Consider the following 111853-nt stretch of genomic DNA (forward strand, 5'->3'; position numbering starts at 1 on the left):
GTTTATTCATATCCATTGTTCAGTTTTCAAGGATCAATCTGCTTTTTCAGCAGCGAAGATTATTTTATCAAATCTTCATTCTCTTGTCAAGCACTTTTTTATTTTTATTTTTGTGCTTTTTGCTGATATTTCGCATCAGCAGAAATTAGTATATCAGGTTCGCGTCCGCTTGTCAATGTTTTTATTTAAAAACTTTTCAATCTTCTGCGATTTCTGTGATTCGATTTTCTCAGTTTGCTCCGCCGTTTTCACGGGAACATTTATATATTATACACGCTTGCCGAAAAATGTCAACACCTTTTTTCACTTTTTCTCTTTTTCTTTTCAAACCTTTGATTTTTCCGCAATTTCACCGATTCGACCTCCTCATTTCCCTCTGTTTCTTCTATCATAATGCAGCAAAATCCCCAAAAGCAAAACCCCAATGGCATGCCATCAGGGTTCCTTTTCTGTCTATTCTGTTCTTACGCCTCAGTTTTCTCCTTCTGCGCCTGTCTTTTCTCCTCCATCTTAGAAACGCAAAGCGTACATGCCGCATCCCCTGTAATGTTTACCGTTGTTCGTCCCATGTCAAAAATACGGTCTATCCCTGCCACAAGCGCAATCCCCTCTACGGGCAGGCCAACGCTCTGCAGCACCATTGCCAGCATAATCATCCCTGCCCCAGGCACGCCTGCTGTCCCGATAGATGCCAGTGTTGCCGTCAGAATGATTGTCAGCTGCTGTCCAATCGTCAGATCAACCCCAAAACAGGTCGCAATAAAAATGACGCACACGCCCTGATAAATTGCCGTACCATCCATATTGATGGTCGCGCCCAAGGGCAGCACAAAGCTTGCAACATCCTTCTTCGCCCCCAGCTTCTGCACACATTCCAGATTCAGCGGCAGTGTCCCTACGGAAGATGCACTGGAAAATGCAAACAGGATTGCCGGCAGCATCCCCTTAAAGAACTGAATCGGACTCAGTCCGCCCATCGCCTTCACCGTCAGCGAATACACAACCACCATGTGCAGAATATACGCCGCATACGCCACCAGAAGCACCGTTGCCAAATCCCCCAATACAGAGGGGCCGTTTTCCGCTACCACAGGTGTAATCAAGCAAAAAACGCCAATCGGGCTCAGCTTGATGATTGTATCCATTACATACATGGAAATCGCACTTGCGCTCTCTACAAATTCCGTAAACGCCCTTCCTTTTTCGCCAACCGCAATCGCGCCAAACCCAAAGAACAGCGCAATCACGATAACCTGCAGCATATTTGCGTTTACCATAGGCTCCAATGCGTTATTCGGGAAAATATTCACGATGGTTTCGATAAAGCTCGGTGCCTCCGCCGCCTCATATTCCAGTCCCGATGTCGCAAGCTGATGGAAAAATCCCTTGCAAAGGTTCGCAATCACCAGACCAATCAGCACTGCCATCGCCGTTGTACACATATAATAGCAAACGGTTTTCACCCCGATACTGCCAACCTTCCGCATGTCCTGCATGGAAATCACACCGCTCATAATCGAGAACAGTACAATCGGCACTACAATGAATTTCACTAAGTTTAAAAATAACGTCCCGAACGGCTTAATGTATTCCACCGCAATCTCAGGCGTTTTCATCAATGCGGCCCCCGCCAGAATCCCCAGCACCAGGCCTGCAAAAATATATGCCGCCAAGGGCAGCTTTTTCTTTTCCTTTGCCATTTCTTCCTCTCCTTCTTCTGTAAAAAATCGCACTGTTGCCTATTGTACATCACCTTTCCCCATTTTTCAATGCTTTCCTGCCGTTTCCGCGAAAAATCGCAGGCACTCAAAAAGGGATAAACCCATTTTTTGGGGTTTATCCCTTTTTATTATGTCTTATTATACTGCTATGCTTCCCTGATTGCCTATGTAATCCTTAGCGAGGGAAGTTAATCTGTGCCTGTGCCGCAGCCAGTCTTGCGATAGGTACGCGGTAGGGAGAGCAGGATACATAGTCCAGACCAATCTGGTGGCAGAATTCAACAGAATAAGGATCGCCGCCGTGTTCGCCACAGATACCCAGATGGATGTCGGGACGAACGGGTTTTGCCTTTTCTACTGCCCACTGCATCAGCAGACCAACGCCTGCTCTGTCCAGTCTTGCAGTAGGGTCAACCTCGTAGATATTCTTGTCGATGTAGTCAGCCAAAATCTTACCTGCGTCATCACGGGACAGACCATAGGTCATCTGTGTCAGGTCGTTTGTACCGAAGGAGAAGAATTCAGCCTCTGTTGCAATCTGGTCAGCTGTCAGTGCAGCTCTGGGGATTTCAATCATGGTACCAACCAGATAATCCAGCTTCTTGCCCTTTGCTTCAAATACCTTTTCTACTGTTTCTACTACGATATTCTTTACATATTTCAGTTCCTTGATTTCGCCAACCAAAGGAATCATGATTTCAGGCTTAATGTTGATGCCATCCTCCTCGGAAACCTCGATAGCAGCTTCCATGATAGCCTTTGCCTGCATTCTTGCGATTTCGGGATAGCTTACAGCCAGACGGCAGCCTCTGTGACCCATCATGGGGTTCAGCTCATGCAGACTGCGTGCCTTGATTTTCAGTTCTTCCACTGTTTTGCCTGTCATTTCAGCCAGCTGTGCAAATTCTTCCTCTGTGTTAGGCATGAACTCATGCAGAGGGGGGTCCAGCAGACGAATGGTAACAGGTCTTTCCTGCATTGCCTTGTAGATGCCCTTGAAGTCATCCTTCTGGAAAGGCTCAATGCCTTCCAGTGCCGCTTCTCTTTCCTCTACGGTATCGGACATAATCATCTTTCTGAATTTCATGATTCTGTCAGCCGCAAAGAACATGTGCTCTGTTCTGGTCAGACCGATACCCTCTGCACCGAAGTCGATTGCTGTCTGTGCATCGTTGGGTGTGTCGGCATTTGTTCTAACCTTCAGCACTCTCTTCGCGTCAGCCCAAGCCATGAAGGTCTGGAAGTTGCCTGTAATTTCTGCCTTTACGGTATGAATATCTTCGCCGTAGATGTTGCCTGTGGAGCCATCCAGAGAGATATAGTCCCCTTCCTTGAAGGTTCTGCCGCCCAGTGTAAAGGTCTTTGCTTCTTCGTTCATCTTGATTTCTTCGCAGCCGGATACACAGCAGGTACCCATACCACGCGCAACAACCGCTGCGTGAGAGGTCATACCACCACGCACTGTCAGGATACCCTGAGATGCTGCCATACCTTCGATATCCTCAGGAGAGGTTTCCAGACGAACCAGAATAACTCTGTCGCCTGCTTCTGCAGCAGCCTTTGCTTCCTCTGCTGTGAAATAAATCTTACCTGCGGCAGCGCCGGGGGATGCGGGCAGCCCCTTGCCCAGAGCCTTTGCAGCCTTCAGTGCAGCCTGGTCGAATGCAGGGTGCAGCAGCTGGTCAAGCTGTTTGGGTTCTACTCTCAGCAGAGCCTCGTCTGTTGTAATCAGACCCTCGTCTACCATTTCAACCGCGATTCTCAGAGCCGCGTTTGCAGTTCTCTTACCGTTTCTTGTCTGCAGGAAGAACAGCTTGCCTTCTTCAATGGTGAATTCCATATCCTGCATATCTTTATAATGCTTTTCCAGTGTGTTTGCGATATCCATGAACTGATCGTAAACACCGGGCATATCTTCCTTCAGCTTTGCAATGGGGTTAGGTGTACGAACACCGGCAACTACGTCCTCGCCCTGTGCGTTTACCAGATATTCACCCAGCATAGCCTTTTCGCCTGTAGCAGCGTTTCTTGTGAAGGCAACACCTGTACCAGAGGTATTACCCATATTGCCGAATACCATCATCTGTACGTTTACGGCAGTACCCCAGCTGTAAGGGATATCGTTCATTCTTCTGTAAACGAAAGCACGGGGGTTATCCCAGCTGCGGAATACAGCCATTGCTGCTTCCAGAAGCTGTTCCTTGGGATTCTGAGGGAATTCCTTGCCCTGGTCATCCAGATAAATCTGCTTGAAGATAGCAGTTACCTTTTTCAAATCCTCTGCTGTCAGGTCTGTGTCGTATTTTGCGCCAACACTTTCCTTGTATTCATCCAGCTTTCTTTCAAATTTGGATTTGGAAACGCCGATAACAACGTCTGCAAACATCATGATAAATCTTCTGTAGGAGTCATAAGCAAATCTTGTATTTCCTGTCTTCTTTGCCAGACCTTCTACGGAAATATCATTCAGCCCAAGGTTCAGAACAGTATCCATCATACCGGGCATGGATGCTCTCGCACCGGAACGAACGGAAACCAGCAGGGGATTTTCGGGGTCGCCCAGCTTCTTGCCTGCGATTTCCTCCAGCTTTGCCAGAGCAACTTCAATCTGGTCGATCATTTCATCTGTCAGCTTCTTGCCGCCTTCGTTGTATTCCGTACAAGCCTCTGTGGAAATGGTGAAGCCATAAGGAACAGGCAGTCCCAGATTTGTCATTTCAGCAAGGTTAGCGCCTTTGCCGCCCAGCAGGTTTCTCATGCCCGCGTTGCCTTCGCTGAACATATAAACATATTTCTTGCTCATTACTCATTACCTCCTGTAATCAATTTTGGGTAAATTCTGATTCCTGCTCTTGCCGCAAAGCAAGGCAGAAACATTCTGTTAAAAACAATTACCACTTTTGCAACTCTTCTGTGCCGCGAGGAAAATTCTTCCCTATGCTAAGAATACCCCAAATTTCCCCGTTGCACAAGAGTGTATTTTGTATTTTTTGAAAAAATCGGGACATTTTTTGCCCCACTCTTTTTTGATACATCGCATACCGCAAAATAAAAGCTTTCATTTCCTTTTTTTCGACATAAAATACCGCTTTTGCGGCACGAAAAAAAGCAGCCCATAAAATGGGCTGCTTTCCCTTTATCTTGTTTTATCTCATTACAGCAGGCTGCCAACTGCCAGGAACAGAGGCGCGAATACCAGAGATACAACTGTCATCAGTTTGATGAGGATGTTGATGGAAGGACCGGAAGTATCCTTGAAGGGGTCACCAACGGTATCACCGATAACGGCTGCTGCATGTGCATCGGAGCCTTTACCGCCGTGGTTGCCTTCTTCAATGTACTTCTTCGCATTGTCCCATGCACCGCCGGCATTGGACATGAAGATAGCCATCATAACACCTGTTACCAGAGCACCTGCAAGCAGGCCGCCCAGTGCATCAACGCCCAGCAGCAGACCAACTACCAGAGGAGCTGCAACTGCCATGATACCGGGAACCAGCATTTCCTTCAGTGCTGCTGTTGTGGAAATTTCTACGCATTTCTTGTAGTCGGGCTTGCCTGTACCTTCCATGATGCCGGGGATGGTACGGAACTGTCTTCTTACTTCTTCAATCATTTCAAATGCAGCTTTCCCTACGGACTGCATTGTGAATGCGGAGAACAGGAAGGGCAGCATACCACCGATCAGCAGACCGATGATAACACGAGGATTCAGCATGTCGATTGTGGACAGGCCAACAGCCTCTGCATAGGATACGAACAGAGCCAGTGCTGTCAGTGCTGCGGAACCGATTGCGAAGCCTTTACCCATAGCTGCTGTTGTGTTACCAACTGCGTCCAGCTTATCTGTGATGTTTCTTACGGAATGATCCAGACCTGCCATTTCTGCGATACCACCTGCGTTATCGGCGATAGGGCCGTAAGCGTCAACCGCTACAGTGATACCTGTTGTTGCCAGCATACCTACTGCGGACAGAGCGATACCATACAGACCACATACGGTGTATGCAATGTAGATACCTACGCAGATCAGGATGATGGGAATAGCTGTGGATTCCATACCTACAGCCAGACCGGAAATGATTGTGGTTGCAGGGCCTGTTTCGGACTGGTCTGCAATCTTCTTAACGGATTTGTAGTCACCGGAGGTGTAGATTTCTGTGATGATACCGATAATCTGACCAACAATCAGACCTGCGATAACTGCGATGGCAGCCTTCATGTTGCCAAAGCAGGTTTTGGACAGAATCACAGATACAATCGCAACCAGAATTGCTGCTGTATAAGAGCCTGTCTTCAGAGCCTTGTGAGGGTTTGCGTTTTCGTCACCCTTAACAAAGAATGTACCGATGATGGAAGCCAGAATACCAACTGCTGCCAGTACCAGAGGATACAGAGCGCCTTCTGCGCTGTAGTATACCAGACCCAGTGTGATTGCAGAGATAACGGAACCAACATAGGATTCAAACAGGTCAGCACCCATACCTGCAACGTCACCAACGTTGTCGCCTACGTTATCGGCGATAACTGCGGGGTTACGAGGGTCATCCTCAGGGATACCTGCTTCAACCTTACCTACCAGGTCAGCACCAACGTCGGCAGCCTTTGTGTAGATACCGCCGCCAACACGGCCGAACAGAGCGATGGAGGAAGCACCCAGAGAGAAACCGAACAGGATGTCTGCATTGCCTGTCAATACATAGATTGCGCCTACGCCCAGAAGGCCCAGACCAACTACGCACATACCCATAACTGCGCCGCCGCTGAATGCGATAGACAGGGCTTTGTTCATACCGCCTGTTCTAGCTGCGTTTGCAGTTCTTACGTTTGCATTTGTTGCAACTGTCATACCGAAGAAGCCTGCCAGTGTGGAGAAGATTGCACCAACAACGAAGCAGATTGCTGTAGGCCAGCTTACGCCGAAGCCAATCAGAATAAACAGTACAGCTGCGAAGATAACCAGAATTTTGTATTCTGCGGACAGGAACGCTCTTGCACCCTCTCTGATGCTTGCAGCGATTTCCTGCATTCTGTCTGTACCCTCGTCCATTTTGTTAACCTTACCTGCCAGGACGAAAGCAAACAGCAGCGCCACGATACCAAGTACAGGCGCCAGATAGATTAAACTTGCCATAATAATCCCCCTGTTTCTTAAAAAATTTAGAATGTGGATAATAATAAAAATGCGGAATATAACTTCCTTCCCGCCGGGGCGGAAAATCAGTTCCCACGGGAGCGCCCTTCGCACCCCTCCGGTCGGTTCTGCCGGAAAAGCTCCGAAAAAAACAAATACACAGCCAAATCCTTCTGCACCAGAAAGCCCTGTTTTTGATGGCGCAGGGGGAATCGACGTGTATCATTTTTCATGCGTTCCCTGCGGGTCAAGTCATATTCTGTCCCACAACTAAGTATAAACGAAAGGGTTTCCAAAAATCAAGTCACATCCTCCACACAGTTGTACTAATTTTGTATACAATTTTTGTTATTTTTGAACAATCTGCACAAGCAGGCTGTTTTTCCGCCCGTACAATCCAAAAAACTCTCCCCAAATAACCGGAGAGAGTTCTTTTTTCCTATTGTTTATTTTCATATCCGTGCAAGCCGAAGTCCTGCTTTCGCCCCACTCCTTATTGACACAGGAACTGCGCCACCAGCGGCAGTGTGATAACAGAAAGAATTGTGGAAACAAAGGCATATTCCGATGCTCTCTTCTCATCATTGCCGTAAAGATCGGCAAAGGAGGGCAACGCCGCCGCCGCAGGTGTCCCCATCAGCACCACCAGTACGCTCAGTGCCATGCCGCTCATGAAGGTTCCGCAGATGAGCTTCGTAATGATGGGCATAATAATCAGCGTAAGGAAGCTGAAAATATAAACCTTTTTATCCTTGAAGATTTCGCGCACATTCGCCGCCGCCAGCAAAGACCCAATGTAAATCATGGAAAGGCAGACAGTTGTATTTGCGGAATACTGCAGCACATCAAAAATAGGCTGCGGCAGAGAAATCGAATTCACGAAGCAGAATACGCCGATAATCGCGGAAAGACAGATTAGGTTGATAAACGCATCCTTGAGCATCTGCAATGCGGATTTTTTCAAATCACTGCCCATTGCAAACAGCACAGAGCAGACGGTAAACAGGAATACATTGCAGGTAAACATGACAGCTACGCAGAAAATCAGTCCCTCTACGCCGTACATTGCCATAATCAACGGCTGCCCCATAAAAATAACGTTGCTGTAAACGCCGCCGCCGCTGAATAGCCCCAGCTCCTTCGGCTGCATTTTCATCGCCTTGCCGACAATAAAGAACAGCAGCGCACCAATGCAGCACATCAGATACGTCGCACCGCAGGTCACCAGAAAGCCCTTGAAAATCTCAGGAGAGTATTCCCTCTGCAGCAGAACTACCATGTTACAGGGAACCGCCACGCGCGTCAGCACGATAGAAAGCCCCTTCGCATTCGTCAGTGACAGAAAATTCTTCTTGTGCAGCACCACGCCGATAATCATCAAAATGACCATCGTAATGAGCTGATAAATTACAGGTATCGCCATTGCTCTAAACTTCCTTCCTCTTATCTTCTATCTCTCATATTTTTATAGCGACTTCCATTTTATCTTAAAATAAGCCGGTTTGCAATATTTTTTCCATTTTTCTGCAATATTTTCAATCTTTTATCAGAAAATAACCAGTTTGAATTTAATAAATAAGATATCTTATTTATTAAAATGCATTTTTTTCTCCAAAAGACACTGCGCCGCCTTTGCCGCCAGAATCCCGACAACCGCCCCTGCCAGAACGTCCGTCGGAAAGTGTACCCCCAAATACAGACGGGAAAATCCAATCAGTGCCGCCAGCACATACGCCGCCGCTCCCCATCTGCGGTCAATGGCATAAATCGCCGTTGCCGCCGCAAAGGATGCCGAGGTGTGTCCGGAAGGAAAGGAATAATCTCCCAGCCTGCGCACCAGAATCTCGTACCCCAGCAGGTCATACGGTCGCGTGCGCGCCACCAAGGGCTTCAGCAGAAGATTGCAGATAACCATATTGAATGCCAGAGAAAGCAGCACCAGCAGCCCGCGATTGCTCCATTTTCGTCCCTTTACGCCAAGCAGCAGAAGCACCACGCCAATCCCAATCCAGAGCATCCCCTTGTTCGCCAGAGAGGAAATAAAAATCATAATTTTATCCATAACAGGGCTTGCAAAAACCTCCCGTATCCAAAGCAAAAGCTGCCCGTCCATCTCAAAAAGCCGTTCCATCTCAAAACCTCCTTTTCCGTCATCGTATCACATCGTTGCTCTCTCGGTCAACGGGTGCAAAAGAAAAACCGAAGGAGGAGCTCCTTCGGTTTTTCTAAGTACGCATCAAATATTCATTTTATATTTTCCTTTATTGTTGTTCTGAAACTATCTTATAAATATTCGCCTTGTGGAACGCTGCGCCTACCACAAAGAAAATCACTGCACCTGCTACGCCCTGTACAATGTTTTCGGGAATAGAGGTTGCCGCTACCGCAAAGCTGCTCTTCAAAATACCGCCGCCGATAAAGTAGCCGAATACCATCCATGCAACGCCAACAAAAGCCGCCAGCAGGTTACGCCCTGTGTAGAATTTCGCTCTGCTGCCTGCGCCGGATGCAATCTTACCAATCAGCCAGCCCATCAGACCCTTGATAATCAGCGTAAAGGGTGCCCAATGGCTGTAGCCGCTCAGAACATCCGCCAGTGCGGAGCCAATGCCGCCGGCAACCATACCGTATCTTGCCCCGAAGAATACCCCAACCAGAAGAATCATGCTGTCCCCCAGGTGTACATAGCCCTGTGTTGCGGAAACAGGAATCTGGAATACCATCGTGCAGACTGCCACCAAAGCAATCAGCAAGCCGTGAATACAAAGCTCTTTCGTTTTCATTTTTGCATCTCCCACCTTACTTGTTTTTTCGTTATCGTAAGGATATCATATCCATCGTCTGTCCGCCAGTAGCAGCACAGTAAAACAAATAATTGTATCGGTGCAATTCATCATTTTGTACCCATACGCTTACTGCAACTCCTCTTTTAGCCGCTCCATCACTCGCTCCAGTGTAAACGAAGCCATCAGCCGCCGATTCTCTCTATCCAGTAAGCGAAAATGCCCCGAAACCACATTCTGCTGTATCCGATACCCCTTCTCCTTCCATATCTCTCTCCACCAGACCCTTCCGCCCATTGTTTTCGGGTACTGCGGCTCTGCCTCCGCAAAGGCAAGCGCCTCCACCAAATCATCCAAATCTCCGCCGAACTGCGCCTGCAAAATGCAGCTTTCGCGGAAAATTGCCGCAAATGCCGCCGCCCCCGTCCATCCCAGAGAGCTGCGCCCCTTCTCAATCTCCACAAGGGTCTTTTTGGAAACCCCAAGCACCGCCGCCATTTTTTCCTGCGTAAATCCATATTCCTTCCGCACCGCCTTCAATGCACTGTCCAGTGCCGCGGCAAATTCCTTCTTCGTCATGCTCCTTCTTCCCTTCTTATAGCGGTGACAGATACATCAGGTACGGTGCCGTCAGTATCGCCATCCCTAGTGCGATTTTCTTTTTCTTTCCTTCCTCTAATAGAATTCCCTTCCATACGAACCTTATATGGAAGAAGTAAATCAGTACCCCTGCCAGAACTACGCCAACCGTTGCAAATAAAAACGCTCCCACAGAGGAAAACGGCGCATATATATGAAATGGCAGCGAAACCGCACTGCTGATGATGACCAGAACCCCTGCCGCCAGAAAATCCGCCAGAAATCCAAAGCCCCATGCTTTCCAAATGCCCTTCCGGTAAAGCTCCTTTTTCTCCGGCACCTTGAACAGGAAAAACAGAAGCAGCAGCATTACCGTATCCACAATAAAATTCGCCGGCAGCAAAAGCACAAAAAAATACGGAAACAAAATGGCATAGAAATATATTCCCCACATCGGGAAAATCAGGTTGTACAGCTTGATGTCTCGTTTCATGAAAGACCTCCTTTTCGGCATAATTGGTGTAAATTTACACTTTTTGACTTAGTGTAATTTTACACTTTTATCCTCCCCCTGTCAATCCCCCACAGAAAAAGGAGAGCGGTAATTCGCTCTCCTTCTCTTTTTTAATTTTCTTGATTAGCTGTTTGCAATATTGCTTACTACGCCGTCTGTGCCAAATGTCAGCTTAACATGATAGCCTCTGTTGTCCGCATCGCCGTCTTTCAAGTTCTTCTGATTCAATCCCTTCACATTACAGCTTTTCAGCTTCGCAGGCAGTGCAAAGGAGAATTTATTGCCGCTTGCAGTTTTGATGCGCACATAGCTTTCATCACAGGAGGTCAGCTCACCTGCCGCCTCTCTCACATAAACCGTCAGCTTTTCCACTCTGTTATCATCATCCAGAGATGCTTCCACATAAACCTTTACCTTATCATCTTCAATCATCTTCTTCACTGTATCCAGAGATTCTGTGGGAGAACCGTAAACGCGCAGGTTTGTTTTCTTGTTGCTGAGCCATGTATAGGTTTTACTGCTGCCTTCCAGTTTCAAACCATCATCTGCCGCTGTCGCAATGCCTTTCACTCTGACAGAGCCGTTTGTACTGTTAGGGCCATTCTCCAGTGCAATCTCATTTACCACACCGCTGCTGTTAAAGCCAAGCTTAATTGGCTCGCCTGCATATTTTGCCGTTGCAACATCATCCAGTGTAAAGGTATCGTCATCCTCATCCTTCAGCTTCGGCTTGATGGTTGTTTTCAGCTTATATTCTCCGCCGTCGGGTGTTTCAATCTTGATAATTTTATCCTCTCTGTCGAGTTCCACAAGCTTACCTCTTGCCGCTGTCAGTCTTGCGTCAACCTCCAGAATCTTGTTGCTGCCGTCCGCAACGATTTCTGCATACAGTTCTATTGCAGGGTCATTTGCGAATCTTGTCAGCAGCTTTTTGGATGCGGTTTCCGTACTGCCAATCTTAATATCCCCGTCTGCATATCTGGTCTGTAATGTATATGTGTTGGAAGAAGTCTTAAATTTCAACACGTCATTCTGAATGGATGCAACCGTACCCTTGCGCTCTGTCTTTTCATCGCTGGCAACAGACCACGCTCTTGCATACCCGGAAAGATAAACACCTGTCAGCTTGCCACTACGGTTCAGCACAAACTTGCAGTATACAGTATCATCATCTGCATCCGCATTGTCCACAAAACTTTCCGCCGCAGTTACGTTTTTCAGTTCTTCCCAGTCGCCATCCTTCGGACTCTGATCAGAATCATACGCAAATTTGTAGAACTGGATATTTTCTACCGGATTTGCAGAGCCAAAATTATATGTAGTTTCCTCCCCGTTCAGTGTCAGAATCATCTTCTTTGTGGTAAAGCTTTTTACCGTATAAACCTTGCTTGTGTCCTTCTTGTTTTCCGCAAAGGTGTCCTCGGACATAATAATCTTGGATACCTTGCCATTTGCATTCTTTGTCAGCTTCACATAGGTTGTGCCCTCGTCTGCCATCTTTTTCAGCGCCGCTGCCGTGCTCTTTGTGTCGCCGATATAAAATACACAGTTATCTGCAAAATAATAATTTTCCTTGCCGCTGCCGTTCAGCTTTACAACCACGCTGTTTGTATTAAAGGTATCCACCTCGCCGGAGGTTGTGTATTCATCCATAAATGTGATATACATTTCCTGTACATGTGTCACATCCTGATAACTGCCGTTTACCTTTTCCCTCTCGATTGTTGTGTTAATGCCTGCAAAAGCATACTGATTAGGGTGATCCTCCAAGAGCTGTTTCATCTGTGTCCGAGAAACCTTTTCCCCGCCCACATAGATTTTTGCATCGCCTTCCAGCTTCAAACTCAGAGATTCTCCTGTATTTTCATTATCAAAGGAAATCTTTTCATCCTTATATGCCGTCACATAGCCTGTTAGGTCATATTTTTCCTGATTGGTTGTACCCTTTGTCTGTCTCAGCGCAGTAATCTTGCCGCCGCTGAGTACCATCGAAACCTTATCCCCTTCGCTCAGCTTGCTCAGAGAGATGGTTTCTGTCGTATTGCCTACATAAACGGGGAATTCGCCCAGAGTAGCCTGGATGCCTTCTGTGCCGCCCTTATCCAGGCTCACCTGAATGTAATAATATTTCCCTTCATTTACATTGATTTTCGTAATCGTGCCGCTTTCCTCAACGCCCTCTGTCAGGATGCCGTTTGTCTTGTTCAGCATAACAGCCATTTCCGCACGGTTGATGTTCTTCTTGGGGTTGAAGTTATTGTAGTTGTCCCCACTCACAACACCCAGTCTTTTCAGAAGGTCAATCTGCACCAGTCTCTCGCCGGAAATGCTCCAGTAGTCCGCAAACTTCTTTGCCTCTGCCGCATCCTTTTCCTTGTCATAATACATCCCAAGCGCATTGCCGAACAGCAGCGCAACATCCTCTCTTGTTGCCGCTGTGTTGCCGCCTGCAAATTTTGTTGCCACCAGCTGCATGTCAATGATGCCGTTCTTCAGCCCATAGGCAACTGCCATCTGCGCCCATTTCGGCACCTGATATGTATCCAGCGTACCCATGTAGGCATACGCCTCCACCGCATCCATGGATTTTGCAACCCCTGTTTTCACCAGCACATTGTAAACCATCTGCATTGCCTCGCAGTAGGTTACGTTGTTTTTCGCACGGAAGGTACCATCCTCATAGCCGCTTAAAAGGCCCTTGTCCGCCACACTGTTGATGACTGTTTCCGCCCCTGCCCAGGGCACATCGTTGATATCCTTGAAATTTGCCGCATAGGCTGTCAAGGGCAGGCTGGAAGCTGCCATCACCGCAGACAGGATTAACGCGAACTTGCGCTTCATAACTTTTACCCCCTTTGATTTTCGTTTTCTATTTATTGTTCTTATAAATTCCTCTTTCCACTGTTCCATCCGGCACATCTGCCGAAATGTCACTATAAATTATATCATAACTGCGCCCCTCTGCCTAGTCCCAAGGTCTTAAGGTTTCTTTAATCTCTCAGGCAAAACCGCCGTTGCCTCCCTCTTTTTTCTCCCTAACGCCTTCCTTCTCCCTTCGCCCCCATTTTATATTCTTTTTTTATCAAAACAGGATTTTTCATCCCATCTTTCCAAAAAAGGTGTATACTAAAGAAAAACAGAAAACTTTATTTTTTATAAAGGAGGTCTTTCTTATGCAGGAAAAAAGAACCCACACACGCGTTCCGGCAAAAGCAATCCATGAAACTCCGGCAAACGGTGTTTTCATCACAAAGAACGATCTGAGAAACTATGGTGCCTTTGCAGGTCTTTTCTTTCTCCTTCTGTCCGCCTTCGCCGTTCTGGGCAGAAAATGCAAAAAGGGCGGAAAAGACAAAAAAGAGAAAAAGGGGAGAAAAGACAAAAAAGACGGGAAATGCTGAGGTTTCGCCTTGCCAAGCCGTTTCCTTTTCGCTATACTATTAGGATAGTATAGGAGGGTTATCCTCCTTTTCAAATGCAGAAAAACCGAAAGGAAGAAAAAAACTATGAAATTAGGTATCGTAGGTCTGCCCAACGTGGGCAAAAGCACCTTATTTAATTCTATGACACTGGGCAAGGCAGAGGCAGCCAATTACCCCTTCTGCACCATCGACCCCAACGTGGGTGTAGTTCCCGTCCCCGATGAACGCCTGGCAAGGCTGACAGAAATGTATGATTCCGCAAAAACAACACCCGCGGTAATCGAATTTGTCGATATTGCAGGTCTGGTACGCGGTGCATCCAAGGGCGAGGGCCTTGGCAATAAATTCCTCAGCCATATCCGCGAGGTGGATGCCATCTGTCATGTTGTCCGCTGCTTTGAGGACACAAACGTTGTCCATGTGGACGGCTCCATCGACCCCATCCGTGATATTGAAACCATCAATCTGGAATTGATTTTCTCCGATATCGAAATTCTGGAACGCCGCATTTCCAAAACCGTAAAGCTCGCAAAGCAGGATAAATCCCTGCAAAGAGAACTGGATATTCTCTTGAAGCTGAAGGAAGCGCTGGAGGCAGGCAAGTCCGCAAGAAGCGTGGAATTTGATGCCCCCGAGGATTATGAATTCGTGCAGACCCTGACACTTCTGACTGCAAAGCCCGTGCTTTATGCCGCAAATGTCACAGAGGATGACTTGGCGGATGACGGTGCATCCAACGAATTTGTCGGCAGAGTCAGAGAATATGCCGCCGCAGAGCATAACGAGGTATTCGTGCTGTGCGCAAAAATCGAGGAGGAAATCTCCGATTTGGACGAAGCGGACAAAAAGGAATTCCTTGCCGAGCTGGGCGTGGAAACCAGTGGTCTGGATCGCCTGATTGCCGCAAGCTATAAGCTTCTGGGCTTAATCAGCTATCTGACCGCAGGGCCGCAGGAATCCCGCGCGTGGACCATCACCAAGGGCACAAAGGCACCGCAGGCGGCAGGCAAAATCCATTCCGATTTTGAACGTGGCTTCATCCGCGCAGAGGTTGTGCATTATGATGACCTCATGCGTCTGGGCTCCTATAATGCCGCAAAGGAGCAGGGCTTAGTCCGCTCCGAAGGCAAAGAATACGTCATGAAGGACGGCGATGTAGTGCTGTTCCGCTTCAATGTATAATCCTAAGTCGAAATCAGACATACAACAAAGCCCCCTATCCTAAGATAGGGGGCTTTTTGATTGCCTTTATTTATTCATCCAGTAAATTTTTAACCAGGAAGGAAACATCCGCCTTTTCCTTCAGAATCCCATTTTCATACATCCAATCCGCATTATTCTGCCATACGGAAACATCCTGAGACAGGAACTTCGCATCCTCTGTTTCCATTACGGGCAGTAGAATCTCCATGCTCTTTGTTTCCACTGTTTTGGAAAGCGGGAAGTTTTCCTCATTCTGGTGGTCAAGCAGAATCTGCAATGCTTCCTCAGGGTTTTCCTTCATGAAGTCAAAGCCCTTGCGGCAGGCACGCAGGAATTTCTCGATTTTTTCGGGGTTTTTATCCACTGCATCCTTCCCTGCCAAAAATACCAGCTCATAGCTCTGGGGAACGCCGTAATCGGTGGGGTAGAAATAGTTGATATCAAAGCCTTCCTCCTCCAGCTGCGGTACCTCGTGGTTTACCATGTTGCCTGTGGTTGCATCCACCTGTCCGGTTGTGGTTGCTGTCAAAAGGTCGAAGCCGACATCTACAAACTGGCAGTCATCCGCAGACAGCCCTACGTTTTTCAGCATAGATGCAATCTGTGCCTCGGAAAGAGCCGTACCGCTATAACCGATTTTCTTGCCTGCCAAATCCTCCGCACCCTTGATGCCGCTTTTTGCAAGGGAAATCACAACATTCAGAGAGCTTTGTGTCACTGCACCGACAGAAACAATGGGAACATTTTCCTCTACTGCCGTCTGGATTGCATCCTGCAAATAGTAAATCCCGATATCCGCCTTGCCTGCCGCCGGCATGGAAATGCCGTCATTTGTGTTGGCAGGAAAGTTGATAACCAGGTTCAGTCCCTCGTCCGCAAAATAGCCCTTCTCCTGCGCTACATACAGGAAGGAATGAATCGCATTGGGATACCAGTCCAGAACAATGTTAAAATCCTCCAGAGCCGTATCATCCGTTTTTGCATCGGTTCCGCCGCCGCAGCCTGCCGCACCGAATGCCAGCACCGCCGCCATGCCAAGTGCCATCAGTTTCTTTTTCATAGCTTACCTTCTCCCTTCGTTCCGCGAGCCGTTACAGCTCTTTTCTCCATGTGATGATTTTCTTTTCTATCAGGATAATGATGCCAACTGCCACCATTGCCACAACGGACAGCAATACCACAGGCGCAAAAACCCCTGCACCGTCCAGCTGTGTCATCATTCGTTTGCTGAAATAGCCAAGCCCCTTCTGCGCCCCAAGCCATTCCGCGATTGCCGCCCCGATTACGCTCATCGGCACAGACATCTTAATTGCGGAAAAGAAATGCGGCAGAGCCGTCGGCAGCTTCAGCTTTAAAAAAATATCCTTTTTTGTTGCACCGTAGGTAAAAAGCAACTCCTCCATTTCCCGCTTCGTCCCCTTCAGACCGTCAAAAACGGTAATCGCAATCGGGAAAAACGTCATCAGAATTGTCACAAGCACCTTACTCCAGATGCCGTAGCCAAACCAGAGGATAAACAGCGGCGCAAGGGCCGTTGTGGGAATCGTCTGGGATGCAATGATAACGGGGTAAAGCGTTTTTTCCAGTCTCGGATTCCAGTCCATCGAAATCGCAAGCAAAAGCCCCAGCACCACGGAAATGCAAAGCCCCAGTGCAGTAACGCCCATCGTTGCCGGCAGATGCACCAGAAGCAGCGGCTCTCTCAGCTCCCACAGCCGTACCAGAATCTGCGTGGGCGAGGGCAGGATATACGCCGCATTGATGCCCATTGCCGCCCCCTGCCAGAAAAGCAGGAGGATAAATACCAGTATCAAAGAAGAAATGTTTCGTTTCATAAGCGCACACTCCTTCTCAGCTTCCCAATCAGCCGTTCCTTCAAATCGACGATTTCGGGCTTTTTCAGATCATTTCTGTCCCGATGGGCAGGCAGAGGCACCTCTACCATCTCCATCGAAGAAAACGGTCTGTCCTGTATCACAAAAATCTTCTTCGACAGGAACACCGCCTCCTCTACGTCATGCGTGATAAAAAGAATCGTCTTATGGTAATGCTCCCATTGCTCCAGCAGCCATTCCTGCATTTCCACCCTCGTCAGGTAGTCCAGTGCGGAAAACGGCTCATCCAGCAGGAGCATATCCGCCCCCGAAAGCAGCGTGCGCGCAAAGGAAACCCTCTGCTTCATGCCGCCCGATAAATCCTTCGGGTATTTTTTCATATATTCCAGAAGCCCCACCTGCGTCAGCACATCCCTGCACCGCTTCGCCTGTTCCGCCGCAGGCACACCTGCCAGCTCCATCGGCAAACAGATATTTTTCTCAATCGTCCGCCATGGAAAAAGCAAATCCTTCTGCGGCATAAAGGCACTGTATTGCTTCTGCTCGCGGATGGGTCTCCCGTTCACCAGAATCTCGCCCTTCTGCAGCTGCTCCAATCCGTTGATTAAACGGAAAATCGTGCTTTTGCCACAGCCGCTCGCCCCGATGATCGAAACGAAATCCCCCTCCTCTACGGAAAAGGAAAGGTTCTCCATCATGGGGAACTCGTCCACCGCATAGCGGAAGGAAACATTTTTAAATTCCAACATCATCTGTACACCATTCCTTCTGTCTGCAAAGCTTCTCTTGCAGAGCCCTTTTTATTCAGGGATCTCCTCATAAGCCATATCCCAGAACATTGCCTCATAGCGGCTGCAGTTTTCAAAAATCTCCTTCAGATGCGCTTCTCTTTCCGCAGAAATATCCTTCCCCAGTTCGTTTACCAGATCAATGATTTCCTGTGTGGTTTCGCAGTATTCCTTGCTGCAATAGCCGCGCACCCATTCGCCGTACAAAGGATGCTCCAATGCCCCCGGTACATGCTGATGGTGCTCCCCAATCATCTGATAGCTCCATGCACAGGAAAGCACCGCCACCAGAATTTCCAGAGGGCCGCCCTTATATGCCTCATCCAGCATATAGGAGGTGTAGGACTGATTCGTCAGTGTGGATTTCGTGGTTGCTACCTCCTGCTCCGTAATCCCCAGACGGGACATATACGCCTTATGGATATTCATTTCGCCATCCAAGGTATCATGCACCATATAGGAAAAGCGTGTCATCAGTGCCTCGTCCTCTGTTTTCACCACGCCCATCGCAAATACCTTCGCATACTGCAAAAGATAACGATAATCCTGCACCATATAAAAACGGAATCTGTCCTCGCGCAGTGTCCCTTCGCCCAGTTCCTTTACAAAGGGCTGTTCCAGGTACCCGTCCCAGATAGGCTTTGCCACTGCATATAATCTGTCTGTCAAGCTCATGTTCTTCTTCCTTTCTTTTTCCTTTCCTCCGCAATAGAAAAGACCTTCTCCCATCGGGAAAAGGTCTGTTTGCTTTCCTTGTTTCGCTTCCCTCCGTTGGCATTAACCACATCAAGTTCAAAGGGTTGGCATTTCATCCTCTCAGCTGCATCAGCACCCCCAGCTTTTTGCTTTATTTCCTTGATTATAGCATATTTTTTTAAAATGGCAAATACTTCTTTTCTCAATTAGGGAAATTACGGGGAAAGCGCCTGTCGCTTTTCACAAAAATTTCAAAAAAACTTAAAATAATTTTACTTTACTTTTTCCGGAAAATGACTACACTAAAGAAGGTGCAACACGATAAGTTGCCGAACTACCGCGGAAGGGTTCGGGAAACCGTTTCGGTGTCCCGAATGGCATCCGCAGAGCGGGCTTTGCCCACTCGAGGAAAACTGCAAGTTTCTAAGCATTTATGCTGACGGAACTTGTCAGTTTATTCTTCTGTCCAACAAGTCAAAAACCTGTTTTTGACTTAATTTTTTAGAAAGGAACCCCGGCTATGGATTACGATACCCAACTGATTAACCTTGCCCTTGATGCAGGCGAAATCATGCTTGCCTCAGGCGCAGAAACCTTCCGTGTGCAGGATACCATGCAGCGGATTCTCTCCGTTTCCGGCAAGGAAAAAATAGAAGCCCTGGCAATGTGTACCCTTCTGATGGTCACCTTGCCACGAGAGGAAAAGGGCCCTCTCTCTATGGCGCGCGCCGTCAAAAACCGCGATTTGAATTTTGAAAAAATCTGCGCCGTCAATGATATGTCCCGCGCCTTCGTCTCCGGCAAAATCAGCGTCACCGAAGCCTTAGACCATTGCCGAAATATTTATCATGCCCCGAATTTCAAGTTCCGCACGCGCGTCTTCGGCTATGCTCTCAGCGGTGCCTGCTTTGCGTTTATGGTCGGCGGCTCTGTGCAGGATTTTCTGGTATCCTTCGTCATTGCCCTTCTCATGGGCTGTACGCTGGTCTATCTGGAACGCAAGAAGATTCCCTTCTTTGTCGCCCCTCTGATGGGCGGTCTGGTTACGGGTCTTGCCGCCTGCACGGCGCATGTGTTCCTTCCTGCCACCCAGCTGGATAAGCTGATTATCGGTACCATGAAGGTGCTTCTGCCGGGGCTTGCGCTTTCCAAGGCAATGCGAGATTTGCTTGAGGGCAACCTCATCAGCGGCAATTCCAAGGTGGTTGAGGTTCTGCTCATTGCCTGCTCCATCGCCGCAGGGGTTGCTGTTGCGCTGACGCTGTTTCAAATGACTGAATGAACGGAGGAAATCCTATGAATACAACCTTGTTTTTCTATCTTGTGCATCCCTTGGTTGCGCTCTTTGCAAGCGTAGGCTATGCCATCGTCTGCAATGCCCCCCGGAAGGAAATCCCCTATTGCGGGCTGACCGCCTTCCTCTGCTGGCTGGTTTATCAGCTTGTCCTTCGGCATGATGGCTCGTCCTTTCTGGCAACGCTTCTGGCAACCTTTGCCGCAACAGGCTTTGCGCGCTTTCTTTCCTACCACCGCATGCTCCCGACGATTGTCTATCATATCCCCGGCATCCTGCCTTTGGTACCCGGTGCGGCGGTCTATCGCTGCATCACCTCTGCCATGGAAAGCCGCGTGCTGGAAACAACCGCAAATATTCTGACTGCGCTAAAGCTGGCAGGTGCCATCGGCATCGGCTCTGTTATCATTCTGGTTCTGCCGCAGGCATGGTTCTCTTTCTTCCCCAGATTAAAGAGAAAAAACAGCTGAGCCGAATTTTATCAAACGAAAGGAGAAACGCCTTATGGATAACGATACGAAGCTTATCAATCTCGCTCTGGATGCAGGCGAAATCATGCTGAAAAACGGCGCAGAAACCTTCCGTGTGCAGGATACCATGAAACGGATTCTCTCCACCACAGGCAGAGAAAAAATCGAAGCAACCGCCATCTCCACCGCCCTCATCGTCACCCTCCCGCGTGAGGAAAAGGGTCCCCTTTCCATGATGCGCGGTGTCCGCACCCGTACCATCAATTTTGAAAAGGTCTGCGAGGTCAATGATATGTCCCGCGCCTTTGTTTCGGGCAAAATCTCTCTGGATGAGGCCATTGAGCGTCTGAAGGAAATCCATCAGTTTTCCTTCTATCCCCTCCCGATTCGCGTTTTCGGCTACGGTCTGATTTCGGGCTGCTGCTCCTTTCTGGATACGCCCTTCTTTCTGGATGGCTGCATTGCCTTTGTCATCGGGCTGTTTTTAGGCTGTCTGGATATCTGGCTTGGCAAAAAGAAAATCCCCTATTTCTTCGGGCCGTTTCTGGGTGGTGTTGCGGCAGCATGTCTTGCCTGCCTCATTCAGCCGCGCTTCCCCTCGGCGCATATCGGCACCATCATCATCGGCAGCATCATGCCGCTTCTGCCGGGTATGACCTTCGCAAAGTCCATGCGTGACCTGCTGGAAGGCAACCTCATCAGCGGCTACACCAAGGCGGTCGAAGCCCTTGTCATTGCCTGCTCTCTGGCAGGCGGTGTCGGTCTGACCCTGTCCTATTTCATGTAATGCGCATAAAAAAGCGAAGGCTATCAGCTTCTGATTTCCTTCGCTTCTTTTTTTATGCTTCTTTATAGTTCTCTCCTGCCCTCCAAGGCTCTGGAAAGCGTAATCTCATCCACATATTCCAAATCGCCGCCAACCGGAACACCGTTTGCGATTCTTGTCACCTTCACATCCAAGGGCTTCAGCAGCTTTGCAAGATACATCGCCGTTGCCTCCCCCTCCACATTCGGGTTGGTCGCAAGAATGACCTCCTCCACCGTGCCGTCTATGCGGCTGAGCAGTTCCCGAATATGAATATCCTGCGGGCCAATGCCCGTCATGGGAGAAATTGCTCCATGCAGCACATGATACACGCCATGGAATTCCTTCGTCCGTTCATACGCCGCCATATCTCTGGGGTCCTCCACCACCATAATCACCGAATGGTCGCGCTTCGGGTTCGCGCAGACGGGGCAGATTTCCTCCTCTGTCAGGTTGCAGCAGACAGAACAGTATTTCACCTCGTCCTTCGCCGCAAGAATGGCTTCGGAAAGCGCCGCCACCTTCTCTCTTGGCAAATTGATGATGTGAAATGCCAGTCTCTGTGCGGATTTTCCGCCAATCCCCGGCAGTGCCGCCAGTTCCTCAATGAGCCTTGTCATCGGGTTGCCGTAATAATTCATGCTGTCCCTTCTTTATCAGAACATACCGCCTAAGCCGCCGGTCATTCTGCCCATTTCTGCGTTATACATTTCCTCTACCTGACGAATTGCCTCGTTCACAGCGGAAATGATTAAATCCTCCAGCATTTCCACATCATCGGGATCTACCACATCGGGGTTGATTTTCAGCTCCTGAATTTCCTTTTTCCCTGTGATGACAACCTTCACAGCGCCGCCGCCGCTGGTCATTTCCAATGTCTTTGCCTGCAGCTCCTCCTGCTTTTCCATCATTTGTTTCTGCATTTTCTGCGCCTGCTTCATGAGGTTATTCATATTCATACCACCCATGCCGCCGGGAAAACCGCCTTTTGCCATGTCTGATTCCTCCTTATATTTCATAAACCTAATCTTTCTTATTTTATCTGAAATTGCGCCGTCTGGCAAGTGTCATTCCACATCCGCCTCCGGAAAATACTGCCCCAGAAGGCTTGCAAATTCCGCATCCGCCTCCGCAGAGGGTGTCTCCTCCTCCTTGCCGTATGCCGCTTCTCTCCATTTTTCATATTCATCCTTCGTGGTGGTTCGCAGCTCGAAGCTTTTGCCCGTTTCCTTCTCCAGAACTGCCGCAATCTTGTCCATGCCGCGCTGAATCATATCCGTGAGCGCAGGATATGCGCAGATGAGATAGAGAAATTCATCCTCCTTGAAGCCGATTTCCACCTGTGCAAGCTTCGCCTTCAGCACCGCATCATTCACATCATTTCGCAGCAACGCCCATTTCTCCTGTACTTCCTTCCTGTCCTCTGGCAATGCAGGAGGTCTGCGCTTGGGCTTTGGCTTTTCCTTCGGCTTTTCTGTCGGTGCCGCCTGCGTGATGGCAGCCGGCACGCCTTCTTCCATCTTCCGCTCCAGCTCGCCCAGTCTTGCCGCCAGGGCAGTCAAATCCTTCTCCGTCCATGGCGCACAAAGCTTCATCAGCTCCACCTCCAGCAGAATCCGCTCATTCGTTGCCCATTTCATTTCGCTCTGCAAATCGGAAAATTTCCCGATGAAATAAATCAGCTCCTCCGGAGAAAGCACTCCTGCCGCCTTTTTCAGCCGTTCTCCGTCCTCCGCGGATAAATCCAGAATCCGCGTCACATCGGGCAGCGTTGCCGCCATCAGCAGGTTCCGCAAATGCTGCAAAAGCTCCGTCACAAATTGCTTCACGTCTCTCCCGTCCTGCATCATCTGCTCCACCAGAAGCATTGCCTCTTTCGCATCCCGTTTCGCAAGCGCGTCCGTCATTTCAAAGAAAATCGTCTGGTCAACCGCACCCATAATGTCCAGTACCTTTTCCAGCGTCACCTCCTCGCCGCTGAAAAACGCAAGGCACTGGTCTAAAATACTCAGCGAATCACGCATCGAGCCGTCCCCCAGATGTGCCACATAGCGCACCGCCTCAGGGGTCGCCTGCTGTCCCTCCTCCTTCAGATAGCCCATCAGCGTTTGGGCAATCGTCTCCGTGGTAATCCTGCGGAAATCAAACCGCTGTACGCGCGAAAGAATCGTTGCCGGCACCTTCTGTGGGTCTGTTGTCGCCAGAATGAAAATCACATGTGCAGGCGGCTCCTCCAGTGTTTTCAGAAGCGCATTGAACGCCGCCGCCGAAAGCATGTGTACCTCGTCAATGATATAGACCTTATATTTCCCCTGTGTCGGCGGATATTTCACTTCCTCGCGAATCTCGCGGATGTTGTCCACACCGTTGTTGGAGGCCGCGTCAATCTCAATCACGTTGACACTTCTCCCTGCCAGAATATCCTTACAAACGGCACACTCGTTGCAGGGCTCGCCGTCCGCCGTGGGGTTCGTGCAGTTGATGGCTCTGGCAAAAATCTTCGCCGTAGAGGTTTTCCCTGTGCCCCTTGTGCCGCAAAACAGATACGCATGGGACACACGCCCCGTTTTCATCTGATTTTTCAGCGTTCTGACGATATGCTCCTGCCCGATGACGCTCTCAAACGTCTGTGGGCGGAATTTTCGATATAAAGCCGTATAAGCCATAAGCACACTCCTCTTTTTTTCCGAATCAAATCGGACATTCTTTTGCTATGATACCACAGTTTTCGGAAAAATGATACTCTCCTTACGCCGCATGCACAGGCAGGGTGACAGCAAAGGTTGTCCCCTGTGCATCGCTTTTTGCAATGCGGATTGTGCCGCCGTGCAGCTCCACAATCTTCCGCACCAGCGTCAGTCCCAGCCCTACGCCGCCATACGCCCGACTACGCGATTTATCCACACGGAAGAACGGTTGAAAAACGGTTTCTCTGTCTGCTTCGGGAATCCCGCTTCCCGTATCCTGCACCAGAATCTCCACCGTATCCGCCCGTTCCTCTGCCGAAACGCGCACCGCTCCGCCCTCTTTGTTGTAGCGAATGGCATTTTCCACCAGATTAAACAGCAGACGATACAGCAGAATATCACTTCCCTGCAAAAGCACCTCTCCCGTCGCTTCCTGCAAAAGTGAAATCTGCCGCTTCTCTGCCATAGGGGAAAGGTCTGCCAGCACCTCCTCAATCAGTGCCGTCAGCTCTACCGCCTCCGCCCGTTCAATCGTGTTCATTTCGCTCATTTCCAGAAGCGTTTTCACCAATTTTGAAAGCCGCTCCGTCTGCTCCTTCAGCATGGCAAGCAGCTCCGCCGTTTCTGCGTCCATGTCGGGGTGCGGCATTTCCTCGTATAATTCCAGCTGCGCCTGCATCATTGCCAAGGGTGTGCGGAATTCATGCGCCGCATTGCCGTTAAACTCCTGCAAGGAAGAAAACGCATCCGAAAGCCGCCGCACCATGGCCTCAAAGGAATGGCTGAGTGCCTGAAATTCGGGAATCTGCTGCTCCTCCGATTGATATTGCGTTAAATTCTCCACTTGAATTTGCGCAATTCTGTCGGAAAAGCTTCTGAGCGGTCTAAGGGCATAGCCGCTCACAAAATAAGTAATACAGCCGCTCACCAGCGTAATCAGAAGGGTAATCAGCCAGCTGCTGAGCGTAAAAATTTTCTTGGTATCGTTGATTTGTATTTCAAAATCGGGAGGAAGCTGCTCCACATCCGCGTCAGGAATGGAAATCATAAAATCCGCCGTCGGTGTCTGATGGAAGATGGCCTGCCCCAGCTTATCCATATAAAACATGCCTGCTCTGGAAAGTGCCAGATTCAAAAAAATACAGGTAGCGGCAATCAGCACCGCCGTCATCAGCGTCAGTCTCCATTGTAAAGAAAGTCGCTTCATTTCCGCTCTCCCCCTATCCGATATCCTTCCCCGACCTTGTTTGTAATCGGGTCATAGTTCAGCTCTGCCTTCAGCTTCTTTCGCAGCGCAGAAATATGCACCCGAATGGAATTGCTGAAGGCATCCACACTGCCGTCCCAGACATGCTCCATCAGCTCCTCCTGGCTGATTGGTCTGCCCTGATGCAAAAGCAGATATTCCAGAATCCCCTTTTCCTTTCTGGTCAGACGAATCTGCTTCCCATTTACAAGGGTCTCTCTGGTGCGGGTATCAAAGGAAATGCCGCCGCAAACCAAGGCTGTGCTTTGCTGAATGAACTGCCTGCGTGTCAGGCTGCGCACCCTTGCCGCCAGCTCCTGCAAATGAAAGGGCTTTTCCAGATAATCGTTCGCCCCTGCATCCAGGCCCGCAACCTTATCCGCAACCTGACTGCGTGCGGATAAAATCAGCACCTTTGTTTCCGCATCCGTTTGGCGCAGCCGCTCCAAAACCTCCATGCCGTCCATCCCCGGCAAATGCAAATCCAGCACAATCAAGTCATACTGCTCTATCAAAAGCCGCTCCAACGCCTCTGCCCCGTCATAGCAGCAATCCACCTCATAGCCTGCATGGTGCAGGCTTTTGGCGATGGTATCGCAAAGCATCCGCTCATCCTCAACCACCAAAAGCTTCATGGCTCTGCCTCCTTTCCGATTTCCTTCACTTTTTTCCTTTTTTAGTATACCATAAAGAAATAAAATAAAAATTAAGATTTTTCTTAACAGAGATTTTATTTCGGATGTTGTATACTGGTTTCATCAAAAAAATAAAAACGAAACAGTCCCCCCTTGAACGAAAGGAAGAAATCCATGAAAAAAGAACTCGCAACGCCGGTTTTTCAGCTTGTCGCTCTTGCACTCGGCATCGGCATGATGGGCTACGGCGCATATCGCGGAGAGGCAGCTGTTGTGCTCTCTAAAGCAATCAAATTATGTCTGGAGTGTGTCGGCATTGGCTAAAAAACAAATAAAATCCTATCTTCTGGCAAGAATACGAGGAGGTATTCAGCTTTTGGCAACGCTTTTGAGCAACCTCCATCTGCCAAATTTCCTGAAAGGCACCATCTTTCAGGGCAGCACCAAGCAGGTCTGCGTACCCGGTCTGAATTGCTATTCCTGCCCGGGGGCAGCGGGTGCTTGTCCCATCGGGGCCATGCAGGCAGTGGTCGGCTCCTCAAAGTTCAAGTTTTCCTATTATATCACGGGAATGTTGATTTTCATCGGCGTTCTGCTGGGAAGATTTGTCTGCGGCTTTCTCTGCCCGTTCGGTTGGTTTCAGGACCTGCTGCATAAAATCCCGACAAAGAAATTTTCAACCAAAAAACTCAGTGGTCTTCGCTATCTGAAATATCTCATTTTGGTTGTTATGGTTTTTCTTCTGCCTGCGCTTGTGGTAAACGTAGTCGGCATGGGAAACCCCTTCTTCTGCAAATATCTTTGTCCGCAGGGGGTGTTGGAGGGTGCCATTCCGCTCTCCCTCGCCAGCACGAGCATCCGCTCCGCCCTCGGCTCGCTGTTTGCATGGAAAAGCTGTGTGCTTGCGGCTGTGATTATCCTAAGCATACTGTTCTATCGCCCCTTCTGCAAATGGATTTGCCCCTTGGGTGCGTTTTACGCATGGTTTAACCGCATTTCCCTTTTGCAACTTCAGGTGGATCAAAACAAATGTATCTCCTGCGGCAAATGCGGCAGGGTGTGCAAAATGGACGTTGCTGTTCCTCAGACACCGAATCATAACGAATGTATCCGCTGCGGTGCCTGCATCACAGCCTGTCCCACACAAGCAATTCACTATCAATACGGATGTAAAAAACAGAAAACGGAGGAAACAAAATGAAAAAAAGAATTTTACTTTTCGCAGTCTCTCTTATTTTCGTCCTCGGCTTCACTGCCTGCGGCAAGGCAAAGCAAAGCGCGGAGGAACTGATTCAGCAGGAAAATGAAATCATCGCAGAGCATCAGGATTTATGGGATCTCGCTTTTAATGCGGTAGATAAGGACACTGTCGGCTCTCAAACAGGCGATTATGCCGATTTTCTGAAAATGGCACTGGAAAATATAAAGGATCAGCTGAGCAGCGAGGATTTCAAGACCCTGAGTGAGGATGTCAAAAAAATCAAGGCTCTGGAAGAGCAGCTTGCCGCTTTGCCGCAGGAGGACAGCAACCCCACAGGCACCTCTCTGGACAGCGCAAAGAGCTTTCCCGCCTTTACCGGCAAGGACTTTGACGGCAATGCCGTAGATGAAAGCCTGTTTACCAACAATAGCGTAACTCTGGTAAATTTCTGGTTCAACGGCTGCAGTCCTTGCGTTGGGGAGCTGCCTGCCCTGCAAAAGCTGCATGATTCCCTACAGGAAAAGGGCGGTGCCGTTGTCGGCATCAACGTGGAAACTCTGGATGAAAACGAGGATACCATTGCTGCCGCAAAGGAAATTATGAAAAAGCAGGGTGCATCCTATCAGAACATCTATTTCGATTCCGATAGCGAGGCAGGTAAGCTGGCACTTTCTGTAATGACCTTCCCCACCTCTGTTCTCATTGACAGCGAAGGCAATATTGTAGGTGATGTCATCGTGGGCGGTCTGGATAACGAAAAGACCATGGCAAGTGTGCAGAAGCAAATTGATGAAATTTTAGCAAAATAAGAAAAAAGCATAAAAGAAAAAGCAGGTGTTGTCGGCGAAAGCCACAGCCCTGCTTTTTTTGCTGTTTTGATTGTTTCAAAAATAAATAAGGTCCGCACACCCGCTGTTGCCACAGCGCCCCACGCGTTACCTTCTTCCACGGCTCCATTCAGGCACCCTTACTACACACACAAGTAGACTGCTTAGTGCTGCTGCCTTCCGACCCTGACACGATTCACAGGCTCATGTTGCGTAAGACCCAAACTTCAACACCGCTTTCAAAGGGCAGACCATCAAGCCCTGCGTCGAAAGCGAGCATCACCCTCACTATAGCGGATTGTGAGTACAGGGCACCGCTACCACCCCGGCTAGTGCGGAAATATCATCACTCCCAAGCCGAAGCCACAGGAGAATTTCACTGATATAACTATGTTATTATACACGCTCATTGGTTTTCTGTCAATGGCGCTGCATTGGCATTTTTACGAAAACGCTTAAAAAATCGCTTCATAATCTCGCTGCATTGGGGCTGCAAAACGCCCTCCTCCACTGCCACCTGATGGTTGAGCCTTGGTTCATTCAGCACATCCAGCACAGAGCCGGCGCAGCCTGCCTTGCTGTTTCTTGTCCCGAAAACCACCCTTGGGATGCGTGCCTGCACGATTGCCCCCGCGCACATCGGGCAAGGCTCTACGGTAACATAAAGCACACAATCCTCCAGCCGCCAATCCCCCACGACTTTCGCCGCCGCATCAATCACGTCAATCTCCGCGTGGCGCAGAGGATTTTTGTCGGTATTGCGCAGGTTATGCCCTCTTGCGATAATCTCGCCGTTTCGCACCATCACCGCGCCAATCGGCACCTCGCCTGCCGCAAGCGCCTTCTCCGCCTCCGCCAGTGCTTCTGTCATATATTTCTCGGATTCCGTCATTTTTATTCCTCCGCAGCCAGATAGAGCTGTCCCCTTCTGTCCTCATTATCCGCAACGAACCAGTAGTCCTCCCTGCCGTTTCCGTCAAAATCGCAGGGATAGATGCACTGTCCGTACTGGATATCCTCATTCGCGGTTTTCAGTCCTTTTTCCGTCAGGATATATCGAATCGTGGTAGCCGTGGTATCGCAGGCATAAATTTCCTGCACGCCGTCCCCATTCAGGTCGCCGCTCATAAGCGGGCCATAGAAGTTTTCCACGCCCACATGCGTACTCCAAAGCTTACGGAAGCTGTCATTCACCGCATGGTAAACATACAAATCCATCCCGTCCGTCAGAATATATTCCTTTACACCGTCCCCATCCAAATCCGTGATGTGGCACTGCGTCACCTGATGGCGCAGCTTTCTTGTGCCGGTATTCTGCCAGCTGCCGTCCTTTTCCTCATAAATCTCCATATTTTTATCAATAAAAAGATACAGCCTGCCGTTCTCCGCGCCCAGTGCAGTGCAAAGCTCCCCCTCCAGAGGGATTTCCCCTGCCACGTTCAGTCTGGAATCGTAAAGCATCACCCGTTCCGCGCGCGTATAGGTCTTTTCGCTTTCGCCCTCGCCGCTTTCCTCAATACTGGAAACCAGAACCGCCAGTCTTGCGTCATCCTCCTTTAAAAACGCCGCCGAGGTCGCCTCTAAGCCGCGCCCATAGGAAAAGCTGCGGTAACGGCTCAGCCCGTTGGAATAGCGGTAGACCTCTGCCTTGCCGCCACGAATGGAAACCGCCAGCCGCCGTCCCTTCGCATCCTGCCCGACAGAGTAAATCCCCTCTGCGGAAAATTCCCCTCTGCCCATGCGGAAGGAGGTCGGCATCCCTGTCCAGCTTTCATACGCCCGAAAGCCGCCGTCCGCCAGAAACGGGTTGCGCTCCTTCAGGCTGTAATAGCCGTTATCATAGCCACCGCTGTAGGCCACCCCTGCCAGAGAGCCGCCTACAAACCAGCATTGCAGTGTCCCTGCCGCATCGCCGTTATAGTGCAGCAGCGCCGCCTGCGCCAGTACGGCATCCTGTCCTGCCTTTCCCTTCAGGTTATATTCGCAGGCGGAGGAGGCATCAAACAGCCGTTCATTTTCCTCCGTCGCCTCCGGCACAACTGCCGCCCCAAAACTCAGGCTGCTGTGGTCATATTCCCAATAAAAATCCTCTGTCACCTTGTCGATGGATTCCTCATACGCCTCCTGCTCGGCAGCACTGAGACTAAAGGTATCCTCCTTTGCGCCGCAGCCGCTGAGCAGAAGCAGACTTGCCAGAATCGTCATCCATTTCTTCATAGTATTCCCTCTCTCAAAAAAGAACCGTCCGAAACGCCGCTTTCAGCCGCTCTTTTCGGTTTCCTTCGTTTTCCAGAATGATAAAAACAAGTGCTTCCTTTGTAAGTATATGCTACGATTATACCCTATCCAACCTCAAAAAACAAGCCGCACCAGTGCCACGGCCGCAAAGATGCCGACAAGGTTTGCCAGAAGGGCGCAGGGCAGCGTATATCTCGTTTTCCGAATCCCGACAGAAAGAAAATACAGGCTCATCGTATAAAACACCGTTTCCGTGCAGCTCATCATGACAGAGGCCGTTCTGCCCAGAAAGGAATCCGGGCCATACTTCGCAAAAAGGTCGGTCAGAAGTCCGGTTGCCGCGGAGGAGGAAACCAGCCGCACCAGACTTAACGGTGCCAGCTCTGCCGGAAAGCCGACTGCCTCTGCCGCCGGACGAATCAGCCGCACCAGAATGTCCAAGAGCCCCCCTGCGCGCATCACCTCCACCGCCATCATCAGACCGATTAGGGTCGGCAAAATATCCAGAACCGTCTGCAGACCCTCCTTCGCCCCCTCCAGAAACACCTCATAAATATCCATTCGCTGCAAGCACCCGAATACCACAATGCACAGCACCGTAACAGGAATCAGCAGATCGGATATCATCAGCAGTATCCCCACGCTATCCCCTCCCCTCCAATGCCTTCGCCGCAAGCGTACCAACCAGTGTCGTAAGCATCGTTGCCGCAATCCCCACCCCGATAATCTCCGCCGGATTCTGCGAGCCGTATTCCATGCGGTACGCCAGAATATTCATCGTGACCAGCTGCAGGGAGGTCATGTTCACCGTCAGAAACATACACATTGCCGCCGATGCCCGTCCCTTTTCCTCTCGGTTCAGCCTTTGCAGCTCCTTCATCGCCATCAGTCCGGCAGGTGTTGCCGCCCATCCAAGCCCCAGAAAATTCGCCACAAAATTCGTTGCGATATATTTTCTTGCAGGATGCAGCCGCGGCACGGAGGGAAAGAGAAAATCCATCAGCGGTGTCAGCCTTGCGGCAAGCCGGTCAATCATGCCGCCCCGCTCCGCAATCTTCAGCACCCCCGACCAAACCGAAATTACCCCTGCCATGGCAAGCGCCAGCTCCACCGCAGAGCGTCCGCCGCTTAAAATAGCCCCCGTCACCATATCCATTCTGCCCAGAAACGCGCCCGTCAGAATTCCGCCAATCAAAAAAAAGCCCCAAATGCCGTTTAACATTTCCGCCTCCCCCCTCTCGTTAGTTTATGTTTGCTTCCTTTCTCTCATGAACCTTTTTTCCCCTCATAAAAATTGCAGTAAAAAACTCCGAATCTTCTTCAAAAAATGTGATTTTTGTTGAAAATTGTTCTTTTTTATGTTAAGATTTAATAAATATTCCGGCAAAAAACAAACAGTAATAAATTTTAGGGGGAAGCGAACAATATGAAATCAACAGGTATCGTAAGAAAAGTGGATGAATTGGGAAGAGTTGTTCTGCCCATCGAGCTTCGCCGCAACATGGGAATCGAAATCAAGGATTCTCTGGAAATCTTTGTTGATGAAAACACCATTATCCTGCAAAAATACGAACCTGCCGATATCTTCACAGGCAGTATGGATGATTTAATTGATTATAAGGGCAAAAAGGTTTCCAAGGCCTCTATTTTGGAAATGGCAAGAATTGCCGGTCTGGATGTGAAATAAGTCTCCGCTTTATATTCAGCTATTCCATCAAAATTTGACACCACAAAGGGCAGCATTGAAAGGTGAGCCCAGATAAGAAACCTTGCATTCTGAAATGCTGAAAGCTACGTCTACTGCGTCAGTTCCCCTTGACAGCCTAAGTCAAAGGATGCCTGCGGAAAACTTTCTTGTATCCGCAGTCTTTCAGCTATTTCATTTTCTTCATGTTTTCTTATTGGGACACACCTAAAAATGTTGTCCTTTTTTTATTGACAAGCCCCCCTCCACCCCCTACAATAGTCATATCTCAGATATTTCGTATGCAAACTAAATTGAAGAAAGGCGTGAACCAAAAATGAATCTCACATTTGAAGGAAGTAAAAATTATGTAGCCAGCGAAGAGCTGATGCGTTCTGTAAATATTGCCATCGCCCTGCAAAAGCCCCTGCTCATCAAGGGCGAGCCGGGTACCGGCAAAACCATGCTTGCCGAAGCAATTTCGCAGGCTCTTGGCAAAAAGCTCATCATCTGGAATATCAAATCCACCACAAAGGCGCAGGATGGTCTCTATGTGTATGACGTTGTGCAGCGTCTGTATGATTCCCAGTTCGGCAATGAGGGCGTGGATGATATCGGCAAATATGTCAAGCTGGGCAAGCTTGGCGAAGCGTTCCACAGCGACGAGCAGGTCATTTTGCTGATTGACGAAATCGATAAAGCCGATTTGGAATTCCCCAACGACCTGCTTTGGGAATTGGATAAAATGGAATTTTATATCCCCGAAACAAAGGAAACCGTTAAAGCAAAGCAGCGCCCCATCGTGATTATCACCTCCAATGCAGAAAAGGAGCTGCCCGATGCCTTCCTGCGCCGCTGCATCTTCCATTATATTGAATTTCCCGATGCAGAGCAGATGGAGGAAATCATCAAGGTGCATTTCGACCATGTGGAGGAAAACGTGCTGAAGCAGGTGCTTGCCACATTCTATTGGATTCGCGGCCTGTATAATATCCAGAAAAAGCCCAGTACCTCTGAGGTCATCGATTGGATTCGTGCCTTGGAGCTTGGCGGCGTGCCTGCATCCAAAATCAAGGAAGCCGTCCCCTTCGCAGGCGTTCTCTTGAAAAAGAACGAGGATATCGATACCATGCGTAAATTTTTGAAGTAAGTAGGTGAGTGACTGATGTTTACTTCATTTTTCTATCTCCTTCGTGCCAGAGGGCTGAAGGTTTCCCTCAACGAGTGGATGTCCCTCATTGAGGCACTCGATAAGGGTCTGCATCATTCCTCCTTTACGGGGTTTTATTATCTCTGCCGTGCCATTCTGGTCAAAAGTGAGGCAGATTTTGATAAATTCGACGGTGCCTTTCTGGAATATTTCAAGGATATGGAGCGTGCCACCGATGAACTGCCGAAGGAGCTTCTGGATTGGCTGAATAAGCCAAGAGAAGAGCTGGACGGCAGCTTCAGCGAGGAGGATCTCTTACGCAATCTCGGTCTTTCCGAGCAGCAGATTCAGCAGATGTTTCTGGAGCGTTTGCAGGAGCAGCACGAGCAGCATAACGGCGGCTCAAAATGGATTGGCACCAGGGGGGCTTCCCCCTTCGGCAATAACGGACAGATTGATAAGGGCATTCGTGTCGGCGGCAAAAGCCAGAAGCGCAGTGCCTTTCAGGTGGCAGGCGAGCGAAAATTCCGTGATTTCCGTGAGGATAATATCTTGGATACCCGTCAGTTCCAGATGGCCTTCCGCCGTCTGCGGCAATTTTCCGCCCGTGCGGATGAGGCAAGAACCGAATTTGATGTGGACGGCACCATTCGGGAAACCTGCGACAATGCCGGCAATTTGAAGGTAGTCTATGATAAGCCCAGAAGAAATACCGTCAAGGTGCTCCTTCTCATGGACAGCGGCGGCTCTATGGATTATTACAGCCGCATGTGCTCCGCGCTGTTTCAGGCAGTGCGTAATTCCAATCATTTCAAGGATTTGCAGGTGTTCTATTTCCATAACTGCATCTATTCCAAAATCTTCAAGGACCCTCGCATGCGCCCGAATTCTGCCATCCCGACCGAATGGATTCTGCAAAATATCAGCAGTGAATATAAGGTCATCATCGTTGGGGATGCCCAGATGGACCCCTATGAGCTGATGGAGGGCAGCTGGTATAGCTATGGCTCGCGCGACCGCACCCCCGGTATTGAGTGGCTCAAGCGCTTCAAGGAAAAATACCCCCATATCGTCTGGCTGAACCCCTCCGAGCGTCCCTATTGGGGCGGCTGGTGGGCAAAAACCTACGATATTTTGGCAAATGAATTTGATATGTATCGCCTGACCTTGGACGACCTAAACAACGCATTAAAGAAACTCATGGTGAACCGATAAACTGATTTTTACCCCTGTTTGATATCCAACAGGGGTTATTTTTTGCGTTCCGCTAAATTGATAATCTTCTTCTTTTTCTTTTTGGCATACTGCAATGTTGCGTAAGCTCCGCCTTCCTTCCGCTCTACCATCGCAATCACATAATCCGCCTGCTCTACCATCCAACGATTTCGCAGTACAATCGCATGCTTATAATGCACTCCCTCTAATATGGATGGTATCAGCACCAAATCAAACATGCTTTCATAATACGCCGAATTCACATTGATTCTTTTTTGCAGATACGGCAATACAAGAATCAAAGATATTTCCTTTTCCCTGTATTGTCTTTTCAGCAATCGCACTGCCGCCGCGCACAAATTGTCAAATTTCCCCATTCCGCCTACAAAACATTCTATCGGCGATTCCGTATATTGTATGATTTCTTCCAATACCTCTGTAATATCCTCCGCCTGCACCCCACAAATATCTCTATGTCCTGCGAATGTACATCGAATCATGATATCCCCCACCTTTTTTCCTCTGCATAAAATTTTCGCAAGTTATAAACTATATAAATAGTATATCTATATAGTTTATTATAACGAACCTTAACAAAAGATACAATGTAGAAAAATATGCAGAGGAGGGTTGCTTGATGGAGCTTGATTACAAAGCAATCGGAAAAAGAATCAAAATCGCACGCATCCAAGCCGAGCTTTCTCAGGAAGCATTAGCCGAAAAGGCAGACCTTTCCCCTACTCACATGAGCAATATCGAAAATGCCAATACAAAGCTGAGCCTGCCGATGCTGATTTCCATTGCAAATGCGCTTTCCGTATCTGCGGATACTCTGCTTTGCGATTCTGTTATCCATTCCAAGGAAATTTTCGCACAGGAAATCCAAAGCGCCGTGGCGGACTGTGATGAATATGAAATTCGCATCCTAACGGAAATTCTGAAAGCATCCAAGCGCGCACTGCGGCAGAATAAAAAATTGAATCAGCACTAAAAAAGAACCCAAAAGGGTTCTTTTTTGTTTGGAAAGCCTGCTTTCGCCTTATCTTGCCATTCTCTTTCGGTAAGAGAAAGAGGACGGGTGATTCCGCCCAATCAGCACATAAATCACAATCGACAGCAGATTAAACACAGACATCCCCGTAAACATCGTCTCATACCCAAACGAGGAAATCAGTCCCCCTGCAATCGCGCCGCCAATGCCGATGCCGATATCATACGCGCAGAGGAAGGTGGAGTTTGCACTGCCGCGCTTTTCGGGTGGTGCAATCGCCACCGCCATGGACTGCAATGCAGGCTCCAGTCCGCCGAAGCCAAAGCCGGAAAGCACTGCCGCCAACAGATACGTCACCGTATTCGGAAACAGCCCCAAAAGCAAAAACGCCGCAAACATCGCAATATTACAGCTATAGGCAAAAATCCCCTCGCCATGGCGGTCTGTCACCTTCCCTGCCGTCATTCGCATAATCAGCACCGTCACTGCCATAATCACAAAGAATAAGCCGCCGCTCGGCAAGCCCTTTTCCGCCGCAAATTTTGCCGCAAAATTTTCCAGTGCGCCATAGGTAAACATGAAAACCACCGCTGTCAGAGAAGCAGGAACCGCATTTTTATCAAACAACCCCTTTAAGGACAGCGGCTTTTTCTCCACCGCAATATTCGGTGCTTTCAGCAGGAAAAACAGCACCAGTGCAAGCGCAATCGAAAGGCTCCCGAACAGAAATAGCACGGAAAATCCGCATTTTTCCATCAATGCCAAGCCAATCGCAGGCGCAACCGCCGTTGCCAGTGCCGTTGCCAGTCCGAAAATGCCCATGCCCTCCGCAAAACGGGAGCGCGGCACGCTGTCTGTCGCAATGGTCGCGGTCGAGGTATTGGAAAACGCCAACGCCGCCCCATGCACCATGCGGCACACAAATGCCAGCACCAGTGTATGCAGAAACAGATACCCCAGCGGCATCAGAAGCATCCCCAAAAGTCCCACCGCCAGAATCATTTTCCGCTTCCCGTTATCGAGCATCCACCCAATAAACGGACGGCAGACCACCGAAACCACGCAGAACAGCGCAACCGCCATCCCTGCTACCGCCTCCGAGCCGCCGAGTGCCTCAATGTAAAACGGAAACGTCGCCAGTATCGCCAGATGATTCAGAAATACCAGAAAATTGATGATAATGATAAATACAAAATCCTTCCGAAAAAGCTTTTCCTCCTGCAAAAAAATACCTCCTTTTACCTTTTTCCGTTAAAATAAAAAAATGCGCTGCCAATATGGTAATCACAATCGGATTTACGCATATCAGCAACGCATTGCACTTATTTTTATACCACATTTTTTCTGTTGATGTAAGAAAAAATTTTGTTTTTTGCAAAAAAAATACACCGTACCCACAACAACGGATACGGTATATTCTTTAGAGGTATATTTTTTAGACTTTGAAAGGTGTCTTAAGTCTACTTCCTTAGCAAAATCAGTCTACCTTTACTGTCCAGCCGAATTTATCTTCCTTCAGACCCCATTGTACGCCTGTCAGCTCGTCATAAACCTTCTGTGTCATTTCACCGATTTTGTTATGGTTTACAACAACCTTTTCCTCTCCGCGTACAAAGCCGCCGATGGGTGTTACAACTGCGGCAGTACCGCACATGAATGCCTCCTGCACTGTGCCGTTCTTGCAGCCCTCCATCAGCTCGTCAACTGTAATTTTGCGCTCCACGGTTTCCATGCCCCAGCTTCTTGCCAGCTCCAGAATGGATTTTCTGGTTACGCCGGGCAGGATGGAGCCGTTCAGCTCAGGTGTCACCAGCTTGCCGTCCCAGACGAACATCAGGTTCATGCCGCCGCCTTCTTCTACATATTTTCTTTCAACGCCGTCAACCCATACAACCTGAGAATAGCCCTTCTTTGCCGCCTTTTCGCCTGCTCTGGTTGCCGCTGCGTAGTTGCCGCCGCATTTTGCATAGCCTGTGCCGCCGCGAACCGCACGCACATCATCCATTTCAATCAGCATATCCACAGGAGCCAGACCGCTCTTGTAGTAGCTGCCTACCACGCAGGCAATCACCATAAATGTCGCATGAGAGATGCCATGCAGTGCCAGATCTGCATCTGTACCGAACAGGAAGGGACGCAGATACAGAGATGTACCATACTGGTCGGGCACCCAATCCTTTTCCACCTCTACGAATTTTCTCAGATATTCCACTGCATCCTCCACATCAAACTGCGGCAGGCACAGTCTTTCTGCGGAATTGTTCATACGCTTGAAGTTTTCCGCAGGGCGGAACATCTGCACCTCGCCGCTGGGTGTGCGGTACGCCTTCAGCCCTTCAAAAACCTCTGCGCCGTAATGGAATACCAGTGCGCCGGGGTTCAGAGAAATATCCCCAAAGGGAACGATACGAGGGTTCTGCCAGCCGTTTTCGCTGTCATAATCCATCATGAACATGTGGTCTGTAAATGCTACGCCAAAGGGCACGGTAGCAGGATCGGGCTTCACCTTGGGGTTTGTTGTTTTTGTTACCTTTACTTCCATCATACGTCTTCTCTCCTTTGTTTTTCTCATTTTATCGTTTTATCTTTTGTAAGGTTTATTTCTTTTCTTCCACCATCTTAATGTTGCCGCGGATGACATCGCAGGATTTTTTCAGCTCTTCCTTTTCTCTCTCATTCAGAGAAAGCTCTACGACCTCCTCCACGCCGTTTTTGCCAATCACGCAGGGCACGCCGACAAATACGTCCTTCTCGCCATATTCTCCGCAAAGCTCTGCACTTGCAGGCATAATCTGTTTTTCATCATGCAGCACAATGCTTACCATGCGCGCCGCCGTGGTTGCAATGCCGTATTCCGTGCAGTATTTTCCGGAAAATGTGACCCAGCCGCCGCGGATGGATTCCTTCTGCAGGGCATCCCTGTCAAAGCGGAAGCGTTCATCCGTCTTTGCCCATTCTTCCAAGGATTTTCCTCGGAAGGAAACATTGCTCCATGCCGCAAACTGCTGATTCCCATGCTCGCCCAACATATACGCTGTAATGGATTTATGGTCAATGCCGGTCTGTCTTGCCAGTGCAGAGAGCAGACGGGAGGTATCCAGTCCGGTACCTGTGCCGAACACACGCCCACGGGGTAAGCCTAAGCCCTTCGCCAGCTGCTGTGTCACAACGTCGCAGGGGTTTGTAATGTTGACCACAACTCCGTCAAAGCCGGAGGCCTTTACTCTGCCCACATAGCTGTTGACCGCAGGCACGGTAAATTTCATTTCATCCGTTCTGTCCTGATTTGCACGGAGAATTTCAATCTTCCCGATGCTGTTCACGATAACGTCACAATCACCCAAATCCTCATAGGTCCCGATGTTCACCGTTACCCTGTGGGGCAGATATGCCACGCTGTCACGCAAATCCTGACATTCGCTTTCTACCTTTTTTTCATTGCTGTCCACCAGCACCAGCTCATCCGCAATGCCCTGCACCGCCAAGCTGTATGCAACGTGCGCGCCGACATGCCCCAGACCGATAATACCGATTTTTCTTGTTTTCATGGAGATTCCCTCCTTGTCCTTCTATCCTTCCGTTTTGCATTTCTTTTTTCAGTTCCTCTTTTGTAAAAAATCTGCTTCGTTTTGTCTTTTGTGTAAAAAATTTTGTGTTGCTTTTTGTCTTTTGTAAAAATCTGCTTTCGCTTTTTCTTTTGTAGGTTTAAAAATTTTTCTCTTTTGTGTTTTGTTTTCTTCTGTAAAATTTCTTCTTTTGTAAATTTTTTCTTCTGTAATCTCTTTTTGCTTTTTCTTTTGTAATTTATAAGTTCTTCTTTTGTAAATTTTTCTATGTCATGCCTTTTGTGTCTCACCGAAAGGAAAATGATAACAAAAAAAACTCATAGCCAAATGCCATGAGCCTTCACATACACATATATCTCTCAGATAGGTTTCGCAAAAAAGGTTTTATTTTTGCGCATGACAATCGGCGTTATTCTTCTTTTTCTTAGGGGCAATAATGCCCAGAATAATAACGCTAATTAGCAGGACAGCAAAACCGTATGCAGTTGTCATGAATACTGAATGTTTCATAACGCATAACCTCTTTTCAAAATCTGTTTTTCTCTGATAAAAAAAAGATATCACTTTCTTTTTTTCCCGTCAACGGAAAAAACAGCGAGGATTTTTCGCTCATTGTATCTGTTTTTATACATTTTTACCCCATTCTCGGCAAAAATGACAAAAAAATCATATAGCAGAAAATTCCTACTGACAAAATAGACAATCCAAGTGCCAAACACCGCAATAAAAAATCCCCCGATTCCGTAAAATCGGGGGACGTTTTGTTGTCTTACAAAACAGCATCCAGCTTTTCCTTCAGATGATTTGCAGGCACTGCGCCAATCACTGCATCCACAGGCGCGCCATCCTTAAAGATAATCATGTTTGGTACGCTCATAATGCGGTATTTCTGCGCCAAATCCATGGATTCATCAATATCCACCTTTACAATTTTCGCCTTTCCCTCGTATTCTGCGGAAAGCTGCTCCAAAACGGGGCCCATCATCTGGCAGGGGCCGCACCATGTCGCGGAAAAGTCCACCAGTACGGGCACCTTGCTTTCCAGTACCTCTGCCTGAAATTCCTGAGATTTGAGTTGCTTCATCTGTCATTCCTCCTTTATATGCCTTCTTCGGTATCAGTTTAACCGAAGGCTGTATTCTTATGTTTGTTCCAGTATAGCAGAAAAAGGAATTTATTTCAATAGTATATATCAAATAATAATAATTCTCAATAATATTTTTTCTTTTCGTGTATATTCCTCTGTCTCAGGGCAATACTGTTACCGAGGATGTTACTCCCCCTCTGAGGGCAGAAATGCCTTCAGAAATAACATTCTTTCTACTTCTTCCCCTTAAGAAAAGGACGGCAGAATTTTTACATTCTGTCGTCCTTTTTATTGCAGTCCTTTTGTTTCAGTACATTTCGATATCAATAATTTCCGGCTCATAGGGGTGCTTCAGTGCCTTCTGGCACACAAAGCGGAACGTATCCGTGCTGTCGGAAAGATAAAACTGCTTCTCGCCGACACCCTCGCTCTCATTCAGCAGGTCATGCTCCTTTAAGAACGCCATCACCCGTCTTGCCGTTGCCTTCGCAGGGTCAACCAGCTTGATTGCCTCCCCGACCGTCTGCCCGATGCAGCGCTTCAAAAGGGGATAATGCGTACAGCCCAGCACAAGGGAATCAATCCCCGTTGCCACCAGCTCCTCCAGATACCGCTTCGCCGCCTGTCTGGAAACCTCGTTATCCGTCCAGCCCTCCTCCGCCAAGGGAACAAAGAGCGGACACGCCTTTGTGAACACCTGCATTTCGCTGTCCTGTTCGCAGATCATCCGCTCATACGCACCGGAACGCACCGTACCCGGTGTCCCGATTACGCCAATTTTCTTATTCTTCGTGGAGCGCAGTGCCTCCTCCACGCCCGGCACAACCACGCCGAAGATGGGCACATCAAACGTCTCACGCAGCGCATCCAGACTGTTGGAGCTTGCCGTATTGCAGGCAACAATAATCGCCTTCACTTCCTTGCTCAGCAGAAACCGTACATTCTGCTTGGAATATTTCGTTACGGCCTCCTTGGATTTCGTCCCGTAGGGCACGCGCGCCGTATCCCCGAAATATACAATATTTTCATGGGGCATCACCTTCATAATCTGCTTTACAACAGTCAGACCGCCAACCCCCGAATCAAATACACCGATTGGTCTTGTATCCATTTCTTCCTTCTCCTCATCCTCTGATGCCCGAATCGCGCTTGAGCGCAAGCTCGATGAAGCGGTCCATCAGTTCTGTTTCTGTCATGCCTGCCTGCACCCAGAGCATCGGGTACATGCTGATGGGTGTAAAGCCCGGCATGGTATTCAGCTCATTAAAGAGCACTCTTCCTGTTTTTTTGTCAATGAAAAAATCCACCCTCGCCAGTCCGCTGCCGTCCACGGCACGGAAAATCTTTCTGGCAATACGGCGCATTTCCTCTGTCTTTTCTTCCTCCACCTCCGCAGGAATCACCGTACGGGAGTCGCTGTTGTTGTATTTTGCATCATAATCATAAAATTCCGCCGCAGAAAGTACCTCGCCCACGCCGCTGACCATCGGCTCTTCATTGCCCAGCACCGCACACTCGAATTCTCTCGCATCAATCGCTTCCTCTATGATGACCTTTCTGTCATAGCCTGCCGCAAAGTCCAGTGCCGCGGAAAGCTGCTCTCTGTTTTTCGCCTTGGAAATGCCCACAGAGGAGCCCGCGTTGGAGGGCTTCACAAAGCAGGGATAGCCCAGCTTTTTCTCCGCATGGTCGAGAATTCTCTCTCTCTTTTCCTCAAGGTCGTTCTTATGCAACCAAAGATACTTTGCCTGCGGAATCCTTGCCGCCTTCGCAATCATCTTCGTGTATACCTTATCCATTGAAACGGCAGATGCCAGCACGCCGCACCCCACATAGGGAATCTGCGCCATCTCCAAAAGCCCCTGAATCGTGCCGTCCTCGCCCCATGCGCCATGCAGCACGGGAATCACCACATCCACAGGGATTTCCTTCACATTGCCACCCACAATTTTCAGAAAGCATTTCTTCGTCGCATCAGGAGAAAGGCTCACGGGCGTGCCGAATTTTTCCCATTCGCCTGTTTTCACATGCTCTACAGGCCCGTTGTAAATCAGCCACTGCCCTTTTTTCGTAATCCCGACCGACAATACCTGATATTTTTCCTTATCCAGTGCCTGCAGCATCATCACCGCCGAGGTTCTGGAAACCTCATGCTCGGAGGACTGTCCTCCAAAAATCACTGCAACCGTTTTCTTGCTGACCATACTCTCGTCCTCCCTGCTTCCGACCAATACTTTTTCTATTATATGCACTTCCCCCTTTCCTGACAATAAAAACTTGCAGGAATAGCATAAAATTCAATATCTTACACAAAATTTGCAAGAAAACACGAAAAAAGATAAACTCCTTTGAAGTTTATCCTGATTTCGCCTTAATTTAATTCCCCTTCATCAGATGGGAAATGGATTTGTATAAAAAGAAGGTAATCACACCGTTGATGCCTGCCTTCAGCACATTAAAGGGAATGATTGCAGGAATCATCAGCGCAAGCACCGTTTCCAAGGGCGCACCCATGAAAAGCGGCGTAAAAATCATATTCATCAGCACCATTGCCGCCGTCTGCACCAATGCCCCCAGAATCAGCGCAATGACCGCCGTTTTTCTCGTCTTGTTTCTTTTATAAATGTTCCCCGTCACCAGTACGCAGCAGCCTGTTGCAAAAATGTGCATCACAATGCCGATAATCCCGCTCTGCGCGCTGACCGTAAAGCCCTGTATGAAGCAGACCACAACCGTCAGCAGCAGCCCTGCCAGCGGGCCATACGCAAAGGCACAAATAAGAATCGGGATATCCGCCGGGTCATATTCCAGAAATGCCGCCGCAGGAATCAGCGGAAAATGTATCACTGCCACCAGCACAATAGAGATTGCTCCAAGCATCGCCATAGAAACCAGCTGTCTGGTTGAAATTCTTCTGTTTTTTTGTTCCATTTTTTCTTTTTCCTCCGTGCTTTTTATTTCAGCCGTTTAAAACGGTTTGGGTCGTTTCGTCTGGCTTCGTCACCCTTTTTCATGAAATGATGCGCAAAAAAACCAGCAATGCCAATGCCGACAATCGTGCCGATGCCAATAGGGATTAGGGATAACGCCGCTCCGCCCTGCAAAGCCTCGTTCAAATCCTGTGCCGCATCCAATAAAACTGCTGTTGTTCCAATATCGAACATTCGTCTCCCTCCTCATAATTTTTGTTCTATTATGGCATAAATAAGGCTTTTTTGCAAGGAAAACGCCACCCTTGCAGGCGCATCTGCACCTCTTTTACATCCTTTTATCCTTTTCCAGAACGGCATCGAAGGCCTTTGTCAGGGTTGCCTCAAAGCCATTTGCCTGCAATGCGGCTACGCCCTCGATGGTTGTGCCGCCGGGGGAGCAGACCTGATCCACCAGAGACATGGGATGCTCGCCGCTCTCGAGTACCATTTTCGCGCTGCCCTCTACGGTTGCCGCCGCGATTTCCAATGCCTGCTTTTTGGACATGCCTGCCTTGACTGCGGCGCGCGCCAATGCGTCCATATAAAGATAGGCGAACGCAGGGGCAGAGCCTGCCAGAACGGTGAAAATGCCGAATTGGCTTTCCTCCACCTCGATAACCGCGCCAATAGTTGCAAACATTTCCTTAACAACGGCTTTTTGTTCCGCCGTTACCAGTGCGTTGGCACAAAGACCACTGGTTGCTGCGCCGATTTTTGCATTGATATTCGGCATAATACGAACAACCGGTGTCCCTTCGGGCAATAGCTCCGCCAGATATGCCAGCTCCTTTCCTGCCGCAATGGAAACCACCAAGGGCTTCTTTGCCGCAATTTCCTCCTTTAACGCAGGCAGAACAGCCGCCAGAATATGCGGCTTCACCGCAAGCACCAGTACATCGCTCGCCGCTACAACCTCCGCCGCCGTTGTCACCGCAGTTGCGCCGCAGGTTTCTGCCAGCCTCTGGGCAGAGGTGCCGGATTTACTTGTGATGAAAATATCCTTACCGTCATAGCTTCTTGTACCAATGGTCATGCCCCTGATGATGGCGCTTGCCATATTGCCTGCGCCGATAAACCCGAATCGCATGGAATCTCCTCCTTTTTATCTTCTTTTTTTCGCGAGGCGCTGCCTCGCACACCGCAAGCCTTTGAAAAGGCTTGACCGAAACTTTATACCCAAAAGCATACGCTTTTGGAGACAAAATTTCAAGAAAAAATGGACAATCTCAGAAATCCTATGGATTTGAAATTGCCCATTTTGTCATATCAATTCAATTTTATGCTGTTTTCCCAAAAATCTTAAACTTAGCAGATTACATTCTGGGGCTTGCCATCCTCCCATTTCAGGATGTTTTCGCTCACAATCTGCGCTCTGGTAAACAGCGCTTCATGAGACGCGAATGCAACGTGAGGGGTTACCACAGTGTGCTTGCTGTGCAGCAGAGGATGCTCCGCAGGAACGGGAGGCTCCATTTCAAATACATCAATGCCTGCGCCTGCAATCCTTTCTTCATTCAAAGCCTTTGCCAGTGCTTCGCTGTCCACAACAGGGCCGCGCGCAGTATTCAGCAGGATTGCGTTTTTCTTCATCAGCGCGATTTCCTTTTCACCAATCAGACCCTTTGTTTTATCATTCAGAGGCACATGCAGGGAAACGATATCACTCACCTTCAGCACATCCTCCAGAGGCAGATATTCGATGCCTGCACCCTGCATCTCAGGTTTTACGGTTCTGCTGTACGCAACAACCTTGCAGCCGAAAGCCTGTGCGATTTTTGCAACCTTGCTGCCGATGGCACCTGTGCCGACAACGCCGAAGGTTTTACCGAACAGCTCGCAGCCAACCAGACCTGCCTTTGTGCCTTCCTTACGGCAAACCGCATCACACGCAGGGATATTTCTCAGAACGGAGATTGCCAGACCGAATGCCAATTCTGCAACGGCATTTGTGGAATAGCCTGCCGCATTGCAAACGCAGATGCCTTTTTCCTTGCAGAAATCCACATCAATATGGTCTACACCTGTGAAAGCAACGGAAAGCAGCTTCAGATTCTTGCATTTTTCGATAACATTTTTACGGAAGGGCTGATTTGCGATGATGATGATATCGGCATCCTTGCCGCGTTCTGCCAGCTTATCCTGATCCTCCTCCTTTGTGTCATACGCCACAATTTCATGACCTCTTGCCTTCACTGCTGCGGTTGCTTCTGCCAGCTTTTCGGGTGTGATACCCAAGGGTTCGATAATAACGATTTTCATTGGAACAAGCCTCCTTATTGGGTGTGTTTTTTTATAGTAACTGCAATAAATTTCACTGTATAATGGTATGATAACGCAGTTTTTTCAAAAAAACAATAGCACTTGTGGAAAAAACAGAAAAAGTTTATACTATAGGAAAAATTCAGGGAAAGGAAGCGAAAAAATGCGTATTTTGTTTTTAGAATACCCCAAATGCAGCACCTGCAAAAAGGCGAAGGCATGGCTTACGGAAAACGGCGTTGCCTTTGATGACAGACACATCGTAGAGGACAACCCTACAGCCGAGGAATTAAAGGCATGGTGGGAGAAAAGCGGACTGCCGCTCAAAAAATTTTTCAATACAAGCGGTCTGGTTTATAAGGAGCAGAACCTCAAGGAAAGGCTGCCCGATATGAGTGAGGAGGAACAGCTTGCCCTGCTGGCAACAAACGGGATGCTGGTAAAACGCCCACTGGTGATTGGGGAGGATTTTGTACTGATTGGATTCAAAGAGGCGGAATGGGAACGGCTGAAATAAGTTTCCGCTTGACATGGATTTTCTAAAATCGTATACTAATAAATAAGAAAAGGATTGTCGCTCGTGAGAAGGCGGTCAGTCCTAAGTTAGGTGTTTGACCGTCTAACTTTTGTTAGGCGGTCGTTTTATTTATCGCCCTGTTTTACACAGGGAGATAATCGCTACGATAAGTATTCCAAACTGGATTAAATCCGAGTATGTAACATAATTCATAGCATCACCCCCTTTGCAGAGAGTGACTGAACCGCCAGAGCAACAATCCTCTGTCCCTATTCTACATAAAATTTCCTATTTCGGCAAGGGGCATCAATCCTCCGCCGCTGTAATCTGCACAAGCTGACCGCCCTTCGGGTCGGCGGCAATCTGCCAGATCTGTCCATCCTTTTTCGCTTGAAAAACGTAGTATTTCTTCTCGTTATTTTCATCCAAATCAAGCCAACGGCCATACATCCATGTATTATATTCCACATCCGTGAAGCCTTCCGCCGCAATCTTCTTTTCTACGGTTGACAGGGTTGTCAGCCCCATCAGCTTTACGCCGACAAAGGTGCCGACCAGAATCATAACTGTCATCAGGATAACCTCGCAGTTTTCCAGACAATTCTCATCGCAGTCCGCTTTCTGTATTCTGAAAAACCAGAGGACAGGAATCCCTGAGAAAAGCAGTTGCACCGCCGTCAGCCGAAACTCCTTCAAAAAGATTGCTCCACCAATTACCAGAAGAAAGAGAATCCAGACCAGTATCTTCCCATTTCTTTTCTGTTTTTCCGCCGACTCCTTCTCTTTTATGCTCCGCAAGGCGCGTCCGATGCCTGCGCCGGTAAAAGCACCAAGATAGGTAGCCGTGCCTGTCTGCACCACATCCCCGTAAAGCTTATCCTGCACGAGCCAAAGCACCGCGCACATCGCAATGACGCAGACAATGGCAACACTCATCAGCCGAGATTGCTTCTGCTCCTGTTTCGCTACGGTTTCTTCCCATTGTGTCAGTTTTCGTAAACCCATACGCTCTCCCTCCGTTTCGCCTCGTTCTCATTCTTCCGCAAAATACTACAGCAAGCCCTCCTTCTGCAAAAATGCCTTCAGCTCCAGTAAATCCGCATCATACACCGCCTGCAACGCGCGGTTATAAATGACTGCCGCAGGGTGATAAAGTGCAAACAACGTCCTTCCGTCCGCCAGCGCGACAGGTCTGCCATGATAGTCCCCGATGACGGCTTTTTTCTCCCCTGTGACCGCCTTGAGGGGGACATTTCCCAGTGTAACAAGCACCTTCGGCGCAATCGTTTGGATTTCCGCCTGCAAAAAGGGCAGGAAAAACGCGATCTCCTCCGCAGAGGGGGGACGATTCACCGCCTTGCCCGTTTTGGGGCTTTCCTTTGTAGGGCGCAGCTTGACCACGTTGGAAATATAAATCTCCTCTCGTTTCAGACCGACCACCTCCAGAAAGGCGGAAAGGTTCTTCCCCGCCTTGCCGACAAAGGGACGGCCCTGCTTTTCCTCGTCACCACCGGGGGCTTCGCCAATCATCATCAGCAGAGGTGCTTCGGCACCCTCACCAAACACGATGGTCTTTTCATGATAAGGCGAGGTTTGCACAGCTGTCAGCAGGTTTTCCTGCAATTTTGTGATATGGTTCATAAAATTTCTCCTTTTTTCCACAGTTCAGACAGGTTATCCACAGGATGTAGGGGTTATCCACAATAATTTTGGGGATAACTGATTCTGTAAACCCAAGATATAGTGTCTGTTTTTTCTTTTTCACGCAAAACTGACCGAAAATTCCTTGATTTTACGGCAAATCATAATATTCATCTTGTATTGCATAATTTTTCTGGGGATAAATACCCCCTTATCCACAGCTTTTTTGGGGATAACTCCACAGGTTATCCATAGCTTGTCCACAGCTTTGCTCATTTTTTGCGCAGAAGCAGGGAAAACACTGCAATGCCGCCCAGAAAACCGCCGATATGCGCGAAGTTATCCACGCCTTCCTGCAAAAAGCCGAACCCAATCGCCGTTGCCGCCAGAAGAAGCATGGTGGAATAATTCATACCCGTATACCGTGCGCCGCGCTTTTTGGTGAGCAGGAGCATTGCGCCAAGCAGACCATAGATTGCCCCCGATGCGCCGATGGAAACGCCTGCATTGCCACTGAACAGCACGCTGAACACGCCGCCGCAAAGCCCCGAAACCAGATACAGCACCAGAAATTTTCCCGTACCCAGAAGGCGTTCCGCCCGCACGCCGAAATAATACAAATAAATGCTGTTGGATGCCAGATGGAGCAGTCCTGCATGGAGGAACATACAAGTAAAAAAGCGGTAATATTCGCCTGCGAGAATCCCCTCTCGGCTCAAACCATAGGCGGAAAGAATTTCCTCTCTCTGCCCCGAAAGCATGCACCACGCCAGAAGCGCCGCACAGATGACGAAAATCACTGCCGTTGCGACGGGTGTTTTCTGCTCCTTCGTATCCCTGAGAACGAGAACCTCCGGCTCCCTGCCTGCCGCCGCCGCGCGCAGAAGCTTCTCTACGCCAAGAAGCTGTGTCGGCTGTCCCTGTGCGGCGGAAAGCCTGCCCGTTTCGGGCGAAAAATGCCAAAAAACCCGATAGAGTTTGTTATCATAGGCCTGAAATGCAGTTTCCACAGAATCCACAGGCAAAGTCCCTTCCCGGTTATCCACAAGGACGCTCAGCGCGACCACCCTTGTGCAATGAAATTCCTCGACACTGCCTTCCATTTTTCCCGCAAAATCGGCAAAGGTCATGTTTTCCTCGCGCCAGCCTTCCTCTGCCCCATCCAGCAGGCAGATGAGATACAGAACAGGGTTTTCCTCCTGCCAGTACCAGTTCTTTTTATTTTCTACCCTGCAAAAGCCCTTATGCTCCAGCTGCATTTGCAGGTGATCCCAAAATTCCACGGAGATCTCTCCTCCTTTTGCTCGTTTTCCCCTATTTTATCATAAGAAGCACCTGCGTTTGTGAACAAAATTTAAAAATAGACGACAAAACAAAAAAACCTGCCGGGCGACAGGTTTATTCAGGTGTTACTCACAAGCTTTTTTCAGTTATCCACAAAGTTATCCACATTTTCAACAGATTTCTCCACAATGCCCTTCCGCTTCTATAAGAAAAAACTCAGCAGAAAAATACCTGCCACGCCGGGCAGCCCCAGAAACGCGGAAACCGCAAGCGTTGCGGCATTGATGCCCACCGCCGCGCCAAGGCTTTTGCCCAGAAAGAGCAAAAACGCGCCCAAAACGGCAGAAATACCGCATTTGCACAGCATCCGCAGAGGTCTTGCAAGCGCAAGAAGTGCAAGCGCAAACAGACAAACAAAAATTGCACAGAACATGATTGCTTCCCCCGGTGTGTAATTCGCCATAAAGCCTTCCCCCTTTTAAATTGCCCTTCTCTGCACCCCGTTCGTCAGCCCCATTTTCTTCGCCGCCCTAAGAAAATATTCGTATTTTTTCTGCAGGGCAATGATTTCGTAAATATAGCTGTCGATGAGGCTCTCATCCGTCACATCCTCGAACGCACTTTGGGCACATTCCAGCTGTAATTGAATCCGCCGCAGGGTGGAAAGGATTTCCTCTCCTTCCAATTTAAGCCGTTCCCTTTGCATGGAAAAACCCTCCTTTTCCCTTTTAATATAGGCGAAAAAGGGGGTTTTTATTCCAAAAAATAATGGTGCCGACAAAGTCGGCACCGCAGACTGTAGACAAAGTAATTTTTGAGGTAGCGGAAGGGCTTGGGAAACAAACTGTTCATTACTTTGCTACGCAAAGCAGGCTTCGCCTGCCGCCCCTTCTTGGGCGGTAAGTAGTTTCCCAAATGGAATCCGCAGTCGGAATTCACTTCCGACGAGGAAAACAGCGAGTTTCAAGGCTTTTAAGCTGATGGAACTCGTCTGTTTATTCCTCTGTTTCAACAAGTCGAAAACCTGTTTTCGACTTAGGGTGCCGATAAAGTCGGCACCGAAGCCAGAATCAGGATTCGTGCATTTGCAGTTGGTTCAGCTCCTCTGCGGTCAGCTCTCTGCATGCCCCCTCAGGCAAATCCGCAGGCAGATAGAGATTTCCCATCGCCAGACGGTGCAGGGAAACCACCTTTGCGCCGAAGCAGCCGAACATCCGCTTAATCTGGTGATAGCGACCCTCCTGCAGGGTTACCTCGGCGGTTTTTTCGCCAAGAATGACAAGCTTTGCCGCCTTGCAGACACCATCATTGAGTGCCACGCCTGCCGCAAAGCCCTCCTGCATTTCCTTTGTAACGGGAATATCCAGCTCCACACGGTAAACCTTTTGGACATGCTTTCGGGGAGAAAGGATATTGTGCGCAAGAACGCCGTCATCCGTCAGAATCATCAGCCCCGTGGTGTCCTTATCCAATCTGCCGGCAGGGAAAAGCTCTCTGCCCTTATATGCCTGTGGCACAAGCGCGAGAACGGTCGGCTGTGTTTTATCCTCGGTTGCGGAAACATAGCCCTGCGGCTTATGCAGCATGAGGTAAACCTGCTTTTTGAAAATGAGCGGCTTGCCGTCAATGGTAATCACGCTTGCTTCGGGGTCTGCCTTCCGAGAGGAGGAGGTCACAGTCTCCCCATCTACAGCAACCCGCTTATGCTTCACCAGATATTTCACATCACTGCGGGAATAAAGCCCCTGTGATGCTATGATTTTATCAATTCTTTCCATGCCGTTTCTCCTTTATTCCGCTTTTATTCCGCTAAAAACGCCTGCAGGGCAGGAAACGCCTTTTCCGCCTGTGTATAGCCATGCCGATAGAAATTACTCAGCTTCTGATAATCCTTCTCCAAACGCTTGACCTCGAGCTGCTCAGGGCGGATGACAAAGACCCTGCCTGCCGCTTCCATCTCGTGAATGAAATCAAGCGTAGCATTATATCGTTCGGGGCGATTGCGCATTGCCGCCGCAAAGGCAGGATATTTCTTTTCATTGCGCTTCGCCAGAAATTTTGTTCCCTTGGAAAGCTGCATCCGAAATTCCCTTCTTCTGGTTTCCACAATGACCACCTTATCACAGCCCCTTGCGAAGGCACGGCGGACAGAAATGGAATCCGCAACACCGCCGTCCGCATAGGGAATCCCATTGATGACAACGGCAGGCGTTGCGCCGGGCAGGGCGGAGGATGCCATGCCGATATTCATCAGATAGCGGCGGTCTGTGCCGTAATCCGTCAGATATTCCGCCTGTCCCGTCAGGCAGTTTGTGGCGGTATATTCCCGTTCTATGGGGTTTCTGAAATACGCATCGAAATCAAAGAGATTATATTCTGTGGGCACCCTCCAGTAGATATTTTCCATGTCGAACAGATGCCCTGTCCGAATGATATTTTTCAAGCCAAAATAGGCATATCGCTTATCCTTTGTGATAGTGGTATCACGGGAGCGTCCATGCTGTCCCGAAATAAAATTCATGGCATTGCCTGCGCCGGCGGAGGTGCCGATGACATACCGAAACGCCTTTCCCAAATCCTGTTCCATAAAATAATCCAAAACACCGGAGGTAAATACGCCGCGGTTTGCGCCTCCCTCCAGAACCAAGCCAATTTTCATAAGACCCTCTGCTCCTTTTTTCTATGTGAAATCAAAGTTTTGTTTACGAAAAAGCCGTCGGGAAAAGCTCCCAACGGCTTCATTATACCATTTTCTATCGGTATTTTATACCGGTTTTGCATTGTTTTGTGCAGCTCTTTCCCTTGCCAGCTCCTCCGCATGCAGCTTTGCGTTTTTCGCAATCTGCTTTGCTGTTTTTCTGGCATTGGATTTTCTCTTTCTTTCATTCATCCACATATACAGAACTGGGATGAAAATCAGCGTAACCACTGTGGACAGCGTCAGACCGAAGATAACCGCAATGGCAAGCGCCTGCATCATTTCGGAGCCTTCGCTCGTTGCCAGCGCCATAGGCACCATACCCAGAACGGTTGTCAGAGTTGTCATGAGGATGGGGCGCAGACGGCGCGGTCCTGCACTGGTCAGCGCGTCATAGCAGTTCATGCCGCGATCCATCAGCTGATTCGTATAGTCTACCAGAACGATACCGTTATTTACTACCATACCAATCAGCATGACAAAGCCCATCATGGCAGGCATGGTGATGGTATTGCCTGTAATTAAGAGACCGATAATCGCACCCGTAATCGCCAGAGGCATGGAGAACATCACGATGAAGGGATAGCGCAGGGATTCAAACTGGGATGCCATAATCATGTATACCAGCAGAACCGCTACCACCATTGCAATTTCCAGACTGCGGAAGGTATCGTTCATTTTTTCCATCATGCCGCTGAATTCGTAGGTGCAGCCATCGGGCAGCTCGATATCCGCCATGGCTTTTTCTACCAGCTTCTGTGCCTCACTGGTGCTCATGTTATCGGCATTTGCGCTGATGGTAATATAGTTCTTCTGATTTTCACGCATGATGGTGGTTGCGCTTTCGTCCATCGTTACGGTAGCGACATCGCTCAGAGGAACCTGTGTACCATAAGCAGAGGTTACGGTCAGATTATTCAAATCCGTCAGATAATTTACGCTGTTCGTATCATAGCGGATAACAACGTCGATTTCTGTGCCGTCCAGCTTATACTGGGTTGCAGTGGAGCCGGAGATGGCTGTACTCAGCGCACCGGCAACAGATGCGGTCGTAATGCCATACTGGGATGCCTTTGCGCGGTCAATCGTTACCTTTGCTTCGGGAACGGTATCCCCTGTAGAGCCCTCCACGTCGGAAAGACCGTCTACCTCGGAAAGCTTATCAACCAGCTCATCCTCCACATCAACCAATGTTGCAGCATCGTAGCCATATACATTCATCGTCACATCGGCAGATGCCAGAGAGCCCATTGCAGAATCGGAGGAGGATACGGTAATATCCGCACCGGGGATGTCCGCCAGCAGCTTTTCGATATCGTCACAGACCTCCTCTGTAGAACGCTTTCTGTCCTTCGCATCCACAAGGTTCATGGTGATGGAGGCAGAGTTTGTGCCGGAGCTGAGCATACCGGAGCCGACATTGGCATAAACCACATCCGCTTCAGGAATATCCTGCAGGCGATACAGCACCTCAAGGGTGGTTTCCTCTGTGGTATCCAGATCCGTGCCATTCGGCAGGTCTACGGAAATGGTGGCAACGCCTTCATCCATGCTCGCCATGAAGTCCATCCCTGCAAGGGGAATACTGCAAAGGCTGAGAATGAATACCAGAAGCACCGTCAGAACCGTTTTCTTTCTATGGCGCAATGCCCATTTCAGCAGCTTTTCATATTTTCTGGAAAGGGTATCAATCGCGCCCTCCCAATGATCCAGGAAGGAAAGGAACTTGAGATTCTTCCAAACGAAGGTTTTTGTTTCTCTCTTTAACAGGAGCGCACATGCCATAGGCACGAAGGTCAGCGCAACCACAACGGATGCAATCAGCGCATACATAATGGTAAAGGAAAGGTTTTTCATCATGGCACCGGTTGTACCGCCGATGAGTGCCATAGGCAGGAATACAGCTACGGTTGTCAGCGTTGAGGCGATAATTGCCATGGAAACCTCTTTCGCACCGATTTCCGCCGATTCTGCGGCAGTGTAGCCTCTTTCGTAATACTGATAGATACTATCCAGAACAACGACGGAGTTATCTACCAGCATACCGATACCAATCGCGACACCACCCATGGAAATCATGTTCATATTGATATCCGTCACATACATCAGGGCAAAGGTTGCCATGATGGACGTAGGGATGGAAACGGCAATGATACCTGCCGTTACTGCGTTTTTCAGGAACAGCAGCAGAACGAAGAACGCAATGACTGCCGCCAAGAGTGCTGTCTCTGTGATATTGGACAGGGACATTTCAATATAATCGGAGGTATCGGACAGCATATCAATTTCCAGTTCGGGATAATCCCGCTGTAATTTTGCAATTTCGTCCTTCAGGGACTGGCTGACCTTAACCAGATTTGCCGTGGACTGCTTATCCACAGAAAGCAGAATCCCCTTTTCACCGTTGATATAGGTGAAGGAATCTCTATCCGCTTCGACCTGCTCAACCCTTGCAACGTCACTCAGATGAATAACTGCGCCGGTAGAGGTGGGAATCGGCAAATTATTGATTTCCTGCACGGAAGTAAATTCACCGATGGTACGCACGGCAACGGTTGTGTTGCCCTGTGTCAGGTCACCGGAAGGCAGGTTCATGTTTTCTGCCGCCAGCAGACCGGAAAGCGTAGAGGTTGTCAGTCCGTAGCCCGCCAGCTTGACAGGGTCAACGGTAATGCGCACCTCATTGGTGATACCGCCGGAAAGGCTGACAGAGGCAACGCCCTCGATACGCTCCAAACGATTGGCTACGTTATCCTCCAGAAGGTCATTCAAGGACTTCAAATCCATATTTTCCGCCTTTACGCCGATGGTGATTGGCATGGCATTGATATCCATTTTAATCACCATAGGGTCGCCTGCGGCATCGGGCAGAGTGGACTTCATCTGGTCGATTTTATCTCGCATATCCACCGCAGCCATGTCGATATCCGTACCGTCCACAAACTGCAGCAGCACCATGGACGAGTTGGTTGAGGAATAGGAGGTAACCGTATCCACATTTGCGATGGAGCCAAGGCTTTCCTCCATAGGCTTGGAAATAAGCTCCTCGATTTCCTCAGGGGATGCGCCCACATAGGTTGTCATAACAACGGCAATAGGCAAATCCATATCGGGCATCAATGCCTGATCCAGATTAAAATAAGAAACGATACCCGCGATAAATACCATCAGCGTTACCATAATAGTCGTTACGGGCTTTCTGATACAAAGCTTGGAGAACATTTATTTTATTCCCCCTTTTCTGTTGTTTTTGTTTTTTCTTTTGTTTTAGCAGCGGTATTGGCAATCGTAACCTCCTCGCCATCAGAAAGGTAGGTCTGCCCTTTGGTTACAACATTATCGCCCTTTTTCAGCCCGCTTTTGATTTCGATGGTATCCTCTGCTTCGATACCCAGCTCAACTGCTGTCTTTTTCGCCTTGCCGTTATTGATGACATAAACATAGGTTTCGTTATCCTTTTCAATGACTGCATTTCTGGGCAGAAGGATGGTATCATCGGAGGCTGCCATGGTAAAGGAAACCTCTGCCATCATGCCGGATTTGATTTTGCCGTCCTTATTATCCAGCTCCACCTTTACGGTATACATGCCTGTCTGCTCTGCGGCAGGGGCAATCGTTGCAACCGTGCCTGTCAGCGGTGTTTCGGATGCTGCTGTCATAAGGACGGATACTTTATCGCCAACCTGAATGGTATTGAGCACCTGTTCGGAAACGCTGACCTCAACCTTGATGGTAGACAAATCCATAACCGTATATGCAGGGGCTGCCTGAGAGGCAAAGCTGCCCTTCTCTACCCCTCTGGTCGCAATGACACCCGTCATGGGAGAGGTAACGGTGCAGTCGCTGATATTCTTTTTCAGGTTATCCATCTGCACCTGAATGGAGGCAAGCTGTGCATCCGCGGATTCATACGCATATTTAATCTGATCAAATTCATTTTTGGAGATAATCTCCTCATCATACAGGAGTTTATTGCTGTCGTATGTACTTTTTGCATTATCGCGTCCCAGCTTTGCGGCATTGTAGCTTGCCTGCAGAGAGCGCATGTTATTTTGCAAATCGGTGCTGTCTACGGTAAAGAGAACCGCGCCCTGACCAACCTTATCGCCAACATCATAATTGAAGCTCAGCACCTTGCCGGGAACGGTAGGCACAACGGAAACCTCCTTCGCAGGGGCTGCCTTACCGGTATAGGAAAATTCGCTTGCAATATCCCCCTTACCGACCGTTGTTACCTCAACGGAGCGCAGGGTCTTTTCCTCCTCTACCTCTTTCTTGCCGCAAGCTGTGCCAAGTGCCATGCACAGCGCAAGTGCAATCAAAATACGCTTTTTCATTCTTTCCATCCTCCTGTATTGAATAATTCCAATAATTCCTGTACTTTTGTATAAATCTGCATACGCCGATGCGCATCCATACAGTCAAACACAACCGCAGCCGTTTCTGCCAGAAGCTCTACCATTTCCTGAACTGCCGATTCGCCCTTCGCCGTCAGAGAAATATAAATCTTTCTGCCGTCATCGCCATCCTTCGCCGCTTTTTTCTGCACAAAGCCGCCTGCCTCCAGCTTGGAAAGCATTAAGGACAGACTGCCCTTGCTGACATGCAGCCGCGCGGATAAAGCCGACACCGTATCCAATTCCGGATTACTGTATAAAAAACCAAGCATCTGCGCCTGATGCGGTGTCAGCCCCAGCTCCTCTATCCTCTTGGCAACCTTACCCTCTGTGGCATACGCTTTATTCCAGCTGGACATTTCCGTAGCCAAACGCATCATGCTGGTCACGATAGCCTTACCTGTAACAGCCTCCATTTTTTTGCTCCTCTCCCCGAAATCCCTTCTCTTTGTGCAATATGAATTGATTTTAATATAAAACTAATTATAAGTCAATTATTTTTAAAGTAAAACTAATCTTTCTCTGGTAAATCGGAAAATAGTATGCTAATATGGGTTACAATTATAAATGAAACTAGAAGAAAGTACCAAGAAGGGGCAAGCCAAAAGGGGAATTTTTCTCATTTTTCCGGCAAAATCCCTACGAAACCCTTACCAAACCTTATTTTACTATAACCTACACTTATCGGAGGCTTGATTTTTATGAAATTTCGTGTGCTCAGCGACAGCTCCTGCGACATCACAAAGGAGCAGGAGGAACGATACCACATCGGCATCATTCCATATTATGTTTCCATGGATGGCGTGCATTATAAAAAAGACCGTGTAGAAATCACCGCGGAGGAATTTTACAGGGAAATGGCGGAAAATCCCGGCGTTTATCCAAAAACCTCCACCCCCACGCAGGTGGATCTTTATCATTTCTTTCTGCCCTATGCAAAGGCAGGCGAGCAGGTGCTTTATTTCAACTTGACTGCAAAATTCAGCAGTTCCTATCAGAGCATTACGCTGATTGCGGAGGAGCTGATGGAGGAATACCCTGCCTGCAAAATCATCGTAGTTGACAGCTATTCCGCGACGGTACAGGAGGGGCTTCTGGTGACAGAGGCGGCAAGAATGGCGGAGGACGGACTGACGCTGGAGGAAGCGGCAAAGCGCATCGAAACGCTGAAAATGACCTCCCGTATTTTCTTTACCACTGCAGACCTTTCCTATCTGCAAAAGGGCGGACGCGTGGGCAAGGCGATGATTCAGGTGGCAAGCATGCTGAAAATCAAGCCCATGATTCAGCTTTATGAAGGGGAGCTGCAGGCGGCAGGCATTGTGCGCAGCAGAAAAAAATCCCTGCAGCGCTTTATTGACGATACCAAGCGATTTTTCAAGGATAAGAATATCAACGATTACCGCATCTGCACAGGCTATGGCTATGATAAAGAGGAATTCAATGCCCTTTATGCGGAGGTGGTCAAGGAAATGCGGCAGCTTGGCTTTCAGGGCGAGGTGGAGCAGTATCACATCGGCTGCACGATTGGCGTGCATACAGGGCCTACCCCCATCGGTATTGCTGTCATCAGAAAATATGACGCATAAAAGATACGCCGAAAACAGGATTTTGACTTGTTGAACGTCTGAAGGATATGCTATACTTTTTATCAGACAATGAAACAGACAAGAAAGGGATGGACATAACATGAAAAAAAGAATTTTTGCACTGCTTGCAATTCTGACACTGCTGCTGGTTGGCTGCGGCAATGATGATACAACGGTTTTTGACAAGGTGAATACCATTGACGGCGTAACGCTGACCCTGAAGGAGGATACGCTGAAGGCATCCAAGGCTACCTTTGTTCTGAAAAACGATTCCAACAGGGCTGTGGAATTTGATCCTGCGGAATATCATCTGGAAACGAAGAAGGGTGATGTTTGGAAGGAAAACATCGGCACAAGGGTGTCCCAATGGAAACGGGACGAAACGGAAACCCTGCCCGCAGGCGAATCTCTGGAAACAACAGTGGAGTGGAAGGGGCTTTGCGGCACAATCGGCAAGGGCGAGCATCGGATTATTCTGATTGTGGATGAGCAGCCGATTGCATGTGAATTTGAAAAAGATTAAAAATTAAGCTAAAAAAAAGCCCCTATCCATTCGGATAGGGGCTTTCGTTATGTAGCTGATTTCGACTTAAGCGTTAGCCTTCAATCGCAATCTGGCTTCTCTGTTCGATTGCTTCGGGAGCCTTCTTGGACAGGCTGACTACCAGAACACCGTCCTCATATTTTGCCTTGACATCATCGGGTTTCAAAGCATCGCCTACATAGAAGGTACGGCTGACTGTGCCGGAATACCGTTCCTGACGCAGGTATTTGCCCTTGCCTGCCTGTTTATCGGCATGCTTTTCTGCGGAAACGGTCAGATAGCCATTTTCCAGATGTACCTGAATTTCGTCTTTCTTGAAGCCGGGCAGGTCAATGTCTGCCTCAATCGCATCTTCTGTTTCTCTTACATCGGTACGCAGCAGATGTTTTGCGTGCTTGCCATACAGGAAATTGCCTTTCCCGAAGTACTCTCTCATCAGTGGAGTATCTGCCCAATCTTCATCAAATAAGTTGTCGCCCAAATAATTATGCATCATCATAAGTCATATCTCCTTTCAAAAGATACTTAAAAATTGATTTGCACAATCGGTTCAAATCCGATGTGTTGATTGAGAACAAGAGAAGATATCTTCTTGATTTTTCTCTCTCTCTTTTGTTCGAGTACAATATAGCACCGGATATTAGCACTGTCAAGAGGCGAGTGCTAATATTAACAAAAACTTAACATAATTATTTTGATAAGGAAATGGTGAGAATTCTTCATTGAAAAAGCTTTGTATTTCCTACAATTTTATTCCATATTCCTCTCGTATTGATTTACATAATATTATATTTTGCCCTATGAATTTTTCGGAAAATTTTCAAAAAAACGAAAAACAACGGAACTATTTTCATTTTCCCTCGTCCAATAAAAAACCAATATTCGATATTTGAAAGGAGTGTATGTATTATGAAGAAATGGGCAAGAGGATTGGTCGTATGTGCGGCGACGGCAGTATTATCCATCGGGGCGGCGTGCATGGCGTATGCGGCTGAAGGCGAAATCAACGTAAACGGTACAGGTGTGGTGCAGGCAGACCCCGATACAGCGGATATCTCCCTTGAAATCAGCACGGACGGCAAAGCAGCACAGGCGGCACAGAAGGAAAACAACCGCATTACCGCGGCAGTGACAAAAGCCATGACCGACCTGAATGTAAAAAAGGACGATATCGTAACGGCGTATACCTCCGTATACCCCACCTATCGTTACAATGACGAAACAGGCAAGCGCACCATCACAGGCTACCATGCAGAAACCCATTTGCAGGTGAAAACAAAGGACATCAACAACACAGGCAAATATATTGATGCGGCATTGCAGGCAGGCGCAACCGGCACAAACGGCGTTTCCTTCTCCATCGCAGACCAGAGCAAATATTACGGGCAGGCATTGCAGGCAGCTGTGAAAAATGCAGAAAAATCCGCAGCCGCAATCGCACAGGCATACGGCAAGCCTCTGGGTGCCGTGAAAAATGTCAGCGAGATTTCCAGAAATTACTATTATATGAATACCGATTCCAATGCAAAGAGCAGCATGATGGCAACAGAGGATGCTGTGGCAGACGGCGGTCTCGGCACAACCATCAGCTACGGCAAAATTGAAATTACCGCGAATATCTCCGTTACTTATGGGTTTTAATGGATTTCGGACCGATTGGAATTGAATTTTGGACGACAGAAAGCCCTCTCGGTTCTCACCGAGAGGGCTTTTTTATGCGCCGATGCTGATTTCCGCTCCATCGGCACCCTTCCCCTTTTCCGTCCACAAAGCTGCCCATAAAAACAAACGGCTGCCAAAATTATACCCGAACAGGAACCTCTTTGTTCCGAAAGGAAACCACTTCTATTTCTTACTTTCCACGATTCTACAGGCTTCTTTTCTATAAAGCTCCATTTTCTCTTGCATTTTTGGCGAAGCACTTTGTATAATGCTAGTATACATCGTACACCGATGTACGATACAAGTCCTTTTCTGCATTTTTGGGGGTACCTTTTATGAAAAAAGAGAAAAATTTATTTTCGATTGGCGAAATTGCAAAAGCACTCGGTGTGACACGCCGCATCATTCTCAACTATGAGCAGCGCGGACTGATTCAGCCGGATATCAAGGAAGGCACTACCGGCAACCGCTACTATACCATCGACAGCTTCACGAAGCTGCGCAGCATCCGCATCTTTCAGAATCTGGGGCTTTCTCTGGATGAAATCCGCGCATATTTCAACGATTCCTCCGATATTCTGCCGCTGATTCGCCGTCTGGAAAAGCTGCGCGATGAGCTGAATCTGAACATCGAGAAGCTATATGAACGGGTACAGACAGGCGAAGCACAGATTAAGACCATCCGACTGGAGCGACAGCGCATCTACCGCCGCAGCTATCACAGCGAAACGATTGCAGAGCGAACGGTGGCACTGCGGAATACCGCCTTAGAAGCCATGCATGCCTACGGAACAGATACCACGCGGCGGATGTACTTCACAGAATACCCTATCACCGCAAAGGCAGAGGTTTCCTTCTGCGTGGCGATTCCGCCCGAAAGCGAGGGGGAATTTGTCGAATGGACAGAGTCTATGCCTGCGCTCTGCATTTATCACCACGGGGCGTATGAGGAGATGTATGACGTGGTGCAAAAGCTTTTGGAATATGCCAAGGAAAACGGCTTAGAGCCGCGCGGTATGGTGCGGAACACCTATCTGGAGGGGCCGCCGCAGCATAAGGACCCACACAAGTTTATCACACAGGTGGCACTGCCGTTGAAATAAGTTGAAAACAGGTTTTCAACTTGTTTGAACAGAAGAATAAACTGATGCGTTCCGGCGGTAAACCTTGAAACGCACAGTTTTCCTCGAGTGGGCAAAGCCCCCTCTGCGGATTCCATTTGGGCAACCTTCGGTTTCCCAAACCCTTCCGCGGTATAAAAATGATTTTACAGTCTGTATTTCTTTAATTTTTTCAGGATTTCCACATCCGCAGGGCAGAAGGGGTAAGCATCAATCTCCTTTGTGGTGATCCAGCGGATATCGTGATGCTCCAGCTTCTGCGGCTCGCCCTCTGCGATTTTCGCATGAAAGAGCGTCAGATGGACGGTCAAATCGGGGTATTCATGCACAACCTCCATGAAAACCGCGCCGACTGCGACCGTAATGCCGAGCTCCTCCCGACATTCGCGGATGAGCGCCGCTTCCTTTGTCTCTCCCTGCTCCACCTTGCCGCCGACAAATTCCCACAAAAGCCCTCTTGCTTTATTTGCAGGACGCTGACAGGCAAGAAATTTATTTCCGTTCCAAATGAGTGCCGCTACCACTTCTGTCATGCCGTTCTCTCCTTCCGTTTTTCCTTTCATTATAAAAGCCGCAAGGGGGAATTGCAAGGCTCGCCTTTCGTTCTGTTTTCCGCCCCTTTCTCATAGAATAGCAAGAGGAAAGGAGGCAGCTATCGTGCAAAAAAAGAACAAAGGAGCCTTAAATCTGGCAGGTCTGGTACTTTTTCTGCTGGCACTGCCCTTCTTCTTCGGCATGGGGGGCGGCGCATTTGCCATGGCGGAGGTTCTGCCGGGACAAGCTGCGGCTTCCTTCCTCCCTTACACAGAAAAGACAGAATCGCTTTCCGCAAAGGTTTTCGGTACGAAGGATGTGGAATTTTCCCAAACACCTGCCGTCACCAAGGGCGGACGCACGCTTTCTGTTTCCGCAGAGGAGATGGCAAGGCTCAGGGATTTTTCCTACCTCAGAAGCAGCTATTACATCATTGACAGCCGTACAGCTCTGCTTCCCTCGGACATTGACGCAGAAGAAGCATTGGGGCTTGATTTTAGCATAAAAAAGACCACGAAGGAGCCAAAAATATTGATTTTTCACACCCATGCCCACGAAGGCTTTGCCGACAGCGACATGAGCAAGGGACTTTCCGAGGGCATCTGGGGCGCAGGAGAGGAGCTGAAGCGGATTCTGGAGGAGGAATATGGCATCGGGGTACTGCATGATGACGGGCAATATGACATGGTGAACGGCAAGGGGCAAATCACAGGGGCATACGAGCGAATGGAGCCGCCGATTCGTAAAATTCTGGCGGAGCATCCTTCCATTGAGGTCTGCATCGACCTGCATCGGGACGGCGTGGGGGACAGCACACGGCTTGTGACGAACGTAAACGGCAAGCCCTGCGCGCAGGTGATGTTTTTCAATGGGCTTTGCCGCCTGAATAAAAACGGCACAACGCAGGCAATCAGCGGCTTGGAGAACCCGTATTTAAAGGAAAATCTTGCCTTCAGCCTACAGATGAAAAAGGCGGCGGATGCGCTTTACCCCGGCTTCAGCCGCAAAATTTATCTCAATGCGTATCGGTTCAGCCTGCACATGCTGCCGCGTTCTACACTGATTGAGGTCGGCGCGCAGACAAATACGAAGGCGGAAATATGGAATGCTATGGAACCGTTGGCAAAAGCACTCGCAAGCGTGCTAACGGAGCAGTAGGCGAAAGCGGATTTCAGCTTGAAAAACAGTTTTTGCTAAAATAAAACGAACCGATTCTGCCATATTAAAATTATGACAAAAAGATTTCTAATATTCGGCTGCTTAGGCTGGTGCATCGAAATCCTCTGGACGGGATTCCATTCCCTGCTTCTGGGAGATGGCGCACTCACAGCGAAAACATATTTATGGATGTTTCCCATTTACGGTGCGGCGGCGTTTGCTTCGCCTCTATTTCTGGCGGTACGGAAAAGCTGTCCGCTTTGGCAGAGGCTTGGGCTATACAGCGTGACCATCTTTCTGGTGGAATTTGCCGCAGGAGGGCTGATTCGTCTGGCAACAGGCGTTTGCCCCTGGGATTATGGGAACAATCCCCTTTCCGTTCTGGGGTTAATCCGTCTGGATTACGCGCCGCTTTGGGCAGCCTTGGGGTGTTTTTTCGAGGAGGTCAGCTTGCTTCTGGCAAAGAAAGGAGAATTGGCGTAGGGCATTGCAGTTCCGATTGATTTCTGCTAGAATAATGCAGGTTACAGAGCAAAAAACAAGGAGAAATTGATATGGATACATTGAAGCAAAGCATCATCCTCTTCGATCTGGACGGCACATTGACCGATTCTGAGGAAGGCATCATCCGTTCCACGCAGTATATGCAGGAAAAAATGGGACAGCGCATCTGGTCTGCGGAGGAGCTGCATTTTATCGTAGGGCCGCCGCTGATACAGTCCTTTACGAAGGAATTCGGCATGGCGCAGGAAATGGCGGAAAAAGCCGTTGCCATCTTCCGCGAACGCTATGCAACGATTGGGCTGTTTGAAAACAGCGTGTTCCCCGGCGTGGTAGAGCTGTTGCAGGCACTGCGAAAAAAGGGAAAACGCCTTGCTGTTGCAACCTCGAAAAAAGAGGACTTGGCAGTGCGGATTCTGGAGCATTTTGAAATTGCGGACTATTTTGAGGTCATCGGCGGTGACAGGAGAGAGGTCGGCAGGGACAATAAGGCGAAGGTCATTGATTATGTGCTGGAGACCATGCAGGCGAAGAAGGACGATGTCATCATGATTGGGGACAGAAAATTCGATATCGAGGGCGCACATGCCATCGGGATTCCCTGCATTGCTGTGGAGTACGGCTATGGGGACAGGGATGAGTTTGAGGCGCATGGCGCGGATTATATTGCAAAAACCACGGAGGATGTAGAAAAACTGTTTTAAGAGAATTTACAAAAAAGGAGCTGAAAAGCTCCTTTTTTGATAGGCGCAGGGGAATCACCTCTCGTGGGTAAGAAAAAGCAGCGGCGCAAGCGCCGATTGGGCGCAGTCGCGCAAAAGTTTTGCTTGGACAACATCAGTGCTGCGCCCGTTTAGAACCTTCTCGGCGAAACTAAGGCTTTCTTCCTTACTTTTTATGCTAAAAAGTAACAAAAACTTGGAACCCGTTTCGCTATGGGTTCCAAACCTCCGCAACCGAGGAAAGGGCAACAAGGTTTCCCTTTCCAAACCCTTCCCCACAGACCCGAAAGGGTATAGAGAAAAGCGGCGCAGATGCGCCTGCAAATATTTTATGCAACAAAATTGTAGCTTTTCAGAAAAATCAAGTCATTTTCTGTTATGCTTTTAAAGAAAACGGAGGTGCCTGATTTGGAAGAATTGCATTGTAACCTGAGAAAATTAGAACAAATGTGCTATAGATATGATTCCATCTGTGCCTTGGTATGCTTGTTAAAAGATGCTTTGTGGCAGAACGAGGAAGTACTGAATAAGCAATACACAGAAGGTTCCGCATACATCAGTGACCAGATGATTATATTTCAAACGGAATTTCAAGAATTACTGGAAGATTTATTTGCAGCCTACAAAGGATTGAAAAATTCAAAATAGCCTGCCCGAAGGACGGAAAGCAAGCTATGCCGGAAAGGCACTTTATACTGCCCGAAGGGGCTAGTGGGGAGGGGATATCCAAGGGGAACCTCGTTCCTCTTGGACCTCCTGTGGGGGTCCGGGACCCATTGAGGAGGGGTCCCGGGTTTTTGTTACTTTTTAGCATAAAAAGTAAGGAAGAAAGCCCTTGTTTCGCCGAGAAAGTTCCAAACGGGCGAACAACTAATCTTGTCCAAGAAATATTTTGCGCAACTGCGCTCAACCAGTGCGAAGCACTGCTATTCTTTGCGCGACTGCGCCCAATCGGCGCTTGCGCCGCTAATTCTCCCCTTCTCAAATCCCCTTCATCGTCAACGCTATCCGCTTTTTCTGCAAATCCACCGACAGCACCTTCACTCGCACCACATCCCCCAGCCGCACAGCCTCCAAGGGATGCTTGATGAATCTATCGCAAATCTGGGAAATATGCACCAAGCCATCCTGATGCACCCCAATATCCACAAACACACCGAAATCAATCACATTTCGCACCGTTCCCGTCAGCACCATGCCCTCCTGCAAATCCTCCATGGAAAGCACATCACTGCGGAGCACGGGCGCAGGCGCATCCTCACGGGGATCTCGTCCCGGCTTTTCCAGTTCACGCATGATATCCTCCAAGGTCGGCACACCGATTCCCAGCTCTGCCGCTGTTTTTTCGGGAGATTTGATTTTCTTCGCCAGACCGCCGACCCTCTTTGCCGCAACATCTGCCAAGCCATAGCCGCACAACGCAAGCAAGCCCTCCGCCGCCGCATAGCTTTCAGGATGCACGCCTGTTCTGTCCAGTGGCATTTCGCTTTCGGGCAGCCGCAAAAAGCCGGCGCACTGCTCGTATGCCTTCGGGCCAAGCTTTGCTACCTTTAAAAGCTCCCTTCTGGCAGTAAATTTCCCATGCTCCTCCCGATATTTGAGGATATTTTTCGCTACTGTTGCGTGAATGCCTGCCACATAGGAAAGCAGAGCCGGGCTTGCCGTATTCAAATCCACCCCGACGCTGTTTACACAATCCTCCACCACGCCGCCGAGTGCCTCGCCGAGACGCTTTTGGTTCATATCATGCTGATATTGTCCCACACCGATGGATTTCGGGTCGATTTTCACCAGTTCCGCCAAAGGGTCTTGGATTCTTCTGCCGATGGAAACCGCGCTCCGCAGCGAAACATCATAATCGGGAAATTCCTCCGCGCCCAGCTTGGATGCGGAATACACCGATGCCCCTGCCTCATTCGCAATGATATACTGCACCCTGCGCTTTGTTTTTTTCAACATTTCCGCCACAAAAAGCTCCGATTCCCTGGAGGCTGTGCCGTTGCCGATGGAGATTAAATCCACGCCGTATTTCTCAATCAGCGCGAGCAGCTTTTTCTCCGCCTCAGCGGTTTTGTTCTGCGGCGGCGTGGGATAAACCACAGTGGTTTCCAAGGGCTTGCCCGTTGTATCAATCACCGCAATCTTACAGCCTGTGCGGTATGCAGGGTCAAGCGCAAGCACAACCTTTCCGCTGATGGGCGGCTGCAATAAAAGCTGTCTGAGGTTTTCCCGAAACACGCCAATGGCGGCTTCCTCCGCTTTTTCCGTCAGGTCATTGCGAATTTCGCGCTCCAGCGAGGGCGCAATCAGCCGTTTGTAGCTATCCGCGATAACCCCGCGCAGAATATCGGCGGTATCACTGCTTCTGCGGATGAGCCTTCTCTCCATCCTTTGCAGCAGCTTTTCCTCCTCCCCTTCGATTTTCACAGAAAGGAAGCCCTCCTTCTCGCCGCGGTTCATTGCCAGAACGCGATGCCCCGCCGCTTTTTTGAGCGGCTCCCGATAGTCATAATACATTTCGTAGACGGAGGGTTCGTCCTTCGTTTTTTTGGAAACAATCGCGCCGCATTTTATCGTTTCCTCGCGCAGCAATTTTCGTAAATCGGCATCATCCGAAATCTGCTCCGCAAGGATGTCCATTGCGCCATTTATTGCGTCCAAAACGGTGTCCACTCCCTGTCCACTGTCCACAAAGGCTTTTGCCGCTTCCTCCGGCGTACCGATGAGCTTCTGCCCCCAGATAATATCCGCTAAAGGCTGTAAGCCCTTCTCCTTCGCAATCGACGCTCTGGTGCGGCGTTTCGGGCGAAACGGGCGGTAGATATCCTCGATTTCCGTCTGTGTTTGGGCGGCATCCAGCTTTGCCGCAAGTGCATCTGTCAGCCTGCCCTGCTCGGCAATAGCTGTCCGCACCTGTGTCCGCCTGTCCTCCAGATTGCGGAGGGCTGTCAGCCGCTCGGAAAGCTGCCGAATAATCTGGTCATCCAGAGAGCCTGTCATTTCCTTGCGGTAGCGGGCGATAAAGGGGACGGTGTTGCCCTCATCCAGCAGCCTTACGGTATTTTCCGCCTGACTCTGCGTTATTCCAAATTCTTCCCGTAATTTCCTTATAATATCCATACGATTTCTCCTTCTCTGTGGGACTCTGTCCCACACCCTGACAGGGGAATGATTCCCCTGTACCCCCATTCGCAGAAGCATACGCTTCTGCAACTGCGCCGCAGGCAAATAAAAAGTTTCGGTCAAGCCTTTTCAAAGGCTTGTAGGGTGCAGGGGCAAAGCCCTGCAAGGGTTTAACGGTAATTCTCCCAGATTTTGTTCAATTCTTCCTTACATTCCGCCGCGGAGACTGTCAGCCGATAGGCTCTTTGCGCGCCGCCCTCCTCTCGCTTTGCCAGACCGCGCTCCATCAGATATTCCAGATGCGCAATGGTTTCCCCCACGGCGAACCACCGCTGCGACAAGGGGAACTCCTCCCATGTTTTGCCGCGCATCGACCATTTCAAGTGCGCCGCAATCGCTGTTGCATGGCTGTTCGGCTGTGCCTCCAGTGCGTTGACCGTTTCGCAAAGCCGCGTCAGATGATGCTCCACAATCTGGTTAATGCGGACGTATACATCCATTTCGTTTTTCCGATGGGCAGGCAATGCCGTTTCCATTGCATAGCCGCGGATTTTGACAAGGCTGTCCAGATAATTCCCCAGTGCATCGCGCATGTCCTTCCACTGAGTAATATTCGGCGTAATATCAAACAAAATATGATCTGCGGTGAACATCAGCTTTTTCTCCGCGCAGTACAGACACATCTGTCCCGGTGTGTGCCCAGGAACGGACACACAGGTGAATTTCCATCTGCCGACAGTAATTTCATCCCCATCCGCAACATGCTCCGCTTCAAAATAACGGGTTGGCTCCAGACCACGCGCAGGGTTTGAAAGCCGCAGCTCTGCAAGCTGCTCTCTCGTGAAGCCCTCCCGATGAAAAAGTTCATCCGTTTCCTGCCAACGTGCGCCCTTCATGTGCTCCCACAGAATCCGATGATCGGTTGCACTGATATAGATTTTGCCCGGCTTATCCTCCATCAGGGTAGGGGCCAGACCTGTATGGTCAGAGTGCAGATGGGTAAGGAAAAGGTTCGTTTTCTCCCAATTCGCATCCAGCTCTGCAAGCCCTTCCAGAAGCGCTTCCCGACATTCGGGGCGGTTAAAGCCTGTATCAATAATAAGGGTTTCGCCGCCATCCTGCACCACATAGCAGTTGAGATTCCGCAGAGGGTTATCGGGCAGGGGGACATCTATCTGAAAAATACGGGGTTCGTTATAAACTTTTGTCAGCATTTTGTTTTCTCCTTTTTTCTTTCGTGATATACTGATTGTAACATAAAAAGGCGCACCACGCCACAACAGAAGGCGCACCGCAACACGAACCAACCCAACGCAAATCAACCCAAAGGAGGATTTCCATGCTGACTATAAAACCCACCCCCGATTATGATGCCATTCTGCGCTGGAACGCAGGCAAGGACGAGGCTTTTCTGTTCCAATGGGCAGGCACAGCTGCCTACCGCTATCCCTTGACGAAGGAGCAGCTCATGCGTCAGTCTGCCAAGGACGGCGTTACGGTTTTCATGGCATACGAAAACGAAGTTCCTATCGGCACGATGGAGCTTTGCGATATCGACCCTGTCCAAAAAACGGGGCGCATCTGCCGCGTACTGTTCGCAGAGGAGGCGAGAGGAAAAGGACTTGCACACAGAGCGCTTTCCGCCCTTTGCGAAAAAGTCTTTGCCGAAACGGAGCTGGAGCGACTTTCCCTGCGTGTATACTGCTTCAATCTGCCTGCCATCCGCTGCTATGAGCGGCTCGGCTTTCTGGTAACAGAATATTTCGAGGAAGCAGATTCCCATTGGAACAATTATGCCATGGAGCGAAAAAAATAAGCCGTTTTTCTGTATAAAAAACACCTCTGTTTCGTTTTTTCTGCAAATTATTTTATATTAAATGCAATATATAATTGACATTAAGAAGGATATGCTGTATAACTGAAGCATAAGGAGTGTTCTCCGGAAAGCACTCCCGAGGATATCCGAAAAACACCATTTAGGAGTGATGCTTTGAAAAATCTGAAATTAAAGGCGGCAAGAGCCGCGAAGGACCTCTCTCAGGAACAGCTTGCTCAGTTGGTCGGCGTAACGCGCCAGACCATTGGCATGATTGAAGCAGGGAACTACAACCCGACGCTCAATCTCTGCATTGCCATCTGCAAAGCACTTGACAGAACGCTGGATGAGTTATTCTGGGAGGAATAAAAACGAAACGGAGGCTTTTATTATGAAACAATACCAAGACGAGAGAACCTTGCAGGTCAGAAACCGCATTTATGCCGAACTGATGCGGATTATGCTGTGTGTGGTCGTTCTCTCCTTCTGTATAAAGACATTGTATTTCCACATGGATCTTGCGCAGTGCATGACAGAATATATCCTTATGATTCTTGCGCCTGTATATCAGGCGGTGCGCATCCGCCAGACGGAGGTGGTTCTGGGGACAGGAAAGGACAGCCGCAAGCGCGCCACTCCCCTGCTGCTTTTGCTGCTGCTGATTCCGTTTTTCCTGCGCAGAAGCGAAATTGCAAACGGGAATTTTTCTTCCCTGCTGCCCCCTGTGGTCTTTATTGTTCTGTTCCTTGCTGTGTGGTATCTTTTTTCCCATGCGGAGGAAAAACGAGCAGAAAGACTGGAAAACGCTATGATGCGGAGGACGAAATCAAATAAAATCGGGAAAAAACGAAAAAAAACCTTGCGTTTTCCCGCTCTCTATGGTAATCTGTTTTAGTGTCGGTCAGTTTGCCGACAGATATGAATAATCCTTGCTCTTCTCACAGAAGAAGGGCCATTAGTCCAAAAGGAGGTGTAACCCACATGAACAAATACGAATTGGCGCTGGTTTTAAGTCCCGCACTGGACGAAGAAGGCAGAGCAGCAGAGGTAGCAAAGGTACAGGCTACACTGGAAAGATTCGGTGCAAAAATCGAAAAGGTTGATGACTGGGGCAAAAGAAAGCTCGCTTACGAAATCGCAAAGGTAAACGAAGGTTTCTACAGCTTCACAACATTCGAAGCACCCGCTGCTGCACCCGCAGAAATCGAAGCTCGTATGCGTATTATGGAAAACGTTCTGCGTTACCTGATCATCCGTAAGGACGCTTAATCAAGCGGATTGAAGGAGGTAAGATTATGAACAAAGTGATTTTGATGGGACGACTGGTAAGAGATCCTGAGGTGAGATATTCCCAAGGAGCCGAGCCCTTAGCCGTTGCCAGATACACTTTGGCGGTCAACCGCCGTTTCAAACGTCAAGGCGAGCAGGATGCCGACTTCATCGGATGCGTTGCATTCGGCAAAGCCGGTGAGTTTGCGGAAAAATACTTCAAAAAAGGTCAGATGGTCAGCATTATCGGTCGGCTGCAGGTACGCAGCTGGGATGATAACGAGGGCAAAAAACGCTGGAGTACGGATGTTGTGGTTGAGGAACAATACTTTGCGGAAAGCAAGGCTTCCTTTGAAAGCCACAAAGATGCAGCACCGGCTGCAGCCGCACCCGCGCCCAAGCAGACTGCCCCTTCCGATGGCTTCTATCCCATTGATGAAAGCATCGAAGATGATGATCTCCCCTTCTAAAAATTTGAAAAAGGAGGACTTAGAATCATGATTAGAAAACGTGGTCGCAGAAAAAAACGCGTTTGCCAGTGCTGTGCAGATAAAGTAACAACAGTTGATTACAAGGATATCAGCAAGCTGAGAAGATATGTTTCCGAAAGAGGCAAAATTCTTCCCAGAAGAATCACAGGCAACTGTGCAAAGCACCAGAGAGCGCTGACAACAGCAATCAAGAGAGCAAGACACGTATCCCTGATGCCCTATACACAGGACTAATTCGATACTGTTTCGGGCGAAGCGCAGGCTTCGCCCTTTTTTTTAGCAGAAAAGCAGGAAAAGCCGTAAAAAAAGTGGTTGACAAGCCCTGCTTTGTATGATATGATAAATCTCGCGTCAGACAGATGCACTTTTATGCCCAGATAGCTCAGTTGGTAGAGCAGTGGACTGAAAATCCACGTGTCACTGGTTCGATTCCGGTTCTGGGCATTTTTGCAATATTCATGAAAATCCTACTACTCGAAAAAGGAAGCAATTCGCTTCCTTTTTCTTATATGCAGAGTTTTTCAGGAGCTTTTCGATATTTTTTGAGACCGACGCAGAAAGGCGGCAGAAAAATGAAAAAAACAGATCTTCTTCTGGTTGCAGGGGCACTTATCATCGCCGGCGGCATCTGGTTTTTCTATTCCGCAGGGGCGGAAAAAGGCAAGGGCGTGGAAATTACCGTGGATGGAGAAAGCAAGGCATTTCTCCCTCTGGGCGAAGATGACAGCATTCGCATTGATACGGATGGCGGCTACAACGTGATTACCGTGAAGGATGGGGAAGTGACCGTAAGCGAGGCGGACTGCCGCGACCAGATTTGCGTGGAGCATAAAAAAATCAGGAAAACAGGCGAAACCATCGTCTGCCTGCCTCATAAGCTTGTTGTAACCGTTACGGGGGACAAACCCGGTGATTTTGATGCGGTGGTGATGTAAAAACATGAACTACAGAAAAATTCCTTATTACGGGCTGTTTGCCGCACTGGCGATACTGATGGGCTATGTAGAGTTCATGATTCCCGTGCCTGTGCCGATTCCCGGAGTGAAGCTGGGGCTGGCAAACGTGATTGTGATTATCATGCTTTATTTTATGGATGCGAAAAGCGCGTTTTTTGTTTCGCTGATTCGTGTGCTGCTTTCGGGACTGCTGTTTGCAGGCTTTGCCGGCATGCTCTACAGCATGGCCGGGGCATTATGCAGCTTTGCAGTGATGGTGCTTTTGCAGAAAACGGGGAAATTCAGCATGATCGGCGTTTCCGTTGCAGGCGGTATTTTTCATAATGTCGGTCAGATTGTGGTTGCGTCGCTTGTGGTGCAGAATGTGCGGATGGCATATTATTTGCCCTTCCTGCTCGTTTCGGGCGTAGTAACGGGGGTGCTGATTGGGATTGTAGCACAGACGGCGTTAAAGCATTTAAGTCAGAAACCGCGTTTTTGACTTGGTTAGACAGAGGAATAAACAGACGGGACATTTCCCGAGCCCTTTCAAATAAAAACGGATGCTTCAAAAGAAGCACCCGTTTTTTGTTTACATCATTTTCCGAAGGACATATTTTGTGATGTTGCTCATATTGATAATGCCAATCATTTTGCCATTTTCCAGAACGGGGGCTTTCTTGATATGGTTTTCGGTGAGAATCTGGCAGACCTCGCCCAATTCCATTTCCGCGCCGACGGAAATGACCTGTTTTTTCGCGATATCCCTTACCTGCATTGCCATGAGCTCCTTTGTGCGTTCCTCGAAATTCGGCAGCTCCTGCAAGGCGGAGGCATTGATAAACAGCGGCTCCACATCCGCAAGAAAGCGCAGGATATCCCCATCGGAAAGGAAGCCGATTAAATTTTTATCTCCATCCGTAACAGGCACGCCGCTGATTTTCTTTTCTGTGATGAGGCGCAGGGCATCGCGGATAGAGGTTTCTTCGGAAACGGTATAAACCTCCTGCTTCATGATGGCAAGCAACGGCGACTGCGCTGTTTCTTTTTTCGTAACACCGAGAATCGCGTCTCTTTGTGCGCCGCATTTTTTTGTAATCCAGCGCAGCTCCATACCGACCAGAACGGCGGCGGCAATCGTACCGATGCCGACACTGCCGAGAGAATGTAAGCAGATAAGACAGGTCACAAGAGAAATGACTACCATGGTCACATCAAAGGCAATCTTAACCGTCGGGAAGGGCTTCTTAATGGTCTTGGAGATGGCAAGCATTGCTCCCTCCCCTGCCAGCGGAATGATATCCGCAGGGACATACCAGAACAGCCCGAAGGCAATCAGCCCCGTACTGAACAGCATCATGGCAAGGCGCACGATGAGATTTGTCGGGTCGGGGAAAAACACCATCAGCGAATTGCAGAAGGTCGTGAAATATCCGAACAGAATCCCTGCAAAAATCTGCAATAAATTTTTTGCCTGAAAGGCTCTGCGCAGTAGCAGAATCTGGAGCAGAACCAGAACAGCATGAAACAGAATTGTGGCTTTCCCCATTTCCAAGCCCACCACGCAGGTGATGGTATAGGGGATAGAGCTGACGGGCGAAACTCCCAGATTTGACTTAACCGAAATCGCCACACCAAGCGTCATAATCAAAAGCCCGATGACATAAGCCGGAATCCGCACAAAAAGGCGGCTTCCCTTTGTATTCTCCATAAAACTTTCTCCCTCTTTTCCTTTTTTCTTTTGTTTTTGTGTCCATTCATTAGACTATTCCAAGGAAAGCAGTTTGTCAACAGAATATCCAGAAAGAAGGCGTTCGGGTACTCTGTATACAAACGTGCGAAAATGCCGGAAATTGCCCGAAAAAACCGACGAAATCCACAAAAAGTCAAAAATCCCGAAAGTCCACTTGAATGAGCGGCTTTTTAGTGTTAAAATCATTTTCAACATATTAAATACAATCAGAATGGCGTATTCTATATCAAAATCGGAAAAGAATCATAGGAGGAGAAAGAAAAATGGCAATTTATTTCACAGAACCATCCAGAACCTTCAGCGAATTTCTGCTGGTACCCGGCTATTCTTCCAAGCAGTGCATGGTGGATAACGTAAGCCTGAAAACACCCGTTGTTAAATTCAAAAAAGGGGAAGAACCTGCGCTCACAATGAACATCCCTCTGGTATCTGCAGTGATGCAGGCAGTATCCGATGACAAGATGGCAGTGGCTCTGGCGAAAGAAGGCGGCATTTCCTTCATCTTCGGCTCTCAGCCCATCGCAAGTCAGGCGGCTATGGTGGCAAGAGCAAAATCCTATAAGGCAGGCTTTGTAATCAGTGATTCCAACATCAGCCCCGAAAGCACACTGAACGATATTCTTGCGCTGAAGGCAAGAACCGGTCACTCCACCGTTGCAGTTACCACAGACGGCACAGCGCAGGGCAAGCTGGTTGGTCTGGTAACCAGCAGAGACTACCGCGTGAGCCGCATGGAAGGCACAGAGCAGGTAAAGGATTTCATGACACCCATGGATCAGCTCATCTGGGCACCCTCCGGCACAACACTGAAGGAAGCAAACAACATCATCTGGGACAACAAAATCAACCAGCTGCCCATCGTAGATGCGGAAGGCAGACTGGAATACATGGTATTCCGTAAGGACTATGACAGCCACAAGGTAAACAAGGACGAGCTTCTGGATTCCAGCAAGCGTTATGTTGTCGGCGCAGGCATCAACACAAGAGACTTTAAGGAAAGAGTCCCCGCTCTGGTAGAGGCAGGCGTAGACATCCTGTGCATCGACTCCTCCGAGGGCTACAGCGAATGGCAGAAGGATACACTGGAATGGATCCGTGAAACCTACGGCGACACCGTAAAGGTTGGCGCAGGCAACGTAGTGGATGCAGAGGGCTTCCGTTTCCTGGCAGACTGCGGCGCAGACTTTGTAAAAATCGGTATCGGCGGCGGTTCTATCTGCATTACCCGTGAGCAGAAGGGTATCGGCCGTGGACAGGCCTCTGCTGTCATCGAGGTTGCAAAGGCAAGAGATGATTACTACAAGGAAACCGGTATTTATATTCCCATCTGTTCCGACGGCGGTATCGTTTACGATTACCACATGACACTGGCACTGGCAATGGGCGCAGACTTCATCATGCTGGGCAGATACTTCGCACGCTTCGATGAATCCCCCACAAACAAGGTGAACATCAACGGCTCCTACATGAAGGAATACTGGGGTGAAGGCTCCGCAAGAGCGAGAAACTGGCAGAGATACGACATGGGCGGCGATGCAAAGCTTTCCTTTGAGGAAGGCGTTGACTCCTATGTTCCCTATGCCGGCAGCCTGCATGACAACGTAGGGCTTTCCCTGAAAAAGGTAAAATCCACGATGTGCAACTGTGGTGTGCTTTCCATTCCCGAATTGCAGGAAAAAGCGAAAATCACCGTTATTTCCACAACCTCTCTGGTGGAAGGCGGCGCGCATGACGTTCTTCTGAAGGACAGCGCACAGATTAAATAAGAAAACAGGCAGAAGCATTGCATATATTGCCCCGAATTCAGACGAATTCGGGGCTTATTTTTTCTATTTTGCTATATCTTGCGAAAGTTTGGCGAATTGGCTTGACAGTGCCTGCACTTTTTCATACAATAGAAATAGTTAGTTTGCGAATAAATTTTTATTCAGCAAACTCTTTTTTTGATGAAAAAGCAGTTTGAAAGCGAAACAAAGGAGGAATTCGGAAAATGGAAGAAAACAAAATGGGCGTTATGCCCGTCAATAAGCTATTGATTTCCATGGCATTGCCCATGATGATTTCTATGCTGGTGCAGGCGTTATATAACATCGTTGACAGTATGTTTGTTGCACAAATCAGCGAAAATGCCTTAACAGCGGTTTCTCTTGCATTTCCTGCGCAAAACCTGATGATTGCCATTGGCACAGGCACCGGTGTCGGTATCAATGCACTGGTTTCCCGCTCCTTAGGGGAAAGAAACCAGGAGCGTGCCAATTTGATTGCCAACAACGGCTTGGCGTTATATGTCATCAGCGGGATTCTCTTTGCGATTTTCGGTCTGCTGGGCAGCAATCTTTTCTTCCGTGCGCAAACAGATGATCCCGAAATTGTGCGTCTGGGTACGGAATATTTGCGTATCTGCTGTCTGCTTTCCACAGCAATCTTTTTGCAGTTTGGCTTTGAGCGTATCCTGCAGGCAACCGGCAGAACCTTCTATACCATGCTGACACAGGGCTTGGGTGCCATTGTGAATATCATTATGGACCCCATTTTGATTTTCGGCCTGTTCGGCGCACCAAAGCTTGGGGTGCGTGGTGCGGCTATCGCAACTGTGTTCGGGCAGATTTGTGCGGCATCTCTGGCGTGCTTTTTCAATAAAAAGAAAAACGATGATATTGTCATCAATCCAAAGAAATATCATTTGCAGGCACACGCAGTCAAGAGCATTTATGCCATCGGGATTCCTTCCATCTGCATGGCATCCATCGGCTCTATTATGACCTTCGGCATGAATAAAATTTTGATTGGCTTTACCTCAACCGCAGCAGCCGTATTCGGCGTATACTTCAAGCTGCAAAGCTTCATCTTCATGCCTGTATTCGGCCTGAACAACGGCATGGTGCCAATCATCGGCTTCAACTACGGCGCAAGAAAGCCCGACCGTCTGATGAAAACCATGCGCCTTGCGGTGACCTATGCCGTTTCCATTATGATTATCGGCATGATTCTTTTCTGGACCTTCACACCGCAGCTTTTGGCAATCTTCAATGCCTCTGCGCAAATGCTTTCCATCGGGGTTCCCGCCCTGCGTATCATCAGCCTTTCCTTCCTTCTGGCAGGCTTTGATATTATCATTATCTCTGTTATGCAGGCCTTGGGGCATGGCGTGATCAGCCTGATTATTTCCATTCTGCGTCAGCTTGCGGTACTGCTGCCCATGGCATTCATTTTCTCCAAAATCTGGGGATTGAACGCAGTGTGGATTGCATTCCCTCTGGCAGAATGTGTCGCTCTGGTGGTTACGATTCTGTTCTGGCGGAAGGTATACCGTAATGAGATTCAGCCTTTATATAACGCAGAGCGTTAAGTCGAAATTACAAACAGCCCTATGCTTTCGCATAGGGCTGTTTTATATGCTCTTAATTTCGACTTAAGCGAAGCGCTTTTAGTCTTCGGGGCTAATCATGAGGGCAAAATCCAACCATTCCGCAACGAGGGAATATAATTTATCCTCATCATTCAGGGCATCCATGGTTTCCTCATCACTGCTTTCAAAGGTCAGCATGTGTCTGCCGTAGGCATCATAGAAATCTGCCTGCCACTCCTCCTTCACACGCTGGTATTTCTTTAAATAATACACAACCTCTTCCGTATTATTATATCTATATTTATCGTGCCGCATATTTTTTCCTCCTTTTCGGAAATGAAATTCCAAAGTCAGCTTTATCATACCAGAAAAAACGGAGAAAATAAAGGTGCGCCCGAATAAAAAAAAATATGCGGTATAAAGAAATCTTTACTTGCTTTTCCGGAATGGATATGCTAGAATCTTCTCAAATAAAGGGGAGTAGCTTACGGGAAACCGTTGCCGACACTCGTCATCACGGTCATTTCAAAAATGAAATCCCGGGTGTCGTCCGACAGAGTGATTTTGTCATCTGAGAAGCAAGACTTTTATTGCACTTTTTTTGATTGGTGCAATAGGGGTCTTTTTTATTTTCCTGAAAAAAGCCGCCTGCACCGGAAAACAGAAAGGAGAATGGATATGAAACAGCCTTGGACAGAAACAAAGGAAGCTCTATTTACCACGTATCAGACAGATGCGCACGGCTTGAGCGGCGGAGAGGCGCAGAAGCGACTTGCACAGTACGGCGAGAACAAACTGATTGAGGGCAAGCAGAAAAGCGTACTGCGCGTATTTGCGGAGCAGTTTGCGGATTTACTGGTGGTAATTCTGCTGATTGCGGCAATCATTTCCGCGCTGACGGGCGGCTGGGAAGGCACGATTGTTATTATTGCGGTGCTGATTCTGAATGCGATTCTTGGAACGGTGCAGCATTTTAAGGCACAGAAATCTCTGGAAAGCCTGAAAGCGATGTCCGCACCCCATGCGCGCGTGCTGCGTGACGGAGAAAAGCTTGAAATTTCCGCGCTTTCCCTCGTGCCGGGGGATATCCTGCTGCTGGAGGCAGGGGATATTGCCGCCGCCGATGGTCGCATTTTGGAGAATTATTCTTTGCAGGTAAACGAATCCGCTTTGACGGGTGAATCGGAAAACATCAACAAAACCGACCGACCGCTTGATGCAGAAGAACTGCCCCTGGGCGACCGCCTGAATATGGTCTACAGTGGTTCGCCTGTTGCCTACGGGCGTGCGGTGGTGCTTGTAACGGCAACAGGCATGGATACGGAAATGGGGAAAATCGCGCATCTGATGGCATCCGCGCAGGAGAAGGAAACGCCTTTGCAGAAAAGTCTGGACGATTTTTCCAAAAAGCTTTCGATTCTGATTCTGATTATCTGTGCGATTGTGTTTGCGCTTGGCGTATGGCGGCAGATGGGACTTGGGCAGGCATTGATGTTCGCAGTTGCACTGGCAGTTGCGGCGATTCCCGAAGCATTAAGCTCTATCGTGACAATCGGACTTGCAATCGGGACACAGAAGATGGCAAAACAGAATGCCATCATCAAAAAGCTGCGTGCGGTGGAGGCACTTGGCTCTGTTTCCGTTATCTGTTCCGATAAGACAGGGACACTGACACAGAATAAAATGACCGTACAGAAGGCATTTACACTCGGCAGGGTTTGGGATGCGGAAGAACAGCCGCAATCCCCTTTAAAGGAGCTCATCGGGGAAAGCGTGCTTTGCAATGACGGGGCCATCCACGAGGATGCACAAATCGGTGACCCGACCGAAACCGCCCTTCTGGCATTTTGCCGCAAGGCAGGCGGAGATGAAAACGAAATTCGGCAGGGCTTCCCCCGTTTGCAGGAGCTGCCCTTTGATTCTGACAGAAAGCTGATGTCCACCCTGCACGAAATTGCCGGAAAAACCACGCTTCTGACCAAGGGTGCGCCGGATGTGCTTCTGGGACGGTGTTCCTCTGCGAAGGCAGAAACGGGCGTTGTTCCCATGGAGGATGCGATTGCCAAAGAAATCCATGCACAGATTGCGGCTTTTTCTGCGGAGGGGCTTCGTGTGCTTGCCTTTGCGGAAAAGACACTGCCCGAAAACCGTCCGCTGACATTAGAGGATGAAAATGACCTTACCTTTGTGGGTCTGATTGCCATGATGGACCCTCCTCGTGAGGAATCCGCCGCAGCGGTTGCCGACTGCCGCCGCGCAGGTATCCGCCCTGTGATGATTACGGGTGACCATAAGGTAACGGCTTCTGCGATTGCGAAAAAAATCGGGATTTTGCAGGAGGGCGACCTTGCCGTTGAAGGGGCAGAGCTGGAGCGCATGACGGACGAGGAGCTGAAGGAAAAGGTACGGCAGATTTCGGTTTACGCGCGCGTTTCTCCTGAGCATAAAATTCGCATTGTGCGCGCATGGCAGGAAAACGGCTGCATCACTGCGATGACAGGGGATGGCGTGAACGATGCCCCTGCCCTCAAGCAGGCAGACATCGGCATTGCAATGGGCATTACGGGGACGGAGGTTTCCAAGGATGCTGCGGCAATGATTCTGACGGATGATAATTTTGCGACCATTGTCAAAGCCGTTGCCAACGGCAGAAATGTATATACAAATATCAAAAATTCCATCGGCTTTTTGTTGAGCGGCAATCTGGCAGGGATTCTGGTTGTCATGTTTACCTCTTTGATGGGGCTGCCACTGCCCTTCACGGCAGTACAGCTTTTATTCATCAACCTGCTGACGGACAGCCTGCCTGCACTTGCGGTCAACATGGAGCAGCCGACGGGCGACCTGCTCAATCAGGCACCCAGAAAAGCAAACGAAGGGATTTTGACAGGCGCTTTTCTGAAGCGGCTTTCCTTACAGGGCGTTCTGATTGCGATTGTAACCATGCTTGCGTTTTACAACGGTCTGGCAGTCAGCGGCGCAATGGCTTGTACGATGGCGTTTGCAACGCTTTGCCTTGCACGACTGTTCCACGGCTTTAACTGCCGCGGCACACGTTCCGTTTTCCGCCTGCCGATGAACCCCTTCTGCTTCGGGGCATTTGCAATCGGCGCATTGCTGCTGTTTGCAGTGCTTTGTATCCCTGCCCTGCATGGGTTATTTGACATCAGCAATGCACTGACCGGGAATGATATCCTGAAAATCGCCGGGTTTGCCTTCCTGCCAACCCTGCTGATTCAGCTGTTCCGCGTGGTGAGAGGAAAATAAGCATCGGTTTATTGAAAATATGCTATCACAAAGCAGTAAGCAATAAGTTTTTGTGATACCCCTTCCATCAAGAAAAAATGGATTTTCTATTTTTTTACTGGGAAAATATTTTCTTCTGCGGATTCTTGTGCTATACTCAAAAAAAATATTTAAAAAAGTTTTTTCGTTTTTAAAATTTTTATTCTAAAGAAAAGGGATGATGAAAATGGCAGAAAAAATCAGAATTGGTATTTTGGGCTATGGCAACTTAGGGAAGGGCGTGGAGCTTGCAATCAGACAGAACCCCGACATGGAGCTTGCGGCTTTCTTCACCAGAAGAGCCCCCGAAGCACTGAAAACACAGAGCCCCGATGTACCTGTATATAACGTAAAGGACGCAATCAGCAAAAAAGACGACATTGATGTTATGATTCTCTGTGGCGGCAGTGCGACAGATCTGCCTGTACAGAGCCCTGAATATGCAAAATATTTCAACATCGTGGACAGCTTTGATACCCACGCAAAAATTCCTGAGCATTTCGCAAATGTAGACGCTTCCGCAAAGGAAGGCGGTCATATTGCTTTCATTTCCGTCGGCTGGGACCCCGGTATGTTCAGCCTGCAGAGACTGATTGGCAACTGCATTCTGCCCAACGGCAAGGATTACACCTTCTGGGGCAGAGGCGTAAGTCAGGGACATTCCGATGCCATCAGACGCATTAAGGGCGTAAAGGACGGCAAGCAGTATACCGTTCCCGTTCCTGCGGCACTGGAAAAGGTAAGAGCAGGCGAAAACCCTGAACTGACCACAAGAGAAAAACACACAAGAGAATGCTATGTTGTGGCTGAGGAAGGCGCAGATCTGGCACGCATTGAAAACGAAATCAAGACCATGCCCAACTACTTCGCTGATTATGACACAACGGTTCACTTCATTTCTCAGGAGGAGCTGGATCGCGACCACAGCGGTATCCCTCACGGCGGCTTTGTTATCCGCACAGGCACAACCGGCGCAGATACCAAGCAGATGATTGAATATTCTCTGAAGCTGGGCTCCAACCCCGAATTTACTTCCAGCGTAATTGCTGCTTATGCAAGAGCGGCTTACAAGATGGCACAGGAGGGCATCACAGGGGCAAAGACTGTATTTGATGTTGCACCCACCTATCTTTCTCCCCTGTCTGCGGAAGAACAGAGAAAAACATTACTGTAAGTTGAAATCAGAATTTCAACTTGATAAAACAGAAGAATAAACTGATGCGTTCCGGCGGTAAACCTTGAAACGCCCAGTTTTCCTCGGCGGAAATAAATTCCGCCTGCGGATTCCAGTCGGGAAAACGCTTCGTTTCCCGAACCCTTCCGCTATATTTGGGACAGAAAATACCCCCATCGGTGAACCGATGGGGGTTGTTTTTTTTATTTGCCCTTCTGCATAACATCAATAATCGTACTGTCCATGGGAGCCATCCCCTCATCGGAGATACGTCCCAGATTCTTTTCCGTCTGCTCTGCGGAGGAACCGATTACGCCGAAATTATGCGGAATGGCAATTCCTTCCATGGCGAGCATCGCGGAAAGATATGCCGCATAGACCCCTGCGGATGCCTTGAGCGCACAGCCGATACTGCCGCCATCGCAGATCATGCCGGTAAGATTTGCCGCCATGTGATCCATTGCCGCGGAGGCCTCCTTCGCGCTGCCGCCCATGAGCAGCACAATACCTGCCGCCGCACCGCTGCCACCGCCCAGAACACAGCCGCAGAGGGCAGAAAGTCTGCCGGTATAATGTTTGCTGAAAATGGTGATTAAGCAGCTGAGTGCCACGCCGCGGATGATTTCTTCCTCTGTTTTTCCTGCAAATCTGCCATAGGAAACAACGGGCATGGAGCAGAGAATTCCATGGGAGCCACTGCCGACAATGCTCATGGCAGGAAAGGGCAGACCTGCCAGACGCGCATCCATGGCGGAGCAGGTCAGCCTCTGTGCGGCGTAAATCATATCGTCACCGACAGCACCTCTATTACGGAAGGCTGCCAGAGTTTTCCAGATTTGCAGACCTACGCCCTTCTCGCCCTCGGCGGAAAGCGCACAGTTCATGGCAATCATTTCTTTCACACAGGACAATTCTGCGATGGGAACGGTTTTTGCATAATCCACCATATCCGCAACGGTAACTGCTTCAAAATCAAAGGCATGCTGCTGTTCCGCCGCCTTTGTCTGCTCTGCCTGAAAGAGAACGGTATCATTTTTTGCAACAAAAACGATATTCGCATGGAAGTCCTCAATGCGGCAAACGCCGACCCCTTCGCTTGTCCGGATTTCCGCAAGGATATAAATGCCCTCCTTTGTTTCATCGGCTTTGATATCCATGGGAATCTGCAATGTCTTTGCCTCGGCAACATGTGCGGCTGTAATATTTTTCAGCACCTCCAAACCAAGCGTCCAATCGCCGCCCAAGGCACCCAATGCCGCCGCCATATTGCAGCCAAGCTCCTGCGTGCCGGGAATGGCGCAGGAAAAGGCGTTTTTATACATGCCGCCATTCATCACCATGCGAATCTCCTGCAGCTTACCGCCCACAGCCGCATAGGCTCTCGCCGCCGCAAGGGCAATCGCGCCGACCTCTGTTACGCCTAAGGCAGGCTTCATTTCATTTTTTAACAGACCGGTAAAATCGAATTTCATTTTTATTCCCTCTCCCTCTCATTTGTCCTACAAATTCTTCTTTCAGTATACCTGTTCCAATGAAAAAAAGCTACCTAAAATGCTCTTACTATCGAGAAAACAATTCTTCCGATACATTCCATCGAATTTTTCGATTTTCTGTTGTGTTTTCATGGAAATTTTTCTATAATAAAATCAGCTTCTCTGACAACGTATGAGAAAAAATACATGCTCTTTCGCACAGCGCGAACAGCATGCAAAAAAACAGAGGATTTATAGGAGGTTTTTATGGAAAACAGAGAGAAATTCAGCTCCCGTCTGGGCTTCCTGCTCATTTCCGCAGGCTGTGCCATCGGTCTGGGGAATGTGTGGAAATTCCCTTACATCACAGGGAAATACGGCGGCGCTGCCTTTGTGCTGATTTATTTTGTATTTCTGCTCATTCTGGGCATTCCCATTCTGACACTGGAGCTTGCCGTTGGGCGCGCCAGTCAGCGCAGTGTTGCCCTTTCCATGGATGTGCTGGAGCCGAAGGGAACGAAGTGGCATTGGTTCAAATTTCCTGCAATGGCAGGTAACTACATCCTGATGATGTTTTACACCACGGTTGCCGGTTGGATGGTTTATTATTTCTTCAAGATGGCGGCAGGCGGCTTTGTAGGGATGAACGCGGATGAAATCGGCGCAACCTTCAACAGCACCCTTGCCAACCCGACGCTGAATGTTGCGTTTATGATTGCCGTTGTTATCAGCTGTATGCTGATTGTGGGCAAGGGGCTGCAAAACGGCGTGGAAAAAATCACGAAGGTGATGATGATTGCGCTGCTGGTGCTGATGATTGTGCTTGCGGTGCGCTCCTTCTTTCTAGCAGGGGGCGAGGAAGGACTGCGGTTCTATCTCTATCCCGATTTTTCCAAGCTGATGGAATACGGCATTACGGAGGTGCTTTTTGCCGCGATGAGTCAGGCTTTCTTCACACTGAGCATCGGCATGGGCGCGATTGCGATTTTCGGCAGCTTTATCGACCGCAGCCGCTCCCTGATGGGCGAGGCAATCTGCATTACGATTCTGGATACGGCGGTTGCGCTGATGGCAGGTCTGATTATCTTCCCTGCGTGCTTTGCTTATGGGGTTGACCCCGGTCAGGGCCCCGGACTGATTTTCGTGACACTCCCCAACGTATTCAATGCAATGCCGGGCGGTCGGCTCTGGGGGACGCTGTTCTTCCTGTTCATGTGCTTTGCGGCATTCTCTACGGTCATCGGTGTATTCCAGAACCTGATTACCTTCTGGACGGATATGACGGATGCGCCGCGCAAGAAAATTGTTGCGTATCATATTGTGGCACTGATTGTGCTTTGCCTGCCCTGCGCGCTGGGCTACAACGTGCTGAGCGGCTTACAGCCCTTGGGCGAGGGCACTGCGATTCTGGATCTGGAGGATTTCCTGGTTTCCAATAATATTCTGCCGCTGGGCAGTATCGTTTATGTGCTGTTCTGTGCATGCAAAAACGGCTGGGGCTGGGAGAATTTCATGGACGAGGCAAACGCCGGCGAAGGGCTGAAATTCCCGAACGGGATTCGGCTGTATGTGAAATATATTCTGCCGCTGATTATTCTGTTTGTATTCGTGATGGGGTATCTCTCCATGTTCAGCAAATAAGCAGCTTTCAACAATTTTTACAAAAGAGAAGGAAGGAACAAGGATGCTTACGATACCGCAATTAACGGAAAAAATGATTGCCTTTTCCGCAGGGAATACGGCGGATATCCACCATTTTCTCTGCGTCTGGGCGTATGCAAAAACGATTGGCGAGGCAGAGGGTCTGGACGAAAAGACGCTGTTTCTGTTGGAGGCAACAGCAATCATCCACGATATTTCCTGTCCGCTCTGTCGGGAAAAATACGGCAATACGGACGGCAAGCATCAGGAGGCGGAAAGCCCTCGGCTGGTGCGTGACTTTTTGGCGGACAGCGGATTCGACGCAGAACTGATTGACCGCATTTCCTATCTGATTGCACACCACCATACGGTGACAGGGATTGACGGAATGGATTATCAGATTCTGATTGAGGCGGATTTTCTGGTGAATGCGGCGGAAAAGGGCTTGGGAAAAGAAGCCGTGGCGCATTTTCTGGAAAACGTGGCGAAAACGGACTGCGGCAGGCGGCTGTTGCAATCTGTATTTTTGGACAAATAAAATTGCCCCTTCGTACCAAAGGTACGAAGGGGTTTTCTTATGCCGTTTTTAAATGGGGTGGCAGACAGTGCCCCATTGGACATCCTCTTTGCCGTTTGCAAGTGTTACTTTTTTGGAGACAACGGCATAGCCGTCCTTGAAATCTCTTGCAAAATCGAAGGTGGGGGCAATGACCCATGTGCCGTCCTCGCCGACATAGCCGTATTTGCCTGTTTTTTCATCCTGATAGGGGGCAAGCCCTTCGGAAAGCCGCATTCTCCATCTGGCATCCTCTTTGGAAATGCGCCCGTTTTCATCGAAGTACAGCTTCACATATTCCACCCTGCCGGGTGCAACCTGCTCCGAAACCTCCGTGGAAATGATGCCGTTGCCGCAGTCATCCAGATATTTCCCCGTTATGATGGATTTCAGCTTTTTGCCCGTGGTATCAATCAGGATAACCTCGCCGCTTTTTTCCTGTGCAAAGGCTTTGCCGTTCCAAAAATCTGTTATTTTGTTATAGCGCAGGGGGATAACCTCTTTGCCGGTTTTATCGATATAGCCGATATTTCTGTCCGTATCCTCTACCTTTGCGAGACCATCCCGGAAAGCAAATGCATCTCTGTATTTCGGCTCGATGACCCAGCCTCCTTTTTTATCAATATAGCCATAACGGGTTTCTGCGCTCTGCCTTCCTTCTTCCTTCGGAAGATCTACGCCTACTGCCGCCAAGCCCTCGGAAAAGGCATCGGCACTGTAAGAGGATAGGGAAATGACTTCTTCGCCCTTTGCGTTGATATAACCGCTTTTTCTTTCCTTATAGTCCATCACCATTGCCAGACCTTCGGAAAAGCTGTCTATCACATGGTAATCGTCCGCAAACTGCGTATTGCCTTCCATATCAAGAATCTGGCTTGTTCCGTCCCGTTTATTCAAACGCAGGAAACCATCCCCATAGCCGCGCAGTCTGAGAACATCCTTATTGCTATATTGGAGCAGTACCTTACCCTGCTGATTCAGAAGGAACCAATCTGCCTGCTGATTTTCATATTCCTGCGGCGCACCCAGAATATCCCCATCGGTATTGACGTATTTTTCCGCGATGAAATAATCGCCGCCGATGGATTTGATATCATCATAGCGGTCTGTCAGGGGAATGCCGAACACTGCCGCTTCGCCCGTTCCCTTGACGGAGGAGGTATCGTTTGCCGTTGCCGCTGTCAGCTCTGTCAGCTGTACGGCTGCGGTTTTTGTTTCTGCATCCCAGCTGAGAGCATCCGCATCGACGATATAGCGGTTAAAGCATTTCAGCACGCCCTCCCAATCGCGCAGGGGGACAAAAACTCTGCCGTCCTTGACCTCCATCTGCCCAAACGAAGGCAACAGGCTGCTGTTTCTCCAGATGCGGTTGCCGGTGATATCAAAGCTCAGCGTGTAATCTTGCATGGTGACCTTGGCAAGCTGAATCCCATCCTCCCAGACAAGCTCTGCATCCGCATCCAACGCCTGCATAAAGGTGCGCAGAGGGAGCATGACATAGCTATCCTTGATATAAATCGGCACATCCAAAGGCTGTGCTGTGCCGTCCTTGGTAAATTCCGTTGTGCCGACCCTTGCCGTAAAGGTATGCGGTGTTTTCGTGAACAGTGATTCCTCCGCCGCGTAGGCAGGCACGCTCCCTGCCAGAAGTGCCGCGCTGAGTGCCATACAGAATATTTTTTTCATACGCCTTTTCCCCCTTTTTATCTGTTCGGATTTTGGATAATGCCCCATTCGACATCCTTTGTACCGTCTGCCAATTTGATTTCATTGGCAACCACCGCATAGCCGTCTTGGAATCTCTCCGCCGCATCAAATGCAGGGGCAATCACCCAAGTGCCGCTTTCGTTTACATAGCCGTATTTCTTTGCCGTCGCATCCCAATACGGTGCAAGTCCCTCGGAAAGTCCCTTTTTCAGACGATAGGTTTCATAGGAAATTTCGCCTGTTTCATCAAAATAGCGTCTTACATGCTCATGGTCGCCATCGGGCAGATTCACAATCTCCTCCGTCATTGCCATGCCGTTCTTCTGCTGATTTGGTTTTGTCCTATCATCATCTGCATATACCAGATATTCTGCATCCGCAATCCGTTTCAGCTTTTTGCCTGCTTTATCAATCAGCCAGTTTTTTCCTTCCGCATCTGACGCATAGGTTGCACCGTTTCGGAAATAGCCTGCCCAACGATACTGACAGGGGATAACCTCCTTGCCTGTTTGATCAATAAAGCCTGCCCGACGCGCATCACTGCTTCGTACCATTGCCAGACCTTCCGAGAAGGACTCCACATGCCTGTAGTTCGCGGCATCAATGACGATTTTGCCTGTTTTATCAATATAAGCATAGGTGCCGTCTTTTTTCTTCACAACTGCCAGACCATCGGAGAAGGGTTTTGCCTCCTCAAACTGCAAAGGAATCACAACCTCGCCGTTTCGATTCACAAAGCCTGTGCCGTTTTTATCCGAAACTGCCGCCAGGCCTTCGGAAAAAGGCTCTACGCTGTTATAAATGAAGGGGATGACGGTTTTGCCTTCCCAGTCGATGGCACCATTGCCAAAGCCGTTTTCCGTATTTCTGCCAACTAAGAAGGTTCGCTCGCCGCCGTCCTCCATATAGTTATCCGTTCCGGTGTCATAGGTCTGCAACACCTTTCCCTTACTATCCAGAAGATACCGTACATTTTCGCGTCCGCCCATGCTGACACCCAAGCCGACATTCGTTTCTCCCGTATATTTCTGTGCAAGGAAATAGCCGTCCCCAAGGGGTTCGATTTCATCATACTGCGTGGAAAGTGCGACAGCGTAGGATGCCTGCGCGCCCTTGCGGCTCAGTGCAGGCTTTTCCAGACCATTGGAGGGGTCAAGCTTCTGTTCCACAGCGCGGACGGTTGCCAGCCTTGTGGTGCTGTCCCATGTGATATCGCCCTCCTCTATGAGATAACCGATGGACTGCAAAATACCCGACCAGTTCCGCAGGGGAACGAAAACGCGCCCATCCTTCACTTCCATTTTGCCCCAGACAGGTAAGTCCTTCCCGTTTTTTGCGATGGTATTCTCCTTTACCGAAAAACGGATGAGATTTCCCCCAAATGCTACTGTCGCCGCCTTGGTTTCATTATCCCAAGCCATTTGGCTTTTCTCGCCCAACGCCGCCTTCATAAAGGTGCGCAGGGGCAGCATGGTATAGCCATCCTTAATATAAATCGGCACATCCAAGGGCTGTGCTGCGCCGTCCTTGGTAAATTCCGTTGTGCCGACCCTTGCCGTAAAGGTATGCGGCACCTTTGTGATATAATCTGCCGCGTAGGCAGGCACGCTCCCTGCCAGAAGTGCTGCGCTGAGTGCCATACAAACGAGTTTTTTCATGTTTTGTCCCTCCCCGAAAATACAACTGTGCTTTTGCTTCTGCTTTCACTCTAGCAAAAGAAAACGCTTCCCTCAAGAGAGGGGAAGGAAATTTAAGAAATTCGTAAGAAATTTGTAAGCTGCTTGTAACACAAGGCGTTTTTCTGTATACAAAAAAGATCCTGCGTGGGAAAATTCCCATACAGACTCTTTTATTTTCTGCAAAATCGGATTAGAATTCTGCGTTATTTACGGTACGAGGGTAAGGCAGGACATCGCGGATATTGCCGACACCTGTCAGATACATTACCGCACGTTCAAAGCCCAGACCGAAGCCTGCGTGTCTTGTGCCGCCGTATTTACGCAGATCCAGATACCACCAGTAGTCCTCTTTTTTCAGACCCAGCTCGTTCATGCGGTTTTCCAGAACCTCCAGTCTTTCCTCTCTCTGGCTGCCGCCGATGATTTCGCCAACGCCGGGCACAAGCAAATCCATTGCCGCAACGGTCTTTTTATCATCATTCAGACGCATATAGAACGCCTTGATTTCTACGGGGTAATCGGTTACGAATACAGGCTTTTTGTAAATCTGCTCTGTCAGATAGCGTTCATGCTCTGTCTGCAAATCAATGCCCCATTCTACGGGATATTCAAAGGTATGACCGGATTTTTTCAAAAGCTCAACCGCTTCTGTGTAGGTCACTCTGCCAAATTCGTTATCGAGGATGTTATGCAGTCTGTCCAGCAGACCCTTGTCCACGAAGCTGTTGAAGAATTCCATTTCTTCGGGGGCGTTGTCCAGAACATACTGAATGATATATTTCAGCATTTCCTCTGCGATTTCCATGTTATCGTTCAAATCGGCAAATGCCATTTCGGGTTCAATCATCCAGAATTCCGCCGCATGTCTGGTTGTGTTGGAATTTTCCGCACGGAAGGTAGGCCCGAAGGTATAAACATTGCGGAACGCCATTGCAAAGGTTTCCGCGGAAAGCTGACCGGATACGGTAAGGTTGGTTTCCTTGCCGAAGAAATCCTTGGAATAATCTACCTTGCCATCGGCTGTGCGAGGCAGGTTATCCAAATCCAGTGTGGTTACACGGAACATTTCGCCCGCACCCTCACAGTCGGAGCCTGTGATGATGGGTGTATGGGCATATACAAAGCCCTTGCCCTGGAAAAATTCATGAATTGCCATTGCAATCAGGCTGCGCACGCGGAAGGTTGCGGAGAACAGGTTTGTTCTTGGGCGCAGATATGCGATTTCACGCAGAAATTCTACGGAGTGGCGTTTTTTCTGCAGGGGATAATCGGGGGTGGAGGTGCCTTCCACATCAATCTGTGTTGCCTTTACCTCGAAGGGCTGCTTTGCTTCGGGGGTTTCCACCAGAAGACCTTTTATAATCAGCGCCGCGCCGACATTCTGCTTGGAGATTTCTTCATAATTCTTCAGTCTTTCCGCTTCAAAAACAATCTGAATATTTTTGAAGAAGGAGCCGTCATTCAGCTCGATAAAGCCGAAATTCTTGGAGACACGCATGGTGCGAATCCAGCCGCCCAGTGTGACCTCTTTATTTGCATACGCCGCAGTGTTGCGGTAGATAGATTTTACTGTTGTCAAATCCATGATGTTACATCCTTTCCTGAGTTTTCTGTCCATAATACTTCTATTGTAGCCGTTTCAAGGGAAAAAGACAACCTTTTTATCGGATTTATCGGAAAAATCAATCCTGCTTTTCCGCTTTCGCCGCCTTCTGCGCCGCAATTTTCTCAAAATTGATATGGCAATAGCCATTGGGATTTTTTTCAAGATATTTCTGGTGATACGTCTCCGCTTGAATAAACTGGCGCAGGGGGAGATTTTCAATCATAATCGGCTGTTTGTAGTCCTTTTGCAGGGTATCCAGAAATGCCTGTGCCGTCTGCCGCTGCTTCTCAGTGAGGGAATAGATGCCCGTGCGGTACTGAATCCCGATATCCATGCCCTGCCTGCCCAGAGAGGTCGGGTCGATGGTATAGCAATATTCCCTGAGAATTTCTGTCAGAGAGATTTTTTCCGCATCAAAGACAACCTCGACCGCTTCGGCGTGTCCGCTGTGATTGCAGACCTCCTCATAGGTGACGCTTTCCTTGAGGGGCGGATTCCAGAGGGGCTTTTCGCCCAGAGCATAGCCGACCCTTGTTTCCAGAACACCATCAACACCTTGCATATATTTTTCCGTGCCCCAGAAGCAGCCGCCTGCCAGATAAATCGTTTCTTTTTTCATAAGAGTCCTCTCTCCTTTCCTAAGTGCCATCTCTCCTTATTTTCTGATGATATCGTAACAATCCGTTCTGCGGTGCTTTAACAGCGGCAGCTCCGCCCGCACCTGCTCCAGCCTTGCAAAATCCAGCTCCGCTGTGAGGATGCCCTCGTTTTCGTCCAGCTCCGCTACCACACTGCCCCAAGGGTCGGTAACAATAGAATGACCCCATGCGGTATAGGAGGACTGCAAATCACGCGCAGGGGCACAGCCTGCCAGAAAAACCTGATTATCCAAGGCACGCATACGGAAGGACATTTCCCAATGGGCAGGGCCTGTTGTCATATTGAAGGCGGCAGGGACAAGGATTGCCCTTGCGCCTTCGAGCGCAAGCAGACGGGACAGCTCCGGAAAACGGATATCATAGCAAATCATCAACCCCATCCTGCCCCACGGGGTGTCGAAGGTGGTGACATCCCTGCCGGCGGTAAAGGTATCGGATTCCATGAAATACTGTCCGCCGGGGACATTGATATCAAACAGATGGGTTTTGCGGTGTCTTGCGATGCAGCTTCCCTTATTATCATAGACGAAGGCGGCGTTATAGATTCTGCCATCCGCCGCAAGCGGAACAGAGCCTGCAACCACATACAAGCCGAGAGCCCCTGCCATTTCGGCGATGCCCTGCAAAAACGGGGCGTTTTCGGGCATGGCATAGCGCACAAAGGCACTGTTTTCATAGGGGCAGCAGCACATTTCGGGCAAAACTGCCAGATCCGCGCCCTCCTGCTTTGCCTGCACAAGCATCTGTTTTATTTTTTCAAGATTTTCCTCAGGTGTCGGCAGGGTTTTTAACTGCAATAAAGCTACTTTCATTCCACAGACCTCCTATCTGCCTTCTTTTTGCCTTTATCATAGCATACCCGAAAAAAAAGAAAAAGGGGATTTGCCTTTTGCATAGTATGGAAGGAGTCTATAAAAAACAGAGAAAGGAGTTTTTCTATGTATCCTTATTTTCAGAAAAACCAGAAACCCAATCCTTCCAATTCTTCCAAGCTTTCTGTCAGAGAAGCAAGCCCTGCCGATCCTCTGCGGCAATTTCTGGCGGAAAACCCTGCCTTCGGCACACTGCTGTTTCAGGTGACGGGCGGACAGGGGGCCGTTCCCATCGAGAGGGCAACGGTTGTCATCAGCAAGGCATTACCCAACGGGCATACGCTTTCCGTTACCACAATGACGAATGAAAGCGGCAAAACGGCAGAAATTTCACTGCCTGCGCCGCGCCGCGATAAATCGCAGACACCGGGCGGCACAGATGTTTTTGCGACATACGATGCACTGATTTCCGCCCCCGGAACGGTTCCTGTTGTGGTGCATGATATCCCCATTTTTGACGGGATTACCACAATTCAGCCTGTCGCACTTTCCTTTGATGTCAGCGGAGCGCGCAGGGACGAGGCAGAAAGCATCACCGATACCGAACCGAATTTATAAAAAAGGAGGAAGCACGCCATGGCTTTACAGCAGGTTCCAACCATTCCCGAAACAATTACGGTACATCTGGGGCTGCCGAATCAGCCTGCGGAAAACGTAACCGTGCCGTTTCCCGATTATATCAAAAATGTGGCCTCCAGCGAGATTTACCCCACATGGCCCGAAGCCGCAATTCGCGCGAATATCTACGCACAGATTACCTATGCGCTGAACCGCATATTTAACGAATTTTACCGCAGTCAGGGGTATGATTTTGATATTACCTCAACCACGCAGTATGACCAGACCTACATCAAGGGACGGGATATTTATGAAAACATCAGCCGCATTGTGGATGAAATTTTCAACAACTATGTGGTGCGGCAGGGGCGTGTTGATCCGTTTTTCACCGCCTACTGCAATGGCACAACCACCGTCTGCGACGGACTTTCCCAATGGGAGACGGTTGCATTGGCGGAGCAGGGGCTGACACCCTATCAGATTTTGCAGAAATTTTACGGGCAGGATATCGGGATTCTGGAAAATGTACCGATTTCCGCAAATGTGCCATCCTATCCGGGTGCCGCGCTACGGCTGGGGGATGCCGGTAATACCGTAAAAACGATACAATTAGAGCTGAACCGCATTGCGGATAACTACCCTGCGATTCCGAAAATTGAGCCGGCAGACGGGGTATTCGACATAGCAACAGAAAATGCGGTACGGGAATTTCAGCGGATTTTCAACCTGACACCGGACGGAATTGTCGGGAAGCCAACGTGGTATCAGCTGAAATATATTTACAACGGGGTGAAACGGCTGAATGAGCTGACGAGCGAAGGGCTGACATTGGATGAGGTGACACGCCCCTTCCCTGCGGTGCTGCGCGAGGGGAGCAACGGTGTGGATGTGCGGTCTTTGCAGTATTATCTGGATGTGATTTCATATTTTAATGATGCCGTTCCCGATATCGATCAGGACGGATACTTTGGCCCTGCGACCACTGCCGCCGTGCGTGCCTTTCAAACGCTCGCCGGACTGCCTGCGGACGGGATTGTGGGCTTGCAGACGTGGCTGCGGCTGCGGCAGGCGTATGACGATATTCTGGCAATGCTGCCGCAGGGGATGAAGGAAAACAACGCAGGGATTTATCCGGGATATTTCCTTTCCTTGGGTATGGAAAATGAGGATGTGCGGAATTTACAGACCTATCTCAAAGGGATTGCGGACTACAGCGGCGTGATTCCGCCGATTGCGGTGACGGGGGTGTTTGACGAGGCGACAAGAGACGCTGTGGCGGCATTGCAGGCGCAGAACGACCTGCCGCCGACGGGGAATGTCGGCCCCGCGACATGGAACCTTATACGGCGTTTGTATAACGCGCGCTAACGAAACTAACTTAGGGTGTCGACAAAGTCGACACCCTCTCCATTACTGAAATAACCTAAAAATATTTGCTTATTCCAACCCTTTTCATTAGCAAATCCCATACCATACATCAACCTCTGCAATCCAATTCATAATTCGATTGCACTCTTCATTCGGTTCAACAAAGCACTTCGGCGAAAAAGAAATAAAATCTAACTCCGGACTAATCTTTTTACAATACAGGACAATTTGCTGATAAATTTCTAACGTTAAAATTGGCTCATATAAGTAAACCAATGCTGAATTATCATCAATATCTCCCAAAGCCCACTTATATTCTTCTCCTGCCGGATTTAAAAATTCAAATTTTCCCTTTTTCTTTATAAAATATTCTTTGGAAAGATAATGCTCCATTCGGTAAATTATAAAGTTGTTTCTGCCTATCCTTCATTATAATGGTATCCATTTTAAAGAATACTTCTCTTTCAGAAGGCATGTCCTCCTTCAATCCCTTAGCGCCTTTGCAATATACAAAATATTTTTTACGAAGTGCTTCCCCTTTTTCAAGGATATATTCATTGCCATCTGCTTCATACGTATATACTCTATTGATCGTTACTATTTGCTCCCCGTTATCTTGATTTACCACTTCTTTATATGCAATAATCCTTTTCTCTTCATCGTATGCAAAACAGCACTCTCTCAGCTGACCGGAACCACTATGATTTTGTATAACAGTACGTTTCAAGAGATTTCCTGCTTCGTCATATTCAAATACCTGCGTTCCCTCGAAGCAGTTCTCTTTTATAAGAGATTTATATGCACATATCTTCTGCCTTTTGCTTTCATGAAAAACTTCAATGATTTGAATATCCTCATATTTCCTTTTCTCCATTTTTTCTCCTTCATCTGTTTGAGTAATTTAAAGCCGCAGATTTTATCTGCGGCTTTTTGCTGATTCTCGCTTACTCAGCGTCTTTTTTCTCGTCTGCGGACTCTTCCTCGTCATCCTCGAAATCGGCAGGGTTATATTCTCCGAAGGAGGCCTTCAGAAATGCCTCCATATCATTGAGCTGCTCCATCTGGTCGCTCATGCCGTCCAGAACATCCTCCACCTTATTCAGGTATTTATTCATTTCGGGGGAGATGGGCTCTACTGCTTCCTCGCCCTCAGCAGGTGCTGCCTCTGCGGCTGCGGGAGCTTCTTCTGTTGTGGGTGCTTCTGCGGCATCCAGCTCCTCCAGATCGATGTCATCCCAATCCTCCGCTTCGTCGCGGTTTCTCTTTTCTCTCAGCTTTTCACGGTAGGTTGCCATATCCTCCTTGATTTCGCTTGCCTTTTCCACCATACGGAAGGCTGCGGAGCGCACGGCAGGCTGCAACTCATCCGCCTTATCCGCCAGCTTTTCCTTCATGCGGAATGCCGCGGAGCTTACCTTGGGCTGCAAATCATCCGCCTTATCGGCTACCTTATCTGCGGCGTTTTTCACCGCGGGATTTTCCTTTACCTTATCGGCAACGGCGCTCAGCGCAGCCCCTGCCTTATTCAGCATACCGCCTACGGCTTTTGTAATGCCGTCCTTTTCGGTACCTAAGCCGCTATGCAGCGCTGTAAGCAGACGTTCTGCCTCATCCACGCTGATGATGCCTTTTTCGAGCATATTCAGGATTGCCATTCTTTCTTCTTTCATCGGTTTTCCCTCCTTAGGTGTTTTCTCATACTTTATGCGCAGGACATATTCATCGGGTCTGTCTGCTTTTTTTCCGAAGGCATACAGGATGCTTTCCACGATGCGGCGGCTTGCCTGTCCGTCACCGAAGGGGTTCTTTGCCTGCGCCATTTTTTCGTATTCCTCTTTATGATCCAACAGTTCCTTCGCCATGGAATAAATGACGTTTTCATCCGTACCTGCCAGCTTCAGGGTGCCTGCTTCCACACCCTCGGGGCGTTCTGTTACGTTGCGGAGCACCAGAACGGGCTTACCCATGGAAGGCACCTCCTCCTGCAGGCCGCCGCTATCTGTCATCACGAAAAAGGAACGGCACATAAGGTTATGCATATCCTTTAAATCCAGAGGGTCGGTGAGGTGGATACGGTCGTTGCCGCCGAGAATCTCATGTACAGGTTCTACCACGGCAGGATTTTTATGCACTGCATAGACCACTTCCACATCGGGATATTCTTCCACCAGACGCTTCACGGCGCGGCAGATATTTTTCAGGGGCTCGCCGAGATTTTCCCTTCTATGGGCGGTCATGGCGATGACGCGTTTGTTTTTAAAATCAATCTGATTGAGTTCGGGGACAGTAAAGGTATAGTCCTCCTCGATGGTATGCGCCAATGCGTCGATGACGGTATTGCCTGTGATGAAAATGCCGTCCGGACTGATATTTTCCTTCAGCAGATGCTCCTTTGCCAGAGGGGTGGGTGCAAAATGCAAATCGGTCAATGCGCCGGTAAGGCGGCGGTTCATTTCCTCCGGGAAGGGCTGATATTTATCATAGGTGCGCAGGCCTGCCTCAACATGACCGACCTTCACTTGATTATAATATGCCGCCAGTGCGCCTGCGAAGGTGGTAGAGGTATCCCCATGGACAAGGACGATATCGGGTTTTTCCTGACCCATGACCTCCTCCAGACCGGTTAATGCGCGGGTGGTGATGCCTGCCAATGTCTGACGGGACTGCATGATATTCAGGTCATACTGCGGATGCAGGTCGAAGATTTCGAGTACCTGATCGAGCATTTCGCGGTGCTGCGCGGTGACGCAGACGATGCTCTCGATTTCGGGAGTTTTTTCCAGCTGCTTTACCAGAGGTGCCATTTTAATCGCCTCGGGGCGTGTCCCGAACACGCTCATTACCTTTATTTTATCCATATTATATCTCCTTCATTAAGACCTTGGGGACGTTGTCCCCAACACCCCTAGCAGGAGCTCAGCCCCTGCACCCGATACCGCAAAACCATGTACATGGTTTTGCAAATGGGGTTCCAAGGGAATCATTCCCTTGGTGGGAGTTTGAGGGTGAAACCCTCAAGGTTTTTGGTCTTTACTTGATTTTGTTCGTCATGGTGCCGATGCCCTCGATTTCGCACGTTACAACATCGCCACTGTTCAGGAACCTCGGCGGCTCAAAGCCCATGCCGACACCCGCTGGTGTCCCCATGGCAATAATCGTGCCTGCCTGTAGGGTCATGCCCTGCGTTAACTCGCAAATAACCTTTTCAATGCCGTTAATCATCAGCTCCGTATTGCTGTCCTGCCGTAATTCGCCATTCACATAGGAGCGAATCGGCAGCGCAGGTGGATTCTTAAATTCATCCTTCGTCACAATCCAAGGACCGATCGGCGTAAAATCATCCAGACTCTTGCCGAAATACCACTGCTTATGCGAGGTCTGTAAATTTCTCGCACTCATATCATTGAGAATCGTATAGCCAAAGACATACTCAAAAACCTCCTCCGGCTTTACATTCCTTGCATCCTTGCCGATGATAACCGCCAGCTCTGCTTCATAATCCAAGCTATCCACAATATCCAGATGCCCGTCGATTTCCTCGCCATCCGCCAAGGCACGATTGATTCTCTTGGAAAAATAAATCGGCACAGGACGTTCGCCGCCAAAGGCCTCATCATGGAACCGCGCCGCTTCCTCCGCGTGTGCATAATAATTGATCCCCAGACAGACAATATCCTGCTTGGGATGGGGAATGGGCGAAAGAATCTGCACCTCATCCAGAGGAATCCCCTGCATCAGCTCCTTATTTCTATCCAGCTTTTCCAGCTTTTTCTCATTCTGCACATCCAGAAAGGTATTCATATCAATGGCACTGCAGCCAAGATAATTGACAGGCACCACCTCGGAGCCGTCATTCTTTAAAACGCCGACAGCTGTTTCGCCGCCATGCTTATATGTTAAAATTTTCATTCTTCCATCCTCCTCACATGCGATTTGGCTCTTTGTTTTCTTTCGTAAAAACGGTATGATTTCTATAATGATACCAGTTTCATCATATCACAAAACCCTCTTTTTAGGAAGAAAAAAAAGGATTCCGCACCGTATGTATACAAGATACTGTGGTTCTAAACGCTTATTCACCTAAATGTGCATAAATATACATCATCTATTATTTAGCGCAAAGAAAAATGCCCAAAAAGATGCGTGCCGTTTCCCGTATTTTCAAAAATATACACAAATTTATGTATTTTTATTATTTTCTATTGCGTTTATTGCATTTTCTATGTATAATCCATTTATAAAATTCATTTTGCACAAAAACCATTACAATATGATTTGTTTCAGGTTTGTTTTTTAAGGAGGAAGAAAAATCATGGCAAAAGAAAAAATCGTTCTGGCATATTCCGGCGGTCTGGATACATCCGCAATCATCCCTTGGCTGAAAGAAAATTATGACTGTGAAGTAATCTGCGTATGCGGTGACGTTGGGCAGGGTAAGGAAACAGACGGTCTGGAGGAAAAGGCACTGAAAACCGGCGCAAGCAAGCTGTATATCGAAGATCTGACAGAAGAATTCATCACAGATGCGGTTTACCCCTGCGTAAAGGCAAACGCTGTTTATGAAGGCAAATATCTGATTGGTACATCCATGGCACGCCCCATCATTGCAAAGAGACTGGTTGAAATTGCGAAAAAGGAAGGCGCAACTGCAATCTGCCACGGCGCAACAGGCAAGGGCAACGATCAGGTGCGTTTTGAGCTGACCATCAAGGCACTGGCACCCGAAATGAAGATTATCGCTCCCTGGAGACTGGATACATGGAAGATGCAGTCCCGTGAGGATGAAATGCAGTATCTGGCTGACCATGGTATCCCCTTTGAAGCAGGCCATGACAACTCCTACAGCCGTGACAGAAACCTGTGGCACCTGAGCCATGAAGGTCTGGAGCTGGAAGACCCTGCAAACGAACCCAACTACGAACACATTTTGCAGATGAGTGTGACACCTGAAAAGGCACCCGATCAGCCCGAATATGTTACACTGGATTTTGAAAAGGGTATTCCCGTTGCAGTCAATGGTGAAAAACTGAATCCCGTTGCTCTCTTGACAAAGCTGAACGAAATCGGCGGCAGAAACGGTGTTGGTATCACAGATATCTGCGAAAACCGTGTGGTTGGTATGAAATCCCGTGGTGTATATGAAACACCCGGCGGTACTATCATGTACTATGCACACCGCGAGCTGGAATATCTTTGCTCCGATAAGAAAACACAGGCATTCAACGAAGTGGCAAGCAACAAATTCACAGAGCTGGTCTACAGCGGCGAATGGTACACACCTCTGCGTGAAGCACTGAGCGCTTATTTCGATAAGGTAAACGAAACCGTAACAGGCACGGTTAAGCTGAAGCTGTATAAGGGCAATATCATTCCTGCAGGCTCTACATCTCCTTACAGCCTGTATAACGAATCCATCGCTTCCTTTACAACAGGTGAGCTTTACAACCACAAGGACGCAGACGGGTTCATCAACCTGTTCGGTCTGTCCATGAAGGTTCGTGCGATGATGATGGAGAACAACAAAAACAAATAAAAACCTTTTTGCAGGACGCTGTCCTGCACCTGCCAAGGGAGTGACTCCCTTGGAACCCCATTTTGCAAAACCATGTATATGGTTTTGCGGAGGGAGGGTAAGAAGATAAGATAAATTATTAAAAATACGAAAGACAAAAAAATACTCCTGTCAGACTTGATGGGAGTATTTCTAATATTACAGAAAAAACCAGAAAAACCACACCGCAAACAGAAGTATTTCTGTTTGCAGTATCGGTTTCCAAAGGGTTGAACCCTTTGGCAGGAGCGCGAGGACAGAGTCCTCGCAGAAAGGACGAATTTTATGGCTAAACTTTGGGGCGGACGCTTCACCCAGTCTACAGACAGCTTTACAGACCACTTCCATTCCTCTATCTCCTTCGATAGCAGAATGTATCAAGAGGATATCACAGGCAGTATGGCACACGCCGCCATGCTCGGCAAGCAGGGCATCATCCCCGCCGATGACGCTGCCTTAATCATCAAAACCTTAAAGGAAATCCTCGTCGATATCGAAGCCGGCAAGGTTACATTTGACGAAAAAGCAGAGGATATCCACATGAACGTGGAAACCATCCTCATCAGCCGTATCGGTGATGTCGGCAAACGCCTGCATACCGGCCGCAGCCGTAACGATCAGGTGGCACTGGATATCCGTATGTATACCAAAAAGGAAATCATCGCGATTAAAGAACTGGTGAAAAATCTGATGGTAACACTGAACGATTTCGCGGCAAACCATACCGAAACGATTTTACCCGGCTATACGCACCTGCAGCGCGCACAGCCTGTTACACTGGCGCATCACCTGCTTGCGTATGTGGAAATGTTCAAGCGCGACTACGACCGCCTTTGCGATACCTACAAACGCACAGACGTAATGCCTCTGGGCAGCGGCGCACTTGCCACCACCACCTACCCTCTGGATAGATATGCCGTTGCTGCGGAGCTTGGCTTTGCCGCAATCACCATGAATAGCATGGACGGCGTTTCCGACAGAGATTTCTGTATTGAGCTGGCATCCACGCTTTCTATCCTGATGATGCACCTGAGCCGCTTCTGCGAGGAAATCATCCTCTGGAGCAGCCATGAATTCCATTTCATCGAGCTTTCCGACGCATATTCCACAGGCTCCAGCATTATGCCCCAGAAAAAGAACCCCGATATGGCGGAGCTGATCCGTGGGAAAACAGGGCGTGTATATGGGCATCTGATGGCGCTTCTGACTACGATGAAGGGTCTTCCTCTGGCGTACAACAAGGATATGCAGGAGGATAAGGAGGGTCTGTTTGACGCGATTGATACGGTGAAAATGTGCGTGCCCGTATTCACAAGCATGATTGCGACCATGACTGTAAAGAAGGATGCCATGCTGAATGCGGCAAAGGGCGGCTTCACCAACGCAACCGACGCGGCAGACTGGCTGGTCAAGCAGGGCGTTCCCTTCCGTGATGCACATGCCATCATCGGGAAGCTGGTGCTGTACTGCATTGAGCATAACACCAATCTGGATGACCTTTCCCTTGCGGAATATAAGGCAATCTCCCCTGTGTTTGATGAAAGCGTTTACGCCGCTATCAATGTAAACGAATGTGCGCAGGCAAGAAAGGTGATCGGTGGCCCTGCGAAGGAAGTAACAACTGCCGCGATTGCTGCAAATAAGGAATATTTCAAAACGATTTAAATAATGAAAAAGCTGCCAATGGCAGCTTTTTTTGTTGGGAAAACAGGCGAATCCCATATTTCATCGGGCTTTATTTTGGCGCACCTGCGCCCAATCGGTGTGAAACACCGCTTTTTCAGTCGCAGGGCATAAAAAAAAGATACAAGATTTTTTCTTGTATCTCTCTTTTCGATTGCGGAGACAGGATTTGAACCTGCCTTGCCCACCTCGAAATCTGGTCGTCCGCTCTCCCTCTCTGCGTTCAGTCTGCGGAACTCCCGATTTCTCGCCTGCATCACCTTCCTTCTTCTGCCACCGGCAGCGGTCGGTGCTGCAGCCCCGGGAACCCGTCGGTCGCAGGGCATAAAAAAAAGATACAAGATTTTTTCTTGTATCTCTCTTTTCGATTGCGGAGACAGGATTTGAACCTGCGACCTCCGGGTTATGAGCCCGACGAGCTACCGGACTGCTCTACTCCGCGGCAGTATAAAATGGGCGGAGAAGGATTCGAACCTTCGAAGCTATCGCAACAGATTTACAGTCTGCCCCCTTTGGCCGCTCGGGAATCCACCCATGGTAGTGTAGTTATTTTTATTTTTCTCCTGCTGATAAGCAAGAAAAAAGCCGATGATCGGACTCGAACCGATAACCTGCTGATTACAAGTCAGCTGCTCTGCCAATTGAGCCACATCGGCGTAACTCGTGCTGAGTACAAGAAGTATATTATCATTCTTTCCACCTTTCGTCAAGTATTTTTTATAAAAATTTTGTACTTTCAAAAAAAATGCGTCAGGGCGCGCAGAATATCCAGAAGATAGGTTTCCATGAACCGCAAAACCACCGCAAGGCTGGCGATATAGCATCCCAATTCAATGGGCTTCTGCATAAAGCCGCTCTGCCATTTGGATGCCATTGCCTCCAGAACCGACTGCACGCAGAGGATGAGAAACAGCTGTCCTGCCAAAATCGAAAATCCTTCCATCTCCGCCACCCCTTAAAAAATTCTTCAGACCATCTTATGAATTTTCCTCTTTTCAAATGCAGAATTTGGGCGCATAATATAGAGTAGGATAATTTCTTCCAATAAGGAGGTTTTTGATATGAAAAATGCACTTGCAAAATATTTTCTCGGCTTTTTCGGCGCAATCGGCGCTTTGCTTGCAGGTCTTGCCGGCTATCAGCAGGTCTGCCTGCGGATGGCACGCAAAAAGAAAGATGAAACCCATGTTATGGAAACATACCATGCAAAGGAAGGCGAAATTGCATATCGTTCTGTAGGGCACGGCAAGCCTCTGGTTCTGGTACACAGCATGATGCTTGGTGCATCCGGCAGAGAATGGGATGCAGTGATTGATGCCCTGGCGGAGGATTACCATGTATACGTTCCGGATTTGCCCGGCTTCGGCAATTCTTTCTGTCCCGAAAAGCCATGGACAGCATATCAATATGCAAATTTGCTGCATGCATTCATCGAGGATGTCATCGGTCATCCCGTCTGCTTCTGCGGTGCGAATGGCGGTGCGGATTTTGGTTTACTGCTTTCTCTGCTGTACCCGAAGGATATCCGCCGCATGGTGCTCATTTCCCCGGAGGGCATCGGGAACGGCTTTGCGACCAACGAGGACACGAAGCAGCTTTCGCTCCTGCTCTCCCCCATTGCAGGCACGGAGCATTTTCTCATCGGCACAGGCAAATGGAAAATCAGAGCCGCACTGGAGCAGGCGATTTTCGCAAAGGAAACCATTTCCGCGGAGCTGGTGCAGCAATATGCGCGGGCGGCACGCTTCGGCACGCATGCACAGGCAACCTTTGCCTGCCTGAAAACACGCTTCTGGGCAGCAGATACCAAGCCTGCCTTTGAAAAGCTTTCTGTCCCGTTTCTGATGATCTGGGGCGAGGAAAACAGGCTGAACCCGACCTCTGCCTTCGATACGGCAGAAAAAATGAAGGACTTCGGTTCCTTCGCACTGTTTGAAAACACAGGTGCTTTGCCCCACATGGAAAACAGCAAGGCATTTCTGGAAAATCTCAATGAATTTTTAAACCAATCACATATTTTTTAAGTAAGGAGAACTGATACATGCAACACTGGACCAAAATACCCGGGCTTTCGCAGGAGGACATGGAAACCTTTTTTCAAAATGCCATGCTGCCCGGTTCTGAACTCAAGCACCATGGGGTAATTCCGCAGATGAACCCCGTTTTTGTCACCTGTGACTTTGTAAAAGGCACGATAGACATGGCGTATCACGCGCAGGAATGGGAGCTGAACCCTGAAAATATCATGCATGGCGGCATCATTTCTACCGCACTGGATACCTCCATGGGCCTTCTGGCGCATTATTATACACATCTGAGCGCCCCAACCGTTGTTACCGTTACAATGAATGTCACCTTCCTCAAGCCTGTCCTTGCAGGAGATATCTTCCATATCCAATGCCAGCTGGATTCCCTTGGGCGCACCCTCGCGACTGTAAAGGCCGAGGTTCGCTTAGAGCGGGACGATATTCTGGCAGGGATTGCGACAGCAACATTTATGGCTGTGAACGAATAAGGGAGGATAGATAATGGTTACATTAAAAGACGAAATTTCCTCGCAGGAAAACATGGAGCAATGGATGTCTCAGCTTGGACATCCCGAAAACCCCATTTCCAACAAGGGCGTACTGGTGCGGCTGCAGCCGCAGTTTGTTTCCTGCGATTTTGAAAAAAGAGAAAACTGCATTGCATTTGAGGCACTTCCCTGGGAGCAGAACCCCGGCGGCACCCTGCACGGCGGCATCATCATCACCTGCTTTGACGTTGCCTTCGGCTTAACCTGCCATTATTACGCAAAGCAGCACCAGATTACCACCGTCAATCTGACAACCACCTTTCTCAAGCCCGTATTTCTGGGCGATGTGGTGGAATACCGCGTGCGGATTACCCATCTGGGGCGGACGCTCGTCAGCATGATGGCAGAAGGACATGTGAACCGCAAGGGGAAGGATGTCCTCATCGGAACAGCAACCGCTACGTTTATGAAATTAGATAAAACATTCGATCATCCAATTTAATATAAATTGAAAACCTCGGGGAATCCCTCGAGGTTTCTTTTTATTTCGACTTAGCAAGGCTTCGCCGGTATGTATTCCAGTAAATCCTCTGTTGTGCAGTCCAGTGCATAGCAGATACGCGCGAGGATATCCAGATCCATTTTTTCCAGCTCCCCCTGATACCATTTATTCACAACCTCAAAGCGTGCATCAATCCGTTTGGCAAGCTGATTGCGCGTGATGTCTCTTTCCTCCATAATTTCTCTCAAATGCAGTGCAATATGCCCATAATCGGCACGAATGAGAATCCCTTTTTCCTTCATGCGGCTTTCCCCCTCCATGGTGTTTCGTTACGTTCTATATGGTAACGATTATAAACCGCAGATGGGAAAATTTCAAGCCGATTCCACGGCGTTTTTGCGAATCCGAATCAGAATTTCACAGCAATCGGCATCCTGCTTATCCTCATAGACCACATCCACACCCGAACGGCGAATGACCTCAACGCTTTGCTTGATGGTATTGGTGAACAGGCGAAAATCGGAGGAACGGACATAGCGTTTTTCCTTCTGCTCGCCCTTTTCGGGGAAACGGGGGCGCATCTGCTCCAAGGTTGCCTCGACGAGCTCCTCTGTTTTTTTCACGTTCATTTCCTCCTGTATCATTTGTGCGAGGACGAACAGGCGGCTTTCCTCATCGGGCAGCTTCAACAGGGCGCGCGCGTGGCGTTCGGTAAAATGATGCTCCAGCAGGAGTTTTTTGACGCTGTCCTCCAGCTTGAGAATCCGCAGCTTATTGGCAATCGAGGACTGGCTTTTAGAAAGCTTTGCCGCAAGCTCCTCCTGTGTCAGTCCGTAGTCCTCCATCATATTACGATAGCCCTCCGCCTCCTCCAAAAAGCTGAGGTTCTGGCGTTGGATATTTTCGATGAATGCCATCACGGCGCTATCGCTGTCGCTGACCTGCATGAGGATTGCAGGGATAGTTTCCAGACCTGCCAGCTCGGCGGCGCGCAGGCGGCGTTCTCCGGCGACCAATTCATAGGCACCGCCGCTCATTTTACGGACGGTAATCGGCTGCAAAATACCGTAGGCGCGGATGCTGTCCGCCAGCTCCTCCAGTGCAGTGCGGTTGAAGTATTTTCGCGGCTGATAGGGGTTAGAGCGGATTTTATGTATGGGCAGCTGAAAGACCACCTTATCCTTTTTGAGCCGCATTTCCGAAAATTTCAAAACCTCCATATTTTTACCTCCTTTAAGACCTTGGGGCTTTGCCCCAACACCCCACCAGAGGGTAACCCTCTGGACTCTATTTGCACAAAATATTTCATATTTTGTGCGTGGGACAGATTGGGAAAGATTGGGAAATATTTTATTTCTTCATCAATAGCTTTATTTCTTGTTTTTTTCATAATATCACAGCAAAATTCCGCTTGGAGAAAAACCATTCCACAAAAAAAAGCCCATATCGACACAAACCGTGCCGACAAAGGCTTTTTCAGACTCAACTAAGAGGTTCCTTTTTAATTTTCCCTGCATTTCGGGGGTATTTTTTCGGGGTAGGTGCGATTTTTTCGATGAACACAAGCTTATGGGACAAATCGGTATGGGGAATCGCAACATCCTTAATTTCTACCAATCTGCCGCCCAGCTTTTTCAGTGCGCCCTTTGCCTGCTCTGCCTCTGCCGCGGCATCAGGGCCCTTCAGTGCCGCAAGCCTGCCGCCGACCTTAATAAAAGGCAGGCAATATTCTGCCAGAACAGAAAGATTTGCAACTGCGCGTGAAACGCACAAATCGAACCCTTCACGGTACTGCGGGTTCTGTCCGCCATCCTCCGCACGGCTATGGACATAGTGGACACCCTCTAGGCCAAGCTGACTGCCGACCTCCTGCAAAAAGCCGATGCGCTTCTGCAAGGAATCCAGAAGGGTCAGTTCAATTTCAGGGCAGGCAATTTTTACAGGAATCCCCGGAAAGCCTGCACCTGTGCCGACATCAATCACGCGCATGCCGTCCCTCCATTCCACGCAGGGAACAAGGCTCAGGCAATCGGCAAAATGCTTGAGCACCACCTCACGCGGCTCGGTGATAGCAGTCAGGTTCATTTTTTCATTCCATTCTAGCAGCAGAGAAAGATAGGTCATGAACTGCTCCGTCTCTTTCTCTCCCAGAGAAACACCCATCTGTTCACAGCAATCCCTGAGCAATGCCCGATTTTCCATTTATTCCTTCCCCTCTCTCTCGATACTGAAAATTTTCCATGTGCCGAAGGCGTTTGGCTCCGCCACCATGCGAAAGGCAAACACCTCTCTGTCCTTTTTGCTTTTCTTGGCAACGGAAACGCGGCGAATGCCTGCGCCCTCGTCCTCCAGAAAGCAATGGTATTCCTTCAAATCCTTTAAGAAGCCTGCCATTTCCTCATAATCCACCACCTCGGCGACTCTTTCGGAAAAATAGCCCATGGCTTCGTCCTTTTTTCCGCTTTCCACCGCCTGCAAAAAGGAACGGAGTGTCCCTCTTGGGTTTGGCAGGGAAACATAGGCAGGCTTATGGGTATCAAAGGCGGCATCCGTCAGGGAAAGCGTTTCCTTCGGCAGATAGAGCTTTTTCTCTCCCCGTTTCACCTGTTTTTCCCTTTCGTTCCAAGGCAAAAAAAATCCTTTCATCCCATCACCTTCCTTTCTCATATTTTTAATGCTTACGCTTCATTTGCTCCATATAAATCAACAGAACAGAAATATCCGCAGGGGATACCCCTGTGATTCTGGAGGCCTGTCCCAGATTTTCCGGACGCACCAGATTCAGCTTTTGTCTTGCCTCCAGGCGCAGTCCCTGTATGGTTTCATAATCCAGCTCCATCGGCAGAAGGCGGCCCTCCAGCTTTTTGAACTGCTCCACCTGCTTGAGCTGCTGGTCGATATAGCCTGCATATTTAATCTGGATATTGACCTGCTCCTGCACATCCTGCGGCAGATCGGGGCGTTCGGGGTCGATTTCCGCCAATGCTTCATAGCTTAACTGCGGACGCTTCAGCAAATCGGAAAGGCGTGCGCCGTTTTTAATCGGTGCCGTGCCGTATTTTTCCAGAAGGGCAAGCACAGGCGCACTCGGTCCCATGGTTACATGCTGTACGCGGTCGATTTCCGCCGCAACAAGACGTTCCTTTTCCAGAAGGGCATCATATCTTTCCTGCGAAATCAAGCCGATTCTGTAGCCGATGGGCGTTAATCTCTGGTCGGCATTATCCTGCCGCAGCAGCAGACGAAATTCCGCGCGGCTTGTCATCATGCGATACGGCTCTCTTGTGCCCTTATTCACGATATCATCAATCAGCACGCCGATATACCCATCAGAACGCTGCAAAACCAGAGGCTCCTTGCCCTGTACGAAATGTGCCGCGTTGATGCCGCCGATAAGCCCCTGCGCCGCCGCTTCCTCATAGCCGGAGGAGCCGTTAAACTGCCCTGCGCTGAACAGACCTGGAATATCCTTGAATTCCAGAGACAATTTCAGCTGTGTTGCATCGATGCAGTCATATTCAATGGCATAGGCAAAGCGCGTAATCTCGCAATGCTCCAGACCGGGAATCGTGCGATACATGGCAATCTGCACATCCTCCGGCAGAGAGGAGCTCATGCCTTGGATATACATCTCCTCAGTATTTTCTCCTTCCGGCTCTACGAAAAGCTGATGGCGTTCCTTATCCGCAAAGCGCACCACCTTATCCTCGATGGAGGGGCAATAGCGAGGGCCTGTTCCCTCAATCACGCCGCCAAACATAGGCGAGCGGTCGAGGTTATCCCGAATAATCTGATGTGTTTTTTCGTTGGTATAGGTCAGCCAACAAAGCACCTGCGGCTTCGCAATATCCTCCGCTGTATGCGCAAAGGAAAACGGCACGATATTTTCATCCCCGTACTGCGGCTGCATTTTCTCTAAATCCAGAGAATTTTTATTCATTCTGGCAGGCGTGCCCGTTTTGAAACGGAATAAATCAATGCCCATTTCTCTGAGCCTTGCGGAAAGCTTCGTGGCAGGCATGAGGTTATTGGGGCCGCTTTCGGTGATATGCTCACCCGTCAGGCAGCGCGCCTTCATATACGTCCCCATGCAAAGCACAGCCGCCTTACAATCGTATACCGCACCTGCGGCAGTCACAACGCCGCTGACTCTGCCATTCTCCATACGGATATCCACGATTTCCGCCTGCTTGATTTTCAGATTGGGGGTATTCTCCAAGCGGTGCTTCATTTCGGACTGATACGCCTGCTTATCTGCCTGCGCGCGCAGGGAATAGACCGCAGGGCCCTTGCCTGTGTTCAGCATTTTTGTCTGGATATAGGTTTTATCGATGACCTTGCCCATCTCGCCGCCCAGCGCATCCACCTCACGCACCAGATGCCCCTTGGAGCTGCCCCCGATGGAGGGATTGCAGGGCATCATAGCGATACTGTCCAGAGAAATGGCAAACAGCACCGTTCGCATGCCGAGGCGTGCCGCCGCAAGTGCCGCCTCACAGCCTGCATGACCGCCGCCGATAACGGCAACATCTATGGTTTCTGCATGATACATATTCAAAATTCCTCTCTTTTTGGATTGGTTATATTTTTTCACTAATACTTTATTTTACACGAAAAAAGAGGGAAACACAATATTCCCTTTAAGTTGAAAGCAGGCTTTCAACTTGTTTGGACAGAAGAATAGACAGATAAGTTCCAGCGGCTAAAAGCCTTGAAACTTCCTGTTTTCCTCGAGTGAGCAAAGCCCCCTCTGCGGATTCCATTCAGGACACTGCGTTTCCCGAACCCTTTCTCATTATTCCCGCAGCTCCTGCAATGCCTTTTTAAACTGCCATACAAATAAAATCAAAGTAGTCGTAACGGCAATGACATCCGCGACAGGCTCCGCCAGAAATACCGCCATAACCTTATTTTCAAAGAAATACGGCAGAATATAAATCAGCGGAATCAGCAGGATAATTTTTCTGTAAATCGCAAGAAACAGCGAGGTTTTCGCATTGCCGATAGCAATAAACGTCTGCTGGCAGGCAATCTGAATCCCCATAACAACGCTCGTTGCCATGAAAATACGCAGTGCCCAGGCAGTATAATCCAGAAAAGCACTATCCTGTGCAAACAGCGTGGCAAGCAGGCGAGGAAAGAGCATCACAATCAGCCACAACGCCGCCGAATAGCCCAGAGAGCATTTCAGCAGAATGGCGAAGGATTCGCGCACGCGCTCCGGCTTTCTTGCCCCGAAGTTATAGCCTGTAATAGGCTGTGCGCCCTGCGAAAGCCCCGAAAGCGGCAGCATGGAAAACTGCATCACGCTTGTCAGAATCGTCATCGCACCAACCGCAGTATCTCCGCCGTATTTCAGCAGAGAGGAATTAAAGCAGATATTCAGAATACTTTCCGTAGACTGCATCACAAAGGGGCTTAACCCCAGCAGCACACAGGGGAGAATAACCCTTCCCTGCAAGCGGAAATTTTTCAGCCTTAATTTCAGCGTGGTTTGCTTTCCCAGCAGGAAGGTCAGCACCCATGTGGCGGAAAGTGCCTGCGAAAGCACCGTTGCCAATGCCGCACCCTTTACCCCCATGCCAAGCACAAAAATAAAAATCGGATCGAGGATGATATTTGTCACCGCGCCGATGAGGGTGGTTTTCATGCTGATTTTGGCAAAGCCCTGCGCCGTAATGAAGGCATTCAGACCTAGCGTCAGCTGCACAAAAATCGTACCGCAGGCGTAAATGCGGATATAATCCATAGCGAAGCCAATCGTATTCCTGCTTGCGCCAAAGGTTAAAAGAAACGGCTTTGCGAACAGCTGAAACAGCACCGTCAGCGTAACGGCAACCAGAATCAGCAGTGCCGCGCAGTTTCCCAGAATCCGCTCCGCTTCCTCCGCATCATTTCTCCCAAGCATAATCGACGCTCTCGGTGCGCCGCCCATCCCTGCAAGCATGGCAAAGGCGGAAATCAGCATAATCAGCGGCATACAAACGCCGACACCTGTCAGCGCCAGCTTTCCCACTTCGGGAATATGCCCGATGTAAATACGATCGACCACGTTATAAAGCACATTTACAATCTGCGCCGTGATGGCAGGTATCGCCAGCTTCCACAGCAGCTTTTTGATGGGCTTTACGCCCAATTCATTTTCCTGTTCCATGTTTTCACCTTACTTACCTAAACAGAACTTGGTAAAGATTCTGTCTATAATTTCTTCGTCACTGGTATCCCCTGTGATTTCGCCCAACGCACGGTTAGCATCCTGCAAATCCATGGAGATAAAATCCTCCGGCATACGCATGGTGATGGTTTCCATGCAATGCTCCATGGCTTCCTTTGCACGATACAGCGCATCCTTATGTCTGGTGTTGCCGAGCATGGCATCCTCCGCCGTTGCGGTATGCCCGTCCAAGAACATATTTTTCAAGGCATCCAGAAGCGCATCAAAGCCATCGTTTTCCTTCACGGAGATAAATAAAATCTGCTCCTGCGGCACATATTCCGCAAGCTCCTCCAGAGAAAGCTTCTGTGCTAAATCCACCTTATTCAGCAGCACAATCGTCTTTTTTCCGCGGATGAAGGAAAGAATTTCCTTATCCTCCTCCTCCAGAGGACGGGAGCCATCCAGCATCATAATGACCAAATCGGCAGTTTCGGCGTAGGCTTTGGATTTTTCCACGCCCATTTTTTCCACCACATCGCCCGTTTCTCGAATCCCTGCGGTATCGACGATTTTAATGGGAATCCCGTCAATATTGAGGTATTCCTCAACGGTATCCCGCGTTGTGCCGGGGATATCGGTCACAATCGCACGATCCTCCTCCAGCAGCCAGTTCAGCAAAGAGGATTTCCCGACATTCGGCTTGCCGACAATGACAGTCTGTAAGCCCTCGCGGATGATTTTGCCGCGGTCTGCGCCTTCGAGCAGCTTTTCCATTCTCGCAAGCAGCTTTTTTGCGCCCTGCTCCATCGTACCGTAGGTTTCCTCCTCCACATCATAATCCGGATAATCAATCACCGCTTCGATAGACGCAATCATATCCAGAATTTCCTCGCGCATTTCGCGAACGGCTGTTTTTAATCTGCCTTCCAGCTGATTGACCGCCGCCTGACGGGATAATTCCGTTTTGGATTCAATCAAATCAATGACAGCCTCTGCCTGCGTCAGGTCGATGCGCCCGTTCAAAAAGCTGCGCTTGGTAAATTCGCCGGGCTGTGCAATACGCGCACCTGTTTTCAGCACCGCCTCCAGCACCCTTCTCGTCACCAGAGAACCGCCGTGGCAGTTGATTTCCACGATATCCTCCTTGGTATAGGTATGGGGCGCTTTCATAACGGAAACCAGTACCTCGTCAATTATTTCACCGCCTGTCCCGTCTGTGATTTTACCGTAGGATAAGGTATGGGTTGCCTTTTCCATCAGCTTCTTTTTGCCGATAAAAATGCTGTCCGCCAATGCGATACAGCCTGCCCCGCTCATGCGCACAATACCGATACCGCCTGTGCCGATGGGCGTGGAGATTGCCGCAATCACATCATCAAGCATATATTCTCTTTTCATAGAAACCTCCTTTCTTGAAGGACTCTGTCCTTCAAACTTCCTGCAAGGGGAATCTGGTCAAAGTATCTTCCTTACAGGAAGACGGCTTTGCCGCCGCCTTATCTTGGCGGTACTCTTACCCCTTGACCCCGATTTGCAGAAACTATCGTTTCTGCGAGAATAAATTATTATATTTTTGCGCCGCAGGCAAATAAAGTTTGGATCAAACCTTTTCAAAGGTTTGCAGGTGTTTGAGGGCAGCGCCCTCAAGGTCTTTTTCGCCTTGCAGGCTGATTTTTAGAGAGTCTGAGAACCTTTTTTGAAGACAAAAAGGTTCTCAGTTATCGCTCTTTTTTAAAACAAAAACCCGCTGTATCCAACAACGGGTTTCGAGTGTCTTATTTCAAGGTAATTACAACATTTCTGTAGGGTTCCTCGCCCTCACTATATGTTGTAACGAATCTGTCATTCTGCAATGCGGAATGGATGATTCTTCTTTCATAAGGATTCATAGGCTCCAGCACAACATTTCTCTTTGTATGCTTAACCTTTTTCGCCAGATTGAAGGCAAGGCTTTCCAGTGTTTCCTTTCTTCTCTGACGATAATTTTCCGTATCCAGCATAACGCTGATATAATAAGGGCTTTTCTTATTGACAACCAGATTTACTAAATACTGTAAAGCATCCAATGTCTGCCCTCTCTTGCCAATGAGGATGCCCATATCATCACCTGTCAGATCAATATACAGGTGCTTGTCCTTCTGCTCTGTTTTGATTTTTACAATCAGCCCCATGCTCAAAAATACTTCTTTTAAGAAGGTTTCCGCTTCCTTTTCGGGATTGAAGTTTTTCTTTACCAGAACAACGGCATCCTTGCTGCCGAACATTCCCAGAAATCCCTTGGAGCCTTCATCAATGACTGTGATATCTACTTCCTCGCGAGCTGCGCCCAGCTCTGCCAAAGCAGCCGCAATGGCATCATCCACAGTCTTTGCGCTTTTTCTAATTTCTTCCATTACTGTGCTGCCTCCTCTGCAAATTTCTTTTTATAATGCTTAGACAAAATTACCTGCTGCAAAATACCGAACAGGTTGGAAATCGTCCAGTACAGACCCAGACCGGCAGGCATATTGATTGCGAATACACCCATCATGATAGGCATGGTATACAGCATAGATTTGGTCATTGCTGCCGCAGGATTGCCAGGGTCGCTGTTCTGGGGGTTCATCATCATCATGATTTTGGACTGCAGCCATGTGGTGACACCTGCCGCAATGGGGATGATGATACCGGGGAAATGCAGCCCTGCCTTACTTACCAGAGGAATGGTCAGGAAGGTTTCAATGCTGCTTTTGGTTGCCAGAAGCGGCACCAGAGAGCTGCCT

The 111853-nt window shown here is 49.0% G+C and carries 117 protein-coding genes, 4 tRNA genes, 1 other RNA gene, 1 pseudogene and 1 riboswitch (1 of these 124 cut by a window edge); of the genes and pseudogenes, 44 read left to right on the forward strand and 79 right to left on the reverse strand.

Annotated features, from left to right (window positions below):
- The coding region (locus GPK49_RS06885) for a hypothetical protein (protein WP_215677116.1) at positions 1-394 on the forward strand (394 nt) is incomplete at its 5' end.
- Positions 395-464: 70 nt separating this feature from the next.
- Here the strand turns inward: GPK49_RS06885 and GPK49_RS06890 are convergent.
- From GPK49_RS06890 to GPK49_RS06935, 10 genes are all read right to left on the reverse strand, one after another.
- Positions 465-1700 (reverse strand): dicarboxylate/amino acid:cation symporter, encoded by a 1236-nt coding sequence (locus GPK49_RS06890; RefSeq protein ID WP_215677117.1) that lies wholly within the window; start codon positions 1698-1700, stop codon positions 465-467.
- Between the two features lie 196 nt (positions 1701-1896).
- The gene (gene ppdK, locus GPK49_RS06895) at positions 1897-4524 is read right to left on the reverse strand and encodes a pyruvate, phosphate dikinase (protein WP_118582597.1); all 2628 of its coding nucleotides are present in this window, start codon (positions 4522-4524) and stop codon (positions 1897-1899) included.
- A gap of 351 nt (positions 4525-4875) precedes the next feature.
- Complete coding sequence (locus tag GPK49_RS06900; RefSeq protein WP_016406918.1) at positions 4876-6855, reverse strand: sodium-translocating pyrophosphatase; 1980 nt, start codon at positions 6853-6855, stop codon at positions 4876-4878.
- Positions 6856-6941: 86 nt separating this feature from the next.
- Positions 6942-7088: a hypothetical protein gene (locus GPK49_RS06905; RefSeq protein ID WP_215677118.1), complete on the reverse strand. Its 147-nt coding sequence runs from the start codon at positions 7086-7088 to the stop codon at positions 6942-6944.
- A gap of 260 nt (positions 7089-7348) precedes the next feature.
- Positions 7349-8278: an AEC family transporter gene (locus GPK49_RS06910; RefSeq protein ID WP_016406917.1), complete on the reverse strand. Its 930-nt coding sequence runs from the start codon at positions 8276-8278 to the stop codon at positions 7349-7351.
- Between the two features lie 162 nt (positions 8279-8440).
- On the reverse strand, positions 8441-8986 hold the full coding sequence (locus GPK49_RS06915; protein ID WP_016406916.1) for a phosphatase PAP2 family protein: 546 nt from the start codon (positions 8984-8986) through the stop codon (positions 8441-8443).
- A gap of 130 nt (positions 8987-9116) precedes the next feature.
- Positions 9117-9638 (reverse strand): ECF transporter S component, encoded by a 522-nt coding sequence (locus tag GPK49_RS06920; protein ID WP_016406915.1) that lies wholly within the window; start codon positions 9636-9638, stop codon positions 9117-9119.
- Positions 9639-9767: 129 nt separating this feature from the next.
- Positions 9768-10217, reverse strand: a complete 450-nt coding sequence (locus tag GPK49_RS06925) for a helix-turn-helix domain-containing protein (protein ID WP_215677119.1) — start codon at positions 10215-10217, stop codon at positions 9768-9770.
- 16 nt (positions 10218-10233) lie between these two features.
- On the reverse strand, positions 10234-10710 hold the full coding sequence (locus GPK49_RS06930; protein WP_016406913.1) for a hypothetical protein: 477 nt from the start codon (positions 10708-10710) through the stop codon (positions 10234-10236).
- Positions 10711-10854: 144 nt separating this feature from the next.
- Complete coding sequence (locus GPK49_RS06935) at positions 10855-13572, reverse strand: S-layer homology domain-containing protein (protein ID WP_215677120.1); 2718 nt, start codon at positions 13570-13572, stop codon at positions 10855-10857.
- Positions 13573-13904: 332 nt separating this feature from the next.
- Between GPK49_RS06935 and GPK49_RS06940 the strand changes: the two genes are divergently transcribed.
- Positions 13905-14132, forward strand: coding sequence for a hypothetical protein (locus GPK49_RS06940; protein ID WP_118582579.1), 228 nt, complete (start codon positions 13905-13907; stop codon positions 14130-14132).
- Positions 14133-14237: 105 nt separating this feature from the next.
- Positions 14238-15335, forward strand: a complete 1098-nt coding sequence (ychF, locus tag GPK49_RS06945) for a redox-regulated ATPase YchF (RefSeq protein ID WP_016406910.1) — start codon at positions 14238-14240, stop codon at positions 15333-15335.
- A 70-nt stretch (positions 15336-15405) separates the two neighbouring features.
- Here ychF and GPK49_RS06950 read toward each other — a convergent pair whose 3' ends face one another.
- The 4 genes from GPK49_RS06950 to tenA are packed head-to-tail and all read right to left on the reverse strand — an operon-like array spanning position 15406 to position 18654.
- On the reverse strand, positions 15406-16416 hold the full coding sequence (locus GPK49_RS06950) for an ABC transporter substrate-binding protein (RefSeq protein ID WP_215677121.1): 1011 nt from the start codon (positions 16414-16416) through the stop codon (positions 15406-15408).
- Positions 16417-16447: 31 nt separating this feature from the next.
- Complete coding sequence (locus GPK49_RS06955) at positions 16448-17191, reverse strand: ABC transporter permease (protein WP_215677122.1); 744 nt, start codon at positions 17189-17191, stop codon at positions 16448-16450.
- A complete protein-coding gene (locus tag GPK49_RS06960) occupies positions 17188-17940 on the reverse strand; it encodes an ABC transporter ATP-binding protein (protein WP_215677283.1) in 753 nt (250 codons plus the stop codon). Before GPK49_RS06960 ends, GPK49_RS06955 begins: the two co-directional genes overlap by 4 nt.
- 51 nt (positions 17941-17991) lie before the next feature.
- Positions 17992-18654 (reverse strand): thiaminase II, encoded by a 663-nt coding sequence (gene tenA, locus GPK49_RS06965; RefSeq protein ID WP_016406906.1) that lies wholly within the window; start codon positions 18652-18654, stop codon positions 17992-17994.
- A 71-nt stretch (positions 18655-18725) separates the two neighbouring features.
- Positions 18726-18825: riboswitch (TPP riboswitch) on the reverse strand.
- A gap of 370 nt (positions 18826-19195) precedes the next feature.
- On the opposite strand from tenA, the gene GPK49_RS06970 reads away from it, so the two are divergent.
- The 3 genes from GPK49_RS06970 to GPK49_RS06980 are packed head-to-tail and all read left to right on the forward strand — an operon-like array spanning position 19196 to position 21226.
- Positions 19196-19957, forward strand: a complete 762-nt coding sequence (locus tag GPK49_RS06970) for a threonine/serine exporter family protein (RefSeq protein ID WP_215677123.1) — start codon at positions 19196-19198, stop codon at positions 19955-19957.
- Positions 19958-19971: 14 nt separating this feature from the next.
- Positions 19972-20439: a threonine/serine exporter family protein gene (locus tag GPK49_RS06975; RefSeq protein WP_016406904.1), complete on the forward strand. Its 468-nt coding sequence runs from the start codon at positions 19972-19974 to the stop codon at positions 20437-20439.
- Positions 20440-20473: 34 nt separating this feature from the next.
- Complete coding sequence (locus tag GPK49_RS06980; protein WP_016406903.1) at positions 20474-21226, forward strand: threonine/serine exporter family protein; 753 nt, start codon at positions 20474-20476, stop codon at positions 21224-21226.
- A gap of 62 nt (positions 21227-21288) precedes the next feature.
- Here the strand turns inward: GPK49_RS06980 and recR are convergent, their stop codons facing one another.
- The 5 genes from recR to GPK49_RS07005 all read right to left on the reverse strand — a co-directional run bounded on the left by recR (position 21289) and on the right by GPK49_RS07005 (position 25812).
- Positions 21289-21885, reverse strand: coding sequence for a recombination mediator RecR (gene recR / locus GPK49_RS06985; RefSeq protein ID WP_016406902.1), 597 nt, complete (start codon positions 21883-21885; stop codon positions 21289-21291).
- 15 nt (positions 21886-21900) lie between these two features.
- On the reverse strand, positions 21901-22239 hold the full coding sequence (locus GPK49_RS06990; RefSeq protein ID WP_016406901.1) for a YbaB/EbfC family nucleoid-associated protein: 339 nt from the start codon (positions 22237-22239) through the stop codon (positions 21901-21903).
- Between the two features lie 72 nt (positions 22240-22311).
- Positions 22312-23910 carry a DNA polymerase III subunit gamma/tau gene (gene dnaX, locus GPK49_RS06995; RefSeq protein WP_215677124.1) on the reverse strand — a complete coding sequence of 533 codons (1599 nt, stop codon included), beginning with the start codon at positions 23908-23910 and terminating at the stop codon, positions 22312-22314.
- An 82-nt stretch (positions 23911-23992) separates the two neighbouring features.
- Entirely contained in the window at positions 23993-25138 is a 1146-nt protein-coding gene (locus tag GPK49_RS07000; RefSeq protein WP_215677125.1) for an ATP-binding protein, read from the reverse strand.
- A complete protein-coding gene (locus tag GPK49_RS07005; protein WP_215677126.1) occupies positions 25135-25812 on the reverse strand; it encodes a response regulator transcription factor in 678 nt (225 codons plus the stop codon). Before GPK49_RS07005 ends, GPK49_RS07000 begins: the two co-directional genes overlap by 4 nt.
- A 174-nt stretch (positions 25813-25986) precedes the next feature.
- Between GPK49_RS07005 and GPK49_RS07010 the strand changes: the two genes are divergently transcribed.
- The 3 genes from GPK49_RS07010 to GPK49_RS07020 are packed head-to-tail and all read left to right on the forward strand — an operon-like array spanning position 25987 to position 27822.
- Entirely contained in the window at positions 25987-26136 is a 150-nt protein-coding gene (locus GPK49_RS07010) for a CD1871A family CXXC motif-containing protein (RefSeq protein WP_215677127.1), read from the forward strand.
- The gene (locus tag GPK49_RS07015) at positions 26129-27013 is read left to right on the forward strand and encodes a 4Fe-4S binding protein (RefSeq protein ID WP_277118557.1); all 885 of its coding nucleotides are present in this window, start codon (positions 26129-26131) and stop codon (positions 27011-27013) included. Before GPK49_RS07010 ends, GPK49_RS07015 begins: the two co-directional genes overlap by 8 nt.
- Positions 27010-27822 (forward strand): TlpA family protein disulfide reductase, encoded by an 813-nt coding sequence (locus GPK49_RS07020; protein WP_215677128.1) that lies wholly within the window; start codon positions 27010-27012, stop codon positions 27820-27822. The genes GPK49_RS07015 and GPK49_RS07020 overlap by 4 nt, the downstream gene beginning before the upstream one ends.
- A 92-nt stretch (positions 27823-27914) precedes the next feature.
- On the opposite strand, the gene ffs is transcribed toward GPK49_RS07020, so the two are convergent.
- The 5 genes from ffs to GPK49_RS07045 form a co-directional block, all read right to left on the reverse strand.
- Positions 27915-28178, reverse strand: an RNA gene (gene ffs, locus GPK49_RS07025) — signal recognition particle sRNA large type.
- A gap of 68 nt (positions 28179-28246) precedes the next feature.
- The gene (gene tadA / locus GPK49_RS07030; RefSeq protein WP_215677129.1) at positions 28247-28732 is read right to left on the reverse strand and encodes a tRNA adenosine(34) deaminase TadA; all 486 of its coding nucleotides are present in this window, start codon (positions 28730-28732) and stop codon (positions 28247-28249) included.
- A 2-nt stretch (positions 28733-28734) separates the two neighbouring features.
- Positions 28735-30057 (reverse strand): FG-GAP repeat domain-containing protein, encoded by a 1323-nt coding sequence (locus tag GPK49_RS07035; RefSeq protein ID WP_215677130.1) that lies wholly within the window; start codon positions 30055-30057, stop codon positions 28735-28737.
- Between the two features lie 135 nt (positions 30058-30192).
- Positions 30193-30720: a nucleoside recognition domain-containing protein gene (locus GPK49_RS07040; RefSeq protein ID WP_215677131.1), complete on the reverse strand. Its 528-nt coding sequence runs from the start codon at positions 30718-30720 to the stop codon at positions 30193-30195.
- Position 30721: 1 nt separating this feature from the next.
- On the reverse strand, positions 30722-31300 hold the full coding sequence (locus tag GPK49_RS07045; RefSeq protein ID WP_215677132.1) for a nucleoside recognition protein: 579 nt from the start codon (positions 31298-31300) through the stop codon (positions 30722-30724).
- Positions 31301-31504: 204 nt separating this feature from the next.
- Here GPK49_RS07045 and GPK49_RS07050 point away from each other — a divergent pair, with 204 nt between their 5' ends.
- The 3 genes from GPK49_RS07050 (at position 31505) to GPK49_RS07060 (ending at position 34127) form a co-directional block, all read left to right on the forward strand.
- Positions 31505-31765: an AbrB/MazE/SpoVT family DNA-binding domain-containing protein gene (locus GPK49_RS07050; RefSeq protein WP_016406890.1), complete on the forward strand. Its 261-nt coding sequence runs from the start codon at positions 31505-31507 to the stop codon at positions 31763-31765.
- A gap of 334 nt (positions 31766-32099) precedes the next feature.
- The gene (locus GPK49_RS07055; RefSeq protein WP_118582543.1) at positions 32100-32912 is read left to right on the forward strand and encodes an AAA family ATPase; all 813 of its coding nucleotides are present in this window, start codon (positions 32100-32102) and stop codon (positions 32910-32912) included.
- A 15-nt stretch (positions 32913-32927) separates the two neighbouring features.
- Complete coding sequence (locus GPK49_RS07060) at positions 32928-34127, forward strand: vWA domain-containing protein (protein WP_215677133.1); 1200 nt, start codon at positions 32928-32930, stop codon at positions 34125-34127.
- A 35-nt stretch (positions 34128-34162) separates the two neighbouring features.
- Here the strand turns inward: GPK49_RS07060 and GPK49_RS07065 are convergent, their stop codons facing one another.
- Positions 34163-34627, reverse strand: a complete 465-nt coding sequence (locus tag GPK49_RS07065; protein WP_215677135.1) for a DUF1273 domain-containing protein — start codon at positions 34625-34627, stop codon at positions 34163-34165.
- 137 nt (positions 34628-34764) lie between these two features.
- Here GPK49_RS07065 and GPK49_RS07070 point away from each other — a divergent pair, with 137 nt between their 5' ends.
- Positions 34765-35118 (forward strand): helix-turn-helix domain-containing protein, encoded by a 354-nt coding sequence (locus GPK49_RS07070; protein WP_016406886.1) that lies wholly within the window; start codon positions 34765-34767, stop codon positions 35116-35118.
- 48 nt (positions 35119-35166) lie between these two features.
- Here GPK49_RS07070 and GPK49_RS07075 read toward each other — a convergent pair whose 3' ends face one another.
- The 11 genes from GPK49_RS07075 to GPK49_RS07120 form a co-directional block, all read right to left on the reverse strand.
- The gene (locus GPK49_RS07075; protein WP_016406885.1) at positions 35167-36342 is read right to left on the reverse strand and encodes an MFS transporter; all 1176 of its coding nucleotides are present in this window, start codon (positions 36340-36342) and stop codon (positions 35167-35169) included.
- A 253-nt stretch (positions 36343-36595) separates the two neighbouring features.
- Positions 36596-37663, reverse strand: coding sequence for a branched-chain amino acid aminotransferase (locus GPK49_RS07080; RefSeq protein WP_016406884.1), 1068 nt, complete (start codon positions 37661-37663; stop codon positions 36596-36598).
- Positions 37664-37715: 52 nt separating this feature from the next.
- A complete protein-coding gene (locus GPK49_RS07085; protein ID WP_215677137.1) occupies positions 37716-38666 on the reverse strand; it encodes an L-lactate dehydrogenase in 951 nt (316 codons plus the stop codon).
- A 402-nt stretch (positions 38667-39068) separates the two neighbouring features.
- Entirely contained in the window at positions 39069-39194 is a 126-nt protein-coding gene (locus GPK49_RS12960) for a hypothetical protein (protein ID WP_016406882.1), read from the reverse strand.
- Positions 39195-39453: 259 nt separating this feature from the next.
- A complete protein-coding gene (gene trxA, locus GPK49_RS07090; protein WP_118582525.1) occupies positions 39454-39768 on the reverse strand; it encodes a thioredoxin in 315 nt (104 codons plus the stop codon).
- Positions 39769-40078: 310 nt separating this feature from the next.
- Positions 40079-40882 (reverse strand): glutamate racemase, encoded by an 804-nt coding sequence (gene murI / locus GPK49_RS07095; protein ID WP_118582522.1) that lies wholly within the window; start codon positions 40880-40882, stop codon positions 40079-40081.
- Positions 40883-40895: 13 nt separating this feature from the next.
- Positions 40896-41975, reverse strand: a complete 1080-nt coding sequence (locus GPK49_RS07100; RefSeq protein ID WP_118582519.1) for a D-alanine--D-alanine ligase family protein — start codon at positions 41973-41975, stop codon at positions 40896-40898.
- Positions 41976-42147: 172 nt separating this feature from the next.
- Complete coding sequence (locus GPK49_RS07105; RefSeq protein WP_174707769.1) at positions 42148-42702, reverse strand: ECF transporter S component; 555 nt, start codon at positions 42700-42702, stop codon at positions 42148-42150.
- 23 nt (positions 42703-42725) lie between these two features.
- The gene (locus tag GPK49_RS07110) at positions 42726-42935 is read right to left on the reverse strand and encodes a hypothetical protein (protein ID WP_016406877.1); all 210 of its coding nucleotides are present in this window, start codon (positions 42933-42935) and stop codon (positions 42726-42728) included.
- Between the two features lie 94 nt (positions 42936-43029).
- Entirely contained in the window at positions 43030-43830 is an 801-nt protein-coding gene (gene proC / locus GPK49_RS07115) for a pyrroline-5-carboxylate reductase (protein ID WP_215677139.1), read from the reverse strand.
- Between the two features lie 218 nt (positions 43831-44048).
- Complete coding sequence (locus GPK49_RS07120; RefSeq protein ID WP_215677140.1) at positions 44049-45002, reverse strand: 2-hydroxyacid dehydrogenase; 954 nt, start codon at positions 45000-45002, stop codon at positions 44049-44051.
- A 163-nt stretch (positions 45003-45165) separates the two neighbouring features.
- On the opposite strand from GPK49_RS07120, the gene GPK49_RS07125 reads away from it, so the two are divergent.
- Complete coding sequence (locus GPK49_RS07125) at positions 45166-45519, forward strand: arsenate reductase family protein (RefSeq protein ID WP_016407282.1); 354 nt, start codon at positions 45166-45168, stop codon at positions 45517-45519.
- A 129-nt stretch (positions 45520-45648) separates the two neighbouring features.
- Here GPK49_RS07125 and GPK49_RS13165 read toward each other — a convergent pair whose 3' ends face one another.
- The 11 genes from GPK49_RS13165 to GPK49_RS07175 all read right to left on the reverse strand — a co-directional run bounded on the left by GPK49_RS13165 (position 45649) and on the right by GPK49_RS07175 (position 55955).
- A complete protein-coding gene (locus GPK49_RS13165) occupies positions 45649-45732 on the reverse strand; it encodes a putative holin-like toxin (RefSeq protein WP_334304406.1) in 84 nt (27 codons plus the stop codon).
- A 93-nt stretch (positions 45733-45825) separates the two neighbouring features.
- Complete coding sequence (locus tag GPK49_RS07130; protein WP_215677142.1) at positions 45826-46524, reverse strand: hypothetical protein; 699 nt, start codon at positions 46522-46524, stop codon at positions 45826-45828.
- A 45-nt stretch (positions 46525-46569) separates the two neighbouring features.
- Positions 46570-47160, reverse strand: a complete 591-nt coding sequence (locus GPK49_RS07135; RefSeq protein ID WP_215677144.1) for a uracil-DNA glycosylase — start codon at positions 47158-47160, stop codon at positions 46570-46572.
- A 272-nt stretch (positions 47161-47432) separates the two neighbouring features.
- On the reverse strand, positions 47433-48443 hold the full coding sequence (locus GPK49_RS07140; RefSeq protein ID WP_215677146.1) for a rhomboid family protein: 1011 nt from the start codon (positions 48441-48443) through the stop codon (positions 47433-47435).
- 203 nt (positions 48444-48646) lie between these two features.
- Positions 48647-48907: a pro-sigmaK processing inhibitor BofA family protein gene (locus tag GPK49_RS07145; protein WP_016407277.1), complete on the reverse strand. Its 261-nt coding sequence runs from the start codon at positions 48905-48907 to the stop codon at positions 48647-48649.
- A gap of 15 nt (positions 48908-48922) precedes the next feature.
- Positions 48923-49150, reverse strand: a complete 228-nt coding sequence (locus tag GPK49_RS07150) for a DUF2508 family protein (protein ID WP_016407276.1) — start codon at positions 49148-49150, stop codon at positions 48923-48925.
- A gap of 364 nt (positions 49151-49514) precedes the next feature.
- Positions 49515-50222, reverse strand: coding sequence for a pseudouridine synthase (locus GPK49_RS07155; protein WP_215677148.1), 708 nt, complete (start codon positions 50220-50222; stop codon positions 49515-49517).
- A gap of 23 nt (positions 50223-50245) precedes the next feature.
- The gene (locus GPK49_RS07160) at positions 50246-51103 is read right to left on the reverse strand and encodes a patatin family protein (protein WP_215677150.1); all 858 of its coding nucleotides are present in this window, start codon (positions 51101-51103) and stop codon (positions 50246-50248) included.
- A gap of 105 nt (positions 51104-51208) precedes the next feature.
- Complete coding sequence (locus GPK49_RS07165) at positions 51209-54364, reverse strand: efflux RND transporter permease subunit (protein ID WP_215677152.1); 3156 nt, start codon at positions 54362-54364, stop codon at positions 51209-51211.
- Between the two features lie 5 nt (positions 54365-54369).
- Positions 54370-55479 (reverse strand): efflux RND transporter periplasmic adaptor subunit, encoded by a 1110-nt coding sequence (locus GPK49_RS07170; RefSeq protein ID WP_215677154.1) that lies wholly within the window; start codon positions 55477-55479, stop codon positions 54370-54372.
- Positions 55476-55955, reverse strand: a complete 480-nt coding sequence (locus tag GPK49_RS07175; protein WP_016407271.1) for a MarR family winged helix-turn-helix transcriptional regulator — start codon at positions 55953-55955, stop codon at positions 55476-55478. The genes GPK49_RS07170 and GPK49_RS07175 overlap by 4 nt, the downstream gene beginning before the upstream one ends.
- A 285-nt stretch (positions 55956-56240) precedes the next feature.
- Between GPK49_RS07175 and GPK49_RS07180 the strand changes: the two genes are divergently transcribed.
- Positions 56241-57128 (forward strand): DegV family protein, encoded by an 888-nt coding sequence (locus GPK49_RS07180; RefSeq protein ID WP_016407270.1) that lies wholly within the window; start codon positions 56241-56243, stop codon positions 57126-57128.
- 100 nt (positions 57129-57228) lie between these two features.
- A complete protein-coding gene (locus tag GPK49_RS07185) occupies positions 57229-57651 on the forward strand; it encodes an immunoglobulin-like domain-containing protein (protein ID WP_215677156.1) in 423 nt (140 codons plus the stop codon).
- Between the two features lie 73 nt (positions 57652-57724).
- Here GPK49_RS07185 and GPK49_RS07190 read toward each other — a convergent pair whose 3' ends face one another.
- The gene (locus GPK49_RS07190) at positions 57725-58171 is read right to left on the reverse strand and encodes an Hsp20/alpha crystallin family protein (RefSeq protein ID WP_016407268.1); all 447 of its coding nucleotides are present in this window, start codon (positions 58169-58171) and stop codon (positions 57725-57727) included.
- 410 nt (positions 58172-58581) lie between these two features.
- On the opposite strand from GPK49_RS07190, the gene GPK49_RS07195 reads away from it, so the two are divergent.
- Together GPK49_RS07195 and GPK49_RS07200 are read left to right on the forward strand one after the other, a co-directional pair.
- Entirely contained in the window at positions 58582-59313 is a 732-nt protein-coding gene (locus GPK49_RS07195) for an SIMPL domain-containing protein (RefSeq protein WP_016407267.1), read from the forward strand.
- Positions 59314-59669: 356 nt separating this feature from the next.
- Complete coding sequence (locus GPK49_RS07200) at positions 59670-60437, forward strand: MerR family transcriptional regulator (RefSeq protein WP_215677158.1); 768 nt, start codon at positions 59670-59672, stop codon at positions 60435-60437.
- A 164-nt stretch (positions 60438-60601) separates the two neighbouring features.
- Here the strand turns inward: GPK49_RS07200 and GPK49_RS07205 are convergent, their stop codons facing one another.
- Positions 60602-60988 carry a (deoxy)nucleoside triphosphate pyrophosphohydrolase gene (locus GPK49_RS07205; protein WP_016407265.1) on the reverse strand — a complete coding sequence of 129 codons (387 nt, stop codon included), beginning with the start codon at positions 60986-60988 and terminating at the stop codon, positions 60602-60604.
- A gap of 124 nt (positions 60989-61112) precedes the next feature.
- Here GPK49_RS07205 and GPK49_RS07210 point away from each other — a divergent pair, with 124 nt between their 5' ends.
- The 4 genes from GPK49_RS07210 to GPK49_RS07225 all read left to right on the forward strand — a co-directional run bounded on the left by GPK49_RS07210 (position 61113) and on the right by GPK49_RS07225 (position 64018).
- Positions 61113-62147 (forward strand): stage II sporulation protein P, encoded by a 1035-nt coding sequence (locus GPK49_RS07210; protein WP_215677160.1) that lies wholly within the window; start codon positions 61113-61115, stop codon positions 62145-62147.
- Positions 62148-62219: 72 nt separating this feature from the next.
- Positions 62220-62630 (forward strand): putative ABC transporter permease, encoded by a 411-nt coding sequence (locus GPK49_RS07215; RefSeq protein ID WP_016407263.1) that lies wholly within the window; start codon positions 62220-62222, stop codon positions 62628-62630.
- Positions 62631-62701: 71 nt separating this feature from the next.
- Positions 62702-63352 (forward strand): HAD-IA family hydrolase, encoded by a 651-nt coding sequence (locus GPK49_RS07220; protein WP_118581409.1) that lies wholly within the window; start codon positions 62702-62704, stop codon positions 63350-63352.
- A 426-nt stretch (positions 63353-63778) separates the two neighbouring features.
- Positions 63779-64018, forward strand: coding sequence for a hypothetical protein (locus GPK49_RS07225; RefSeq protein ID WP_215677162.1), 240 nt, complete (start codon positions 63779-63781; stop codon positions 64016-64018).
- A 333-nt stretch (positions 64019-64351) separates the two neighbouring features.
- Here the strand turns inward: GPK49_RS07225 and GPK49_RS07230 are convergent, their stop codons facing one another.
- The gene (locus GPK49_RS07230; RefSeq protein WP_215677164.1) at positions 64352-66490 is read right to left on the reverse strand and encodes a Tex family protein; all 2139 of its coding nucleotides are present in this window, start codon (positions 66488-66490) and stop codon (positions 64352-64354) included.
- 173 nt (positions 66491-66663) lie between these two features.
- The gene (locus GPK49_RS07235) at positions 66664-67707 is read right to left on the reverse strand and encodes an MBL fold metallo-hydrolase (protein ID WP_016406873.1); all 1044 of its coding nucleotides are present in this window, start codon (positions 67705-67707) and stop codon (positions 66664-66666) included.
- A gap of 125 nt (positions 67708-67832) precedes the next feature.
- Here GPK49_RS07235 and GPK49_RS07240 point away from each other — a divergent pair, with 125 nt between their 5' ends.
- The 9 genes from GPK49_RS07240 to GPK49_RS07280 all read left to right on the forward strand — a co-directional run bounded on the left by GPK49_RS07240 (position 67833) and on the right by GPK49_RS07280 (position 71506).
- Entirely contained in the window at positions 67833-68309 is a 477-nt protein-coding gene (locus GPK49_RS07240; protein WP_215677166.1) for a GNAT family N-acetyltransferase, read from the forward strand.
- A 174-nt stretch (positions 68310-68483) separates the two neighbouring features.
- Positions 68484-68678 (forward strand): helix-turn-helix transcriptional regulator, encoded by a 195-nt coding sequence (locus GPK49_RS07245; RefSeq protein ID WP_016406871.1) that lies wholly within the window; start codon positions 68484-68486, stop codon positions 68676-68678.
- 22 nt (positions 68679-68700) lie between these two features.
- Positions 68701-69204, forward strand: coding sequence for a DUF6773 family protein (locus tag GPK49_RS07250; protein WP_215677168.1), 504 nt, complete (start codon positions 68701-68703; stop codon positions 69202-69204).
- 86 nt (positions 69205-69290) lie between these two features.
- On the forward strand, positions 69291-69578 hold the full coding sequence (rpsF, locus tag GPK49_RS07255) for a 30S ribosomal protein S6 (protein ID WP_016406869.1): 288 nt from the start codon (positions 69291-69293) through the stop codon (positions 69576-69578).
- Between the two features lie 26 nt (positions 69579-69604).
- Positions 69605-70048 (forward strand): single-stranded DNA-binding protein, encoded by a 444-nt coding sequence (locus GPK49_RS07260; RefSeq protein ID WP_215677170.1) that lies wholly within the window; start codon positions 69605-69607, stop codon positions 70046-70048.
- 27 nt (positions 70049-70075) lie between these two features.
- Positions 70076-70303 carry a 30S ribosomal protein S18 gene (gene rpsR / locus GPK49_RS07265; RefSeq protein ID WP_016406867.1) on the forward strand — a complete coding sequence of 76 codons (228 nt, stop codon included), beginning with the start codon at positions 70076-70078 and terminating at the stop codon, positions 70301-70303.
- Between the two features lie 137 nt (positions 70304-70440).
- Positions 70441-70513 (forward strand) — tRNA-Phe (locus GPK49_RS07270).
- Between the two features lie 128 nt (positions 70514-70641).
- Positions 70642-71004 (forward strand): NusG domain II-containing protein, encoded by a 363-nt coding sequence (locus tag GPK49_RS07275; RefSeq protein ID WP_016406866.1) that lies wholly within the window; start codon positions 70642-70644, stop codon positions 71002-71004.
- Between the two features lie 4 nt (positions 71005-71008).
- Positions 71009-71506, forward strand: a complete 498-nt coding sequence (locus tag GPK49_RS07280; protein WP_215677172.1) for a Gx transporter family protein — start codon at positions 71009-71011, stop codon at positions 71504-71506.
- Positions 71507-71596: 90 nt separating this feature from the next.
- Here the strand turns inward: GPK49_RS07280 and GPK49_RS07285 are convergent, their stop codons facing one another.
- The gene (locus tag GPK49_RS07285) at positions 71597-72715 is read right to left on the reverse strand and encodes a DUF6198 family protein (protein WP_215677182.1); all 1119 of its coding nucleotides are present in this window, start codon (positions 72713-72715) and stop codon (positions 71597-71599) included.
- Between the two features lie 305 nt (positions 72716-73020).
- On the opposite strand from GPK49_RS07285, the gene GPK49_RS07290 reads away from it, so the two are divergent.
- Both GPK49_RS07290 and GPK49_RS07295 read left to right on the forward strand, forming a co-directional pair.
- Complete coding sequence (locus GPK49_RS07290; RefSeq protein ID WP_016406863.1) at positions 73021-74523, forward strand: IMP dehydrogenase; 1503 nt, start codon at positions 73021-73023, stop codon at positions 74521-74523.
- Between the two features lie 224 nt (positions 74524-74747).
- The gene (locus GPK49_RS07295) at positions 74748-76106 is read left to right on the forward strand and encodes an MATE family efflux transporter (RefSeq protein ID WP_215677184.1); all 1359 of its coding nucleotides are present in this window, start codon (positions 74748-74750) and stop codon (positions 76104-76106) included.
- Positions 76107-76184: 78 nt separating this feature from the next.
- On the opposite strand, the gene GPK49_RS07300 is transcribed toward GPK49_RS07295, so the two are convergent.
- Positions 76185-76421, reverse strand: coding sequence for a hypothetical protein (locus tag GPK49_RS07300; RefSeq protein ID WP_016406861.1), 237 nt, complete (start codon positions 76419-76421; stop codon positions 76185-76187).
- A 363-nt stretch (positions 76422-76784) separates the two neighbouring features.
- Between GPK49_RS07300 and GPK49_RS07305 the strand changes: the two genes are divergently transcribed.
- Together GPK49_RS07305 and GPK49_RS07310 are read left to right on the forward strand one after the other, a co-directional pair.
- The gene (locus tag GPK49_RS07305; protein ID WP_016406860.1) at positions 76785-79373 is read left to right on the forward strand and encodes a cation-translocating P-type ATPase; all 2589 of its coding nucleotides are present in this window, start codon (positions 76785-76787) and stop codon (positions 79371-79373) included.
- 205 nt (positions 79374-79578) lie between these two features.
- Positions 79579-80565, forward strand: a complete 987-nt coding sequence (locus GPK49_RS07310; protein ID WP_215677186.1) for a diaminopimelate dehydrogenase — start codon at positions 79579-79581, stop codon at positions 80563-80565.
- Between the two features lie 203 nt (positions 80566-80768).
- Here GPK49_RS07310 and GPK49_RS07315 read toward each other — a convergent pair whose 3' ends face one another.
- On the reverse strand, positions 80769-82037 hold the full coding sequence (locus GPK49_RS07315; RefSeq protein ID WP_118582483.1) for an L-cysteine desulfidase family protein: 1269 nt from the start codon (positions 82035-82037) through the stop codon (positions 80769-80771).
- Between the two features lie 267 nt (positions 82038-82304).
- Here GPK49_RS07315 and GPK49_RS07320 point away from each other — a divergent pair, with 267 nt between their 5' ends.
- Complete coding sequence (locus GPK49_RS07320) at positions 82305-83678, forward strand: sodium-dependent transporter (protein WP_016406857.1); 1374 nt, start codon at positions 82305-82307, stop codon at positions 83676-83678.
- Positions 83679-83721: 43 nt separating this feature from the next.
- Positions 83722-84216: an HD domain-containing protein gene (locus GPK49_RS07325; RefSeq protein WP_215677188.1), complete on the forward strand. Its 495-nt coding sequence runs from the start codon at positions 83722-83724 to the stop codon at positions 84214-84216.
- Between the two features lie 48 nt (positions 84217-84264).
- Here GPK49_RS07325 and GPK49_RS07330 read toward each other — a convergent pair whose 3' ends face one another.
- The 5 genes from GPK49_RS07330 to GPK49_RS07350 form a co-directional block, all read right to left on the reverse strand.
- Positions 84265-85920, reverse strand: a complete 1656-nt coding sequence (locus tag GPK49_RS07330) for a WG repeat-containing protein (protein WP_215677190.1) — start codon at positions 85918-85920, stop codon at positions 84265-84267.
- A 17-nt stretch (positions 85921-85937) separates the two neighbouring features.
- Positions 85938-87599 carry a WG repeat-containing protein gene (locus GPK49_RS07335; protein WP_215677192.1) on the reverse strand — a complete coding sequence of 554 codons (1662 nt, stop codon included), beginning with the start codon at positions 87597-87599 and terminating at the stop codon, positions 85938-85940.
- A gap of 211 nt (positions 87600-87810) precedes the next feature.
- Positions 87811-89205 (reverse strand): asparagine--tRNA ligase, encoded by a 1395-nt coding sequence (gene asnS / locus GPK49_RS07340; RefSeq protein ID WP_016406853.1) that lies wholly within the window; start codon positions 89203-89205, stop codon positions 87811-87813.
- Positions 89206-89302: 97 nt separating this feature from the next.
- On the reverse strand, positions 89303-89845 hold the full coding sequence (gene msrA, locus GPK49_RS07345; RefSeq protein WP_016406852.1) for a peptide-methionine (S)-S-oxide reductase MsrA: 543 nt from the start codon (positions 89843-89845) through the stop codon (positions 89303-89305).
- Positions 89846-89881: 36 nt separating this feature from the next.
- Complete coding sequence (locus GPK49_RS07350; protein WP_016406851.1) at positions 89882-90697, reverse strand: carbon-nitrogen hydrolase family protein; 816 nt, start codon at positions 90695-90697, stop codon at positions 89882-89884.
- A gap of 126 nt (positions 90698-90823) precedes the next feature.
- On the opposite strand from GPK49_RS07350, the gene GPK49_RS07355 reads away from it, so the two are divergent.
- Together GPK49_RS07355 and GPK49_RS07360 are read left to right on the forward strand one after the other, a co-directional pair.
- Entirely contained in the window at positions 90824-91315 is a 492-nt protein-coding gene (locus GPK49_RS07355) for a hypothetical protein (protein WP_016406850.1), read from the forward strand.
- An 18-nt stretch (positions 91316-91333) separates the two neighbouring features.
- Entirely contained in the window at positions 91334-92683 is a 1350-nt protein-coding gene (locus GPK49_RS07360) for a peptidoglycan-binding protein (protein WP_215677194.1), read from the forward strand.
- Between the two features lie 87 nt (positions 92684-92770).
- On the opposite strand, the gene GPK49_RS07365 is transcribed toward GPK49_RS07360, so the two are convergent.
- The 5 genes and pseudogenes from GPK49_RS07365 to GPK49_RS07380 all read right to left on the reverse strand — a co-directional run bounded on the left by GPK49_RS07365 (position 92771) and on the right by GPK49_RS07380 (position 96592).
- Positions 92771-93076, reverse strand: coding sequence for a hypothetical protein (locus GPK49_RS07365; protein WP_215677196.1), 306 nt, complete (start codon positions 93074-93076; stop codon positions 92771-92773).
- A complete protein-coding gene (locus GPK49_RS07370; protein ID WP_215677198.1) occupies positions 93024-93557 on the reverse strand; it encodes a hypothetical protein in 534 nt (177 codons plus the stop codon). The genes GPK49_RS07365 and GPK49_RS07370 overlap by 53 nt, the downstream gene beginning before the upstream one ends.
- 70 nt (positions 93558-93627) lie before the next feature.
- Complete coding sequence (locus GPK49_RS13170) at positions 93628-94353, reverse strand: SHOCT-like domain-containing protein (RefSeq protein ID WP_444876946.1); 726 nt, start codon at positions 94351-94353, stop codon at positions 93628-93630.
- 45 nt (positions 94354-94398) lie between these two features.
- A pseudogene (gene wecB, locus GPK49_RS12965) lies at positions 94399-95541 on the reverse strand (non-hydrolyzing UDP-N-acetylglucosamine 2-epimerase); the annotation flags it as partial.
- A 172-nt stretch (positions 95542-95713) separates the two neighbouring features.
- Positions 95714-96592 carry a fumarylacetoacetate hydrolase family protein gene (locus GPK49_RS07380; RefSeq protein ID WP_215677202.1) on the reverse strand — a complete coding sequence of 293 codons (879 nt, stop codon included), beginning with the start codon at positions 96590-96592 and terminating at the stop codon, positions 95714-95716.
- Between the two features lie 400 nt (positions 96593-96992).
- Here GPK49_RS07380 and GPK49_RS07385 point away from each other — a divergent pair, with 400 nt between their 5' ends.
- Both GPK49_RS07385 and argH read left to right on the forward strand, forming a co-directional pair.
- Positions 96993-98216 carry an argininosuccinate synthase gene (locus tag GPK49_RS07385; protein WP_444876947.1) on the forward strand — a complete coding sequence of 408 codons (1224 nt, stop codon included), beginning with the start codon at positions 96993-96995 and terminating at the stop codon, positions 98214-98216.
- Between the two features lie 303 nt (positions 98217-98519).
- Entirely contained in the window at positions 98520-99899 is a 1380-nt protein-coding gene (argH, locus tag GPK49_RS07390; RefSeq protein ID WP_118582458.1) for an argininosuccinate lyase, read from the forward strand.
- On the opposite strand, the gene GPK49_RS07395 is transcribed toward argH, so the two are convergent.
- From GPK49_RS07395 to GPK49_RS07415, 5 genes are all read right to left on the reverse strand, one after another.
- On the reverse strand, positions 99896-100174 hold the full coding sequence (locus GPK49_RS07395) for a hypothetical protein (RefSeq protein WP_215677204.1): 279 nt from the start codon (positions 100172-100174) through the stop codon (positions 99896-99898). The two genes, argH and GPK49_RS07395, sit on opposite strands and share 4 nt — an antisense overlap.
- A gap of 111 nt (positions 100175-100285) precedes the next feature.
- A tRNA-Met gene (locus GPK49_RS07400) sits at positions 100286-100359 on the reverse strand.
- 11 nt (positions 100360-100370) lie between these two features.
- Positions 100371-100451: transfer RNA gene (locus GPK49_RS07405), tRNA-Tyr, on the reverse strand.
- Positions 100452-100500: 49 nt separating this feature from the next.
- Positions 100501-100573 (reverse strand) — tRNA-Thr (locus GPK49_RS07410).
- An 80-nt stretch (positions 100574-100653) separates the two neighbouring features.
- Positions 100654-100860: a hypothetical protein gene (locus GPK49_RS07415; protein WP_016407208.1), complete on the reverse strand. Its 207-nt coding sequence runs from the start codon at positions 100858-100860 to the stop codon at positions 100654-100656.
- A 118-nt stretch (positions 100861-100978) separates the two neighbouring features.
- On the opposite strand from GPK49_RS07415, the gene GPK49_RS07420 reads away from it, so the two are divergent.
- Genes GPK49_RS07420 through GPK49_RS07430 form a run of 3 tightly spaced genes read left to right on the forward strand, consistent with a single transcriptional unit; the run spans position 100979 to position 102934 of the window.
- A complete protein-coding gene (locus GPK49_RS07420) occupies positions 100979-101941 on the forward strand; it encodes an alpha/beta fold hydrolase (protein WP_215677206.1) in 963 nt (320 codons plus the stop codon).
- Between the two features lie 17 nt (positions 101942-101958).
- Entirely contained in the window at positions 101959-102432 is a 474-nt protein-coding gene (locus GPK49_RS07425; protein WP_215677208.1) for a PaaI family thioesterase, read from the forward strand.
- Between the two features lie 13 nt (positions 102433-102445).
- Complete coding sequence (locus GPK49_RS07430) at positions 102446-102934, forward strand: PaaI family thioesterase (RefSeq protein ID WP_118581502.1); 489 nt, start codon at positions 102446-102448, stop codon at positions 102932-102934.
- A gap of 50 nt (positions 102935-102984) precedes the next feature.
- Here GPK49_RS07430 and GPK49_RS07435 read toward each other — a convergent pair whose 3' ends face one another.
- The 10 genes from GPK49_RS07435 to GPK49_RS07480 all read right to left on the reverse strand — a co-directional run.
- Complete coding sequence (locus GPK49_RS07435) at positions 102985-103236, reverse strand: helix-turn-helix domain-containing protein (protein ID WP_016407212.1); 252 nt, start codon at positions 103234-103236, stop codon at positions 102985-102987.
- A gap of 72 nt (positions 103237-103308) precedes the next feature.
- Entirely contained in the window at positions 103309-104154 is an 846-nt protein-coding gene (gene noc, locus GPK49_RS07440) for a nucleoid occlusion protein (RefSeq protein WP_016407213.1), read from the reverse strand.
- Complete coding sequence (locus GPK49_RS07445; RefSeq protein ID WP_215677209.1) at positions 104142-104420, reverse strand: hypothetical protein; 279 nt, start codon at positions 104418-104420, stop codon at positions 104142-104144. The genes noc and GPK49_RS07445 overlap by 13 nt, the downstream gene beginning before the upstream one ends.
- Entirely contained in the window at positions 104417-105136 is a 720-nt protein-coding gene (gene rsmG / locus GPK49_RS07450; RefSeq protein WP_016407214.1) for a 16S rRNA (guanine(527)-N(7))-methyltransferase RsmG, read from the reverse strand. The genes GPK49_RS07445 and rsmG overlap by 4 nt, the downstream gene beginning before the upstream one ends.
- Positions 105137-105580 (reverse strand): hypothetical protein, encoded by a 444-nt coding sequence (locus GPK49_RS07455; protein ID WP_215677211.1) that lies wholly within the window; start codon positions 105578-105580, stop codon positions 105137-105139.
- A 25-nt stretch (positions 105581-105605) separates the two neighbouring features.
- Positions 105606-107486 carry a tRNA uridine-5-carboxymethylaminomethyl(34) synthesis enzyme MnmG gene (gene mnmG / locus GPK49_RS07460; RefSeq protein ID WP_215677213.1) on the reverse strand — a complete coding sequence of 627 codons (1881 nt, stop codon included), beginning with the start codon at positions 107484-107486 and terminating at the stop codon, positions 105606-105608.
- A 243-nt stretch (positions 107487-107729) separates the two neighbouring features.
- Positions 107730-109088, reverse strand: coding sequence for an MATE family efflux transporter (locus GPK49_RS07465; protein WP_215677215.1), 1359 nt, complete (start codon positions 109086-109088; stop codon positions 107730-107732).
- A 9-nt stretch (positions 109089-109097) separates the two neighbouring features.
- Complete coding sequence (mnmE, locus tag GPK49_RS07470; RefSeq protein ID WP_318283874.1) at positions 109098-110489, reverse strand: tRNA uridine-5-carboxymethylaminomethyl(34) synthesis GTPase MnmE; 1392 nt, start codon at positions 110487-110489, stop codon at positions 109098-109100.
- Between the two features lie 377 nt (positions 110490-110866).
- Positions 110867-111484 carry an RNA-binding cell elongation regulator Jag/EloR gene (jag, locus tag GPK49_RS07475; protein WP_118581490.1) on the reverse strand — a complete coding sequence of 206 codons (618 nt, stop codon included), beginning with the start codon at positions 111482-111484 and terminating at the stop codon, positions 110867-110869.
- Positions 111484-111853 carry the final stretch of a YidC/Oxa1 family membrane protein insertase gene (locus GPK49_RS07480; protein WP_016407220.1) on the reverse strand. 668 nt of this gene lie beyond the right edge of the window, so only the last 370 of its 1038 coding nucleotides appear in the window; its start codon lies off the right edge, out of view; its stop codon occupies positions 111484-111486. The genes jag and GPK49_RS07480 overlap by 1 nt, the downstream gene beginning before the upstream one ends.

Origin of the sequence: Clostridium sp. MCC345, assembly GCF_018785345.1 — a bacterium.
GTDB classification, from domain to species: Bacteria; Bacillota; Clostridia; order Lachnospirales; family Anaerotignaceae; genus Anaerotignum_A; species Anaerotignum_A faecicola.

Excerpts from the sequence above, each read along its gene's own strand:
- GPK49_RS07100 (WP_118582519.1), bottom strand. The coding sequence starts at position 41,975 with ATGGTCAGCAAGAAAACGGTTGCAGTGATTTTTGGAGGACAGTCCTCC.
- GPK49_RS07045 (WP_215677132.1), bottom strand. The coding sequence starts at position 31,300 with ATGTTAAACGGCATTTGGGGCTTTTTTTTGATTGGCGGAATTCTGACG.
- GPK49_RS07300 (WP_016406861.1), bottom strand. The coding sequence starts at position 76,421 with ATGCGGCACGATAAATATAGATATAATAATACGGAAGAGGTTGTGTAT.
- GPK49_RS06990 (WP_016406901.1), bottom strand. The coding sequence starts at position 22,239 with ATGGCAAAAGGCGGTTTTCCCGGCGGCATGGGTGGTATGAATATGAAT.
- ppdK (WP_118582597.1), bottom strand. The coding sequence starts at position 4,524 with ATGAGCAAGAAATATGTTTATATGTTCAGCGAAGGCAACGCGGGCATG.
- GPK49_RS07175 (WP_016407271.1), bottom strand. The coding sequence starts at position 55,955 with ATGGAGGCTGTTACAGGTAAGGCTATCGTGACCAGCATGATGCGTTTG.
- argH (WP_118582458.1), top strand. The coding sequence starts at position 98,520 with ATGGCTAAACTTTGGGGCGGACGCTTCACCCAGTCTACAGACAGCTTT.
- GPK49_RS07260 (WP_215677170.1), top strand. The coding sequence starts at position 69,605 with ATGAACAAAGTGATTTTGATGGGACGACTGGTAAGAGATCCTGAGGTG.
- GPK49_RS07215 (WP_016407263.1), top strand. The coding sequence starts at position 62,220 with ATGACAAAAAGATTTCTAATATTCGGCTGCTTAGGCTGGTGCATCGAA.
- GPK49_RS07120 (WP_215677140.1), bottom strand. The coding sequence starts at position 45,002 with ATGAAAATCGTTATTATCGAACCCTTGGGTATCACACCCGAAAAGCTG.
- GPK49_RS07455 (WP_215677211.1), bottom strand. The coding sequence starts at position 105,580 with ATGAAAGGATTTTTTTTGCCTTGGAACGAAAGGGAAAAACAGGTGAAA.
- rsmG (WP_016407214.1), bottom strand. The coding sequence starts at position 105,136 with ATGGAAAATCGGGCATTGCTCAGGGATTGCTGTGAACAGATGGGTGTT.
- GPK49_RS07330 (WP_215677190.1), bottom strand. The coding sequence starts at position 85,920 with ATGAAAAAAATATTCTGTATGGCACTCAGCGCGGCACTTCTGGCAGGG.
- GPK49_RS07125 (WP_016407282.1), top strand. The coding sequence starts at position 45,166 with ATGCGTATTTTGTTTTTAGAATACCCCAAATGCAGCACCTGCAAAAAG.
- GPK49_RS07275 (WP_016406866.1), top strand. The coding sequence starts at position 70,642 with ATGAAAAAAACAGATCTTCTTCTGGTTGCAGGGGCACTTATCATCGCC.
- asnS (WP_016406853.1), bottom strand. The coding sequence starts at position 89,205 with ATGGATTTGACAACAGTAAAATCTATCTACCGCAACACTGCGGCGTAT.
- GPK49_RS07135 (WP_215677144.1), bottom strand. The coding sequence starts at position 47,160 with ATGAACCATATCACAAAATTGCAGGAAAACCTGCTGACAGCTGTGCAA.
- GPK49_RS06915 (WP_016406916.1), bottom strand. The coding sequence starts at position 8,986 with ATGGAACGGCTTTTTGAGATGGACGGGCAGCTTTTGCTTTGGATACGG.
- GPK49_RS07435 (WP_016407212.1), bottom strand. The coding sequence starts at position 103,236 with ATGAAGGAAAAAGGGATTCTCATTCGTGCCGATTATGGGCATATTGCA.
- GPK49_RS07010 (WP_215677127.1), top strand. The coding sequence starts at position 25,987 with ATGAAAAAAGAACTCGCAACGCCGGTTTTTCAGCTTGTCGCTCTTGCA.
- GPK49_RS07230 (WP_215677164.1), bottom strand. The coding sequence starts at position 66,490 with ATGGATATTATAAGGAAATTACGGGAAGAATTTGGAATAACGCAGAGT.
- GPK49_RS06905 (WP_215677118.1), bottom strand. The coding sequence starts at position 7,088 with ATGAAAAATGATACACGTCGATTCCCCCTGCGCCATCAAAAACAGGGC.
- GPK49_RS07180 (WP_016407270.1), top strand. The coding sequence starts at position 56,241 with ATGAAATTTCGTGTGCTCAGCGACAGCTCCTGCGACATCACAAAGGAG.
- mnmG (WP_215677213.1), bottom strand. The coding sequence starts at position 107,486 with ATGTATCATGCAGAAACCATAGATGTTGCCGTTATCGGCGGCGGTCAT.
- jag (WP_118581490.1), bottom strand. The coding sequence starts at position 111,484 with ATGGAAGAAATTAGAAAAAGCGCAAAGACTGTGGATGATGCCATTGCG.
- GPK49_RS07105 (WP_174707769.1), bottom strand. The coding sequence starts at position 42,702 with ATGGAACAAAAAAACAGAAGAATTTCAACCAGACAGCTGGTTTCTATG.
- dnaX (WP_215677124.1), bottom strand. The coding sequence starts at position 23,910 with ATGGCTTATACGGCTTTATATCGAAAATTCCGCCCACAGACGTTTGAG.
- GPK49_RS07170 (WP_215677154.1), bottom strand. The coding sequence starts at position 55,479 with ATGAAAAAGCGTATTTTGATTGCACTTGCGCTGTGCATGGCACTTGGC.
- GPK49_RS07325 (WP_215677188.1), top strand. The coding sequence starts at position 83,722 with ATGCTTACGATACCGCAATTAACGGAAAAAATGATTGCCTTTTCCGCA.
- GPK49_RS07080 (WP_016406884.1), bottom strand. The coding sequence starts at position 37,663 with ATGATGGAAGTAAAGGTAACAAAAACAACAAACCCCAAGGTGAAGCCC.
- GPK49_RS07420 (WP_215677206.1), top strand. The coding sequence starts at position 100,979 with ATGAAAAATGCACTTGCAAAATATTTTCTCGGCTTTTTCGGCGCAATC.
- GPK49_RS07165 (WP_215677152.1), bottom strand. The coding sequence starts at position 54,364 with ATGTTCTCCAAGCTTTGTATCAGAAAGCCCGTAACGACTATTATGGTA.
- GPK49_RS07050 (WP_016406890.1), top strand. The coding sequence starts at position 31,505 with ATGAAATCAACAGGTATCGTAAGAAAAGTGGATGAATTGGGAAGAGTT.
- GPK49_RS07220 (WP_118581409.1), top strand. The coding sequence starts at position 62,702 with ATGGATACATTGAAGCAAAGCATCATCCTCTTCGATCTGGACGGCACA.
- tadA (WP_215677129.1), bottom strand. The coding sequence starts at position 28,732 with ATGACGGAATCCGAGAAATATATGACAGAAGCACTGGCGGAGGCGGAG.
- GPK49_RS07150 (WP_016407276.1), bottom strand. The coding sequence starts at position 49,150 with ATGCAAAGGGAACGGCTTAAATTGGAAGGAGAGGAAATCCTTTCCACC.
- GPK49_RS06930 (WP_016406913.1), bottom strand. The coding sequence starts at position 10,710 with ATGAAACGAGACATCAAGCTGTACAACCTGATTTTCCCGATGTGGGGA.
- GPK49_RS07085 (WP_215677137.1), bottom strand. The coding sequence starts at position 38,666 with ATGAAAACAAGAAAAATCGGTATTATCGGTCTGGGGCATGTCGGCGCG.
- GPK49_RS07000 (WP_215677125.1), bottom strand. The coding sequence starts at position 25,138 with ATGAAGCGACTTTCTTTACAATGGAGACTGACGCTGATGACGGCGGTG.
- GPK49_RS07305 (WP_016406860.1), top strand. The coding sequence starts at position 76,785 with ATGAAACAGCCTTGGACAGAAACAAAGGAAGCTCTATTTACCACGTAT.
- GPK49_RS07065 (WP_215677135.1), bottom strand. The coding sequence starts at position 34,627 with ATGATTCGATGTACATTCGCAGGACATAGAGATATTTGTGGGGTGCAG.
- GPK49_RS06935 (WP_215677120.1), bottom strand. The coding sequence starts at position 13,572 with ATGAAGCGCAAGTTCGCGTTAATCCTGTCTGCGGTGATGGCAGCTTCC.
- GPK49_RS06920 (WP_016406915.1), bottom strand. The coding sequence starts at position 9,638 with ATGAAAACGAAAGAGCTTTGTATTCACGGCTTGCTGATTGCTTTGGTG.
- GPK49_RS07280 (WP_215677172.1), top strand. The coding sequence starts at position 71,009 with ATGAACTACAGAAAAATTCCTTATTACGGGCTGTTTGCCGCACTGGCG.
- GPK49_RS07195 (WP_016407267.1), top strand. The coding sequence starts at position 58,582 with ATGAAGAAATGGGCAAGAGGATTGGTCGTATGTGCGGCGACGGCAGTA.
- GPK49_RS07235 (WP_016406873.1), bottom strand. The coding sequence starts at position 67,707 with ATGCTGACAAAAGTTTATAACGAACCCCGTATTTTTCAGATAGATGTC.
- tenA (WP_016406906.1), bottom strand. The coding sequence starts at position 18,654 with ATGAGCTTGACAGACAGATTATATGCAGTGGCAAAGCCTATCTGGGAC.
- GPK49_RS07425 (WP_215677208.1), top strand. The coding sequence starts at position 101,959 with ATGCAACACTGGACCAAAATACCCGGGCTTTCGCAGGAGGACATGGAA.
- GPK49_RS06900 (WP_016406918.1), bottom strand. The coding sequence starts at position 6,855 with ATGGCAAGTTTAATCTATCTGGCGCCTGTACTTGGTATCGTGGCGCTG.
- noc (WP_016407213.1), bottom strand. The coding sequence starts at position 104,154 with ATGGAGGTTTTGAAATTTTCGGAAATGCGGCTCAAAAAGGATAAGGTG.
- GPK49_RS13165 (WP_334304406.1), bottom strand. The coding sequence starts at position 45,732 with ATGAATTATGTTACATACTCGGATTTAATCCAGTTTGGAATACTTATC.
- GPK49_RS06975 (WP_016406904.1), top strand. The coding sequence starts at position 19,972 with ATGAATACAACCTTGTTTTTCTATCTTGTGCATCCCTTGGTTGCGCTC.
- msrA (WP_016406852.1), bottom strand. The coding sequence starts at position 89,845 with ATGAAAAAAGAAACGATTTATCTGGCAGGCGGCTGCTTCTGGGGCACG.
- GPK49_RS07005 (WP_215677126.1), bottom strand. The coding sequence starts at position 25,812 with ATGAAGCTTTTGGTGGTTGAGGATGAGCGGATGCTTTGCGATACCATC.
- GPK49_RS13170 (WP_444876946.1), bottom strand. The coding sequence starts at position 94,353 with ATGAAAGAAGAAAGAATGGCAATCCTGAATATGCTCGAAAAAGGCATC.
- GPK49_RS07035 (WP_215677130.1), bottom strand. The coding sequence starts at position 30,057 with ATGAAGAAATGGATGACGATTCTGGCAAGTCTGCTTCTGCTCAGCGGC.
- rpsR (WP_016406867.1), top strand. The coding sequence starts at position 70,076 with ATGATTAGAAAACGTGGTCGCAGAAAAAAACGCGTTTGCCAGTGCTGT.
- GPK49_RS07295 (WP_215677184.1), top strand. The coding sequence starts at position 74,748 with ATGGAAGAAAACAAAATGGGCGTTATGCCCGTCAATAAGCTATTGATT.
- GPK49_RS06960 (WP_215677283.1), bottom strand. The coding sequence starts at position 17,940 with ATGTTGGAATTTAAAAATGTTTCCTTCCGCTATGCGGTGGACGAGTTC.
- GPK49_RS07060 (WP_215677133.1), top strand. The coding sequence starts at position 32,928 with ATGTTTACTTCATTTTTCTATCTCCTTCGTGCCAGAGGGCTGAAGGTT.
- GPK49_RS07360 (WP_215677194.1), top strand. The coding sequence starts at position 91,334 with ATGGCTTTACAGCAGGTTCCAACCATTCCCGAAACAATTACGGTACAT.
- GPK49_RS07020 (WP_215677128.1), top strand. The coding sequence starts at position 27,010 with ATGAAAAAAAGAATTTTACTTTTCGCAGTCTCTCTTATTTTCGTCCTC.
- GPK49_RS07200 (WP_215677158.1), top strand. The coding sequence starts at position 59,670 with ATGAAAAAAGAGAAAAATTTATTTTCGATTGGCGAAATTGCAAAAGCA.
- GPK49_RS12960 (WP_016406882.1), bottom strand. The coding sequence starts at position 39,194 with ATGAAACATTCAGTATTCATGACAACTGCATACGGTTTTGCTGTCCTG.
- GPK49_RS07160 (WP_215677150.1), bottom strand. The coding sequence starts at position 51,103 with ATGAAAATTGGCTTGGTTCTGGAGGGAGGCGCAAACCGCGGCGTATTT.
- GPK49_RS07395 (WP_215677204.1), bottom strand. The coding sequence starts at position 100,174 with ATGCAGGCGAGAAATCGGGAGTTCCGCAGACTGAACGCAGAGAGGGAG.
- GPK49_RS07185 (WP_215677156.1), top strand. The coding sequence starts at position 57,229 with ATGAAAAAAAGAATTTTTGCACTGCTTGCAATTCTGACACTGCTGCTG.
- GPK49_RS07145 (WP_016407277.1), bottom strand. The coding sequence starts at position 48,907 with ATGGCGAATTACACACCGGGGGAAGCAATCATGTTCTGTGCAATTTTT.
- rpsF (WP_016406869.1), top strand. The coding sequence starts at position 69,291 with ATGAACAAATACGAATTGGCGCTGGTTTTAAGTCCCGCACTGGACGAA.
- GPK49_RS06890 (WP_215677117.1), bottom strand. The coding sequence starts at position 1,700 with ATGGCAAAGGAAAAGAAAAAGCTGCCCTTGGCGGCATATATTTTTGCA.
- GPK49_RS07365 (WP_215677196.1), bottom strand. The coding sequence starts at position 93,076 with ATGGAGCATTATCTTTCCAAAGAATATTTTATAAAGAAAAAGGGAAAA.
- GPK49_RS06980 (WP_016406903.1), top strand. The coding sequence starts at position 20,474 with ATGGATAACGATACGAAGCTTATCAATCTCGCTCTGGATGCAGGCGAA.
- GPK49_RS07070 (WP_016406886.1), top strand. The coding sequence starts at position 34,765 with ATGGAGCTTGATTACAAAGCAATCGGAAAAAGAATCAAAATCGCACGC.
- GPK49_RS07355 (WP_016406850.1), top strand. The coding sequence starts at position 90,824 with ATGTATCCTTATTTTCAGAAAAACCAGAAACCCAATCCTTCCAATTCT.
- GPK49_RS07370 (WP_215677198.1), bottom strand. The coding sequence starts at position 93,557 with ATGGAGAAAAGGAAATATGAGGATATTCAAATCATTGAAGTTTTTCAT.
- GPK49_RS07465 (WP_215677215.1), bottom strand. The coding sequence starts at position 109,088 with ATGGAACAGGAAAATGAATTGGGCGTAAAGCCCATCAAAAAGCTGCTG.
- GPK49_RS07350 (WP_016406851.1), bottom strand. The coding sequence starts at position 90,697 with ATGAAAGTAGCTTTATTGCAGTTAAAAACCCTGCCGACACCTGAGGAA.
- recR (WP_016406902.1), bottom strand. The coding sequence starts at position 21,885 with ATGAATTATTACGGCAACCCGATGACAAGGCTCATTGAGGAACTGGCG.
- GPK49_RS07415 (WP_016407208.1), bottom strand. The coding sequence starts at position 100,860 with ATGGAAGGATTTTCGATTTTGGCAGGACAGCTGTTTCTCATCCTCTGC.
- ychF (WP_016406910.1), top strand. The coding sequence starts at position 14,238 with ATGAAATTAGGTATCGTAGGTCTGCCCAACGTGGGCAAAAGCACCTTA.
- GPK49_RS07380 (WP_215677202.1), bottom strand. The coding sequence starts at position 96,592 with ATGAAAATTTTAACATATAAGCATGGCGGCGAAACAGCTGTCGGCGTT.
- GPK49_RS07110 (WP_016406877.1), bottom strand. The coding sequence starts at position 42,935 with ATGTTCGATATTGGAACAACAGCAGTTTTATTGGATGCGGCACAGGAT.
- GPK49_RS06970 (WP_215677123.1), top strand. The coding sequence starts at position 19,196 with ATGGATTACGATACCCAACTGATTAACCTTGCCCTTGATGCAGGCGAA.
- GPK49_RS06910 (WP_016406917.1), bottom strand. The coding sequence starts at position 8,278 with ATGGCGATACCTGTAATTTATCAGCTCATTACGATGGTCATTTTGATG.
- GPK49_RS07310 (WP_215677186.1), top strand. The coding sequence starts at position 79,579 with ATGGCAGAAAAAATCAGAATTGGTATTTTGGGCTATGGCAACTTAGGG.
- trxA (WP_118582525.1), bottom strand. The coding sequence starts at position 39,768 with ATGAAGCAACTCAAATCTCAGGAATTTCAGGCAGAGGTACTGGAAAGC.
- GPK49_RS06955 (WP_215677122.1), bottom strand. The coding sequence starts at position 17,191 with ATGAAACGAAACATTTCTTCTTTGATACTGGTATTTATCCTCCTGCTT.
- GPK49_RS07130 (WP_215677142.1), bottom strand. The coding sequence starts at position 46,524 with ATGGGTTTACGAAAACTGACACAATGGGAAGAAACCGTAGCGAAACAG.
- GPK49_RS07290 (WP_016406863.1), top strand. The coding sequence starts at position 73,021 with ATGGCAATTTATTTCACAGAACCATCCAGAACCTTCAGCGAATTTCTG.
- GPK49_RS07430 (WP_118581502.1), top strand. The coding sequence starts at position 102,446 with ATGGTTACATTAAAAGACGAAATTTCCTCGCAGGAAAACATGGAGCAA.
- GPK49_RS06925 (WP_215677119.1), bottom strand. The coding sequence starts at position 10,217 with ATGACGAAGAAGGAATTTGCCGCGGCACTGGACAGTGCATTGAAGGCG.
- GPK49_RS07055 (WP_118582543.1), top strand. The coding sequence starts at position 32,100 with ATGAATCTCACATTTGAAGGAAGTAAAAATTATGTAGCCAGCGAAGAG.
- proC (WP_215677139.1), bottom strand. The coding sequence starts at position 43,830 with ATGCGATTCGGGTTTATCGGCGCAGGCAATATGGCAAGCGCCATCATC.
- GPK49_RS07320 (WP_016406857.1), top strand. The coding sequence starts at position 82,305 with ATGGAAAACAGAGAGAAATTCAGCTCCCGTCTGGGCTTCCTGCTCATT.
- GPK49_RS07240 (WP_215677166.1), top strand. The coding sequence starts at position 67,833 with ATGCTGACTATAAAACCCACCCCCGATTATGATGCCATTCTGCGCTGG.
- GPK49_RS06940 (WP_118582579.1), top strand. The coding sequence starts at position 13,905 with ATGCAGGAAAAAAGAACCCACACACGCGTTCCGGCAAAAGCAATCCAT.
- GPK49_RS07250 (WP_215677168.1), top strand. The coding sequence starts at position 68,701 with ATGAAACAATACCAAGACGAGAGAACCTTGCAGGTCAGAAACCGCATT.
- GPK49_RS07315 (WP_118582483.1), bottom strand. The coding sequence starts at position 82,037 with ATGAAATTCGATTTTACCGGTCTGTTAAAAAATGAAATGAAGCCTGCC.
- GPK49_RS07285 (WP_215677182.1), bottom strand. The coding sequence starts at position 72,715 with ATGGAGAATACAAAGGGAAGCCGCCTTTTTGTGCGGATTCCGGCTTAT.
- GPK49_RS07205 (WP_016407265.1), bottom strand. The coding sequence starts at position 60,988 with ATGACAGAAGTGGTAGCGGCACTCATTTGGAACGGAAATAAATTTCTT.
- GPK49_RS07335 (WP_215677192.1), bottom strand. The coding sequence starts at position 87,599 with ATGAAAAAACTCGTTTGTATGGCACTCAGCGCAGCACTTCTGGCAGGG.
- GPK49_RS07190 (WP_016407268.1), bottom strand. The coding sequence starts at position 58,171 with ATGATGATGCATAATTATTTGGGCGACAACTTATTTGATGAAGATTGG.
- GPK49_RS07155 (WP_215677148.1), bottom strand. The coding sequence starts at position 50,222 with ATGGAAAGAATTGATAAAATCATAGCATCACAGGGGCTTTATTCCCGC.
- murI (WP_118582522.1), bottom strand. The coding sequence starts at position 40,882 with ATGGATACAAGACCAATCGGTGTATTTGATTCGGGGGTTGGCGGTCTG.
- GPK49_RS06950 (WP_215677121.1), bottom strand. The coding sequence starts at position 16,416 with ATGAAAAAGAAACTGATGGCACTTGGCATGGCGGCGGTGCTGGCATTC.
- mnmE (WP_318283874.1), bottom strand. The coding sequence starts at position 110,489 with ATGAAAAGAGAATATATGCTTGATGATGTGATTGCGGCAATCTCCACG.